96 protein-coding genes and 8 pseudogenes (1 of these 104 only partly in view) are annotated in these 115343 nt (G+C 62.7%); 41 read left to right on the forward strand and 63 right to left on the reverse strand.

Going from position 1 to position 115343, the window contains the following annotated elements; genetic code table 11:
- The first annotated feature begins 4 nt into the window (after positions 1 to 4).
- Positions 5 to 1813, forward strand: a complete 1809-nt coding sequence (locus IVB45_RS25145) for a caspase family protein (RefSeq protein WP_247362633.1) — start codon at positions 5 to 7, stop codon at positions 1811 to 1813.
- Positions 1814 to 1885: 72 nt separating this feature from the next.
- On the opposite strand, the gene IVB45_RS25150 is transcribed toward IVB45_RS25145, so the two are convergent.
- The 4 genes from IVB45_RS25150 to thiD all read right to left on the reverse strand — a co-directional run bounded on the left by IVB45_RS25150 (position 1886) and on the right by thiD (position 5786).
- On the reverse strand, positions 1886 to 2869 hold the full coding sequence (locus IVB45_RS25150) for a threonine/serine dehydratase (protein WP_027566844.1): 984 nt from the start codon (positions 2867 to 2869) through the stop codon (positions 1886 to 1888).
- A gap of 62 nt (positions 2870 to 2931) precedes the next feature.
- Positions 2932 to 3975, reverse strand: a complete 1044-nt coding sequence (locus IVB45_RS25155) for a glycosyltransferase family 1 protein (protein WP_247362634.1) — start codon at positions 3973 to 3975, stop codon at positions 2932 to 2934.
- Positions 3976 to 3988: 13 nt separating this feature from the next.
- Positions 3989 to 4801: a UDP-2,3-diacylglucosamine diphosphatase gene (locus tag IVB45_RS25160; RefSeq protein WP_247287409.1), complete on the reverse strand. Its 813-nt coding sequence runs from the start codon at positions 4799 to 4801 to the stop codon at positions 3989 to 3991.
- A gap of 184 nt (positions 4802 to 4985) precedes the next feature.
- On the reverse strand, positions 4986 to 5786 hold the full coding sequence (gene thiD / locus IVB45_RS25165) for a bifunctional hydroxymethylpyrimidine kinase/phosphomethylpyrimidine kinase (RefSeq protein WP_247362635.1): 801 nt from the start codon (positions 5784 to 5786) through the stop codon (positions 4986 to 4988).
- Positions 5787 to 5915: 129 nt separating this feature from the next.
- Here thiD and IVB45_RS25170 point away from each other — a divergent pair, with 129 nt between their 5' ends.
- Positions 5916 to 6161, forward strand: a complete 246-nt coding sequence (locus IVB45_RS25170) for an Lrp/AsnC family transcriptional regulator (RefSeq protein WP_007602021.1) — start codon at positions 5916 to 5918, stop codon at positions 6159 to 6161.
- 24 nt (positions 6162 to 6185) lie between these two features.
- On the opposite strand, the gene IVB45_RS25175 is transcribed toward IVB45_RS25170, so the two are convergent.
- On the reverse strand, positions 6186 to 7115 hold the full coding sequence (locus IVB45_RS25175; protein ID WP_247362636.1) for a cytochrome c: 930 nt from the start codon (positions 7113 to 7115) through the stop codon (positions 6186 to 6188).
- A gap of 154 nt (positions 7116 to 7269) precedes the next feature.
- Here IVB45_RS25175 and IVB45_RS25180 point away from each other — a divergent pair, with 154 nt between their 5' ends.
- Entirely contained in the window at positions 7270 to 7686 is a 417-nt protein-coding gene (locus IVB45_RS25180; RefSeq protein WP_027566840.1) for a CHRD domain-containing protein, read from the forward strand.
- 77 nt (positions 7687 to 7763) lie between these two features.
- On the opposite strand, the gene IVB45_RS25185 is transcribed toward IVB45_RS25180, so the two are convergent.
- The 9 genes and pseudogenes from IVB45_RS25185 to IVB45_RS25225 form a co-directional block, all read right to left on the reverse strand.
- Positions 7764 to 9059: a cystathionine gamma-synthase family protein gene (locus IVB45_RS25185; RefSeq protein WP_247362637.1), complete on the reverse strand. Its 1296-nt coding sequence runs from the start codon at positions 9057 to 9059 to the stop codon at positions 7764 to 7766.
- A 284-nt stretch (positions 9060 to 9343) separates the two neighbouring features.
- Entirely contained in the window at positions 9344 to 9790 is a 447-nt protein-coding gene (locus tag IVB45_RS25190) for a cytochrome c (protein ID WP_007602016.1), read from the reverse strand.
- A gap of 121 nt (positions 9791 to 9911) precedes the next feature.
- Positions 9912 to 12221 (reverse strand): xanthine dehydrogenase family protein molybdopterin-binding subunit, encoded by a 2310-nt coding sequence (locus IVB45_RS25195; protein ID WP_247362638.1) that lies wholly within the window; start codon positions 12219 to 12221, stop codon positions 9912 to 9914.
- Positions 12222 to 13062: 841 nt separating this feature from the next.
- Positions 13063 to 13479, reverse strand: a complete 417-nt coding sequence (locus tag IVB45_RS25200; protein WP_247362640.1) for an SRPBCC family protein — start codon at positions 13477 to 13479, stop codon at positions 13063 to 13065.
- A gap of 163 nt (positions 13480 to 13642) precedes the next feature.
- Complete coding sequence (gene murJ / locus IVB45_RS25205) at positions 13643 to 15169, reverse strand: murein biosynthesis integral membrane protein MurJ (RefSeq protein ID WP_247362641.1); 1527 nt, start codon at positions 15167 to 15169, stop codon at positions 13643 to 13645.
- 43 nt (positions 15170 to 15212) lie between these two features.
- Positions 15213 to 16364 carry a DegT/DnrJ/EryC1/StrS family aminotransferase gene (locus tag IVB45_RS25210; protein WP_247287458.1) on the reverse strand — a complete coding sequence of 384 codons (1152 nt, stop codon included), beginning with the start codon at positions 16362 to 16364 and terminating at the stop codon, positions 15213 to 15215.
- A gap of 33 nt (positions 16365 to 16397) precedes the next feature.
- A complete protein-coding gene (locus IVB45_RS25215) occupies positions 16398 to 17402 on the reverse strand; it encodes a Gfo/Idh/MocA family oxidoreductase (RefSeq protein ID WP_247362642.1) in 1005 nt (334 codons plus the stop codon).
- A gap of 184 nt (positions 17403 to 17586) precedes the next feature.
- A complete protein-coding gene (locus IVB45_RS25220) occupies positions 17587 to 18999 on the reverse strand; it encodes a mannose-1-phosphate guanylyltransferase/mannose-6-phosphate isomerase (RefSeq protein WP_247362643.1) in 1413 nt (470 codons plus the stop codon).
- Positions 19000 to 19006: 7 nt separating this feature from the next.
- A pseudogene (locus IVB45_RS25225) lies at positions 19007 to 19262 on the reverse strand (UDP-glucuronate 5-epimerase); the annotation flags it as partial.
- Between IVB45_RS25225 and IVB45_RS25230 the strand changes: the two are divergent.
- The 3 genes from IVB45_RS25230 (at position 19182) to IVB45_RS25240 (ending at position 21505) form a co-directional block, all read left to right on the forward strand.
- The gene (locus IVB45_RS25230) at positions 19182 to 19379 is read left to right on the forward strand and encodes a hypothetical protein (protein WP_247362645.1); all 198 of its coding nucleotides are present in this window, start codon (positions 19182 to 19184) and stop codon (positions 19377 to 19379) included. The pseudogene IVB45_RS25225 and the gene IVB45_RS25230 overlap by 81 nt on opposite strands.
- Before the next feature lie 150 nt (positions 19380 to 19529).
- Positions 19530 to 20489, forward strand: coding sequence for a lysylphosphatidylglycerol synthase transmembrane domain-containing protein (locus IVB45_RS25235; RefSeq protein WP_027566831.1), 960 nt, complete (start codon positions 19530 to 19532; stop codon positions 20487 to 20489).
- Positions 20486 to 21505 (forward strand): glycosyltransferase family 4 protein, encoded by a 1020-nt coding sequence (locus IVB45_RS25240; protein WP_247362646.1) that lies wholly within the window; start codon positions 20486 to 20488, stop codon positions 21503 to 21505. Before IVB45_RS25235 ends, IVB45_RS25240 begins: the two co-directional genes overlap by 4 nt.
- Here the strand turns inward: IVB45_RS25240 and IVB45_RS25245 are convergent.
- The 6 genes from IVB45_RS25245 to rfaD form a co-directional block, all read right to left on the reverse strand.
- Positions 21493 to 22440 (reverse strand): NAD-dependent epimerase/dehydratase family protein, encoded by a 948-nt coding sequence (locus tag IVB45_RS25245; protein WP_027566829.1) that lies wholly within the window; start codon positions 22438 to 22440, stop codon positions 21493 to 21495. The genes IVB45_RS25240 and IVB45_RS25245 overlap by 13 nt on opposite strands.
- On the reverse strand, positions 22437 to 23657 hold the full coding sequence (locus tag IVB45_RS25250; RefSeq protein ID WP_247362647.1) for a glycosyltransferase family 4 protein: 1221 nt from the start codon (positions 23655 to 23657) through the stop codon (positions 22437 to 22439). The genes IVB45_RS25245 and IVB45_RS25250 overlap by 4 nt, the downstream gene beginning before the upstream one ends.
- Positions 23658 to 23659: 2 nt before the next feature.
- The gene (locus tag IVB45_RS25255) at positions 23660 to 25573 is read right to left on the reverse strand and encodes a nucleoside-diphosphate sugar epimerase/dehydratase (protein WP_247362648.1); all 1914 of its coding nucleotides are present in this window, start codon (positions 25571 to 25573) and stop codon (positions 23660 to 23662) included.
- A gap of 121 nt (positions 25574 to 25694) precedes the next feature.
- The gene (locus IVB45_RS25260) at positions 25695 to 26981 is read right to left on the reverse strand and encodes an O-antigen ligase family protein (protein ID WP_247362649.1); all 1287 of its coding nucleotides are present in this window, start codon (positions 26979 to 26981) and stop codon (positions 25695 to 25697) included.
- Positions 26978 to 28462, reverse strand: coding sequence for a D-glycero-beta-D-manno-heptose-7-phosphate kinase (rfaE1, locus tag IVB45_RS25265; RefSeq protein WP_027566825.1), 1485 nt, complete (start codon positions 28460 to 28462; stop codon positions 26978 to 26980). Before rfaE1 ends, IVB45_RS25260 begins: the two co-directional genes overlap by 4 nt.
- An 11-nt stretch (positions 28463 to 28473) precedes the next feature.
- Entirely contained in the window at positions 28474 to 29454 is a 981-nt protein-coding gene (rfaD, locus tag IVB45_RS25270) for an ADP-glyceromanno-heptose 6-epimerase (protein WP_247362650.1), read from the reverse strand.
- A 160-nt stretch (positions 29455 to 29614) separates the two neighbouring features.
- On the opposite strand from rfaD, the gene waaF reads away from it, so the two are divergent.
- A complete protein-coding gene (waaF, locus tag IVB45_RS25275; protein ID WP_247362651.1) occupies positions 29615 to 30685 on the forward strand; it encodes a lipopolysaccharide heptosyltransferase II in 1071 nt (356 codons plus the stop codon).
- Between the two features lie 180 nt (positions 30686 to 30865).
- Here waaF and IVB45_RS25280 read toward each other — a convergent pair whose 3' ends face one another.
- Positions 30866 to 31903, reverse strand: coding sequence for a glycosyltransferase family 4 protein (locus IVB45_RS25280; RefSeq protein WP_247362652.1), 1038 nt, complete (start codon positions 31901 to 31903; stop codon positions 30866 to 30868).
- Positions 31904 to 32028: 125 nt separating this feature from the next.
- Between IVB45_RS25280 and galE the strand changes: the two genes are divergently transcribed.
- The 3 genes from galE (at position 32029) to IVB45_RS25295 (ending at position 35699) form a co-directional block, all read left to right on the forward strand.
- Positions 32029 to 33042 carry a UDP-glucose 4-epimerase GalE gene (gene galE, locus IVB45_RS25285; protein WP_247290164.1) on the forward strand — a complete coding sequence of 338 codons (1014 nt, stop codon included), beginning with the start codon at positions 32029 to 32031 and terminating at the stop codon, positions 33040 to 33042.
- Positions 33043 to 33159: 117 nt separating this feature from the next.
- Positions 33160 to 34962, forward strand: coding sequence for an ABC transporter ATP-binding protein (locus IVB45_RS25290; protein ID WP_247362654.1), 1803 nt, complete (start codon positions 33160 to 33162; stop codon positions 34960 to 34962).
- Between the two features lie 35 nt (positions 34963 to 34997).
- Entirely contained in the window at positions 34998 to 35699 is a 702-nt protein-coding gene (locus IVB45_RS25295) for a fumarylacetoacetate hydrolase family protein (RefSeq protein ID WP_247362656.1), read from the forward strand.
- A gap of 77 nt (positions 35700 to 35776) precedes the next feature.
- Here IVB45_RS25295 and IVB45_RS25300 read toward each other — a convergent pair whose 3' ends face one another.
- A complete protein-coding gene (locus IVB45_RS25300; RefSeq protein WP_247362817.1) occupies positions 35777 to 36235 on the reverse strand; it encodes a nuclear transport factor 2 family protein in 459 nt (152 codons plus the stop codon).
- Positions 36236 to 36366: 131 nt separating this feature from the next.
- On the opposite strand from IVB45_RS25300, the gene IVB45_RS25305 reads away from it, so the two are divergent.
- Together IVB45_RS25305 and IVB45_RS25310 are read left to right on the forward strand one after the other, a co-directional pair.
- Positions 36367 to 36909 (forward strand): hypothetical protein, encoded by a 543-nt coding sequence (locus IVB45_RS25305; RefSeq protein ID WP_247362658.1) that lies wholly within the window; start codon positions 36367 to 36369, stop codon positions 36907 to 36909.
- Positions 36910 to 36937: 28 nt separating this feature from the next.
- Positions 36938 to 37174, forward strand: a complete 237-nt coding sequence (locus IVB45_RS25310) for a hypothetical protein (RefSeq protein WP_247362661.1) — start codon at positions 36938 to 36940, stop codon at positions 37172 to 37174.
- 20 nt (positions 37175 to 37194) lie between these two features.
- Here the strand turns inward: IVB45_RS25310 and IVB45_RS25315 are convergent, their stop codons facing one another.
- On the reverse strand, positions 37195 to 37350 hold the full coding sequence (locus IVB45_RS25315; RefSeq protein ID WP_247362664.1) for a hypothetical protein: 156 nt from the start codon (positions 37348 to 37350) through the stop codon (positions 37195 to 37197).
- A 146-nt stretch (positions 37351 to 37496) separates the two neighbouring features.
- Positions 37497 to 38420: a LysR family transcriptional regulator gene (locus tag IVB45_RS25320; protein ID WP_247362668.1), complete on the reverse strand. Its 924-nt coding sequence runs from the start codon at positions 38418 to 38420 to the stop codon at positions 37497 to 37499.
- 213 nt (positions 38421 to 38633) lie between these two features.
- Here IVB45_RS25320 and IVB45_RS25325 point away from each other — a divergent pair, with 213 nt between their 5' ends.
- Entirely contained in the window at positions 38634 to 39344 is a 711-nt protein-coding gene (locus tag IVB45_RS25325) for an SDR family oxidoreductase (protein WP_247362671.1), read from the forward strand.
- Between the two features lie 29 nt (positions 39345 to 39373).
- Positions 39374 to 40607: pseudogene (locus IVB45_RS25330) on the forward strand (YbfB/YjiJ family MFS transporter).
- Between the two features lie 19 nt (positions 40608 to 40626).
- Here IVB45_RS25330 and IVB45_RS25335 read toward each other — a convergent pair.
- The 4 genes from IVB45_RS25335 to IVB45_RS25350 form a co-directional block, all read right to left on the reverse strand.
- Positions 40627 to 42087: an NAD(P)/FAD-dependent oxidoreductase gene (locus IVB45_RS25335; RefSeq protein ID WP_247362674.1), complete on the reverse strand. Its 1461-nt coding sequence runs from the start codon at positions 42085 to 42087 to the stop codon at positions 40627 to 40629.
- A gap of 159 nt (positions 42088 to 42246) precedes the next feature.
- On the reverse strand, positions 42247 to 43668 hold the full coding sequence (ahcY, locus tag IVB45_RS25340) for an adenosylhomocysteinase (protein ID WP_007601979.1): 1422 nt from the start codon (positions 43666 to 43668) through the stop codon (positions 42247 to 42249).
- Between the two features lie 111 nt (positions 43669 to 43779).
- The gene (metK, locus tag IVB45_RS25345; RefSeq protein ID WP_247290184.1) at positions 43780 to 44976 is read right to left on the reverse strand and encodes a methionine adenosyltransferase; all 1197 of its coding nucleotides are present in this window, start codon (positions 44974 to 44976) and stop codon (positions 43780 to 43782) included.
- A 61-nt stretch (positions 44977 to 45037) separates the two neighbouring features.
- Positions 45038 to 46393, reverse strand: coding sequence for a hypothetical protein (locus tag IVB45_RS25350; protein ID WP_027519010.1), 1356 nt, complete (start codon positions 46391 to 46393; stop codon positions 45038 to 45040).
- Positions 46394 to 46563: 170 nt separating this feature from the next.
- Here IVB45_RS25350 and IVB45_RS25355 point away from each other — a divergent pair, with 170 nt between their 5' ends.
- Positions 46564 to 48279 (forward strand): caspase family protein, encoded by a 1716-nt coding sequence (locus IVB45_RS25355; protein ID WP_247362676.1) that lies wholly within the window; start codon positions 46564 to 46566, stop codon positions 48277 to 48279.
- A 131-nt stretch (positions 48280 to 48410) separates the two neighbouring features.
- On the opposite strand, the gene IVB45_RS25360 is transcribed toward IVB45_RS25355, so the two are convergent.
- The 6 genes from IVB45_RS25360 to IVB45_RS25385 all read right to left on the reverse strand — a co-directional run bounded on the left by IVB45_RS25360 (position 48411) and on the right by IVB45_RS25385 (position 54273).
- Positions 48411 to 49529, reverse strand: coding sequence for a cobalamin-independent methionine synthase II family protein (locus tag IVB45_RS25360; RefSeq protein WP_247362679.1), 1119 nt, complete (start codon positions 49527 to 49529; stop codon positions 48411 to 48413).
- 19 nt (positions 49530 to 49548) lie between these two features.
- Positions 49549 to 50265 (reverse strand): ABC transporter ATP-binding protein, encoded by a 717-nt coding sequence (locus IVB45_RS25365; RefSeq protein WP_247362682.1) that lies wholly within the window; start codon positions 50263 to 50265, stop codon positions 49549 to 49551.
- Positions 50258 to 51013 (reverse strand): ABC transporter ATP-binding protein, encoded by a 756-nt coding sequence (locus tag IVB45_RS25370; RefSeq protein WP_007612502.1) that lies wholly within the window; start codon positions 51011 to 51013, stop codon positions 50258 to 50260. The genes IVB45_RS25365 and IVB45_RS25370 overlap by 8 nt, the downstream gene beginning before the upstream one ends.
- Complete coding sequence (locus IVB45_RS25375) at positions 51010 to 52038, reverse strand: branched-chain amino acid ABC transporter permease (protein WP_027566806.1); 1029 nt, start codon at positions 52036 to 52038, stop codon at positions 51010 to 51012. The genes IVB45_RS25370 and IVB45_RS25375 overlap by 4 nt, the downstream gene beginning before the upstream one ends.
- An 8-nt stretch (positions 52039 to 52046) precedes the next feature.
- Complete coding sequence (locus tag IVB45_RS25380; protein ID WP_027566805.1) at positions 52047 to 52916, reverse strand: branched-chain amino acid ABC transporter permease; 870 nt, start codon at positions 52914 to 52916, stop codon at positions 52047 to 52049.
- 166 nt (positions 52917 to 53082) lie between these two features.
- Positions 53083 to 54273: an ABC transporter substrate-binding protein gene (locus tag IVB45_RS25385; RefSeq protein WP_247362684.1), complete on the reverse strand. Its 1191-nt coding sequence runs from the start codon at positions 54271 to 54273 to the stop codon at positions 53083 to 53085.
- A gap of 519 nt (positions 54274 to 54792) precedes the next feature.
- On the opposite strand from IVB45_RS25385, the gene IVB45_RS25390 reads away from it, so the two are divergent.
- Positions 54793 to 55077: a hypothetical protein gene (locus tag IVB45_RS25390; RefSeq protein ID WP_247362686.1), complete on the forward strand. Its 285-nt coding sequence runs from the start codon at positions 54793 to 54795 to the stop codon at positions 55075 to 55077.
- A 36-nt stretch (positions 55078 to 55113) separates the two neighbouring features.
- Here IVB45_RS25390 and purU read toward each other — a convergent pair whose 3' ends face one another.
- Positions 55114 to 55977 carry a formyltetrahydrofolate deformylase gene (purU, locus tag IVB45_RS25395; RefSeq protein ID WP_247362688.1) on the reverse strand — a complete coding sequence of 288 codons (864 nt, stop codon included), beginning with the start codon at positions 55975 to 55977 and terminating at the stop codon, positions 55114 to 55116.
- 141 nt (positions 55978 to 56118) lie between these two features.
- On the opposite strand from purU, the gene IVB45_RS25400 reads away from it, so the two are divergent.
- A complete protein-coding gene (locus tag IVB45_RS25400) occupies positions 56119 to 56961 on the forward strand; it encodes a uroporphyrinogen-III synthase (protein ID WP_247362689.1) in 843 nt (280 codons plus the stop codon).
- Between the two features lie 123 nt (positions 56962 to 57084).
- Positions 57085 to 58347, forward strand: a complete 1263-nt coding sequence (locus tag IVB45_RS25405) for an MFS transporter (RefSeq protein WP_247362690.1) — start codon at positions 57085 to 57087, stop codon at positions 58345 to 58347.
- Here the strand turns inward: IVB45_RS25405 and IVB45_RS25410 are convergent.
- Complete coding sequence (locus IVB45_RS25410) at positions 58344 to 59018, reverse strand: Crp/Fnr family transcriptional regulator (protein WP_106946375.1); 675 nt, start codon at positions 59016 to 59018, stop codon at positions 58344 to 58346. The two genes, IVB45_RS25405 and IVB45_RS25410, sit on opposite strands and share 4 nt — an antisense overlap.
- 333 nt (positions 59019 to 59351) lie before the next feature.
- Between IVB45_RS25410 and IVB45_RS25415 the strand changes: the two genes are divergently transcribed.
- From IVB45_RS25415 to IVB45_RS25440, 6 genes are all read left to right on the forward strand, one after another.
- Positions 59352 to 60173: an ABC transporter ATP-binding protein gene (locus IVB45_RS25415; protein WP_027566798.1), complete on the forward strand. Its 822-nt coding sequence runs from the start codon at positions 59352 to 59354 to the stop codon at positions 60171 to 60173.
- Entirely contained in the window at positions 60170 to 62101 is a 1932-nt protein-coding gene (locus tag IVB45_RS25420; RefSeq protein ID WP_247362691.1) for a long-chain fatty acid--CoA ligase, read from the forward strand. The genes IVB45_RS25415 and IVB45_RS25420 overlap by 4 nt, the downstream gene beginning before the upstream one ends.
- 79 nt (positions 62102 to 62180) lie before the next feature.
- Positions 62181 to 63074: a branched-chain amino acid ABC transporter permease gene (locus IVB45_RS25425; protein WP_027519025.1), complete on the forward strand. Its 894-nt coding sequence runs from the start codon at positions 62181 to 62183 to the stop codon at positions 63072 to 63074.
- A gap of 3 nt (positions 63075 to 63077) precedes the next feature.
- Entirely contained in the window at positions 63078 to 64151 is a 1074-nt protein-coding gene (locus IVB45_RS25430; protein WP_247362692.1) for a branched-chain amino acid ABC transporter permease, read from the forward strand.
- A 46-nt stretch (positions 64152 to 64197) separates the two neighbouring features.
- Entirely contained in the window at positions 64198 to 65481 is a 1284-nt protein-coding gene (locus IVB45_RS25435; RefSeq protein ID WP_247290198.1) for an ABC transporter substrate-binding protein, read from the forward strand.
- A gap of 160 nt (positions 65482 to 65641) precedes the next feature.
- A complete protein-coding gene (locus IVB45_RS25440) occupies positions 65642 to 66484 on the forward strand; it encodes an ABC transporter ATP-binding protein (protein WP_247362693.1) in 843 nt (280 codons plus the stop codon).
- Here IVB45_RS25440 and IVB45_RS25445 read toward each other — a convergent pair.
- On the reverse strand, positions 66481 to 67635 hold the full coding sequence (locus tag IVB45_RS25445; protein WP_247362695.1) for an AGE family epimerase/isomerase: 1155 nt from the start codon (positions 67633 to 67635) through the stop codon (positions 66481 to 66483). The genes IVB45_RS25440 and IVB45_RS25445 overlap by 4 nt on opposite strands.
- An 86-nt stretch (positions 67636 to 67721) precedes the next feature.
- Between IVB45_RS25445 and IVB45_RS25450 the strand changes: the two genes are divergently transcribed.
- Complete coding sequence (locus tag IVB45_RS25450) at positions 67722 to 68945, forward strand: AMP-binding protein (protein ID WP_247362697.1); 1224 nt, start codon at positions 67722 to 67724, stop codon at positions 68943 to 68945.
- 615 nt (positions 68946 to 69560) lie between these two features.
- Positions 69561 to 70007, forward strand: a complete 447-nt coding sequence (locus IVB45_RS25455) for a ParB/Srx family N-terminal domain-containing protein (protein WP_247362700.1) — start codon at positions 69561 to 69563, stop codon at positions 70005 to 70007.
- A 25-nt stretch (positions 70008 to 70032) separates the two neighbouring features.
- Here IVB45_RS25455 and IVB45_RS25460 read toward each other — a convergent pair whose 3' ends face one another.
- Positions 70033 to 70281: a hypothetical protein gene (locus tag IVB45_RS25460; protein ID WP_247362703.1), complete on the reverse strand. Its 249-nt coding sequence runs from the start codon at positions 70279 to 70281 to the stop codon at positions 70033 to 70035.
- 320 nt (positions 70282 to 70601) lie between these two features.
- On the opposite strand from IVB45_RS25460, the gene IVB45_RS25465 reads away from it, so the two are divergent.
- Positions 70602 to 70871 carry a hypothetical protein gene (locus IVB45_RS25465; protein WP_247362705.1) on the forward strand — a complete coding sequence of 90 codons (270 nt, stop codon included), beginning with the start codon at positions 70602 to 70604 and terminating at the stop codon, positions 70869 to 70871.
- Between the two features lie 940 nt (positions 70872 to 71811).
- Positions 71812 to 72390, forward strand: coding sequence for a hypothetical protein (locus IVB45_RS25470; RefSeq protein WP_247362707.1), 579 nt, complete (start codon positions 71812 to 71814; stop codon positions 72388 to 72390).
- A 276-nt stretch (positions 72391 to 72666) separates the two neighbouring features.
- Here IVB45_RS25470 and IVB45_RS25475 read toward each other — a convergent pair whose 3' ends face one another.
- A complete protein-coding gene (locus tag IVB45_RS25475; protein ID WP_247362709.1) occupies positions 72667 to 72843 on the reverse strand; it encodes a hypothetical protein in 177 nt (58 codons plus the stop codon).
- Positions 72844 to 73504: 661 nt separating this feature from the next.
- On the opposite strand from IVB45_RS25475, the gene IVB45_RS25480 reads away from it, so the two are divergent.
- Positions 73505 to 75088 (forward strand): recombinase family protein, encoded by a 1584-nt coding sequence (locus IVB45_RS25480; protein WP_247362710.1) that lies wholly within the window; start codon positions 73505 to 73507, stop codon positions 75086 to 75088.
- A 554-nt stretch (positions 75089 to 75642) separates the two neighbouring features.
- Here the strand turns inward: IVB45_RS25480 and IVB45_RS25485 are convergent.
- Positions 75643 to 76206 carry an HAD family hydrolase gene (locus IVB45_RS25485; protein ID WP_247362712.1) on the reverse strand — a complete coding sequence of 188 codons (564 nt, stop codon included), beginning with the start codon at positions 76204 to 76206 and terminating at the stop codon, positions 75643 to 75645.
- A 363-nt stretch (positions 76207 to 76569) separates the two neighbouring features.
- Here IVB45_RS25485 and IVB45_RS25490 point away from each other — a divergent pair.
- Positions 76570 to 77162 (forward strand): annotated as a pseudogene (locus tag IVB45_RS25490) (YqaJ viral recombinase family protein); the annotation flags it as partial.
- A gap of 67 nt (positions 77163 to 77229) precedes the next feature.
- Here the strand turns inward: IVB45_RS25490 and IVB45_RS25495 are convergent.
- A complete protein-coding gene (locus IVB45_RS25495; protein ID WP_247362714.1) occupies positions 77230 to 77559 on the reverse strand; it encodes a hypothetical protein in 330 nt (109 codons plus the stop codon).
- 170 nt (positions 77560 to 77729) lie between these two features.
- Between IVB45_RS25495 and IVB45_RS25500 the strand changes: the two genes are divergently transcribed.
- Positions 77730 to 79142, forward strand: a complete 1413-nt coding sequence (locus IVB45_RS25500; protein WP_247362717.1) for an O-antigen ligase family protein — start codon at positions 77730 to 77732, stop codon at positions 79140 to 79142.
- Positions 79143 to 79167: 25 nt separating this feature from the next.
- On the opposite strand, the gene IVB45_RS25505 is transcribed toward IVB45_RS25500, so the two are convergent.
- From IVB45_RS25505 to IVB45_RS25510, 3 genes and pseudogenes are all read right to left on the reverse strand, one after another.
- Positions 79168 to 79389 (reverse strand): hypothetical protein, encoded by a 222-nt coding sequence (locus tag IVB45_RS25505; RefSeq protein WP_247362718.1) that lies wholly within the window; start codon positions 79387 to 79389, stop codon positions 79168 to 79170.
- A 161-nt stretch (positions 79390 to 79550) separates the two neighbouring features.
- Positions 79551 to 79685, reverse strand: coding sequence for a hypothetical protein (locus IVB45_RS38945; RefSeq protein ID WP_256469449.1), 135 nt, complete (start codon positions 79683 to 79685; stop codon positions 79551 to 79553).
- A gap of 498 nt (positions 79686 to 80183) precedes the next feature.
- Positions 80184 to 80371, reverse strand: a pseudogene (locus IVB45_RS25510) (helix-turn-helix domain-containing protein); the annotation flags it as partial.
- Between the two features lie 87 nt (positions 80372 to 80458).
- Here IVB45_RS25510 and IVB45_RS25515 point away from each other — a divergent pair.
- A pseudogene (locus tag IVB45_RS25515) lies at positions 80459 to 80566 on the forward strand (endonuclease); the annotation flags it as partial.
- A gap of 300 nt (positions 80567 to 80866) precedes the next feature.
- Here the strand turns inward: IVB45_RS25515 and IVB45_RS25520 are convergent.
- The 6 genes from IVB45_RS25520 to IVB45_RS25545 form a co-directional block, all read right to left on the reverse strand.
- Positions 80867 to 82255, reverse strand: a complete 1389-nt coding sequence (locus tag IVB45_RS25520) for a hypothetical protein (RefSeq protein WP_247362720.1) — start codon at positions 82253 to 82255, stop codon at positions 80867 to 80869.
- A 137-nt stretch (positions 82256 to 82392) separates the two neighbouring features.
- On the reverse strand, positions 82393 to 84519 hold the full coding sequence (locus tag IVB45_RS25525) for a bi-domain-containing oxidoreductase (RefSeq protein ID WP_247362722.1): 2127 nt from the start codon (positions 84517 to 84519) through the stop codon (positions 82393 to 82395).
- Positions 84516 to 85781: a UDP-N-acetyl-D-mannosamine dehydrogenase gene (wecC, locus tag IVB45_RS25530; RefSeq protein WP_247362723.1), complete on the reverse strand. Its 1266-nt coding sequence runs from the start codon at positions 85779 to 85781 to the stop codon at positions 84516 to 84518. The genes IVB45_RS25525 and wecC overlap by 4 nt, the downstream gene beginning before the upstream one ends.
- Positions 85778 to 86899, reverse strand: coding sequence for a UDP-N-acetylglucosamine 2-epimerase (non-hydrolyzing) (wecB, locus tag IVB45_RS25535; RefSeq protein ID WP_247362725.1), 1122 nt, complete (start codon positions 86897 to 86899; stop codon positions 85778 to 85780). The genes wecC and wecB overlap by 4 nt, the downstream gene beginning before the upstream one ends.
- Before the next feature lie 182 nt (positions 86900 to 87081).
- Positions 87082 to 88359 (reverse strand): glycosyltransferase family 4 protein, encoded by a 1278-nt coding sequence (locus IVB45_RS25540; RefSeq protein WP_247362728.1) that lies wholly within the window; start codon positions 88357 to 88359, stop codon positions 87082 to 87084.
- A 1-nt stretch (position 88360) separates the two neighbouring features.
- Positions 88361 to 90016, reverse strand: coding sequence for a heparinase II/III family protein (locus IVB45_RS25545; protein ID WP_247362731.1), 1656 nt, complete (start codon positions 90014 to 90016; stop codon positions 88361 to 88363).
- An 83-nt stretch (positions 90017 to 90099) separates the two neighbouring features.
- Between IVB45_RS25545 and IVB45_RS25550 the strand changes: the two genes are divergently transcribed.
- Positions 90100 to 91080, forward strand: a complete 981-nt coding sequence (locus IVB45_RS25550; RefSeq protein WP_247501263.1) for a class I SAM-dependent methyltransferase — start codon at positions 90100 to 90102, stop codon at positions 91078 to 91080.
- A 20-nt stretch (positions 91081 to 91100) separates the two neighbouring features.
- On the opposite strand, the gene IVB45_RS25555 is transcribed toward IVB45_RS25550, so the two are convergent.
- From IVB45_RS25555 to IVB45_RS25570, 4 genes are read right to left on the reverse strand one after another with little or no spacing between them, the layout of a single operon-like run.
- Positions 91101 to 92321 carry an oligosaccharide flippase family protein gene (locus IVB45_RS25555; protein WP_247362736.1) on the reverse strand — a complete coding sequence of 407 codons (1221 nt, stop codon included), beginning with the start codon at positions 92319 to 92321 and terminating at the stop codon, positions 91101 to 91103.
- On the reverse strand, positions 92309 to 94333 hold the full coding sequence (locus tag IVB45_RS25560; RefSeq protein WP_247362739.1) for an alginate lyase family protein: 2025 nt from the start codon (positions 94331 to 94333) through the stop codon (positions 92309 to 92311). The genes IVB45_RS25555 and IVB45_RS25560 overlap by 13 nt, the downstream gene beginning before the upstream one ends.
- Positions 94320 to 96362 (reverse strand): asparagine synthase (glutamine-hydrolyzing), encoded by a 2043-nt coding sequence (asnB, locus tag IVB45_RS25565; protein WP_247362740.1) that lies wholly within the window; start codon positions 96360 to 96362, stop codon positions 94320 to 94322. Before asnB ends, IVB45_RS25560 begins: the two co-directional genes overlap by 14 nt.
- 31 nt (positions 96363 to 96393) lie before the next feature.
- The gene (locus tag IVB45_RS25570) at positions 96394 to 98088 is read right to left on the reverse strand and encodes a glycosyltransferase (protein WP_247362741.1); all 1695 of its coding nucleotides are present in this window, start codon (positions 98086 to 98088) and stop codon (positions 96394 to 96396) included.
- Positions 98089 to 98337: 249 nt separating this feature from the next.
- Here IVB45_RS25570 and IVB45_RS25575 point away from each other — a divergent pair, with 249 nt between their 5' ends.
- On the forward strand, positions 98338 to 98712 hold the full coding sequence (locus IVB45_RS25575; RefSeq protein WP_247362742.1) for a hypothetical protein: 375 nt from the start codon (positions 98338 to 98340) through the stop codon (positions 98710 to 98712).
- A gap of 270 nt (positions 98713 to 98982) precedes the next feature.
- Here IVB45_RS25575 and IVB45_RS25580 read toward each other — a convergent pair whose 3' ends face one another.
- The 7 genes from IVB45_RS25580 to IVB45_RS25610 all read right to left on the reverse strand — a co-directional run bounded on the left by IVB45_RS25580 (position 98983) and on the right by IVB45_RS25610 (position 106829).
- The gene (locus tag IVB45_RS25580) at positions 98983 to 100311 is read right to left on the reverse strand and encodes a hypothetical protein (RefSeq protein WP_247362743.1); all 1329 of its coding nucleotides are present in this window, start codon (positions 100309 to 100311) and stop codon (positions 98983 to 98985) included.
- Positions 100312 to 100337: 26 nt separating this feature from the next.
- A complete protein-coding gene (locus IVB45_RS25585) occupies positions 100338 to 102146 on the reverse strand; it encodes a hypothetical protein (RefSeq protein ID WP_247362744.1) in 1809 nt (602 codons plus the stop codon).
- Between the two features lie 100 nt (positions 102147 to 102246).
- Positions 102247 to 103191, reverse strand: a complete 945-nt coding sequence (locus IVB45_RS25590; protein ID WP_247362745.1) for a Gfo/Idh/MocA family oxidoreductase — start codon at positions 103189 to 103191, stop codon at positions 102247 to 102249.
- A 79-nt stretch (positions 103192 to 103270) separates the two neighbouring features.
- The gene (locus IVB45_RS25595) at positions 103271 to 104005 is read right to left on the reverse strand and encodes a class I SAM-dependent methyltransferase (protein ID WP_247362746.1); all 735 of its coding nucleotides are present in this window, start codon (positions 104003 to 104005) and stop codon (positions 103271 to 103273) included.
- Positions 104002 to 104520, reverse strand: a complete 519-nt coding sequence (locus tag IVB45_RS25600) for a GtrA family protein (RefSeq protein ID WP_247362747.1) — start codon at positions 104518 to 104520, stop codon at positions 104002 to 104004. Before IVB45_RS25600 ends, IVB45_RS25595 begins: the two co-directional genes overlap by 4 nt.
- 18 nt (positions 104521 to 104538) lie before the next feature.
- The gene (locus IVB45_RS25605) at positions 104539 to 105570 is read right to left on the reverse strand and encodes a glycosyltransferase family 2 protein (RefSeq protein WP_247362749.1); all 1032 of its coding nucleotides are present in this window, start codon (positions 105568 to 105570) and stop codon (positions 104539 to 104541) included.
- Between the two features lie 26 nt (positions 105571 to 105596).
- Positions 105597 to 106829, reverse strand: coding sequence for a class I SAM-dependent methyltransferase (locus IVB45_RS25610; RefSeq protein WP_247362750.1), 1233 nt, complete (start codon positions 106827 to 106829; stop codon positions 105597 to 105599).
- Positions 106830 to 107035: 206 nt separating this feature from the next.
- On the opposite strand from IVB45_RS25610, the gene IVB45_RS25615 reads away from it, so the two are divergent.
- The 3 genes and pseudogenes from IVB45_RS25615 to IVB45_RS25625 all read left to right on the forward strand — a co-directional run bounded on the left by IVB45_RS25615 (position 107036) and on the right by IVB45_RS25625 (position 110216).
- Entirely contained in the window at positions 107036 to 107503 is a 468-nt protein-coding gene (locus tag IVB45_RS25615; RefSeq protein WP_247362751.1) for an acyltransferase, read from the forward strand.
- A 65-nt stretch (positions 107504 to 107568) separates the two neighbouring features.
- Positions 107569 to 108701, forward strand: a protein-coding gene (locus IVB45_RS25620) for an IS3 family transposase (RefSeq protein WP_247360333.1) whose coding sequence is annotated in 2 segments (ribosomal slippage) — positions 107569 to 107824 and positions 107824 to 108701 — 1134 coding nt in all. Because the reading frame shifts where the segments join, the coding sequence is not laid out codon by codon here.
- Positions 108702 to 108794: 93 nt separating this feature from the next.
- A pseudogene (locus IVB45_RS25625) lies at positions 108795 to 110216 on the forward strand (acyltransferase family protein).
- Between the two features lie 107 nt (positions 110217 to 110323).
- On the opposite strand, the gene IVB45_RS25630 reads toward IVB45_RS25625, so the two are convergent.
- The gene (locus tag IVB45_RS25630) at positions 110324 to 112948 is read right to left on the reverse strand and encodes a M10 family metallopeptidase C-terminal domain-containing protein (protein WP_247356659.1); all 2625 of its coding nucleotides are present in this window, start codon (positions 112946 to 112948) and stop codon (positions 110324 to 110326) included.
- A gap of 201 nt (positions 112949 to 113149) precedes the next feature.
- On the opposite strand from IVB45_RS25630, the gene IVB45_RS25635 reads away from it, so the two are divergent.
- The 4 genes and pseudogenes from IVB45_RS25635 (at position 113150) to IVB45_RS25645 (ending at position 114576) form a co-directional block, all read left to right on the forward strand.
- On the forward strand, positions 113150 to 113476 hold the full coding sequence (locus IVB45_RS25635; RefSeq protein WP_247356657.1) for a hypothetical protein: 327 nt from the start codon (positions 113150 to 113152) through the stop codon (positions 113474 to 113476).
- Positions 113477 to 113609: 133 nt separating this feature from the next.
- Positions 113610 to 113940: pseudogene (locus IVB45_RS25640) on the forward strand (CoA transferase); the annotation flags it as partial.
- Between the two features lie 231 nt (positions 113941 to 114171).
- Positions 114172 to 114264, forward strand: a pseudogene (locus IVB45_RS39100) (hypothetical protein); the annotation flags it as partial.
- A 93-nt stretch (positions 114265 to 114357) separates the two neighbouring features.
- Positions 114358 to 114576: a hypothetical protein gene (locus IVB45_RS25645; RefSeq protein WP_247356655.1), complete on the forward strand. Its 219-nt coding sequence runs from the start codon at positions 114358 to 114360 to the stop codon at positions 114574 to 114576.
- Here IVB45_RS25645 and rfbG read toward each other — a convergent pair.
- On the reverse strand, positions 114540 to 115343 hold the 3' portion of the coding sequence (gene rfbG, locus IVB45_RS25650; protein ID WP_247356653.1) for a CDP-glucose 4,6-dehydratase. Its footprint extends 270 nt past the window's final position; only the last 804 of its 1074 coding nucleotides appear in the window; its start codon lies off the right edge, out of view — the gene reads right to left on this strand; it ends in the stop codon at positions 114540 to 114542. The two genes, IVB45_RS25645 and rfbG, sit on opposite strands and share 37 nt — an antisense overlap.

The raw sequence follows: 115343 nt of genomic DNA on the forward strand, positions 1-115343 counted from the left end.
CGCCATGTTCCGCCTAAAACCTTTCCTGATGACGGCCAGCCTGCTGGGAAGCCTGTTCGGCTTCGCCTGCGGCCCTGTTTCCGCGCAAGTCGCCCCGGTCGAGCCGGCCCCCACCGCGCTGCAAGGCCCGGAACAGCGCGTGGCGCTGGTGATCGGCAATTCGAACTACCAGAACGCGCCGCAGCTCGCCAACCCCGACAATGACGCGGAGTCCATGGCGAAATTCCTGAATTCGGCCGGGTTCGAAGTGGTCGCCGCGACCGACCTGACCCAGAACGACATGCTTCGCGTGGTGCAGGACTTCTCCGCCAAAGTGTCGGCGCGCGGTCCGAACACGGTGGCGATGGTCTACTACGCCGGTCACGGCGTGCAGCTCGCCGGCGAGAATTACCTCGTTCCCGTCGACGCCAAGGTCTCGAGCCAAACCGAGCTCGTCAACAACTCCGTCCGCCTGGTCGACGTGATGTCGACGCTGGAGACGATCCCGAGCCGCATGCGCATCGTCATCCTCGATGCCTGCCGCAACAACCCGTTCCCGAACGTGAATGATGCCGGCCGTGGCTTGGCCATCGTCGATGCCCCGAACGGTTCGATCGTCGGTTACTCGACCGCGCCGGGCGCGGAAGCGCAGGACGGCACCGGCGGCCACAGCCCCTACACGCAGGCCTTCCTGAACGTCGCGCGCGAGCCCAACGTGCCGATCGAGCAGCTGTTCAAGCGCGTGCGCCTCGAAGTGAACCAGACCACCAGCGGCGCGCAGATCCCGTGGGAGAGCTCGTCGCTGACGTCCGACTTCACCTTCTTCGGCGACACCGCCGTTGCCGCCAACCGCGCGCCGGTGAATGCGCCTGTGGTGCAGATGGCCTCCAACCTGCCGAGCCGCTCGACCCGCCAGGCCTATGACTACGTGGTGTCCGAAGCCCGGCCGGAGTACTATCAGGAGTTCATCACGATGTATCCGCACGACCCGCTGTGCGATCACGTCCGCTGGCTGCTCAACAACCTGCTGCTCACGCAGGCCTGGCACAAGACGGTGCTCGCAAACTCGCCGGTCGCCTACAAGAACTTCTACGACAGCTACGGCAACACGCCCTATGCGCAGGTCGCGCTGAAGCTCCAGATGCAGCCGAAGCAGATCCCCTTGATGCAGGCGACCAAGTTCCTGGCGCCGCAGAATATCGCCCCGACCTTCAAGATCGGCAATCTCGGCCAGCCCAAATACATGCCGCTGCAGCAGGGTAATGGCGGCGCGCAAGTGAACGGCAATTTGCCGATCGTGCAGAAGTCGGGCGACAACAACGGCATCGGCAAGCTCGGCAATGGCGGCCAGATCGTCAACCTGCCGGCGGGCAACAACCAGCCGAACGGCACGCCGTCGCAGACCCCGGGCAGGATCGTGACCCTGCCCGCGCCGACCAACACCACCAACAACAATGGCGGCATCGGCAAGATCGTGACGCTGCCTGCGACCAACAAGACGCCGAACGGTACTGCTAACGGCACGACCAATGGCACGACCAATGGCACTCCTGGCAAGATCGTGAGCATGCCGGTGAATGTCGGCAAGGGTGGCACGAGCATCGATACGAAGCCCGTCAAGGTTCAGACGCAGAACAACCCGATCCGCATCGACAACGGCGCGAAGATCAACAACAACCCCGTGAACAAGGTGCAGGTGCAGAACAACACCCGCCCGCAGTTCAACACGACCAACCGGATCGTCAATAATAGCGGCAGCAACAACTTCCGGCAGTCGATGAACCAGAGCCCGGGCGGTAACGGCGGCAACAACCACCGCGGCTTCATGCACTGATCGCGGTCGGCCACACAACAAAGGGGCAGAGCGATGACGCTCTGCCCTTCTTCATGTCAGAAGATTAGACTATCAGGCCACCAGCTCCGCAAACAGATCGGCGTCGACATTGCCGCCGGAGAGCACGATGACGACGTTCTTGCCGGCAACATCGAGTCGCCCCGCAAGCAGCGCGGCCAGGCCGACCGCTCCGCCCGGCTCCACCACGAGCTTCAGCTCGCGATAGGCAAACGCGACGGCCGCGCCGACTTCCTTGTCCGAGGCGGTGACGCCGCGCGCGAGCAGCTTGCTGTTGATCGCGAACGTCATCTCGCCGGGGATCAGGGCCATCAGCGCATCGCAGATAGTGCGGCCTGCCGGCCCGTGCGGCTCGCGATGACCTGCGGTCAGCGACAGGCCGTGATCGTCGAAAGCCTCGGGTTCGGCGACGACGATTTGCGCCAGCGGATAGCGCGCCTTCACGGCCGTCGCGACGCCCGCGATCAGACCACCGCCGGAGGCCGGCGCCACCACGATGTCAGGGGCGAGACCAAGTGCCGCCATGTCCTCGGCGATCTCGCGGCCGGCGGTGCCTTGGCCGGCGATCACGAAGGGATCGTCATAGGGCCTGACCAGCGTTGCGCCGCGCTTCTCGGCGATGCCGCGCGAGATCGCCTCGCGGTCGTCGCGGTCGCGGTCGTACAGCACGACCTCGGCACCGTAGGATTTGGTGCGCTCGCGCTTCGACAACGGCGCATCCGCGGGCATCACGATGGTCGCCTGCATGTCGAGGATCTTGGCCGCCGCCGCCACGCCCTGGGCGTGATTGCCGGAGGAGAACGCCACCACGCCGCCGGCGCGCTTGTGCTGCGGGATCGAGGCGACCTTGTTGAAGGCACCGCGGAACTTGAACGAGCCGGTGCGCTGGAGCATCTCCGGCTTGAGATAGACCTTTGCGCCGACGCGTTCGTTGAGCACGGGAAAGGACAACAGCGGCGTGCGGACGGCGAAGGGTGCGATCACGCGCGCTGCGGCATCGATATCGGCAGGGCCGATCGGGAGGAGCTGTTCTGTCATGCCTGATGTTATCGCGGCGGATGAGGCGCGGGCAAGGCATCTCCGCGCGAGCATTCTGGCTCTCAGGCGACGAATCGCGCCGGCTCCGCCCCGTTCCGGCCCGGCAGCACCGCGCCGACCGCCAAAATGCTGTCGATAAAAGCCCGGGCCGAGGCCTCCCAGGTGTAGTTGGCGGCGAATTCGACGCAATCCTGCCGGGAGATGTCCAGCGCGGCGATGCAGGCGCTGCGCAGATCGTGATCGAGCGCGCCGACCGGCGCATCGCCGATCACGTCGCGGGGCCCCTTCACCGGAAACGCCGCGACCGGCAGGCCGCTCGCCAGCGCCTCGAGCAGGACCAGGCCGAAGGTGTCGGTTTTGCTCGGAAACACGAAGACATCGGCGGCAGCGTAAATGTCCGCCAGCTCCTCGCCGTGCTTTTCGCCGAGGAAGATCGCGTCCGGATAGGCCTGCTCCAGCGCGACACGCGCCGGACCGTCGCCGACGATCACCTTGGTGCCGGGCAGGTCGAGGTCGAGGAAGGCCTCGAGATTCTTCTCCACCGCGACCCGGCCGACCGAGAGGAACACCGGCGTCGGCAGGCAGAGATCAATCGCGCGGGGATGGAACAAATGGGTGTCGACGCCGCGAGGCCACAGCACGACATTGTCGAAGCCGCGCTCGGTCAGCTCGCAGGCAAGCGCCGGCGTTGCCGCCATCACGGCGCGGCTGGGGCTGTGGAATCGGCGCAGCGCCCGCCAGATCAGCGAGCCCGGCACCGGCACGCGGGCGCGGACATATTCGGGAAAGCGGGTGTGGAAGCTGGTCGTGAAGGGCAGCTTGCGCTGGCGGCAATAGCGGCGGACCATCAGGCCGATCGGCCCCTCCGTCGCGATGTGGATGCTGTCGGGGTGCGCCTCTTCGATCAGCTTCGCGATTCTGCCCGGCCGCGGCATGGCCAGCCGCACGTCACGATAGCTCGGCATCGCAAAGGTGCGGAACGATTGCGGCGTGAGGAACGAGAATTCGACGTCGAGGCTTTTGGCACCGTCAGCAAGTTTGGTCAGCGTCCGAACCACACCGTTGACTTGCGGGTGCCAGGCGTCGGTCGCGACCAGGATGCGCATCAGGCTGCCTTTGTCATGCAGCTCTGGCTGCAACCTGCGGGACCTGCGCCGGCTTCTCGGCCTGGTCCGCCCAGGTGATGATCTCGAAACGGCCGTCGTCGTGCTCGACCAGCGCCGTGCAGCTCTCGACCCAGTCGCCGCAATTCATGTAGCGGATGCCGCCCTCGTCGCGGATCACCGCGTAATGGATGTGGCCGCAGATCACGCCGTCGGCGTCGTGGCGCCGCGCCTCGGCGGCGAGCGCCTGCTCGAATGCGCCGATATAGTTGACGGCGTTCTTGACCTTCTGCTTGGCCCATTGCGACAGCGACCAATAGGGCACCTTGAACATGCGCCGGAAGAAGTTGACGAAGCGATTGAGCTGGATCGCGAAGTCGTAGGCCTTGTCGCCGAGATGGGCGAGCCAGCGTGCGTTCTGCACCACGAGGTCGAAGATGTCGCCGTGGATGACGAGATAGCGCTTGCCGTCCGCGCCGGTGTGGACGGTGTTCTCGACCACGTCGATGCCGCCGAAATGCGTGCCGTAATAATTGCGCAGGAACTCGTCGTGATTGCCGGGGATGTAGATGACCTTGGCGCCCTTGCGCGCCTTGCGCAAAAGCTTCTGGACGAGGTCGTTATGCGATTGCGGCCAATGCCAGCTCGATTTCAGCGCCCAGCCATCGACGATATCGCCGACGAGATAGATCGTGTCGGCATCATGGAAACGCAGGAAGTCGAGCAGAAGGTCGGCTTGTGAACCGCGGGCTCCGAGATGAACGTCGGAGATGAACAACGTGCGAAAGCGCCGCTCTGGGCTCTCGTCACTCACATCGTAACTTCCCATGCGCCAGCCTGTAACAATGTCCCGTGACAGGGGGATGACCAATTGAACCTTTGAGGCACCTTCGGATACGAATCGCGCTTGCCTCGCCCACCCCGCGAATATCAGTCGCATGCGACAATCAGGCGACATGGCGTCGCAGCGGCCTCCGCAAGAACCCGGAGCTGCGGCGCGCTCGCGACCGGCGTCAGTAGAATTTGTGGAAATGATGGATCGGGCCGTGGCCGTGGCCGACGCTGAAGCGGTCGGCGGCCGCGATCGCCGCGCTGATCCAGGCCTTGGCGTTGCGCACGGCGCGCTCAAGATCCTCGCCCCTGGCGAGCCCGGCGGCGACCGCCGAGGACAGCGAGCAGCCGGTGCCATGGGTGTTGCGAGTGGCAACGCGCGGCGCGGCCAGCGCGATCGTGGTGCTGGCATCGACGAGATAGTCGATGCTCTCGGCGCCCTCGCCGTGCCCGCCCTTGATCAGGACCGCCCTGCAGCCGAGCGCCAGCAGCCGGCGCCCCTGGCTCTCGATTTCGGCCTCGCTGGCCGCGACCGGTTCGCCGAGCAGAGCCGCGGCCTCGGGCAGATTGGGTGTGATCACCGAGGCCAGCGGCATCAGCTTGATGCGCAGGGCGTCGACCGCTTCGGAGGCGAGCAGGCGATCACCCGATGTCGCCACCATCACGGGATCGAGCACGATATGCCTGGGCGCCCAGCGCGACAGCGCGGCCGCGATCGCATCGATGCTGGCGGCTTGCGCCACCATGCCGATTTTGACCGCGCCGACATCGAGATCGGAAAACACCGCGTCGATCTGCGCGGTGACGAATTCGGCGGGCACCGCGTGAATGCCGGTGACGCCGCGGGTGTTCTGCGCGGTCAGCGCCGTGATGGCGGACGCGCCAAAAACGCCCAGCGCGGCAAAGGTCTTCAGGTCGGCCTGGATGCCGGCGCCGCCGCTCGAATCGGAGCCGGCAATGGTCAGCGCTACGGGCGTCGTCATAGGGCGATTTCCAGCGTTTTCGAAGCCATGGCCCGTCCTAGCGCGCCTCTCCCAGTCCAGCAAGTTCGCTTGCTAAATCCGGCCGGGTTTGGCCTATTAGCCGCCAGATATGCTTTCGGAGTGACCGCGATGGTTCCCTTTTTCGTCCAGATCAAATGCAAGCTCGGCCAATCCTATGTGGTCGCCAATGCGCTTGCCGAAGCCGAGATCGCCTCCGAGATCTATTCCACGGCCGGTCAATACGATCTGCTGGTGAAATTCTACGTCGACAACGACACCGATATCGGCCACTTCGTCAACGAGAAGGTGCAGGTGCTGCCCGGGATCCAGGACACCCTCACCATCATCACCTTCAAGGCGTTTGGCGCGAGTTGACCGTCGAGAAAACGGCGGCCCTGATCAGGCGCCGCCCTCCTTGCGCTTGGGGCGCGGCGGACCGTCCACCGGCGGCAGCGATTTGAGATAGTCCGCCATCGCCGCGAGATCGTCGTCCGGCAATTGCGAGGTGTTCTTGATCACCCGCGTCATCGCGCCCCCGACGCTGTCGCCGTCGGGCAATTCGCCGGTCTTCAGGAAATAGGCAATATCCTTCGCGCTCCACTCGCCGAGGCGCTTCTGGGTGATGTTGGGCACCCATCCCTCGCCTTCCGGATTGGGCCCACCGGCGAAGCGTTGTCCGGCGATGATGCCGCCAAGCGCGTTGCGTGGGCTGTGGCACTCCGCGCAATGGCCAAAGCTGTTGACGAGATAGGCGCCGCGATTCCACTGCGGCGACTTCGCGCTGTCGGCGACGAAGGGCTTGCCGTCCAGAAATAAGAATTTCCAGATGCCGACGTTGCGCCTTATATTGAACGGAAGGCGCACGTCGTGATCGCGCACCTTGCCTGCAACGGCCGGCAGCGTTTTCAGGTACGCAAAGAGATCGAGCACGTCCTCGCGCCTGGCATGCTGATAGGACGTGTAGGGAAAGGCCGGAAAGTAATGCTGCCCGTCCGGGGAGACCCCGTGCATCACAGCATTGACGAATTCGGCCTCGCTCCATTTGCCGATGCCGTCGGTCGGGTCGGACGAGATGTTCGGCGCATAGAACGTTCCGAACGGCGACTTGATCGCAACGCCGCCGCCGAGCCTGAGACGATCGGGCTGGTCGGGGACGGCATGGCATGAGGCGCAGCCGCCGGCGTTAAATATCACCTGGCCATTGGCAAGATCAGGGGCGCGGGCGGGCGCGGTGCCGGCGGCCGCCACCACCGGCGCGCTGAGCCACCAATAGACGCCGGCTGCGGCGAGTGCGGCGAGCAGCGCCACGGAGGTTGTTCGTCGCAACATGCGGTCCTTTCGTCGTCGCGGCGAAGCTTATGACCGATGCCCTCGCGGCTCCAGCCACGAAGAATTTAGCCCACCGCGGCCTGGAACGGGAATAAACTGAAATGCCGGCTGTTGGAAGTTTGCAGCCCAAACGGGTTCAGCAGGGAGAAAAATCATGAACAAGATCGTCATTGCCATGTCAGTGCTTGGCGCCGTTGCTTTTGCGGGTTCGGCCAGCGCCGAAAAGCTGAAAGCAACGCTCGACGCCAAGTCCGAGGTCCCCGCAACGACCAGCAGCGGCACTGGAACGGCCGATCTGGATTACGACGCCGCCAGCAAGAAGCTGTCCTGGAAGGTCACCTATTCCGGCCTGTCCGGCCCAGCCACCGCCGCGCATTTCCACGGACCCGCCGAGGCCGGCAAGAACGCCGGCGTCGCGGTCGCGATTCCCAATGCGACGTCCAGCCCGGTCGAGGGCTCGGCGACATTGACCGACGCGCAGGCCGCCGATCTGCTCGGCGGCAAGCTCTACGTCAACATCCACACCGCGGCCAATCCGGGCGGCGAGATCCGCGGTCAGGTGACGAAGTAAACTTCGCACAGACCAGCAAAAAAGGGCGGCTGCCATCGCAGCCGCCCTTTTCGATTCCCGTAGCGCTGGCGCGGGCGTCACACCTCAGGTTCGGCCGCGTTCAGCGCCTGCGCGAGGTCGGCGATCAAATCCGACGGGTGTTCGATGCCGATCGACAGCCGGATCGTGGAATCGAGCACGCCGATCTTGCGGCGGATGTCGGCGGGGACGCCGGAGTGGGTCATGGTGGCAGGCAGGCTCGCAAGCGACTCCGTTCCACCAAGGCTCACCGCCAGCTTGAGGATCTGCAGCGCGTTGAGGAATTTCATGGCCGCGGCCTTGCCGCCGACGATGTCGAACGAGAACGTGGATCCCGCCCCTGTGCATTGCCGCGCAAACACAAGTCCGTCCGGCGACGCCGCCTCGTGATGACCGAGATAGTGCACCTTGGCCACTTTGGGATGATCGCGCAGATAGTCCGCCACGAGGCGCGCATTCGCATCGGCCTTTTCCATGCGCAAGCTCAGCGTCTCGAGCGACCGGTTGATCATCCAGCAGGAATGCGGATCGAGCTGGGTGCCGATGGCGCCCCGCAGCGCCTTGATGCCTTTCACCACCGCCTTCGCACCGAGCGCGGCGCCCGCGATCAGGTCGGAATGACCGCCGACATATTTCGTGAGCGAGTACAGGGAAATATCGGCGCCGTGCTCGATCGGCCGCTGAAACACCGGCCCGAGCAGGGTATTGTCGCAGGCGATGATCGGAATATGGCCTTGGGTCTTTCCGATTGTCTCGGCGACACGGCGCATCATCGCGATGTCGACCAGCCCGTTGGTGGGGTTGGCCGGGGTTTCGATCAGGATCATCGAAACCCGGCCCTTGCGCATGGCCTCTTCCGCGGCCTGGCTGACCGCGGCTTCGTCGACGCCATCGGCGAAGCCGACGGCGCCGATCGACAGACGCGCAAGCGTATTCGTCAGCAGGGTTTCCGTCCCGCCATAGAGCGGCTGGGAGTGCAGAATGACATCGCCGGGACGGACGAACGCCAGGATCGTGGTCGCGATGGCCGCCATGCCCGACGAGAACAGCGCGCAGCTCTCGGTGCGCTCGTAAATCGCGAGCCTGTCCTCGACGATTTCGCTGTTGGGGTGATTGAAGCGCGAATAGACCAGGCCCGCGCCCATCCCTTCCGGCGGCTCGCGCCGGCCGGAAACGAAATCGAAGAAGTCCTGCCCGTCCTCGGCCGTCTTGAACACGAAGGTCGAGGTCAGGAACACCGGCGGCTTGACCGCGCCTTCCGACAATTGCGGATCGTAGCCATAGGTCAGCATCAGCGTTTCCGGATGCAGCATATGGTTGCCGATGTGCGTCTTCGACGGGAACGGTTTGACCATGGCTTGTCTCGCTGTTGCTGATTGAGCTGCTCGCCGCGGGTTGGAACGCCTGATGTCGCAACGCCGTCAGGAGCGAGATGCGTCGGCGTCAAAAGCTCACGCCAATGCCGCGGCGGCTGGAGCCAAGATAGCTGCTCCGGCAGCGATCCGTCAGGCCTTGCGGACAGAATTTCCAGTGCTGCGCGCCAACATGAAAAAAGCGGCTGCTGTCGCAACCGCTTTTTCCCGATTCTCAGTAGCCGGATGGAGCGCAGCGCAATCCGGGCTACGAATCTTTTCTTCCGTCAACCGTTCTTCACGCGAAACGTCTCGTGGCAGCCGCCGCATTCCTTGCCGACCGCGGGGAAATTCGCCTTGAGCGAGTCCAAATCCTTGATCTTGCCCTTGGCCTCGCCGACGACCTTGGCGAAGCTCGCGACCTTGGCATCGAAGCCGGCCTTGTCCTCCCACACCTTCGGCGAGGCGCTGTAGTCGCCCTCGGGCTTCATGCCCTTGGCGCTCGCCGGAAACAGGTTCGGCAGCTTCTTGGCGGTATCCTCGAACTGCGCCAGCGCGCTGTCCACCGTGGCCTGGTCGTAGGGCTTCTCGCCCTTGACCATCGCTGCCACTGCGCCGGCGTTCTTGCCATTGCCCTTCATCAGGGTCTGGACCTCCTTGACGGAGTCCTGTTGTGCCCAAACCGCGCCCATACCTAGCAGGAGCGCGCCCCCAACAACCAACACTCGCTTCATTCGCAAAGTCCCTTTCCTTGATGCAGGATTGCCTTGATGCAGGATCGCCGTGCTGCACGATCGTGCTGACCCCTCAATGGGGCCAACACCGCTCGGCAGACTTCATTCCCGTGGAAGATTGTCACAGGCTGTGACGGCGATGGTGCTCGTTGACGGCGATCCACACCCGCTCCGGGGTCGCCGGCATGTCGATGTGGTCGATCTTGTACTCGCGCCAGAGCCCGTCGACGATGGCGTTGACGATGGCCGGGCAGGACCCGATCGCGCCGGCCTCGCCCGCGCCCTTCACCCCCAGCGGATTGGTCTTGCAGGGAACGTTGGCGGTCTCGAACACGAAGTCCGGCCCGTCCGCCGCGCGCGGCAACGCGTAGTCCATGAAGGTCGCGGTGACGAGCTGGCCGTCGCCCGCGCCATAGACCACCTGCTCCATCAACGCCTGGCCGATGCCCTGCATGGCGCCGCCATGGACCTGGCCGGCCAGCAGCAGCGGATTGAGCGTCATGCCGAAATCGTCGACGATCACGTAGTTGACGATTTTGATGATGCCGGTGGCCGGATCGATCTCGACCTCCGCGACATGGGTGCCGTTCGGATAGGTGCCGTCGGCGCTGGCAAAGGTCGCGCTCGCATTGAGCTTCGACGGATCCGCGCCGGGTCGCTTGGCGAGATCGGCGAACGAAATCGAACGGTCGGTGCCGGCGATGCGCACGATGCCGTCGGTGATCTCGAGGTCGCTGGCGCTGGCTTCCAGCGCTTGGGCCGCGATTTCCTTCAGCTTCTGCCCGAGTTCGCGGGTCGCGCGCTCGACGCTGACGCCGCCCGACGGGATCGAAGCCGAGCCGCCGGTGCCGAGGCCGGTGGCGATCATGTCGGTGTCGCCCTGGTGGACGTGCACGCGCTCGGGCGCCACGCCGAACTGCTCGGCAACGATCTGCGCATAGGCCGTCTGGTGGCCCTGCCCGCTCGACTGGGTCCCGATCAGGACCGTGATATCGCCATTGGGGTCCATCCGCACATTGGCGGTCTCCTCGCCCATGGTGCCGCAGACCTCGACATAGCTCGCAAGTCCGATGCCGCGGATCAGGCCGTTCTTCTTGGCCGCCTTGGCGCGCTTGCCAAACTCCTTCCACTCGGCGATCTCCATCGCGCGCTTCAGATGCGCGGCGAAGTCGCCGGAATCGTAGACCTTGCCGGTCGCGGTCTTGTAGGGCAGCGCCTTCGGCTGAATGAAATTCTTGCGGCGGATGGCATCCACCGTCATGTCGAGTTTTCGCGCGCAAGCGTCCACGAGGCGTTCGATAACGTAAGCAGCCTCAGGCCGCCCGGCGCCGCGATAGGCATCGACCGGCACGCTGTTGGTGAAGATGGTACGCACCCGGCAGTGGAACGCCTGGATGTCGTAGAGGCCCGGCAGCATGCCGGCGCCGCCATGCGGGATATAGGGCCCGAAGGTCGACAGGTACGCGCCCATGTCGCCCATCAGGTCGCAATCCATCGCGAGGAACTTGCCGTCCTCGGCCAGCGCCATTTTTGCGGTGGTGACGTTGTCGCGGCCCTGCGCGTCGCCCATGAAATGCTCGGTGCGGTCGGCCGCCCATTTCACCGCCTTCTTCAGCTTTCGTGCGGCGACTGCCAGGAGGGCGTATTCCCGATAGGGAAACAGCTTTGTGCCGAAGCCGCCGCCGACGTCGGGGCAGATCACCCGCATCTTGTCGGTCGGGATGTTGAGCACGTTCTGGCAGAGGATGTCGCGCAGGCGATGGCTGCCTTGGCTGCCGACCGTCAGCGTCAGATGGTCGCGCTTGGCGTCGTATTCGCACACCGCCGCGCGCGTCTCCATGAAGTTCGCCACGACGCGCGGATTGACGATCGAGATCTCGGCCACCGCATGCGCTTTGGCAAAGGCCGCTTCGGTCGCTTTCTTGTCGCCGATCGAGACGTCGAACAGGACGTTGCCGGGCTTGTCCGGCCAGACCAAGGCTGCGCCCTTCTTCACGGCATTGATGACCCCGGTCACCGCCGGCAGCGGGCTCCATTTGACCTCGATCGCCTCGATCGCGTCGCGGCCCTGGTCGATGGTCTCGGCAACGACGAAGGCGATGGAATCGCCGACATGGCGTACCTCGTCCTTGGCGAGGATCGGGTAAGGCGGCCCGGTGAAGGGATCTGTCTCGAGATTGAACAGGCAGGGCAGATTGCCAAGATCCCCAACGTCATCGGCGGTCAGGATCAGCGCGACGCCGGGGAGAGTGCGGGCACGGCTCGCATCGATGGTGTATTTGGCATGCGCATGCGGCGAGCGCAGCATCAGGCAGCGAAGCGCGGCCTGCGGCGCATAATCGTCGGTATAGCGGCCCTTGCCGCGGATGAGCGCGTCATCCTCCTTGCGCAACACGCTTTGGCCAACGCCGAACTTGATGGGAGCCGCCATTTTCTCGTCCCGTTTCTCATGGTTGTTTTGCCGGCATATTGCCGTGGAAAAACTTGCAAGGCAAACGGGTTTAGCCATGCGAAAACCGGCCAGCGCCCTCACCTGTCAGAGCAGGATGGAACGGGAGCGCCGCAGCTCGGTCATTTCGCTGTGAGGATCGGTCCACTTGATGGCATGATAGTTGCCGAACCCGCCCGCAGTGCACGCCTGAGAACAAGCAGCCGTGCCGACGGCTGCTTGCTCACAAAGCGCATCTCCGCTTCGGATGGCTCATCAGTTACATCCCCCCGCGGCTCCATAGATCTCTGGCGTGATCCCTCAGCCTATCGATAGCCCGTTCCGGCGAGATGTAGTCGACCTCGCCACGCGTTATGCCGATATCCATCAGCTCCCTGTCACTCAGGTCCTGCAAGGCGAGGTGTGGACCCTGCCGCCAGCGCCAGTCCTGGAGCGCACGCCAGTATTGCGCGAGCAAGCCTGGGATGCTCCACGTCGAGGCAAGTTCGAGAGGGAGCCTCTCGGTCTCGGATGTCATGTTCGTCTGTTGAGCTGGCATCGCACGCTCCTGCTGTTGTGCCGGCAGGAAGCGTGGCCAAACAAAAGGCCCCGTCCGATGCCGGCGGGGCCTGGTGAAAAGATGTCGTCGTCGAATTCCTAGCGCACGACTCCTTCCACGGCCCAGCCGAAGCGGGTCATGTGGTTGCGGTTGAGTTTGCGCGACGATTTGATCATGCGCTGCGATTACCACAGCAATCGCGCAAAATCAAGAGATGTGTAGAGGTTCGCTGCATCCTGGAGGCGAGTCCCTTAGCCTGGCGCTTTCTTGCCCCTACACACGCCCTCAGGACTTCGTCTGCTTCGCTTCTACGTATCGTGCGAAGTTGTCGAGGATTGCCTGCCAACCGCCTTGCTGCTGCTCGACCGAATGCGTCGATTCGCCATCGAAGACCACGCGGACGAGAATGCCCTTTGGGCCGGGCACAAACTCGACTTCGGCTTTTCGCTCGCCGAACGCGTATTCGATCCGCTTATGCTCGATGATTTTCGTGTAGGTACCGGCGAAGTCAAAGCCCATGCTGCCGTCCTTGGCCTCCATGCGCGATGAGAAGATACCGCCTTCTCGCAGGTCGACGGTCGCCTTGGTCGTATGCCAGTCGTCGGACGCGGCGTTCCACTTCATGATGTCGGCCGGCGTCGTATAAGCGCGCCAGACCTGATCGATGGGGGCTGCTACGTTGGTTTCGACGGTGATCCTCATAAACAGTGCTCCTGGTTCGATTTTTGCCGGCTCAAGGTGACGGCATCACGTCAATTGTGCGGGGTCCATCCGCCGCACTTCCGAGATGTGTCGATCCAAGGACGATCGAGACTGGCCCATGCCGACAAGGTCGAGCCGTCAATGCATTGAAAATATGAAAAATCTAGCCCCTCACCAGCGAGACCAGCCAGCGGCGGCCGAACAGGGCGAGGATGGCGAGCGCATAGACGATCGTGCCCCCGACGGCCAGCAGAAGCAGCGTCAATTCGTCCCGGAAGGGCATCGCGCCCAACGAAGGACCGCCAAAGCGCGCGATGAGCCAGAAGGCTGCCGCCAGGATGATCCCGGTCAGCAGGAATTTGGCGAGCGACAACAGCCAGGCGCGGTCCGGCACGAGAAAGCCTCGCCGCACCGCGAAGAACAGCACCAGCAGCAGGTTGGTCCACACGCCGACGGCAGTGGCCAGCGCAAGCCCGATCTGGGCCAACGATCCCATCAAGGCGACCTTGAGCGCGACGTTGACCGCGATGCCGGTCAGGGAGGCGCGAACCGGCGTTGCCGTGTCCTTGCGCGCATAGAAGGTCGCGACCGCGCTGCGGATCAACACGAAGGGGATCAGGCCGATGGCATAGGCCGCGAGCGTGGCGCCGGCGGCGGCGGCATCGGCTTTCGAGAACGCACCGCGAGCGAACAGTGCGCGCATGATCGCGTCGGGCACAGTGAGGAAGGCGGCGACGAACGGCACCGAGAACAACAGCGTGAAATCGAAGGCGCGGCGCTGCGCCTTCATCGCGCCGTCATGGTCGTTGGCCGTGATCCGCCGCGACATCTCCGGCAGCAGCACCGTGCCGATGGCAATGCCGATCACGCCGATCGGGAGCTGGTTGAGGCGGTCGGCGTAATACAGCGCCGACAGCGCGCCCGCAGGCAGGAAGGTCGCGATGATGGTGTCGGCAAACAGCGCCAGCTGCGTGCCCATCGAGCCCAGCGTCGCAGGCCCGAGTGCCCTAAAGAATGCGCGGACGTCTTCGTCGAGCTTGAGTGGCGCAAAGCGCGGCAGGCCGCCGTGGCGGGCGAGATCGCCGGCGAGCAAGAAATACTGCAAAAAGCCGGAGATCAGGACGCCCCAGGCGGCGGCGTGGCCCGCGCTGGGAAACCAGGCGGCAAGCGCCAGCGTCATCATCATCGAGACGTTGAGGAAGATCGACGCGGCTGCGGCGCTCGCGAAGCGCTGCATCACGTTGAGCATGCCGCCATAGAGCGTCACCAGCGTGATCAGCAGCAGATAGGGAAAGGTGATCCGGGTCAGCTCGATCGCGAGCTTGCGCTGCTCGGCGTCCTCGGAAAAGCCGGGGGCCAGAAGGCTCATGGCTTGCGGCATGAACAGCCAGGCGACGATCAGCAGCACCACCTGCGAGGCCAGCAGCAGCGTGAAGATGCGGTCGGCGAACAATCTTGCCGCCCCCTCCCCGCGCTCGCCATGGACGTGCGCATAGGCCGGCACCCAGGCCGCGTTGAAGGCGCCCTCGGCAAAGATCGCACGGAAATGGTTGGGCAGCCGCAGCGCCACGAAAAAGGCGTCGGCCACGGGGCCGGCGCCGAGAATCGCCGCAAGCATGATGTCGCGGGCAAATCCCGTCAGCCGCGAGAGCAGCGTGTAACCACCAACCGTGAAGATACGTCCGAGCATCGTTCCCTTCTAAAGGAAGAGCTCGCGCAGCAAAACGGCGAATTCAGGTTGAAAGCGCGCCGCGCACGGCCGCGATGATTCGCTCCTGATCGGCTTCGGTCAGGTACGCGTGCATCGGCAGGCTGATGACGTCCTGCGACAGGCTCTCGCAGCCCGGCAGGCCGCCCTCGGCCACCGGGTACTGCTTGTAGGCCGTCTGCTGATGCATCGACTTGCCGTAATAGATCGCCGTCGGCACGCCCTGGGCCTTCAGCGCGGCGGCAAAGCCGTCGCGGTCGGTGCCCTCAGGGAGGCGGATCGTGTACTGCGCCCAGACCGAGGTGTTGCCGGGAGCAACGCGCGGCACGGTGACCACATTGCTGAGACCGCGCGCGTAGCGCTCGGCGACCTTGTTGCGGGCGGCGATCTCGTCGTCGAAGATCTTCAGCTTCTCGATCAGGATCGCGGCCTGCATGGTATCGAGCCGGCCGGTCAGGCCGAGGCGGACGTTGTCGTATTTGTCCACGCCCTGCCCGTGCACGCGGATGCTGCGCAGCGTCGCCGCGAGCTCGTCGTCATCGGTAAAGATCGCGCCGCCGTCGCCGAAGCAGCCGAGCGGTTTTGCGGGAAAGAAGCTGGTCGCGGTGGCGAGTGCCAACGTGCCGAGCTTGCGGCCCTTGTAGCTCGCGCCAAAACCCTGCGCTGCGTCGTCGAGCACGAACAGGCCTTCAGCCTTGGCGATCTCGGCGATGGCATCGTGATCGGCCGGCTGGCCGAACAAATCGACCGGAATGATCGCGACCGGCTTGAGGCCGGCCTTGCGGGCGGTCGCGATGCCGCGCTTGAGCGATTCCGGGCTCATGTTGAAGGTGGCTTCGTCAACGTCGACATAAACCGGCGTCGCGCCGGTCCGCGCCACCGGCGAAGCCGTCGCGATGAAGGTGAAGGACGGACACAGCACGGCGTCGCCGGGCCCAACATTCTTCGCCATCATCACCATCAGGATCGCATCGGTGCCGCTGGCGCAGCCGATCACATGCTTGGCGCCGCAATATGCCGCAAGCTGCTTCTCGAGCTCGGCGACTTCAGGGCCGTTGACGAACTGACAATGGTCGAGAACCCGCTTCACGGCAGCATCGAGCGAGTCGCCGAGCCGGCGGCGCTGCGAGGCGACGTCGATGAAGGGAATGGGTTCGGAACGCAGATGCTGGTTCATGGCGCCTTCTTGGCTAGTCGACATGGAAAGAGTTCAACCGGCAACGCGGCGCGGACCCTTGCGGGCCGAGGACGTGGCCGCGGGCCGCGACGGCGTTTCCAGGCACTGCGTCGCGATCTCGAGGCTGGCGACACCTTCGTCGCCGGTGACCGCCGGCGTCTCGCCGTTGCGCACGGCCTTGAGGAACGCGATCAGCTCGGCGCGGAGCGGCTCGTCATGGCCGACCGGAAGATGCCGCATCGAATAGCTGCCGTCAGGCTTGAAGCCGAAACATTCGGTGACCTGGCGCGTCAAGAGATCGCCCATCACGTATTTGCCGCGGGTCGCGACCGTGACGCTACGCGCCTTGAACGGCGTCAGCCAGTTGGTGTTGATGTGCGCGAGCACGCCGTTGGCGGTGCGGAACTGCAAGAGCGCGATGTCCTCGCGCTCGGCGACCGCACTCGACAATTGCGGCTGCACCTCGACGATGTCGGACTCGGTGAACCAGCGGATCAGATCGATGTCGTGCACTGCGAGATCGATGACGACGCCGACATTGGACATGCGCGGCGGAAACGGGCCGACGCGCGTGATCGCGATCGACAGAATATCCTCGCCCGCGATCGCCTGCTTGACGGCGGCGACCGCCGGATTGAAGCGCTCGACATGGCCGACCATCAGCGTCACGCCGGCCTTTTGAGCCGCAGTGACGATCTCGCGGCCTTCCGCGACTGTGGAGGCAATCGGCTTCTCGACCATCACGTGGATGTTCTTGGCGATGCAGGCGAGCGAGACCTCGTGATGCAGATGGGTCGGCGCCGCGATGGTGACGGCATCGACGCCTTCGGCCAGCAGCTGTTCGAGCGTCTCGAAGCTCGCGCAATTGGCAAGCTCCATCGCCCGGGTGCGATGTGCCGGCGAAGGATCGACGACGCCGACGAGGTTGACGCCGGGAAGACCCGCGAGCACGCGCGCGTGGTTGCTGCCCATCACGCCGGCGCCAATGACGCCGACGCGCAAGCCGGCCTTTGCCGGTGCCGATCCTGTGGAACTCATTTGAGCAAACCCCGATTCAACGCAGATCCCCGGGGCGCTTCTAGCACGGACGCCACATTTGTGGCGAATGCGGAGCTAGCGGTCCGGACACGATTTGATTCAAAAAGTTACACGTTTCCCGGGCCTTAAGCCTCTGAAAGAGACCACTCTTTTGGCCCGGGTCGCATGATTCGGAGTGTGCTGGTTACGACCTTTGGTAGTCGTCTTCAATCCGGATGATGTCGTCTTCCCCGAGATAGCTTCCCGTCTGGACCTCGATCAGCTCCAGCATGATTTTACCGGGGTTCTCCATCCGGTGCACCGCGCCCATCGGGATGTAGATCGACTCGTTCTCGTGCACGCTTTTGACGGTCTCGTTGACGGTGACGCGGGCTGTGCCGCGGACCACGATCCAGTGCTCGGCGCGATGATGGTGCTTCTGCAGCGACAGACGTCCGCCCGGCTTCACCACGATGCGCTTGACCTGGTGGCGCTCGCCATTGTCGACCGACTGGTAGCTGCCCCAGGGCCGATGCACCTTGAGGTGCTCCTCGGTGACTTTCGGCGCGACCGCCTTGAGTTTTGTAACCAGCCGCTTGAACCCGTTGGCATCCTTCTGGCGCGAGACCAGCACTGCGTCCGCGGTCGCCACCACGATGAGATCGTCGACGCCTTCGAGCGCGACGAGCGCGGCATCGGTGGTGACGTTGCAGTTGCGGGAATCCTCGAACACGGCGGCGCCATGCGAAGCATTGCCTTGCGCGTCCTTGTCCGACAATTCCCACACCGCGTGCCAGGAGCCGACATCGGACCAGCCGCAGGACACCGGCACCACAGCGGCGCGCGCGGTCTTCTCCATCACCGCATAGTCGATGGAGATCGCCTTGGCCGCGCCGAACGCCTCGGGCTCCAGCGTCACGAAGCCGAGATCGCGGCCGGCATTGGTGACAGCATTGGAAATCGCCTCCACGCTCGCCGCATCGACCTTGCGGTATTCGTCGAGCAACACAGTGGCGGGGAACATGAAGTTGCCGCTGTTCCAGAGATAGCCGGAATTGACGTAGTCGGCGGCCTTCACCGCATCCGGCTTCTCGACGAAGCGCGCGACCGCGTGCACCTCGCCGGAGATGACCTCGCCCGGGCTGATATAGCCGTATTCGGTCGCCGGTCGCTCCGGCTTGACGCCGAAGGTGACGATGCGCCCGGCACTCGCGGCGGTGAGGCCCTGGCGGCACGCCGCGACGAAGGCCGCATTGTCCTGCACCACGTGGTCGGCGGCGAGCGCGAGCACGATCGCTTCACTCGCGCGGTTCTGCGCGAACACCGCACCGGCTGCGATCGCCGGGCCGGAATCGCGCCGCATCGGCTCGAGGATCACGTCGGCCTCGATGCCGATTTCCGCGAGCTGCTCCAGCACCATGAAGCGGTAGGAGGCATTGGTGATGACGATCGGGCGATCGAACAGCGAGGCCTCCGAGACGCGGAGCAGCGTGTCCTGGAAGGTCGAGCGGGTGCCGAACAACGGCAGGAATTGCTTGGGGCGCACCTCGCGCGAAGCCGGCCACAGCCGCGTTCCGGCACCGCCGCACATGATCAGGGGGATAATGCGTTTGTCCATCGTCATTTCAAACCTTGAACTCGTTCCGATACCAGGTGACAAAATTACGAATTCCGTGTGCGATCGGCGTTGACGGTGCAAAGCCGGTGTCGCGCATCAGATCCTCGACATCCGCGAACGTTTCCAAAAGGTCTCTCGGCAGCAATTCTTTGATCGCCGTCCCTGCTCCAGAATCCGACGACATGCATCAGCTCTTCCGGATGGTGGTTGCCGACATTGTAGACCTTAGACGGCGCATTTGCGGCAGCCGGGTCATCGGCGGGCATCAAGCCGATGAAATCGGCGGCGCCCGTGACCAAAATCGCCTGATCCCTCATCCTGTTCCCAAGGTCTGCTTCGCCCGATCCGTGCTCGGTCTTTCGCCCGCGGCGCCTCTTTAGCCTCCGCATCGACGGGGTCGCAATAGCTCCGCTGCCCTGCATGAGGGCTCTCGATCACCGCTATTGCAAGATCGACGCCAAAACCATACCAAAGCGGCCGAATTCGGCGCCTTGCGTCGGGTTGCTTCAACCCTTGTTCATGCGGGCGAAATGCGCCGAATCCTGCTGTCGACGGCCAAGATCCTGATTTCCGGAGCGCTGCTCTACCTGGCGCTGCGCAAGGTCGATCTGTCCGAACTGTTTTCGCGCTTCACCGTGACCAGCCTGTTCTGGATCGGCTTGGCGATCGCCGTCACGTTCCTGCAAATCTTCGTCGGCGTGTTGCGCTGGCGCGAGGTCAGCGCCGCATGCGGCGCCCCGCTCGAGCTCGGCCGGGCCATGCGCTACAACGTGATCGGATCGTTCTTCAACCAGACCCTGCCCTCGGCGATCGGCGGCGATGCGGTCCGGTTGTGGCTCGTCGCGCGCGCCGGCGCCGGCTGGCGCGCTGCGACCTACTCGATCTTCGTCGATCGCGCGATCGGTTTGATCGCGCTCGCGATCATGATCGTCGCGAGCCTGCCCTGGAGCTACAGCCTCATCGCCGATCCACACGGACGCTCGGCGCTGCTGCTCGTCGACCTCGCGGCGCTCGCGGGTGGTCTCGGCTTCCTGGTCTTCGGCGCGCTGAAATGGCACTGGCTGAGAACCTGGTGGGCCACGCATCACATCCACGCCTGTGCCGTGATCGCCAACCGCGTGATCTTCAGCCGCTCGCGCGGACCAGCCGTCGTGATCCTGTCGCTCGCCGTGCATGTGCTGGCCGTCGTGGTCGCCTGGTGCGTCGTGCAGTCGATCGCGGCGCCGGTCGGCTTCAGCGACGTCTTTATGCTGGTGCCGCCGGTGATGCTGATCACGATGATGCCGATCTCGATCGCCGGCTGGGGCGTGCGTGAAGCCACCATGAGCCTCGCGTTCGGCTTCGCGGGGCTGGCCGCCAACGAGGGGGTCAACGTCTCGCTGCTGTTCGGCGCCGTGTACTTCATCGTCGGCGCGATCGGCGGCCTGGTCTGGATCCTCAGCGCGGAGAAAGCCGCGCAGGGATCGGCGCCGCTCGGGGTACCGGAGTGAACGCGGCCGTTGACGCGCTCGGCGCCGTACCCTCGCTGCTTGCCGTTGCGATTGCCGCGCTGGTGTCGGGCGTCATCACCTGGACCAGCCGTCCCCTGCTCCAGCGTTACGCATTGGCGCGGCCCAACGCGCGGTCCTCTCATCGCATCCCGACCCCGCAGGGTGCGGGCATCGCCGTGATATCAGCGACGCTGCTGGTCGCATCAGCCTGGGCAGCCTGGGCGAACATCGCGATTCCGCCGGCACTGATCGCTGCAACGGTCTTGATCGCCGTGGTCGGATTTGCCGACGACATCAAGTCGCTGCCGGTGCTCGTGCGCCTCGTGCTGCAGGCCGCAGCTGTCGGCGCCGTCGTGTTCACCACGCCCGAGACCGCGCGCATCGTGCCGGCGCTGCCGCTCGCGCTGGAGCGCGGACTCATCCTGCTGGCGGGCGTGTGGTTCGTAAACCTCGTCAATTTCATGGACGGGCTCGACCTGATGACGGTGGCGGAAGTGGTGCCCGTCACCGCCGCGCTGCTGCTGCTGGGACTGCTCGGCGATTTGTCGTGGCCGGCCGCGCTGATCGCCGCGGCGCTGTGCGGCGCCATGCTCGGCTTTGCGCCGTTCAACAAGCCGGTCGCGAAAGTCTTCCTGGGCGATGTCGGCAGCCTGCCGATCGGCCTTTTGCTCGGCTGGTGCCTGCTCGAGCTCGCCTGGCGCGGGCAGCCCGCCGCGGCGCTGTTGCTGCCGGCCTATTACCTCGTGGATTCGACCATCACGCTGTTTCGGCGCATCGCAAGGCGCGAGCAATTCTGGTCGGCGCATCGCTCTCATTTCTACCAGCGTGCCACCGACCATGGCTTCACGGTCTCCCGCGTGATCGGGGAGGTGTTCGCGCTCAATCTCGTGCTCGCGGGACTTGCCATCGTCACCGCTCGCGCCGGCTCGATGACGATCACGCTGACCGCGCTGTCGGCGGGCGCAATCGCGATCGGCATCGTGCTGCGGCGGTTCTCCCGCCCTCAGGCGTCCTGAGCCACCAGCGCCAGCCGCAGCCCCTCGTCGAGAGACACCGGCGGCTGCCACCCGGTCGCGGTCGCCTTGGCGAGGTTGAGCTCGAGCGAGCCGATCAGGCTGTCATGCGTATCCTGCCGGCCCAACAGGCTCAGCAACGTCCCGAGCAGGTCCGGCGGCATGCCGAACAGCCGCGAGCTCTTGCCGGCAGCCTTGGCCAGCCGCTCGATGAACTCGGGCGTCGAGACCTGCTCCCTGTCGGCCACCAGGAAGATCTCGAAATTGCTCGCGGGATCTGGATGAGAGAGCCGGCGCAGGATGAACGACGACAGGTTCTGCACGGCAAGGAAGGCGCGGTGGTTGCGGATCGCGGCAAAGGGCAGCGGCAGCCCGAGGTTCACTGCACGCGTCAGCAGCGCGAAATTGCCCTTGGCGCCCGCACCATAGACCAGCGGCGGCCTGATCACCGAGACCTTCATGGCGCTGTCGCGCGCCAGCGTCTTCAAGCCCGCTTCGGCCGCGGCCTTGGACATGCCGTAGAGACCGCGCGGCGTCAGGACATCGTCCTCGCTGAACGGCCCGCGGCCCTCATTGCTGCGACCGTGCACGAGAACGGTGCTGATGAAAATGAACTGCCGCACGCCGGCCGTCGCGGCGCTGCGCGCCAGGTGCAGCGTGCCGGCAATGTTGACGTTGCGGTAGAGCTGGACCGCATGCTCTTCGTGCTTGTGATGCACCCGTGCGGCGAGATGAACGACGGCGTCGACGCCTTGAAGCGCGGCCTGCCAGTCGGTTTCGGGGCCGATCGTTTCGATCACGACCTCGTCGTCCATGCCTTCCGGTTTGCGGACCGCGCGGCGGATCGACCATCCCTCGCGCGCCAGTGCGGGCACGACGTGACGGCCGACGAAACCGCTCGCCCCCGTCACCAGCACGACTGGCTTGCGCTCGTTCATCGTTGCTCCGGCAGTTCGGGGTTGCGCAACAATTCGTCGGCCAGGGCCGCATAGGCGTTCATCGCGGTGACGCGATCGAACTTCGCCGCCGCCTTCACCGCGCGCTCCGCAAAGGCGACACCGTCGGAGCGAGACGCCGCGCGGATCGCCTCGGCCAGTTGATCGGCGCGGCCCGGTGTCACGACCCAGCCCAGCCCGTTCTCCACCACGGTCAACGCGGCCTCGGCCTCCGGTTCGGAGACCAGCACCACGGGACGGCCGACCGCCAGCAGATTGTAGAACCGGCTCGGCACCGACACCCCCGCAACGTCCTTCCGGTACGGAATGATCCAGAGATTGGCAGCCGCCAGGAATGGTTCGAGCTCGGCATCCTCGACCCGTCTCACGAAGGAGACATTGGGCAAGTTCGCCTCCGCCTGCAACTGCTTCAATCGCTCGAAGCCGATGCCCCAGCCGGAGAGCAGGAAGTGGATGTCAGGCTCGGCCCTCAAAAGACGCGCCGCCTCGAACACGATCTCCGGATCATGGGTGAAGCCGAGATTGCCCGACAGGCCGACAACGAAACCCGCGGAGAGCGCTTTGCGGAACGGATTATCCGTCGTCACCGGCCGGGGTGCGGCCACGAGCGTCGCCCAGTTCGGGATGAAGCGGATCTTGTTCCGCGTCATGCCGGAATAGCTCAGCAGCGGCCGTTCCGCATCGCGGCCGATGGTGATGACGGCATTGAGCGCGCGGAACATCAGGCCGTTGGCGGCGCGCATCGTCATGGTGATGATCGAACCGGGCTTCAGCAGGCCCGCCATCACCAGCACGTCCGGGAAGAGGTCGTGCATGATCAGCGCCGAGCGCGCGCCCTTCAGCCTCGCCGCCGCCGCAACTGCGTAAGGCAGCATGAACGGTGCGGTGACGGTGAGCACGACGTCGCCTCGCCTCAACTCCCGTGTCAACGCCAGGAACGTGCGCACCGCGAACAGCAGCTCGGAGGCGCCGCGCCGCACCAGCGCCGCCTTGCCCGCCATGCGGTTCTTGACGGCGACGACCCGCGGCTTGCCCGGGCCGGTCTGCGAGGCCGGCAACGCGCCTGATGAGCCCGACAGCACCACGACCTCGTGATCCCCCGCAATGCGGCAGGCGATCTCGGCCATGATCGCCGCCGTCGTGCTCGGATCAGGCGGGTAGTGCTGGCTCGCCACGACGATCTTGCCTCGAGGCTGCATGATCAGGCCGCGGTCGACCCGAATTCCGGAACCGCGTCCTTCAGAATGGTCCTGATGGTGGCCCGATCGTCGCGCGCGATCGCCTGCTCCAGCGCCGCAATCCATTTGCGCAGCGTCTGCATCGGCGGCTCGTTCGGCTGCGCGGCCATGATGCCGGCGACGCCGATCTCGCGGGTCGGCTCCTCGGAGGCGAACAGGATTTCGTGCAGGCGTTCGCCGGGCCGCATGCCCGTGAACACGATTTCGATGTCGTAGCCGGGCTGCAGGCCCGAGAGACGGATCATGCGCTCGGCGAGATCGACGATCTTCACCGGCTGGCCCATGTTGAGCACGTAGACCGACACGTCCGAACGCTGCGTTCCCAGCGCATGCGTTGCCGCCGTGATGACGAGATCGCAGGCTTCGCGGATGGTCATGAAGTAGCGGACCATGTCGGGATGCGTGACCGTCACGGGACCGCCGGCATCGATCTGGGCCTTGAACTTCGGCACCACCGAGCCGTTCGACGCCAGCACGTTGCCGAACCGAACCGAGATCAGCCGCATCGACCGCCTGGCGCCGCCGTGACCCGCCGCAAGATCATGGTCGAGCGCCTGGCAATACATCTCGGCGAAGCGCTTGGTCAGGCCGAGCATCGACACCGGCTCGATCGCCTTGTCGGTCGAGATCATCACCATGGCTTCGGCGCCGGCACTGTGCGCGGCATCGGCAACGTTGATCGAGCCGAAGATGTTGGTCTTGACGCCCTCGCTCCAGTCGCGCTCGAGGATCGGCACATGCTTGAGCGCGGCGGCATGGAACACGATGTCCGGCTTGAACTCGGCCATCAGGCGCATGATGCGCTCACGGTCGCGGATGTCGGCGATCCGCCCTTCGATCGAAGCAGCGGTGCCGAGCGCCGCGAGCGTTTCCGTGATTGCGTAGAGCGCGGGCTCCGAATTTTCCACGATCAGAAGGCGCGCGGCGCCGAACGCGACGACACGTTCGCAGATCTCGGAACCGATCGAGCCGCCCCCGCCGGTGACGATGACCGCCTTGCCCTCGATCAGGGCCTCGAGCCGCGCATAGTCGATCTCTTCGCTCGGCCGCAGCAGCAGGTCCTCGACGGCGACGGCCGTGAGCCGTGGCGTATCGCCACTCTCGAGCGAGGGCATGCGGCTCACGATCACGCCGAGCTTGCGCGCCCGCATCAGGATCGATTCGGGATGGGCCTCCGGCTCGAATGCCGTCGGCGTCATCACGACGCGCGCGATCCCCTTGCCGCGCTTGGTGAAGTCGGCGACGACATCCTCGATGTCGTCGACGCCGCCCAGGACAGGGACGTTGCGGATGGACTGGCCGCGATCGGAACTCGACGGCGAGAGCACACCGACCGGCCAGATGTGCTTGATCGCCCCGCTCTCGATTCCGCGCAACAGCACCTCGGCGTCCGCGGCGCGGCCGATCAGCAGTGTCGGCGCGGCATCTCCGGTGCGGGCGTGACGCCGAACCCGCGTATAGCGGAAATAGCGGTAGGCCATGCGCAACGCGCTGAGGAAGGAGATCTCGAGGAACCAGTAGAGGACGATGGTCACCTTGCCGAGGAAGAAGGCGCCGCGAACGTTGGGGGCGACGAAGATGTAGTCGAGCACCAGGAGTGCAACCGTCAGCACGGTCGCGACGCGGATGATGTTCAGCGCGTCGGGCAGCGAGATGAAGCGCCATTTCGTCGTGGTCAGGTTGAAGACGAAGAACACGACCACGCTGAAGGCGAGGAAATAGGGCAGGATCTGGATCAGCAGCGGCAGGCGATCGAAGAAGCCGTCGCCACCCTCGAAGCGCAGATAGAAGGCGGCGAACAACGCCGCCGTGGTCGCGAGCAGGTCGTGGAGCGCGATCATGAAATTGCGCAAGGTGAGATGCGAAAGACGCGTCATCCGCTGACCGAAAATCCAGTTAAATGCAACCTGATCGCGCTGATAACCCATCTCGGCCGGACATGCCAGTCAAGGCTTGCCGGTCAAGGTTTGCCGGTCAAGCTTTGCGATCCGCGGCCGTTCAGGAACCGGCTGCTGTCGCCTTCGCCTCGGCCTGCTGGGCCCGGATCACCATGCCGCCGGCAACGCCGACACCGATGACGTACATCCAGCCCTCGTGGAAGTCGAACAGATGGGAGTTGAACAGCGAGGTGAAGACGTTCTGGACCACGACCAGGAGGCCGACCCAGTTTGCGAGCCCGTCGCCGCGAAACAACAGCAGATGCAGGATCCAGATGGCGTAGAGAACGGCGACGCCGATGAAGCCCCATTGCACGGCCACGTTCAGAGTCTGGTTATGCGGGTTGCCGATCACCTCGGCGGACGCAAGGTTCTGATCGCCGGGCGTCGCGGCCCGCTCGAACAATCCACGCGTCGAGCCGGTGCCGTGCCCCTTGACCGGCGCCTCCGCGAAGAAACCGAGGGATTTTCGCCAGAATTCGAGCCGCAACCCGGCCGAGGTCGCCGCGCCTTGTTCGACATAGCGTGTGTAGTCGCTGGCAAAGCTGTCGGCGGTCTTGCGCAATTGCGGCGAGGCCTGCCAGGCGAGAACCGCGCCCACGAGCAGGGCCGCGGAGATGATCGCGATGCTGCGCCATCTCAGATGAAGCAACGCAAACACGCCGAACAGGACCGGAATGGTGACAAGCGCAGTGCGCGACACCACCACGAAGGCCATATTGACGAAGAAGGCGAGCGCAAGCGCCGTGAGCAGCCCTGCGATCCAGTAGCGCTTCTGACGCAGCAACTGCACGATCGGATAGGCTAGCGCGACCGCGCAGAGCGCAAACTCCTGGCTCTGGTCGATGTAGTTCTTGACGAAGATGCCGCGCTCGACGCGGTCGGATTTGAGCGCGAGGTCGGGGTAGAAGGCGACCAGCCAGGACATCACCGACAGCAGCGCGCAGGACACCAGGAAGGCGACGAACACCCAATGTCCGCGCGGCGAGCGCGCAAAATGATAGAGCAGGACCGGCAGCACCAGCAGCTTGACGGTCGGATTGACCGCGTAGAAGCGCGCGCCCCAGGCCGCGTCCGACCACAGCGTCCCGACCAGCGCGAGCAGGACCAGCGCAATCGGCGCCGCACAGATCGGACGCTTGAGCGATTGCAGGAACTCACGGACGTCGAGGAACGGCACCATGCAGAGCAGCATCAGGACATTGAATATCGCCGCAAGCGACGTCGACCATGGCAGCGAGGCCGCAGTCAGGATCGCGAACAGATCGACCGTCTCGGACCAGGCCGCCGGACTGCGCAGACGCCGCCACAGTACCTGGCCGGTCGTCTCCCCGGTGAGCGTCGTCACTTGCCCTCTCCCCGCGCGCGATGAACCAGCGCGGTCGTGCTGAAACCCTGGAGAATGTCGACCAGCACCACCGTCCCGCCCGCGGCCTCGACGACCTCATGGCCGACGACCTGCTCGCGGGTGTAATCGCCCCCCTTGATCAGCGCACTCGGCTTGATGCGGGTGATCAGGTCGATCGGCGTATCCTCATCGAAAATAACGACGAGATCGACGGCTTCGAGCGCCGCCAGCACTTCCGCACGCGCTCGCTCGTCCTGAACGGGGCGATCGGCGCCCTTCAGCCGCCGTACCGAAGCGTCGCTGTTCAGCCCCACGATCAGGCGGTCGCAGGCGGAGCGCGCCGCTGTCAGCACCTTGACGTGGCCGGGATGCAGGATGTCGAAGCAGCCATTGGTGAAGCCGACGCGCTGGCCTTGCTTCTTCCATTCCGCGAGCTGCGCGTCGAGCGCCCCGGGCTCGAGCACGATCTTCTCCTCGGCCGCGAGATAGGCATGCGGCAATATCTTTCGCTTCAGCTCGGCCGCACTCACGCTTGCGGTGCCCTGCTTGCCGACGGCGACGGCGGCCGCGGCACTGGCCATGCGTAGCGCCGTGTCCCAGTCCGCGCCCGTGGCGAGCGACACCGCGAGCGCCGCGGCAACGGTGTCGCCGGCGCCGGAGACGTCGCGCACCTTGACCGGGAACGCCGGAACGTGAACAGCCTCGCCGTTGCGCGGCACCAGCGTCATGCCGTGCTCGCCTTGGGTGACCAGGATCGCTTCGCAATCGGCGAGCCGCATCACGTCCTCGCTGGCATCGACGATGCTCTGCGGCGTGTCGGCGCGGCTTCGGGTCGCTTCCGAAAATTCCTTGCGATTGGGCGTGAGCAGCGTCGCGCCGCGATAGATCGCCCAGTTCAGGCTTTTGGGATCGACGATCACGGGCTTGCCGAGTTTTCGCGCGGCGTCGATGGTGTGGCGGATGACGCGGGCGGTCAGCACCCCCTTGGCGTAGTCGGACAGCAAGACGATGTCGGCGCGCGCGATCTGCGGCAGGATCGCCTCGATCAGCTTGGTCTCGATCGTATCGGAAGCAGGCTGTGCCTGCTCCCAATCCGCACGCAGCATGTGCGTGGAAAAATGCTCGGAGACGAAACGGACCTTTCGCGTGGTCGGACGCGAGGGATCGCACACCAGCACGCTTTCGATTGCGCCCTGCTCCGCAAGCGTCGAGGCGAGCTGCCTGCCCGCATCGTCCTCGCCGACGAGGCCGACGAAGATGCAGCGCGCGCCGAGCGCGGCGACGTTGCGCGCGACGTTGCCGGCACCGCCGATATGGATCTCGCTGCGCTGTGCCGCGATGACCGGCGCCGGCGCTTCCGGCGAGATCCGCGACACCTCGCCATAGACGAACTCGTCCAGCATGATGTCGCCGATGCACAGGACCGTGCGGCCCGAGATGGCTTGCGCGAGGGCATCGAAATCGAGAATGGGCGTCGGCATGGTGATGGGCCTCAGCGGAAGCGGTCGGGCCGGTCGAGATAATCCCCGACATAGGCCTTCACCGCGTCCTCGAGCGTGGTGAAACCACCATTATAGCCGGCGCGGTGGAGGCGATCGACCTCGCTCTGCGTGAAATACTGGTAGCTGCCGCGGATCTGCTCGGGCATGTCGATGTATTCGATGTTGGGACTTGCGCCGAGCGCAGCATAAGCTGCCAGCATCAAATCCTTGAAGCTGCGTGCCTTGCCGGTGCCGACGTTGAAGATGCCGGACACCGAGGGCGTTGCCAGCAGCCACATGATCACGCGCACGACGTCGTCGACATAGATGAAATCGCGGCGCTGGTCGCCGTCCGTGATGCCCTCGCGATGCGACTTGAACAATTGCACGACGCGGCCCGCTTTGACGTCGTCGAAGCGCCGCGCCAGCACGCTCATCATCGAGCCCTTGTGGTATTCGTTGGGGCCGAAAACGTTGAAGAATTTCAGTCCGGCCCATTGCGGCGGCAGCTTCTCGCCCTTCGCGGCGCGCTCGGCGACGGCGAGATCGAACAGGTGCTTGCTCCAGCCGTAGAGGTTCATAGGCCGCAGTTTCTTCAACGCAGCGATCGAAGCATCGTCGTCAAATCCAGCCTCGCCGTCGCCATAGGTCGCCGCCGAGGAGGCATAGATCAACGGCACCGCATTTGCCGTGCACCAGTCCAGGAGGCGCATCGACAGGCGGAAGTTGGTCTCGAACACCAGGTCGCCGTCGGTCGCCGTGGTCGCGGATATCGCCCCGAGATGGATCACGGCATCGAGCTTGCGGCCCTTCAGCCAGTCCGGCAGCTCAGCCGGCGGCACGATATCCACAAGCTGCCGCTTGGCGAGATTGCGCCATTTGCCCTCGGTGCCAAGGAAATCGCAGACGACGACGTCGCTGCGGCCGGCCTCGTTCAGCGCGGCGACGACATTCGATCCGATAAAACCGGCCCCGCCGGTCACCAGCAACATTTCACCTAGCCTGCCCGATGTTTTGCGACCCGATCTTGCCCTAGCGCATGATCCTCCAAAGTGTAAGCGGTTTTGGGATGGCCGCTTTGCCGGCTTTACCTGCCGGCCCGGAGCGGCTAACCGAACCGCCACATCAGCGCACCCCGGGCTTTATTAACGAATGAACCAATATTCACAACTTAGTGGAGAGGCAGATCGGAGCGACACGCGCCCGATCCTGATCGTCCCCTACATGTGGATCGGCGATTTCGTCCGGAATCACACCGTCGTGCGGGTCCTGAACGAGCGCTGGCCGAACCGGCCGGTCGATCTGCTCACGACGTCCCTGTGCGCGCCCCTGGTCGATTACATGCCCGGCGTGCGCCAAGGAATCGTGTGGGACCTGCCGCGCGGTCGGCTCGCCGTGGGGCGGCAGTTCGGCCTGGCGAAGCTCCTGCGCGAGCGAAACTATGGCACCGCCCTGGTGCTACCCCGGACCTGGAAGGCCGCCATTGCGCCCGCTTTGGCGGGGATTCCGGAAAGGGTCGGCTTCGTCGGCGAGTTCCGGTTCGGCCTGCTCAATCGCTGGCGCTGGGGCGAAAAGAAACTGCCTCGCTTCATCGACAAGAACGCCGCCCTCGCCCAGCCCGATGGCGCCCCCTTGCCGGCGGAATGGCCGGTGCCGCAATTGCGGGTCCCGGCCGTGGACATCGTCCGCTGGCGGCAGGCCAATGACCTCAGCGCCGGCGCCGCCGTAGCGCTCGCGCCCGGCTCGGTCGGGGTGTCAAAACGCTGGACCTACTATCCGGAAGCCGCCCGCCTGCTCGCCGAGCGCGGCCTCGAGGTCTGGGTGGTCGGCGGCCCCGGGGAAAAGGGCCTGGCCCAGGAGATCGTCGCGGGGGGCGGCGCCGGGGTGCGAGACCTTACCGGCAACGATCTGCGCAACGGCGTGCTGGCCATGGCCGCGGCCGGCGTTGCGATCTCCAACGATTCCGGCCTGATGCACATCGCAGCCGCCCTGGGCACGCCGACCATGGGTATTTTCGGTCCGACCAGCCCCTACCTCTGGGCCCCCCTCAACGGCCTCGCCGCGACCGTGGTGCAGGACAAGAGCGTGCTCTCCTGCCAACCCTGCCAGAGCACGATCTGCAAGATGAACGACCACCGCTGCATGCGAGATATCGCGGCGAGCGAGGTGGTGGAGATTGCGCAGCGGGTGCTGGGTGAGGTGGGGTCAAGGGCTTCGACGTGAAGGCCGTCGAGGCTGCGCCGATGATGACATCATGCCGGTGTTTTGCCCGACGAGTCAAACTGAATTCGTAAAATCCGCAGACCATCAACCCACCGCCAAGCCATTGATTTCATTGTCCCCGGCTACTGTGCGTGGGGTTGTTTTCGCGGTTTTTGTTTTTGATGCCGCTACCACAGCGGCTCAGAGCAGCGGCCGATACACCTCGCCGATCCGCGCTGCCTCGGCATCGAGGCTGAACCGTTCGAGCACCCGCGCCCGCCCGCGTTCGCTCATCGCGGTTGCGGCAGCCACATCGCGCATCAGCGGCTCCAGCGCTGCGACCAGCGCATCCACATCACCGGTCGGGACCAGCACGCCGGTCACGCCATCCTCCACCACCAGTTCGGCCGCGCCGGCGCGCGCGGCGACCAGCGCGCTGCCGGCCGCCATCGCCTCGATCAACGTCAAGCCAAAACCTTCGTTGCGCGAAGTGAAGGCGTAGATGGTCAGCCGCTGATACCAGCGCTGCACATCTTCGATCGGCAGCTCGCCAGTGATGACGATGCGCGATTGCAGACCGGCGGCCTCGATCCGTTTCTTCAGGTCGTTTGCAAAAGCGGCTTGCTCGGGTGTGACCTGGCCGACGATAACAGCGGTGAAATCCGGATAGCGCGGCAGCAGGCGGCACATCGCATCGACGAACACATCGGTGCCCTTCTGGGCGCGCACGCGGCCGAAGCAGCCGATCGCGTAGCGGCCCGGCAGCGCGGTTTCCGCGAAGGCGGCGGTGCGGTCGAGCGGCGGCGCGTAGACAGCGGTGTCGACGCCGTGTGGGATCACCGTCGCCTTCACTTTCAGGAACGAGGCCGAAAGATCCGATGTCGCGATAATTGCGTCCATGCGCCGGATCAGCCAGCGCGTGATCCAGCTATGATGGCGTTGCGCCGCCGAGGTGAAGACCAGCTTCAGCGGCCAGCCGAGCGCGCGCAACAGCACGCCCGCGATCATCTCGTTGTTGCGGCGCGCGTGCCAGATCACCGGCGCCTTGCGGCGCCACAATCTCAGGAGATCGGCACCGTTCAGGCGCGCGATCCCCTCCGGCGCGTCGGAGCCGAACCATGCGGCGCGAAACAGCTTTGCCAGCCGCGGCGCCACCATCCGGTTGGTCGCAGTGACCCCGGAATAGCGCCTGTGCAGATTTGGCACGATCACTTCGAGATCGCTTGGGGAATTCGCCACGTCACGCTCCGTTTCGAAAGTCCCTATACGCAACATTAAGCATAGTGACCAGTTCAGCCGCGCCGATACCCCCTCTTCACCACGTAAACGTTAGCTTGGAGCGTTGATCGAAGACGGGTGAGATCATGACTGTGCTTGTCACCGGCGGTGCCGGCTATATCGGAAGCCACACGGTTCTGGCGCTGGCGGAAGCCGGCGAGGACGTCGTCGTGATCGACGATCTCTCCACCGGTTTCTCGGCCTATCTGCCCGAAGGCGTGCCGCTGTTCATTGGCGATGCCGGCGACGAGAACCTGCTCGAAGGCGTGATCGCCCAGCACAACATCGAAAGCATCATCCATTTCGCGGGCTCGGTGGTCGTGCCGGATTCGATGCGCGATCCGCTCGGCTATTACCGCAACAATTTCACGACCGCGCGCAACCTGCTCAACGTCGCGGTCAAGCGCGGCATCGACCGCTTCATCTTCTCCTCGACCGCGGCGGTCTACGGCGATCCGGACCAGGTGCCGGTGCCCGAGCATGCGCCGACACGGCCGCTGTCGCCCTACGGTTCGTCGAAGCTGATGACCGAGATCATGCTGCACGACGTCGCCGCCGCCTACGGCATGCAATACGTGACCCTGCGCTATTTCAACGTTGCGGGTGCCGATCCGCAGGCACGCATCGGTCTTGCCACCGCCGGCGCCACGCACCTGCTCAAGATCGCGGTGGAAGCCGCCACCGGCCAGCGCGCCAAGATCGACGTGTTCGGCACCGACTATCCGACCCAGGACGGCAGCTGCATCCGCGACTTCATCCACGTCACGGACCTGTCGCAGGCGCATCGCTCGGCGCTCGCCTATTTGCGCAACGGCGGCGCCTCGACGACGCTCAATTGCGGCTATGGCCGCGGCTATTCGGTGCTGGAGACCATCGACGCGGTACGCCGTGTCTCGGGCCGCAGCTTCGCCGTGCAATACGCCCCGCGCCGGCCCGGCGACATCATGACCATGGTCGCCGACACCAGCCGTATCCGCGGCCTGCTCGACTGGAAGCCGCAATACGACGACCTCGAGACCATCGCGGCCCATGCGCTGGCCTGGGAGGACAAGCTGTTCCGCGAGCGTCACGGCGAGCTCCGCCACGCCGCCTCGGCCTAGATTCCATTCCAGCGCAAGCCCTTAATTGGGCTTGAAAAGCGCTGGCTTAGCGGGCACAGAGGCCATTCGATCCCTGACGCGCGGGCAGGCTTTTCCTGTGCCGTCAATGGACTGCGGATGGCTCAGTTTCCAAAGAAAATCACCGACGATCCCTATGCGGCTGCGGTGCTGATTCGCCGCCTGGTCACGGAACAGGGGATCATCTACTGGCGGCGCTACCTCGTCGCCTTCGCGCTGATGGCGCTTGCCGCCGGATCGACCGCGGGCGCGACCTACGTGCTCGGCCAGGTCATCAACCAGGCCTATGTCGACAAGAACATCCCGGGCATCGCGATGTTCTCGGGCATCACCGTGATCCTGCTCTTCATCAAGGGCGTGGCGACCTACGGCCACATGGTGATCCTGACCAAGATCTCCAACGCCATCCTCGCCACCAACCAGCGCCAGCTGTTCGCCAAGCTGATGCGCGAGAGCGTCGGATTCTTCTCCGAGCGGCATTCGTCGGAATTTCTGGCGCGGCTGACGGCCGGCGCAAAGTCCATCACCGACGTCCTCAACATGCTGGTGAATGCGGTCGGGCGCGACCTCATGATGCTGCTCGCCATGATCGGCGTGATGGTGTGGCAGGATCCGGTGATGTCGTTCATCGGCCTCGTCGCCGTGCCGCCGGCGATGCTGGTGCTGCGCAAGCTGGTCAAGCGCATCAAGGGGCTCGCCTACAACCAGTTCACCGGCACCGCCGACATCCTGGAGACGATGCAGGAATCGCTGCAGGGCATCCGCACGGTGAAAGCGTTCACGCTCGAAGACACCATGCAGAACCGCATCGACGAGAATATCGCGATCGTCGAGCGCAACGCCAACAAGATGGCCCGCGTCGCCAATCGCTCCAATCCGCTGATGGAGATGCTCGGCGGCTTCGCAGTCGCCGGCTGCCTGCTCTATGGCGGCTATAGCGTGGTCGCGCTCAACGCCACGCCCGGCGCGTTCTTTTCGTTCATGACGGCGTTCCTGATGGCGACCGAGCCGGCCAAGCGGCTGGCGCGGCTCAACATCGACCTCAACAGCCAGCTCGTCGGCGCCCGCATGCTGCTCGAAGTCGTCGACAGCCCCGCGAGCGAACACTCCGACGACGACAAGCCGGCGCTGAAACTCTCGAACGCACGCATCGAGCTGCGCGACGTCAGCTTCTCCTATCGCAACGGTGAGACCGTCCTCAATCGCATGAGCTTTGTTGCCGAGCCCGGCAAGGTCACCGCGCTGGTCGGCCCCTCCGGCGGCGGCAAATCGACCGTGCTGGGGTTGCTGCTGCGCTTCCACGAGGTGACGCAAGGCGACATCGTGATCGACGGCCAGTCGATCGGCGCCGTCTCGCGAAAATCGCTGCGGGCTCAGACCGCCTATGTCGGCCAGGACGTCTATCTGTTCCGCGACACCATCCGCAACAACATCGCCTTCGGCCGCGCGGGCGCGACCGAAGAACAAATCATCGATGCTGCGAAAGCAGCCTGCGCGCATGATTTCATCATGGGCTTCCCGCTCGGCTACGACACGCCCGTCGGCGAACACGGCACGCAGCTGTCCGGCGGCCAGCGGCAGCGCATCGCAGTCGCGCGCGCGCTGATCAAGAACGCGCCGATCATCCTGCTCGACGAAGCCACCGCCGCGCTCGATTCGGAATCCGAACGGCAGGTGCAGGAGGCGATCGAGCATCTCTGCCAGAACCGCACCACGATCGTGATCGCGCATCGCCTGCACACCATCATGCACGCCGATGCGATCCTGGTGGTCGAGGGTGGCGAGATCGTCGAGCAGGGCCGGCATGACGAGCTGCTCCGGCGCGGCGGGCGCTACGCCTCGTTCTTCCGCTTGCAGCATCACGAAGCCGGCGCTCTGGCGCCGATCAGCGCAACCGCATAGAGTTCCCTTCACCTCAAGAGCAGCGAGATCGCACCATGAACGCCGCCTCCTACGTCATCCCGCTTCCGACCCAGGCTTCGCTTCCCGTCGTCGGGGAAAGCGGCCTATATCCCGTGCGCCGCATCTGGTGCGTCGGCCGCAACTATCTCGAGCACATCCGCGAGATGGGCAACGACGAGCGCGCCCCGCCGTTCTTCTTCGCCAAGCACGCCGACATGCTGGTGCCCGACGGCGCCACCATTCCCTATCCGCCGCTGACCAAGGATTTGCATCACGAGGTCGAGCTGATCGTCGCGATGAAGAGCGGCGGCCTCAACATTCCCGCCGACAAGGCGCTCGACCATGTCTACGGCTATGCCGTCGGCATCGACTTGACCCGCCGCGACCTCCAGATCGCCTCGCGCAAGAAGGAGCGTCCGTGGGAGATCGGCAAGTCGTTCGACTATTCGGCGCCCTGCTCCGCGGTGCAGCCGGCATCGAAGATCGGCCATCCCGCCAAGGGCAAGATCTGGCTCACGGTCAACGGCAAGGAAGCGCAGAAAGGCGATCTCACCGAGCTGATCTGGAACGTGCCCGAGATCATCTGGCAGCTCTCGCAGCAGGTGAAGCTCGCCGCCGGCGACATCATCATGACGGGCACGCCGGCCGGCGTGTCGCAGCTCCAGCCCGGCGACAAGCTCGAATGCGGCGTCGACGGCGTCGGCACGCTGAAGGTCTCGATCGGCCAACCCGAGTAAGGCTCACGGCGGCTCGAACTAAGAAGGCCTCGGACATGTCCGGGGCCTTTTGCATTTCGCTGGCGGACGATGCCGATCTACCAAGCCTTCACCGGCCGATCGGCGTGGCTTGCCTGCGGCACACCCCGATTGAGCGACATGTGGGAATGCACGCACAGCCAACCATCGCCACGTCTTGAAAACACCATCGTGGCCCGGCCGGGGCGCGGAAACGCGCTGCCGTCGGGATGATAGCCTGTGCTCGTCCACGGTACGATCACGGTCGCCATCGTGCCATCAGACGATGCCAGGATCGAGGCCTGGTCGATGACGAAACGGAAGTCGGCCGTCTTGGGCCAGACGTTATCCCATTGCGTGGTGACCCATTGGTCGAGGCCGGGAATGACGTCGTTGTGCGTGCCGAAGGCCAGCACATCCGGATGGAAGAGCGGCCGCGCCGAAGCATAGTCGACCTCGCGGACATAACCTGCAAAGGTCTCCAGCCATTGGCGAAAGAACTGCGTGATCTCGGCATTCGCGGTCGGCAAGGAGGCCATCGCCTGCTCCATGTTCGGCAACTCAATCGCGGCAATCTTTGTTGCCATGAGGCGAACCGTCCAGCAAGATATGTGGAGAGCACCGGTGGAGATCGATCGACGAACCGGGCCGATTTCATGGAGCCAGACTCATGAGACGCCTTCTCCTGCTTGCGGCCACGCTTATCGTCTCGTGCAACGTTGCCAGCGCGCAATCCGGTCAGCCCTATGCCGGCCTTGAGCAGCGCCCCATCAAGGCGCTGTCGCACCAGCAGATCGACGATCTTCGAGCTGGACGTGGCATGGGCCTGGCGCTTGCCGCCGAACTCAATGGATATCCCGGTCCGAGCCATGTTCTTGAGTTCGGTGACCGGCTTGACTTGACCGCGGATCAGCGCATCCGGGTTCAGCGCCTGTTCGAGGCCATGAAGCAAGAGGCGGTCCCGCTGGGTAACAAGCTGGTCGAGCAGGAAACGGAGTTGGACCGGCTCTTCTCTGCCCGCGTCGCGACATCGGAGTCACTCAAGGCGACCCTCGTTGCCATTGCGGAAACCCAGGCCTTGCTCCGCGAAAGCCACCTCAAATATCATCTGTCGACGACCGCCTTGCTCGATCAGAACCAGATGCAGCGATACGCGGAGCTGCGAGGTTACCAACGCCCCGATAGCTCCGAAGGACACAAGCACCATCACTAGACGCGGTCATCGCAGCGCCGACAGCACGATGAGGCCGCGCTTCAGGTCAGCGGGCCGGCACCCGCCCCCGGGCTACAGCTTCAACCACATCAATCTCGGCGACAGCACCGAGAAGCTGATGGCGCAGTTCGGCGGCCCCTTCCATGTCGGGCCGAGCGGGCTGGAGATGACCGAGCTCTGGACCTATCACCCATGGCCCTTCTCATTCGAAGTGCAGGCGGACCGTGTCACGTCAATCCGGATCAACGATCCGACCGTCCAGTAATTGATTGTACGCGGCCCTAGTCACGCCCGTGACAGGGCCTGGAGACCCTTGAACATCAGGCGCTTGGGGTCGGTGACGCCGGCGAGATACAGGCGGCGGATGAACGCAATGACGGCGTCGCGGTCGCAATCGGTCAACGCGACGACGGCGTCGACCGCGATTCTCTGGGCTTCCATTGGGCTCACCTCGGCCTTGCAAGTAACCCCGGCCGAGACAGGCTAGGACTCCGCGGTTAATCCGACGTTAACCGTTCGGGCAGCATGGCTGATTCAGCCTAGCGGCCGTATACGCAAAACAACGCATTGCCCGTGCGCGCAGCGGCTCACCGCGCAGTGATGCTGTTCTTGAGCTGTGCAAACTGCTTCTTCAGCCGTGGCACCGCAAAGTCCGTGAAGGTCCGCACCTTCGGCACCGAGAGCCGGCCCTGCGGACAGATCAAATGCGCGGGCATCTCGGGATCCTCGTCGCCGGACAGCACGATCTCGAGCTCGCCGCGCGCGACCTGCTCACCCACCTGGTACGAATACATTCGCGCCACACCGCGGCCGGCGACGGCCGAGGCCACCGCCGCATAGGTGCTGTTGACGACGAGCCGCGGCGTGAACTGCACCGTGCGGGCAGCCGACGAGCCGACCTGCGGCGCAAAGGTCCACGAATTGGGAAGGTGGGCCATCGCGACGATCTGGTGCTTGGCGAGATCGCCTGGCTCGGTGATGCGCGGGTGCTGCTTCAGATAGCGTGGTGATGCCACCACGACGCGGCTGATCTCGCCGACCCGCATCGCGACCATCGCTGAATCCGCGAGATGGCCGATGCGGAGCGCGACGTCGACCCCCTCCTCGATCAGATTGACCGCGCGATCGAACAGCAGGAGTTTTGCCGACACGGTCGGATAGGCATCGAGAAACGCATCGAGGATCGGCCGCAGCACCATCTCACCTGACACCACCGGGGCAGTGATCGTGAGCAAGCCGCGGGGCGCCGTGCGCGGCCCGGCCGCGATGTCGTCAGCCTCCTCCAATTCGGTGAGCACGCGCCTGCAGACCGCGACATAGCGCTCGCCCTCCTCGCTCAGCTTGATGGAGCGTGTGGTCCGGTGCAGCAGCTCGGCACCGACCCGCTGCTCCAGGAAAGCAATGGCGCGGCTCACCGCCGCCGGCGAACGGCTGAGCTTGCGGCCCGCAGCGGCAAGGCTGCCCTCGTCCACCGCAAGGACAAACACCTTCATCGCATCCAGACGATCCATACGTTTCCCGCCAGCCCATCGAGGTCACACTGGAAGCTAGGCGTTCGCTCCCGCTGCGACAACCACCCGCGGCGCCGGTCCGGCATTCGTTCGCGCGGCGAAAGAGTGTCTGCCGGGCAGCGCGTATTCGCAGCCGGCCCAACACGGCGTACTTCACCCGCCAAGCCAGCCGCTGCTGGCGCAGGTTCTGAAAGCCAACAACGGGAGCCCATCATGGGTATCGAACAGAAGGTTGCCATCATCACCGGTGCCTCGCAGGGCATCGGTGCGGCCCTAGTCCAGGGTTTTCGCGATCGAAACTATCGCGTCGTCGCGACAGCGCGCTCCATCAAGCCGTCGGGCGATGACGATGTCCTCGCCATTGCCGGCGACATCGCCGACCGGAACACCGCCGAGCGGGTGGTCTCGCAAGCCGTCGCCCGCTTCGGCCGCGTCGACTCGCTGGTCAACAACGCCGGCATCTTCGTCGCAAAGCCGTTCACGCAGTACACGGCGGAGGACTATGCGGCGGTGATGGGCACCAACGTCGCGGGCTTCTTCCACGTCACGCAGCTTGCCATCGCCGAGATGGAGAAGCAGGGGTCCGGGCACGTCGTCCAGATCACAACCACGCTGGTCGACCGGGCCAATTCGAACGTGCCCTCGGTGCTGGCCTCGCTGAGCAAGGGCGGGTTGAGCGCCGCGACCAAGTCGCTCGCGATCGAATATGCCAAGCGCGGTATCCGCGTGAACGCGGTGTCGCCCGGCATCATCAAGTCGCCGATGCATCCCGTCGCGACGCACGCCCAGCTCGATGGGCTGCATCCCGTCGGCCATATGGGCGAGATGTCCGACATCGTCGATGCCGTGCTCTATCTCGAGGGCGCCTCCTTCGTCACCGGCGAAATCCTGCATGTCGACGGCGGCCAGAGCGCCGGCCACTGAACGCTAGCCTTCGCGCGCACGAGGACGACATGACAGACGCAGATGCCAAGCAGCAAGTTCATCCCCGACCGCATCTGCGGTCGGGTTCGACATCAGAGATTTCTTCACAGCAAACCTGGCGATATGCGGTAGCCGGATTGTCAGCATCGCTGGTCGGACTCGGCCTCGCGCTTTTCCTATACGCCGCTGATCCCGGCCCTGATCGCCGCAAAATGGTTCGGCGCGTCCGACGTCGTCTATCTCGGTGCAGCGAACCTGGCCGGCTATCTCGCCGGCGCGCTCGCGGCGCGGACCGCGGCCGCGCGCATCGGCGCCGTTCGCACCTTGCGGGCGATGATGTTGCTCGCGACCCTCTCCTTTTTTGCCAGCTCAACCCCGGTGTCGTTCACCTGGTTCTTCGCCTGGCGCTTCCTGTCGGGGCTCACCGGCGGAATCATCATGGTACTGGCGGCCTCCGTCATTCTGCCCCATACCTCGGCCGCAAAGCGCGGCATGGTCGGCGGCGTGATCTTTGCCGGTGTCGGGCTCGGTGTCGCCGCATCGGGCACGCTGGTGCCGCTATTGCTGCAGCAAGGCTTGCAACAGAGTTGGTATGGTCTTGGCGTGGTCTCGGGCACGCTCACGCTGGTGAGCTGGTGGAACTGGCCTGCCGAGGCCAAGACCGATACCGTGTCATCGCAGCGGGCGAAGCACGCTTCGCCCGCTGTTCGCGGCTTGCTCGTCCAATACGGCCTCAACGCGGTGGCGCTGGTGCCGCACATGGTCTTCATCGTCGATTTCGTCGCGCGCGGCCTCGGCCAGGGTATTGCCGCGGGATCGCACTACTGGGTGCTCTACGGCCTTGGCGCAATCGTCGGCCCCCTGGTCACCGGTCACCTCGGCGATCGCGCCGGGTTTGGACCCGCGCTACGCGCCGCCTTCCTGATCGAAGCGGCCGCCGTGTTGCTCCCGACCGTCAGTACCGCGCCTCTCTCGCTGATCGTGTCGAGCGTGGTGGTCGGCGGCTTCACACCCGGCATCGTACCGCTCGTGCTCGGACGTATCCATGAGCTGGTCCCCCATTCTGCCGAGCAGCAGCGCAGGACGTGGAGCCATGCCACGACCAGCTTTGCGCTGTTCCAGGCGGCCGCGGCCTACGGCTTCTCCTGGATCTACGCGCAGACCGGCGGCGATTATCTCGTCCTGTTCGCGCTGGGCGGTGGCGCCGTGGTGCTCGCACTCGCGATTGATTTTGCCCTGCCGCTTACCACCCGTAAGGCTTAGAACGCCGAGGTCGTCGCGATCAGGAATATTGCATCACGCCGTCGTCGATCCGGCCGAACCGCAAGGAGACGATGTCGAGCGCGTAGTTCTGGTAGAGCCGCCACGGCTGCTTCGAGCCTTGCTTCGGCATCTTTGCGACCGAGCGCAGCACATAACCCGAGGTGAAGTCGAGCGACGGCTGCGCGGTAATCGAGGGATCGTCATTGTGCGGCATGCACTGCCGGAAATTGTGCCGGTCCATGTAGTTGATCAGGCGGCAGACATATTCGCAGGTGAGGTCGCATTTCAGTGTCCATGATGCGTTGGTGTAGCCGAAGGCGGAGGCCATGTTGGGCACGTCGGCATACATCATGCCTTTGTAGGTCAGCGTATTGGCGAAATCGACGGTGCGGCCGTCGACACTGATGTCGAGACCGCCGACGACCTGGAGCACCAGTCCCGTCGCGGTCACGATGATGTCCGCCGCAAGCTCGCTGCCGTCCTTCAGGCGGATACCGCCATGGGTAAACATGTCGATCTCTTTGGTCACCACGGAGGCGCGCTGCTCGCGAATCGCCTTGAACAGGTCGCCATCCGGCACGAGGCAGAGCCGCTGGTCCCACGGATTGTAGCGCGGCGTGAAATGGGTCGTGACGTCGTAGTCGGGGCCGAGCGCCATCTGCACGCCCTTGAGAACCAGCTCCTTCACCTTCGCAGGGCGGCGCCGACTGAGCTGGAAGAAGAACATCCCCCACATCACGTTGCGCCAGCGGATCAGATGATAGGCAAGCCGCGTCGGCAGATTGCGCCGCAATTTGTTGGCGACGGGATCCTGCGCCGGCCGCGACACCACATAGGTCGGTGAGCGCTGGAGCATGGTGACCTGCGCGGCCGTCTTGGCGAGCTCCGGCACCAGCGTCACCGCGGTCGCGCCCGAGCCGATCACGACGACGCGTTTGCCCGCGCAGTCGATGTCGTCGGTCCATTTCTGCGGATGCACGATGCTGCCGGCGAAATCCGAGACGCCCGGAAACTCCGGCGTGTATCCGGCCTCGTATTTGTAATAGCCCGAGCACATGAACAGGAAATTGCAGGTAAAGCGCACGGTTTCGGTGGCGTCCTCGCCGGTGATGCGCTCGGCCTCGACGGTCCAGCGCGCCTCACTCGTCGACCACGCCGCACGCTTGACACGATGGTGGAAGCGGATGTGCTTCTCGATGCCGTTCTCGACCGCGGTTTCGCGAACGTAGTTGAGGATTTGCGCGCCGTCGGCGATCGCCTTCGGATCGGTCCACGGCTTGAAGGAATAGCCGAGCGTGAACATGTCGCTGTCGGAGCGGACGCCGGGATAGCGAAATAGATCCCAGGTGCCGCCGATGCAGTCGCGTCCCTCGAGGATGACGTAGCTCTTGCCCGGACATTTGGTCTGGAGATGATAGCCCGCGCCAACACCGGACAGGCCGGCACCGACGATCAGCACGTCGAAATGGTCTTGAGCCATTGTTTCCTCCGCCGCCAGGAATTGTCTGACCGGGATCATCGCTCGTCAACTGGCAATCGGCCCTGACACAACCGCGAAGAGACGCGTTCGTCGCGCTCAAGACAACAAAGCCCCGGATCGCTCCGGGGCTTTGCGTCGAAAATAGATACGATCAGCGGATCAGTACCGATAATGGTCCGACTTGTACGGACCTTCCTGCTTGACGCCGATGTAGTCGGCCTGGTCCTTGCGCAGCTCGGTGAGCTTGACGCCGATCTTGGCGAGGTGCAGGCGCGCGACCTTTTCGTCGAGCGACTTCGGCAGCACGTAGACTTCCTTCTTGTACTTGCCGTCCTTGTTGTTGGCGAAGAGCTCGATCTGCGCCAGCGTCTGGTTGGTGAAGGAGGCCGACATCACGAAGGACGGATGGCCCATCGCATTGCCGAGATTCACGAGGCGGCCTTCCGACAGCATGATGATGCGGTGCTTGTCGGGGAATTCGATCTCGTCGACCTGCGGCTTGATGTTGGTCCATTTCAGGTTACGCAGACCCGCGATCTGGATCTCGTTGTCGAAGTGACCGATGTTGCAGACGATGGCGCGATCCTTCATCGCGCGCATGTGCTCGATCGTGATGATGTCCTTGTTGCCGGTCGCGGTGACGAAGATGTCGGCACGGGGCGCGGCGTCTTCCATGGTCACGACTTCATAGCCTTCCATCGCCGCCTGCAGCGCGCAGATCGGATCGACTTCGGAGACCATGACGCGGCAGCCGGCCTGGCGCAGCGAGGCGGCCGAACCCTTGCCGACGTCGCCGAAGCCCGCGACCATCGCAACCTTGCCCGACATCATCACGTCGGTGCCGCGGCGGATGCCGTCGACCAGCGATTCACGGCAGCCATAGAGGTTGTCGAACTTCGACTTGGTGACGCTGTCGTTGACGTTGATGGCCGGCCACAGCAGCGTGCCCGCCTTCTGCATGTCATAGAGACGATGCACGCCCGTGGTGGTCTCTTCGGAAACGCCCTTGATGCTCTTGGCGATCTCGGCGAAGTAGCCCTTCGGCTTCTCCTTGAGCTGCTTCTTCAGAAGCGCGAAGAAGACTTCCTCTTCTTCCGAACCCGGCTTGTCCAGGAACTTGGTGTCGCCGTTCTCGGCGCGCAGACCGAGATGGACGTACATGGTGGCGTCGCCGCCGTCGTCGAGGATCATGTTCGGGTGACCGCCGCCGTGCCAGTCGAACAGCTTGGCGGTGTAGTCCCAGTATTCGGTAAGGCTCTCACCCTTGACGGCGAACACCGGAATGCCGGCGGCTGCGATCGCCGCCGCAGCGTGATCCTGCGTCGAATAGATGTTGCAGGAGACCCAGCGGATGTCGGCGCCGAGCGCGGCCAGCGTCTCGATCAGCACGCCGGTCTGGATTGTCATGTGCAGCGAGCCGGCGATGCGCGCGCCCTTCAGCGGCTGCTTCGGGCCATACTCTTCGCGGGTGGCCATCAGGCCGGGCATCTCGGTCTCGGCGAGGGAGAGCTCCTTGCGGCCGAAATCGGCGAGCGAAATGTCCTTGACGATGTAATCGGTGAAGCCGGGCTTCGCGTTCATTGCGGGCGTCCTGTTGTTGAATTGGTCATTCCGGGCCGCCCTGGAGAGGCGAACCCGGAATCTCGATACGATGGAAGAACCGGGTTCGCCGCCGTGGCGGCGTCCCGGGAATCAGACCGCGCGCTTGAGCGCTTCAACGAGATCGGTCTTCTCCCAGGAGAAGCCGCCCTCGTTGTCGGGGGTACGGCCGAAATGGCCATAGGCGGAGGTGCGCGCGTAGATCGGGCGGTTGAGATCGAGATGGCTGCGGATGCCACGCGGGGTGAGATCCATCGCCTTGGCGGCGGCCTTCTCGAGCTGATCCTCCGACACCTTACCGGTGCCGTGGGTGTCGATGTAGATCGACAGCGGACGCGCCACGCCGATGGCGTAGGCGAGCTGCAATGTGCAGCGATCCGCAAGACCGGCCGCGACGATGTTCTTGGCGACATAGCGGGCCGCATAGGCGGCCGAGCGGTCGACCTTGGTCGGATCCTTGCCGGAGAACGCGCCGCCACCGTGCGGAGCCGCACCACCATAGGTGTCGACGATGATCTTGCGGCCGGTCAGGCCGGAATCGCCGTCGGGACCGCCGATGTAGAACTTGCCGGTCGGGTTGATGTGCCAGATGGTCTTCGCCGTGATCCAGTCCTTCGGCAGCGCCTCGCGCACATAGGGCTCGACGATGTCGCGAATCTGCTTGGACGAGATGTCCTCGACCAGATGCTGATGCGACACCACGATCTCGCGCACGCCGACCGGCTTGCCGTTCTCGTACTGCACGGTGACCTGGCTCTTGGAGTCCGGGCCCAACACCTTCTCGCGGCCGGAGTGGCGCGCTTCGGAGATGAGACGGAGGATCTTGTGGGCGTAGAAGATCGGCGCCGGCATCAGATCCGGCGTCTCGTTGGTGGCGTAGCCGAACATGATGCCCTGGTCGCCCGCGCCCTCTTCCTTGACTTCGCCCGGCTGCAGCGCATCCACGCCCTGCGCGATGTCGGCGGACTGCGGATGCAGCAGGATCTCGATGTCGGCCTTCTGCCAGTGGAAACCTTCCTGCTCGTAGCCGATGTCCTTGATCGCGGCGCGCACGACGCCTTCGATCTGCTCGTTGGTGACGGATGCGGGACCGCGGGTCTCACCGGCGATCACGACCTTGTTGGTGGTCGCGAGCGTTTCGCAGGCGGCGCGAATTTGCCAGGGATCGATGCCGGCTTTCGGTCCTTCGCGGTAGAACAGATCGACGATCTCGTCGGAAATCCGGTCGCACACCTTGTCCGGATGGCCTTCGGACACGGACTCGCTGGTGAAGAGATAGGACGCGCGCATCAGTAACCCCTTGTTCCGCCGCTAGCTGGCGGGCGTTTGCGATGTTTAGCTTTGAATGATGTCAATCACGCCGGCGCGAGATGACGTAGGATTCGTCGAGAAACCAGAGCCCATTATACTTTCGCAGCACGTCCCTGGCGGCATCCAGAGTGCGGCCGTTTTGAGTCATTTCCGTCAACCGGTCGTCCTCAATCTGAGCGACATACACCGCCGCATTCCAGGCTGCAAAGGCCGTCGAGGTTCCGATAGTGCCTGTCACCTCGTTGGGCAGCGCTTCCATATCATACCTGAAGATCGAGCGGTTATCTGCGTAAGCATTAAAATTTAGGTCGCGGCCCACCGAGCCGAGCTCATACTTCACCGCGCGCAATAGCTCATGACGGCTCACCGAGAAAGGATTTTCTCCGGGCCAGATCGCCTGGATCATCTCCATGCCCGGATCCTGCCCGTGGGAGTGAATTCCGATCAGGCGGCCGCCTGCCCGCAAGGCCCGCGCCAGGGGCGCAATGATCCGTTTTGCCCGGAAATTGACCGAGGACAGCGCGCGGTATGGCTGGGATGCAATAACGAGGTCAAAATTGGCCTCGGCCTGGCCCGGCCGTGGAATGGTCGAATCGAGCAGAAACCGCTGATCTTCACGGTAGAGCACCAGCACGACAGGCCGCTCATAGAGCGGCATCCCCGTGCGCGGGCTGACCGCTGCGCGCCAGTTCTGCTCCAAAAACGGCTTCAACTCCGCGATTTGCGTCTCGAACTCGCCCGAGGAAGCTCCCCGCAGGGGAACCTCGTGCCAGACGGTCGCGGCGGCCGCCGCGGGCGATGCCGGCGTGAGCCAGGGCGCCTCCGCGTAAAGCATGTTGGTAAAAACGAACACCGAGGCCGGATGCTCGAAAATGCGATCCGGCACCTTGTCCAGCGTCAGGCGGAGGTCCTCGAGACTGAGCTCCTTGCCGGCGACATAGAACGGCATGTGCGGAAAGCGCTGGTGCATCGCGCGCAGCACGCGCGCCAGCACCGTGCCGTCGCCAACGCCGGCATCGAACACGCGCAGCGCCGGCGGCCGGGGATGGATGCTGGCAAGCTCCAGCGCCACGCGCTCGGCGACCACCCGCTTCTCACTGCAAGTGTGGACGAACAGCAGGTATTTCTGGCGGTTCTCGAAGAAGCGGAAATTGCCGCGAGGATCGCGCTTTTCCGGCGGCACCTGAAGTCCCCGCGGGGGAGGCACGCCGCCGGCCATCGATGCGGCCATATAAGCCTGGATCCGGTCCAGCGTGTCGATCGTGATGCGCTTGCCCTCGCGCAGGCGATGCACAAGCTTCCCATCGTTCACCGCGCGCCGGCCAAACGTCGATTCCGCCATGTCGGCCTTGCGGCAGAACTCGGTGATTTGGCTCAGGATTTCGTCATTCTTCATGAAGTGGGACGCAGTGGGCAGAAGGATTGGGTAGCGCCTCCTAGCAAAATCTGCCCACTGAGGGAATAGGGGATAAAGCCGCCCCCGTTGCCGTGTGCACAACAGCGAGGCCATGAACCACCTTCCCCTGCCGGGCAACAAACAGACGCCTCTCCTCTACGGGACCACCGATGCGTCGCCTCCTCGTCGCGCTTTGCCTGCTCGCCGCAACGCTGTGGTCGGCGCCCGCTTTTTCGCAGGCGCGCAACCAGCTTGGGCCGCTCTGCACCACCGACACCACGCCGGCGGACCAGATGATCGACGCCTGCAGCAAGATCATCGCGCTGAAGGTGTTCAAAGGCGAGCAGCTCGCAACGGTCTACTTCTGGCGCGCGGTGGGCTGGAACAAGAAGGGCGAATACCCAAAGGTCATCACCGACGCCACGGAAGCGATCCGGCTCCAGCCGAGCCAGGCAGTCTATAATCTCAGGGGATCGGCCTACTACGACAGAGGCGAGTACGAAATCGCGATTGCCGATTTCGACGACGCGCTGAAGCTTGGCCCGCCGAGCGGTACCATATTCCACAATCGCGGCAATGCCTGGCGCGGCAAGGGCGACTACGCCAAGGCGATCGTCGACTACGACATGTCGATCAAAGCCGACCCGAGATCGGCGTTCTCGTTCCAGAACCGCGGCATCGCGAAGGAGGCGCTCGGCGACCTCGACGGCGCGCTGGCCGACATCAACCAGGCGATCCGGCTCGACCCGACACTGCCGCAGCCGCTGATCAACCGGACCGCGATCTGGCGCGTCAGAGGCGATTACGATCGCGCGATTGCCGACGGCAGCGAAGCGATTAGGCTCGCGAAAGAGAAGCCGCCCGTCAACATCATGACGCCGCCGAACAGCGTGCTGATCTCGGGCTACACCCATCGCGCGCTGGCCTATGAGGCGAAAGGCGATTACGCGCACGCGAGGGACGACTACAAGGCGACGCTGGCAATCACGGCTTCCGATGCCGGCAGCAAGGCCAATCAGGCCACGGCAAAGGTGCGGCTGTCGCTGGTCACCGACGCTAGCGTGCCGATCCCGCGGGATGGGCCATCACCGACCGAGCAGGCACAGGCACCGGCTCCCCAGCAGACGGGTGCCGCGCCGTCCCCCTCGCCTGCTCCGGCCGCGCGCGGCACGCGCATGGCGCTGATCATCGGCAATGGCGCCTATGCGCATGTCAAGGCACTGCCCAATCCGCCCAATGACGCGCGCGCCGTTGCGAAGAGCCTGCGCAACATCGGCTTCACTGTGTCAGAAGGCGTCGATCTCGACCGCGCGGCGATGCAAAAGATGACGCGTGACTTCTTGCGGGAGGCGGCGCGGGCGCAAATCGTGGTGGTCTACTATGCCGGCCACGGCGTGCAGGTCGAGGGTCGCAACTATCTCATTCCCGTCGACGTCGAGCTCAAGCCGGGCGCGAGGATGACGGACGCGATGATCGACATGGATACGATCATGGCCGGCCTCGACGACCAGGTCCGCACCAACATTTTGATCTTCGATGCCTGCCGCAATAATCCGATGGCACAGCAGGTTGCATCAGCTGCCACCAACCGCGCCATCGAAGCTGCCTCGGGCCTCGCAGCCCCAACGAGCCTGGGCGCCGGCGCGACGCTCGGCGCCGGCACGCTGATCGCTTTCGCCACTGCGCCGGGCCAGGTCGCGCTCGACGGCGAAGGCGCCAACTCGCCGTTCTCCGCTGCCCTCTCCCGCCACATCGGCACGCCTGGCCTGGAAGTGCAGCAGATGCTGACACGTGTGCGGGCGGAGGTGGTGTCGACCACAAAGAGCAAGCAGGTGCCGTGGTCGAACTCGTCGCTGCTGGGAGAGGTTTATCTGGCGGAGAAGTGAGGGGCGTGTGCCTCACCCTCGCCCGGCTTGACCGGGCGATCCAGTACGCCGAGAAGTCAGCGATTATCCGAGGAGCCGCGGCGTACTGGATTCCCCGCCTGCGCGGGGAATGACAGTGAGCGAGTGGAGCCCTATTGGCCCCACACTTCCTTCGCGATCTCCACGGCGAGGCTGAGCTTGGCCCACTGTTCCTCTTCGGAGAGGACGTTGCCCTCCTCCGTCGACGCAAAACCGCACTGCGGCGATAGTGCGAGCTGCTCCAGCGGGGCGAACTTGGCGGCTTCCTCGAGACGGCGCTTGATGTCATCCCTCTTCTCGAGCTCACCGAATTTCGAGGTGATGACGCCGACCACGACGACCTTGTTGCCCTTGGGCAGGAAGCGCAGCGGCTCGAAGCCACCCGCGCGGTCGCTGTCGTATTCGAGGAAATAGCCGTCGTAATTGGTGCCGGCGAGCATGGTCTCGGCAACCGGCTCGTAGCCGCCTGAAGAAATCCAGGTCGAACGGAAATTGCCGCGGCAGACATGCGTCGTCACCACCATGTCGGCGGGCTTCTCCGCCAGCGCGTAGTTGATGACGCGCGCATAGATCTGCTGGAGACCCTCGGGATTGTCGCCCCGCTCGCGCGCCTTCTGCAATTCGTCCGGCGAGCAGAGATAGGCCCACACGGTGTCGTCGAACTGGAGATAGCGGCAGCCGGCGTCATAGAACGCCTTTACGGCCTTGCGGTAGGTCTTGCCGAGGTCTTCGTAGAAGGCGTCGAGATCGGGATACACGTCCTTGGAGATCGCCTTGCGGCCGCCACGGAAGTGCAGCACCGCCGGCGACGGGATCGTCATCTTCGCGGTGACGTGGGCCTGGTCGGCGACCTTCTTCAGGAAGCGGAAGTGATCCAGCATCGGATGGTCATCGGGGAAATCGAGCTTGCCGATCACCCGCACCGCGTCATGCCGCGTCTCGACGCCCGCGAACTGGATGCCGGTGTCGGGGTGGAACATTTCGCAGCCGGTGAGCTTGGCCAGGAAGTCGAAATGCCACCAGGAGCGGCGGAATTCGCCGTCGGTTGCGAGCTTCAGGCCGAGCGAGGCCTGCTTATGCACGACCTTCTCGATCTCCATGTCCTCGATCTTGCGCAGATCGTCGGCCGAGATCTCGCCCTTCTCCAGCCTGGTGCGGGCTTCCTTGATCTTCGCGGGGCGCAGGAGGCTGCCGACCTCGTCGGCGCGGAAGGGGGCTTTGGTTCGCTGCATTTCTTACTCCCAGTTATTTTTAGTGGGCCGCCGCCCCTGCGACGCCGAGGTGGCGTTCGAGGACCGACGGGTCGGCCTTCAGCGCGGCGCTCGGGGCGTCGTGGACGATCGTTCCGCGCTCCAATATCACAACACGGTCGGCCAGCCCCAGAATCTTTTGGGCATTCTGCTCGACGATAATCGAGCAGATGCCGCCCGCCCGGGTGATGGTCCCGATCGCCTTCAAAAGCTCCTCGACGATGATGGGGGCAAGGCCCTCGGTCGGCTCGTCCAGGAGAAGCACTTTCGGATTGAGGGTCAGCGCGCGACCGATCGCCAGCATCTGCTGCTCGCCGCCGGAGAGCTGGTTGCCAAAATTGCTCCGCCGCTCCTTCAGCCGCGGAAACATCTCGTAGACCCTCTCGACCGTCCAGGGGCCGGGCTGGGCCACTGCGGACATGTTCTCCTCCACCGTGAGAGAGCGGAAGATGTTGCGCTCCTGCGGCACCCAGCCGATCCCGGCGCGCGCCCGCTGGTCCGGCCGCAAGGTCGTGACGTCGCTACCGGCCAGCCCGACAGTGCCGGAGAAGCGACGGGTGACGCCGACGATCGAATTGATCAGCGTGGTCTTGCCGGTGCCGTTGCGCCCCAACAGCGCCAGCACCTGGCCTTCGGGGAGACGCAGGGACATGTTCGGCAGCACCACTGCCTCGCCGTAACCGGCGCGAAGCGAGTCGATCGCGAGCAGCTCAGACATTGACCGCCTCCTCGCCGAGATAGACCGCCTTGACCTGCGGGTCGCGCGCGACCTGCTCGGGCGGTCCTTCGGTGAGCAGCGCACCGGAGACCAGGACAGAGATGCGGTCGGCGAAGGAGAACACGAGGTCCATGTCGTGCTCGATCAGCAGCACCGTGACGTCGCGCGGCAGGCTGCCAACGACGGCGAGAATGTCATGGCGCTCGCTCTCGGGCACGCCGGCGGCGGGCTCGTCCAGCAGCAGCACGCGCGGCTTGGCGGCGATCGCGACCGCGATCTCGAGCAGGCGCTGCTTGCCGTAAGGCAGCGTCACGGTCTGCTCGTTCATGACGTCAAGCAGGTGGAAGCGTGTCAGGAGGTCGGCGATCTCGCCGTTGACGTCGCTGCGCGTACCCATCCGCCGCCACCAGTCACCGCCATGGCCGAGGCGCTCGGAGACAGCGAGACCGATGGTCTCGAGCGGGGTCAGGTCGGGATAGAGCTGGTTGATCTGGAAGGTACGCGACAAGCCGCGCAACACGCGCTTGTGCACGGGCAGATCGGTGATGTCCTGGCCTTCGAGCAGGATGCGGCCCGAGTTCGGCTTGAGCACGCCGGTGAGCTGGTTGATGACCGTGGTCTTGCCGGCGCCGTTCGGGCCGATCAGCGCGTGGCGGGCGCCTTGTTCGATTTTTAGCGACAAGTCGCGAGTGACGCGCAGACCACCGAACTGCTTTTCGAGATTCTGGGTTTCGAGCGCGATGGTCATGCGTCGCTCTCCGGCACGGCGACGACGGCCTTGCGCCCGGCTATCTGCTTGATGACCAGATTGGGCACATACAGCATCCAGCGATGCAGGCGCTGCCGGCCGACCAGGACGATCACGACCAGCACGAGGCCGATCCAGAACTGCCAGTATTGCGGGGTGATGGTGGAGAACAACTCCTGCAGCATGCGGAACAGCACCGCGCCGATCAGCCCGCCATAGAGATAGCCGGTGCCGCCGATGACGAGCACAAGCATCAGGTCCGCCGAGCGCTCGAAGGCGAACACGTCGAGCGAGGCGATCGCGGTGGTCTGGGTGAACAGTGCGCCTGCGATGCCGGCATAGAACGCCGCGAGTGTGTAGATCGCAATCAGGCGGCGGTTGACGGGAATGCCGATCGCGGCCGCGCGCAGCGGATTGTTCTTGATCGCCCGCAACGACAGCCCGAACGGCGAATGCACGACGCGGCGGGCGAACAGGAACAACAGGAACAGAACGGCGAGCGAATAGAAGAAGCCGGTCTTGCCGAACATGTCGAACGGGATCTCGCCGAAGATCGGCTGCATCTCGATACCCTGCAAACCGTCGGTGCCGCCGGTGATGTTGGAGAAGCGTTCGGCCAATGCCTCGAGCAGCAACGCGATGCCGAGTGTCACCATCAGCCGCGTCAGGTCGACGCCTCGGATCACCAGGAAGCTGGTGGCGAAGCCGAGCACCATCGCGACAAGGCCTGCGACGACAAGCGCAAGCACGGGCTCGTTGATGATCCCATGCAGCGCGAGAAGCCCCGCCGCGTAAGCACCGGCGCCGAAGAAGGCTGCATGGCCGAGCGAGACGATGCCGGCGTAACCGAGGATCAGATCGAGCGACATCGCAAACAGCGCGAGCCGCAGGATGTCCGTCATGATCAGATAACGCGTGGGAAATACGAAGCCGCAGCCCAGCACGATCAGCCAGAAAGCGGCCTCGCCATAATGCCAGCGTGCCTGGCGCTGGGCGTGATAGCCGACGTCGGAGGAGGCGCTCATCGGCGAACTCAACGCGCGGCCGTGCGGCCGAACAGGCCGTTCGGGCGCCAGATCAGGATCACGATCATCATGGTGTAGATCACGAAAGGTCCCATCTTCGGGACGTAATATTTGCCGGCGACGTCGCCGATGCCGAGCAGCAGCGAGGCCAGAAACGGGCCGGTGATCGAGGACGAGCCGCCGACGGTGACCACGATCAGGAAGTAGATCATGAACTTCAGCGGAAAATACGGGTCGAGGCCGAGGATCTCGGCGCTCAGCGCGCCGCCGAGACCAGCCAGGCCGCAACCAAAAGCAAATGTGAAGGCGAACACCTGCGGCACGTTGATGCCGAGGCCGCTCGCGGCGCGGGGATCATCGACCGCGGCGCGCAGACGGCTGCCGAACCGCGTCTTCGCGAGCACCATCTGGAGAGCAATGGTGAGCAGCCCGCAGATCACGATGATCATCAGCCGGTAGCGGCCGACGCCGACGCCGAACACGTCGAACTGGCCCTGGAGCGCCGCCGGCAAATTGATGAAGACCCGCGACGAGCCCTGGATGTAGTCGACGGCCGCGACCGACATGAAGGTGAGGCCGATCGTGAACAGCACCTGGTCGAGATGGCTGCGCGCATAGAGGTGTCGGTACAGCGTGCGCTCGAGCACAATGCCGATCGCAGCAGAGGAGACGAAGGCAAGCGGCAATGCAGCGAAGAATGGCCAGCCCATCCGGTTGACCAGCACCATGCAGACATAGCCGCCAGCCATGGCGAAGGCGCCATGGGCGAGGTTGACGAAGTTCATCAAGCCGAGCGTGACCGCGAGCCCGCAAGCCAGCACGAACAGCAGCATGCCGTAGGCAACGCCATCGAACAGGTTGGTGAGGATAGAGGTCATCGTCTCAGCTTGGAGTTGGGCGTCATGGCCGGGCTTGTCCCGGCCATCCACGTTCCTGGTTCGACTCTCGCGTGGATGCCCGGGTCAAGCCCGGGCATGACGAGAGTGGCGGGCGAGATCCCCGATGCGCGCTAATGCGCGCTCGGGGATGACGCGCTTTCGCGCGTCACTTCTTGGTCTTGCCGAGATCCTTGACGGCCTCGAAGGTCGCGAACTCGACGTTGTAGAGCTCGCCGTCGACCTTCTCGACCTTCCGGATGTAGATGTTCTGCACGATGTCGCGGGTCTCGGGGTCGATCGAGATCGGGCCGCGCGGGCTCTCCCACTTCTGGCCCTTCATGGCTTCGACCAGCTTGGTGCCGTCGGTGTCGCCATTGGTCTTCTTCAGCGCTTCGTAGATCAGGTGAATGCCGTCATAGCCGCTCACCGCCATGAAGCCCGGCCGGTTTCCGTACGCCTTCTTGTAGGCCGCGACGAAATCCTTGTTCATCTGCGAGGGATGCGCCGCGGAATAAAGGTGTGCAGTGACCGTGCCCAGCACGGCGTCGCCCATGTTGTTGAGGAGGTCGTCGTCGGTCACGTCACCCGGTCCGATCACCTTGATGCCCGCCTTGTCGAGTCCGCGTTCGGCATACTGCTTCATGAAGTTGCCGCCCTGGCCGGCCGGCACGAACACGAAGATCGCGTCAGGCTTGGCATCCTTCATACGCTGGAGGAACGGTGCGAAATCGGGATTGGCAAGCGGCGTCTTCACCTCTTCGACCACCTCGCCGCCACCGGCGGTGAAGTTCTGCTTGAAGAAGTTGAGCGCGTCATTGCCCGGCGCGTAGTCCGAGGTCAGGGTCGCCACCTTCTTGATGCCGTTTTTCACCGCCCAGTCGGCGATGATGGTGGAGGACTGCGCCAGCGTGAAGCTGGTGCGCACGATATAGGGCGAGCGCTCGGTGATGATGGAGGTGCCGGCGGCCATCACGACTTCCGGGATCTTGGCTTGCGTGGCCAGCGGCGCCGCCGCGAGCGCGGCCGGCGTCACGCCGAAGCCGGCGATGAAATGGACCTTGTCGTTGACAATCAGCTCTTGCGCGGCGGTCTTGGTCTTGTCGGGAATCGCAGCATCGTCCTTGAGGATGATCTCGATTTTTTTGCCGGCGACGGTGTCGCCCTTCTGCTGCATGTAGAGCTTGATCGCGTTCTCGATCTGCTTGCCGGTCGAGGCCTGGCCGCCGGTCATGGGCAGGATCAGACCGACCTTGACGCTGTCCTCGGCCTTGGCCGGAGAGACGGCCACAAGGCCCACGATAGCGGCCGCTGCTGCGGCCCAGGCAGTCTTATGAGACAGTTTTTTGCGTTCGAACATCAGATGTCCCTCCCCTTCATTCCTGATCTCTTGTGCGCCGGACCGAGTGCCCGGTCCTTGCCTTAAATCGAGCTCACGCACGCGTGATGTCGCGCCACATGGCGTCTTTCGCGCCCTTATTGTCAATCGGACGTTTGGCGACCTTTCGGCGCAAGCCGAGCCTTCCGATTGCCAACGGCAGAAGCGATACCGGGTCACGTCCGGGTAACCCCGGTATCGTGATCGTGGTCGCCATCATTTGTACGATTGTACAAAGGAAATGGACCTGTCAACGAAAAAGCCACATCCCGACCAAACCACTTTGTCGCGAGACGTTGCCGCAGCCTAGAAGCGCTGCCGACCGGGTGCATGGAGGATTTGGTCTTTTGTTTGCAGAATTTGAACATCGGCAAGGTCTGAGTAGGTAGCCTCCGGTATCAAATTACCTACCTCGAATAAGTCTATTTTACCTTGTTGAAGGCTACTCTTCCGACGACAGCCTGACCCGGCGTCCAACACGACTGGCCTCGCCTCCGTACAATGCCCAGATCCGCCCGTTCCCTCCTGATCCTCCTCGCGCTCTCCGCGGGCCTGTCCGGCTGCGGCACCGTCAACGAAAAGCTCTCGTCCGGCATGGGCGACTACGTCCCGCAATGGGCCGGCGGCTTGCCGGCGGACGCCCCGCCGCGGGCGGGCACGCCGCAATACGATGCCTTCATGAAGGATCGCGAGCGCAAGCGGCTGATGCCGGCAGCGGATCGCGAAAAGGAGGAGCAGGCGCAAAAGGGCGCAACGGGCTCAGCGTCCGGCGCTGCGTTGCGTTAAGTCGTGCCCCCTCGCCGCCTGCGGTGAGAGGTGAGTTCAGTCCACGAACACCACGGTCTTGCGGCCGTTGAGGATGACGCGGTCGTTGAGATGGTAGCGGATCGCGCGCGCCAGCACGCGGCGCTCGATGTCGCGGCCCTTGCGGACGAGATCCTCAGGCGTGTCCCGATGGCTGATGCGCTCGACGTCCTGGTCGATGATCGGGCCCTCGTCGAGGTCGCGCGTGACGTAGTGCGCGGTGGCGCCGATCAGCTTGACGCCACGCTCATGGGCCTGGTGATAGGGTTTTGCGCCCTTGAAACCCGGCAGGAACGAGTGGTGGATGTTGATGCAGCGTCCCGACAGATTTGCCGAGAGATCGTCGGACAATATCTGCATATAGCGGGCGAGCACGACGAGATCGGTCCCGGTCTTGGCGACGAGATCGAGGATCTGCGCCTCCTGCTCGCGCTTGGTCTCCTTCGTAACAGGCAGATAGTGGAACGGAACCCCGCCGAAATCGAGCCCGTCATAGACCTCGCGCGGGTGGTTGGAGACGATTGCGACCAAAGTCATCGGCAGCTCGCCGGTGCGCCAGCGATAGAGGATGTCGACCAGGCAGTGATCGGACTTCGACACCAGCAGCATCACCTTGCGATGCGCGGCCCGATCGCGCATCTGCCATTCCATGCCGAAACGCTCGGCGATCGCGGTAAAGCCGGTCTGGAGCGCCGACAGCTCCACGGCGAGATCGGCGGCGGTGAACACCACCCGCATGAAGAACTTATTGGTCTCGGTGTCGTCGAACTGTTGGGCGTCGAGGATGTTCTGTCCGGAATTCGCCAGGAAGGTCGACACCGCCGAGACGATGCCGGGACGATCCGGACAGGACAGGGTCAGGACATATTGATGATCGGGCATGGGCCTTGATGAAGGTTTGGGCAGCGGCTGCGGAACGCCCCGCGATTTGCGCCCTGCTCTATCACCGACCCCACCTTGCGCCAATCCCGACGGTGGAGTCAGGATGAACGTACGATTGCTTTGACTGACCGGAGTAGGCTCATGGCCGACCGCCTGAACGGCACCCGAATCCTGATCCTGGAAACGCGCGAGGAGGCGCAGTTTTCGAAGTTGCTTACCGAGCAAGGCGCCGAGGTCGTGCAATGCCCGATGTTCACCATCCAGGATGCACCAGACCCCGCTCCGGTCGAGGCCTGGATCCGCCGCACCATCGACAAGCCCTTCGACGACCTCGTGTTGATGACCGGCGAAGGGCTGCGGCGGATCATGAAGCTCGCCATCGCGCGAGGGCTCGACCAGGCTCTCGTGGCGGCGCTTGCCAGATCGCGAAAGTTCACCCGCGGCCCCAAGCCCGGCAAGGCACTGCGCGAAATCGGACTCGAGGCGCAGCAGACCACAGAGAAGCCGACCACCGACGGCGTGATCGAGATGCTCGGCAATCTCGATCTGAAGGGGCACCGCCTCGGCCTTCAGCTCTATCCCGACAAGGATCACAATGCGCTGACCGATGCGCTTGCCGCGCAAGGTGCCGAGGTCGATGCCGTGCTGCCTTATGCTTACGATTCCAAGGCGGCGGATGCCAATATCGTCGCCGCGATCGACGAGATGGCCGCCGGGCGAATCGATTCGATCGCGCTGACCAATCTTGGCCAGGTGCGCCGCCTGATTGAGGCCGCGAAGGCACATGGCAGCGAGGCGAAGCTGCGCGCAGGCCTGGAGCGGACGCTGATCGCGTCAGTGGGACCTGCTGTCTCGGGCGAGCTCGCGGCGCACGGCCTGCGGACCGACGTCTCGCCTGCCGATGAAGCCTACTTCATGCGACCGCTGATCTCGGCGATGGCCACTGCGCTCCTGGAGCGGAAATCGAGAACCGCTGCGAGCTAGGAGCAGAGCGCGGGAGCGGCCTGCAGCTGCCCCCGATTGACACAAGCGTCACCGGCGCTACGGTCTCGCACAGAAGAAGAAATAATAAGGCAAGGGAATCGCCGTGATACGCGCCATCGCGCCTTGAGCACACCCGCACGCCCCTCCGCGCTCGCGCCATTTCGTATCCGCAATTATCGTTTCCAGTGGCCGTCCGACCTGCTCACCTCCTGGGCATTCGAGATCGAGACGCTGGTGCTCGGCTGGTACATCATGGTCGAGACCGGCTCGGTGCTGCTGCTCACCGTGCTCGCATCGCTCCAGTTCGTCGGGACATTGGTGGCGCCGGTGTTCGGCATGATCGGCGACCGCATGGGTCATCGCGATCTCCTGGTCGCGATGCGTCTTGCCTATATGGTGCTCGCGTCGACCATCATGACTCTGGCACTGACCGGTCATCTGACCCCGCCAGGCGTCATGATCATCGTCGCAATCATGGGCCTGATTCGCCCCTCGGATCTCGGCGTTCGCGGCGCGCTGCTTGCCGAGATCATGCCGAGCGAGCAGCTGGTGGGCGCCATCAGCGTTGCGCGCACGACCCAGGACAGCGCGCGCATCGCCGGCGCGTTGACAGGCGCCGGACTGTTCGCGGTCCTCGGCATTGGCCTCGTTTACGTGGTGATCGTTTGCCTCTATTTCCTGGCCGCGCTGCTCATGCTCTGCCTGACCCGGCCGGAACGGACCATTGCCACAACTGATCTTCCGGCAGACAGCCGCGCCGTTTCGAGATTGCTGGGCGATCTGAAGGAAGGGATCGTCTACGCCTGGAATGGCGCGGGGATGCGCGCGGCGCTATGCGTCGCCTTCCTGGCCAACCTGACCGCATTTCCCTTCACCGGCGGATTGCTGCCCTACATCGCGCGGGACATCTTTCATACCGACCAGACCGGCCTCGGTTATCTCTCCGCGAGCTTCGCCGTCGGCTCGCTGATCGGCTCCATCACGCTCAGCCTCGTCAGCGGAGTGCGCATTGCCCGGCTCCTGATCGGCGCGACGCTGGCCTGGTACGCCATGCTGCTGGTGTTCGTCGAGATCAGGACCATGCCGGTGGCGATGGCCTGCCTTGTGCTCGCCGGCATCGCCCAGAGCATGTCGATGATATCAGCTGCCGTGATCCTGATGCGGACGGCCAGCGCACATCTTCGCGGCCGCGTCATGGGCGTGCGCATGATGGTGATCTACGGCCTGCCGATTGGGCTCCTCGCGGCCGGCAGCCTGATCGACATCATCGGCTATTCCGCGACGGGGTCGCTCTATGCCGTCTCGGGGTTCATCGCAATGATGGCGATCGCGGTGCGCTGGCGCGCTGACCTCTGGCCGGTGCACGCCCCCGCCAATGGGCGCTAATCCCCGTAACCGCGCAACCGCTCGATATCGAGGATCGTGACGCCGCCATACTCCAGCCGGAGCAAGCCCTCTTTCTCCAGCCGGTTCAGCGCGCGGTTAGCATTCTGGCGGGACATGCCGGAAAGCGCGCCGATCTCCTCCTGGGTGATCTCCAGATGCGCGGTGGATTCCGGATAGAGGATCGGATTGAACAGCGAGGCGATGCTGCGAGCGAGCCGCGCGGTGGCATCCAGCGTGCGGTTGACCTCGAGCATGCCGATGAACTGGCCGAGCCGCTCGTTGAGCTGGCGAACCAGGAAGCGGTTGAAGCCGACGCTGTTCTCGAACAGCCACATGAAGGCGCTGCGTTCCATCAGCGCGACGCGGCTGTTGCGCAGCGCGACGACGTCATAGCGGCGCGGCTCGTTCTTGAGCACGCTGCCCTCGCCGAACCAGGCCCCCGCCGTCAGCCCGGCAAGACTCGTCTCCTTGCCGTCGCGCGAGACCCCGCCCATCCGGGCAAGCCCAAAGACCATGCCGGCCCAATAGTCGAACGTGTCGCCGCGCATGAAGACGGTCTCGCCGGTGCCGTAGGACCGCTCCGTGATCCCGGCACGAGCGACCTCGATCTCCGCTTGCGTGAGCTCGCGCGACCAGGCAGCGACGCGCTTCAATTGATCCTCTGAAATCATGAACCCGAAGCCCGCCGCACCGTTCGTCACTCCTGTTCTGCTGCAATGCAGCATGATCGTCTCGGCTACCATCAGACGAAAGATGGAGGCTGCGAGCGCCCAAAAAACTTTGTCGCAGAATTGTCAGGCGGGAGACATTTCAAAATAGCGCTTTCCCCTATTGAGGACCACCTCGGGCGATGCGGCTTTTGATCCCAAACGGGAACGAGAGCGGCGCGGCTCCGGTCGAGACCATCTGCTGCATGGCCTCACCGGCACGGCCGTACTAGGATCGCCCGACAGAACGGACGAAGAGCGCCACTGAATGCGCCATCACCGGGAGGGATCTGTTTGGTGGCTACCAGTCTTGAAGTGCGCGGCGTGTCCTTGCGATTCGGCGGCGTTCGTGCGCTGACCGATGTCGGCTTCGCCATCAGGGAAGGCGAGCTGTTCTCGATCATTGGCCCCAATGGTGCCGGCAAGACCTCGATCGTGAACTGTATTTCCGGCCGCTACAAGCCGACCGAAGGCCAGCTGTTCTACCAAGGCCGCGACATCACCGGCCTGACGCCCAACGCGCGCGCTTCGCTCGGCATCGGCCGCACCTTTCAGAACCTGGCGCTGTTCCACCATATGAGCGTGCTCGACAACATCATGGTCGGCCGCCATCACCTCCTGAAGAACAATTTTCTCACGGGCTCGCTGTACTGGTTCACCGGCGCGCGCAAGGAAGAGCTCGAGCACCGCCGCAAGGTCGAGGAGATCATCGATTTCCTCGATCTCCAATCGGTGCGAAAGGCGCCGGCCGGCACCCTCTCCTATGGTCTGCGCAAGCGCGTGGAGCTCGCGCGCGCCATGGCACTGGAGCCACGCCTCATTCTCCTCGACGAGCCGATGGCCGGCATGAACTTCGAGGAGAAGGAGGACATGGCCCGCTACATCGTCGATCTCAACGAGGAGTTCGGCATGACCGTGGTGATGATCGAGCACGACATGGGCGTGGTAATGGACATCTCCCACCGCGTCATGGTGCTGGATTTCGGCCGCAAGATCGCCGAGGGCGATCCGGCCGCGGTGCTCGCCGATCCCCACGTCAGGCGCGCCTATCTCGGCGAAGAGGACGAGGTGCTGGTCGACCCTGACGATGCTCCGCCGGCGCAGGAGAGCGCGGCATGATGGATTACGCAGGCCGCGTCGCGCAGGCCGACACCTATCCGAAGATGCTCCGGCTCAATGCGAAGGAGTACGGCAACGAGATCGCGCTGCGCGAGAAGGATCTCGGGCTGTGGCGCCCGTTCACCTGGAACGCCTACCAGACGCGGGTGCGCGACTTCGCGCTCGGCCTGATCGAACTGGGCCTTGGGCGCGAAGATGTCGTTGGCATCATCGGCGACAACCGGCCGGACTGGGTCGCGGCGGAAATAGCAACCCACGCGATCGGAGGTTTGAGCCTCGGGCTATATCGTGACGTGCTCGACGAAGAAGCCTCTTATCTCCTCAATTATGGCGAGGCGCAGCTCGTTTTCGCCGAGGACGAGGAGCAGGTCGACAAGCTGCTTACGCTGGCCGACCGCGTCCCAAAGCTGAAGCACATCATCTATTCCGATCCGCGCGGCATGCGGAAATACGACGATCCGCGCTTGATGTCGGCGGAGACGTTTGCCGAACTCGGCCGGGCGCGGGCTACGCGCGAGCCGGAACTTTACGACCGGCTGGTGGACGCGACCAAGGGCGAGGACGTCGCGATCCTCTGCACGACATCAGGCACCACCTCGCATCCAAAGCTCGCAATGCTCGCGGCCGGCCGCGTGCTCGGCCACTGCGCGACATATCTCGCTTTCGATCCGAAAGGGCCGGACGACGAATACGTGTCGGTGCTACCGCTGCCCTGGATCATGGAGCAGGTCTATGTACTCGGCAAAGGCCTCTTGTGCCGGATGAAGATCAACTTCGTCGAAGAGCCCGAGACCATGATGAACGATCTGCGTGAGATCGCACCGACGTTCATCCTGTTTGCACCGCGCGTTTGGGAATCAATCGCCGCCGACGTCCGCGCCAGGGTGATGGACGCAACGCCGTTCAAGCAACGCCTGTTCGACATCGGCATGAAGAGCGGGCTTGCCGCGCTCGAACGGGGCGAGAGTTCCGGCTTTGCCGACGCGATCCTGTTCCGTGCATTGCGCGACCGCCTCGGCTTCACCCGCCTGCGTTCAGCCGCAACCGGCGGCGCGGCACTCGGGCCCGAGACCTTCAAGTTCTTCCAGGCCATGGGCGTGCCGCTGCGCACGCTCTACGGCCAGACCGAGCTGCTGGGGGCCTACACGCTGCATCCCGCGGGCAAGGTCGACCCCGACACGACAGGCGTGCCGATGGCCGACAGCGTCGAAATCCGCATCGACAATGCCGACGTTCACGGCGTCGGCGAGATCGTGGTGCGGCATCCCAACATGTTCCTCGGCTACTACAAGAACCCGGAGGCGAGCGTCGCCGACATCAGGGACGGCTGGATGCTGTCGGGCGATGCTGGCTATTTCAACGACGACAAGCAGCTCGTGGTGATCGATCGCATCAAGGATCTCGCCGAGACCTCGCGCGGCGAGCACTTCTCGCCGCAATTCATCGAGAACAAGTTGAAGTTCTCGGCTTATATCGCGGAAGCCGTGGTGCTTGGTGCAGGCCGGGACGCGCTCGCCGCCATGATCTGCATCCGCTACTCCATCATCTCGAAATGGGCGGAGAAGAACCGGCTCTCGTTTACGACCTACAGCGACCTGGCCTCGCGGCCCGAGGTTTATGCGCTACTCAAGAAGGAAGTCGAGACCGTCAACGCGACTCTGCCACCGGCACAGCGCATCTCCCGCTTCCTGCTGCTCTACAAGGAGCTCGACGCCGACGATGGCGAGCTCACCCGCACGCGGAAAGTGCGCCGCAGCGTCATCAACGAGAAATACGAAGGCATCATCGACGCGATCTACCGCGGCCAGGCCGACATCCCCGTGGACACCGTGATCCGCTTCCAGGACGGCACCACGCAACGCATACGTACAACGCTGAGGGTTGTGGACCTGGATGGGCACGGGCACATGGCGGAGGCCGCGGAGTGAGCACGCTTCCGACACAGCGCGTGTTGCGAATCGATGAACCCTCTCCCCGCAAGCGGGAAGAGGCGAAGGATAGCATAACATGAACACCGCCTTCCTCATTCAGCTCCTGGTCAACGGCCTCGTGGTCGGCACGCTCTATGGTGTGGTCGCGATGTCGTTTGTGCTGATCTACAAGGCTAGCCAGGTCGTCAATTTCGCGCAGGGCGAGCTCTTGCTTGTGGGCGCCTGGGTGTGCTGGACCTTGCTCGCGAAATACCAGGTGCCGTTCTGGATCGGCATGCCGATGACGCTGGTGTTCATGTTCGTGTTCGGCATCGCGGTGCAGGTCCTGATCCTGCGACCGATGATCGGCGAACCCATCATCTCGGTCATCATGGTGACGATCGGCCTCTCCACCGTGCTGCAGGCCACGCTGAAATGGATGTTCGGCGTCAATCCGCAGCCGTTCCCGCGCGTGTTCGAGAGCCAGTCCGTCAGCCTGCTCGGGCTCCAGATCCAGACCGTCTATGTCATGAGCCTCGTCGTCTCGATCGCGATGATGATTGGCATGGCCTGGTTCTTCCGCGCGTCGAAGTACGGCCTTGCGATGCGCGCCACTGCGTTCAACCAACAGGTCGCGCAATCGCTCGGCATTTCCGTGAAAAGCGTGTTCGCGATGGCCTGGGCGATCTCCGCAACGGTGTCGGCGGTTGCAGGCGTCGTGGTCGCGGTCGTGAACGGCGTATCCTCGGGCCTTGCCGCCTATGGGATCAAAGTGTTTCCGGCTGCGATCCTCGGCGGGCTCGATTCCGTCGGCGGTGCCGTGCTCGGCGGCATCATCATCGGATTACTCGAGAACATCGCGCAATATGTCGACAGCGAATACCTTCACTGGGGCAATCTCTACGAGATCGCGCCGTTCTACGTCCTCATCATCGTGCTGATGATCAAGCCTTACGGCCTGTTCGGCACCCACGACATCGAACGGATCTGATCTATGGCCGGCCCCGCCCTCATCCCTGCTGGTGATTTCCGCACCTCTTACGCGGCCGACACCACGATCTTCCCGACCGCCACCAGCCGCAATTTTGCGATCGCCGGCGTGCTGGCGCTGTGTCTCGTGCCGCAATTCCTTGGCGGCTATTGGCTCAGCATCCTGATCCAGATCGGCATCTTCTCGATCGCTGCGCTGGGGCTGAACATCCTGGTCGGCTTCACCGGCCAGATCTCGATCGGCCATGCCGCTTTCTTCCTGCTCGGCGCCTTCACCTCGGCCTACATCTCCAACAGCACATCGATCCCGGTGTTCTTCGCGATCCCCCTCGCGGGCGTCGTCACTGCGCTGGTCGGGCTGATCTTCGGCATCCCGGCGGCGCGGCTGAAGGGGCTTTACCTCGTCATCGCGACGCTCGCAGCACAATACATCCTGCTCGACTTCTTCTCCCGCGCAGAGTGGTTCACCGGCGGCTCGGTGCCGGCCAGCGCCAATCCGTTCTCGATCTTCGGCCACACGCTGCGCGGCGACAGGCAATATTTCTACGTCGTACTCGCCTACGTGGTTGCAAGCTACGTCCTCGTCACCAATCTGATGCGCACCCGCGACGGCCGCGCGCTGGTGGCAATCCGCGACCATTATCTCTCCGCGGAGATCATGGGCATCAATCTCACCAAGTATCGCACGTTGTCATTTGGGCTCGCCGCCTTCTTCGCCGGCATCGCCGGCGCGCTCTACGCACACTACCAGCTCGTGGTGTCGCAAGAGGGCTTCGGCATCGAACGCTCGATCCTGTTCCTGGCCATGATCATCATCGGCGGCACCGGTTCGATCATGGGCACGCTGATGGGTACCGCGTTCGTGGTGCTGCTGCCCGAGACGATGGAGTTCCTCAGCGTGGCGCTGAAGGGCGGCGCGATCGACAAGGCGCTGTCGCTGAACAACAACATCACCTTCCTGCGCGAGATCGCGATCGGGGTGATCATCATCGCGTTCCTGATGTTCGAGCCGGATGGGCTCGCCCATCGCTGGCGGCAGATCAAGGCGTACTGGAAACTCTACCCGTTCTCGCATTGAGCGCGGGCAACTCGCAAACCAACAAATAAACAGGAGGAGGCAACCAATGAAAACTAAATCCCTTTTGAGCACCGCGTCACTTGCGCTGGCGATCGCCGCATTCTCGTCAGGCGCGCAGGCGCAGATCGCGATCGGGCATCTCGCCGATTATTCCGGCGGCACGTCCGACGTCGGCACGCCCTACGGCCAAGCCGTCGCCGACACCTTCGCCTGGGTCAACAAGAACGGCGGCGTCGGCGGCAAGCAGCTCAACGTCGACACCAACGACTATGGCTACCAGGTACCGCGCGCGATCGCGCTCTACAAGAAGTGGTCGGCGCCGGACTCCAAGGTCGCGGCGATCATGGGCTGGGGCACGGCAGACACCGAGGCGCTGACCGGCTTCCTCGCACAAGATAAAATTCCCGATCTCTCCGGCTCCTACGCCGCTGCCCTCACCGATCCCGAAGGTGTCAGCGGCAAGGCCAAGCCCGCGCCCTATAATTTCTTCTATGGTCCGAGCTATTCGGACTCGCTGCGCGCGATGCTGATGTGGGCAGCCGAAGACTGGAAGGCCAAGGGCAAGTCCGGCAAGCCGAAATTCGTCCACATGGGCGCCAACCACCCCTACCCGAACGCACCGAAGGCCGCCGGCGAAGCCATGGCGCAGGAGCTCGGCTTCGAGGTGCTGCCGCCGCTGGTGTTCGCGCTCGCGCCGGGTGACTACAGCGCGCAGTGCCTGAGCCTGAAATCCTCAGGCGCCAACTACGCCTATCTCGGCAACACCGCCGCGTCCAACATCTCGGTGATGAAGGCCTGCAAGACCGCCGGCGTCGACATCCAGTTCATGGGCAATGTCTGGGGCATGGACGAGAACGCCGCCAAGACCGCAGGCGATGCCGCCGACGGCGTGATCTTCCCGCTGCGCACCGCGGTCAGCTGGGGCGGTGATGCGCCCGGCATGAAAACGGTGATGGAGATCTCGAAGATGTCCGACCCGACCGGCAAGGTCTATCGGCCGGTGCACTACATCGCGGCGGTGTGCTCGGCGCTCTACATGAAGGAGGCGATCGATTGGGCCGCCAAGAACGGCGGCGCCACCGGCGAGAACGTCGCCAAGGGCTTTTACCAGAAGAAGGACTGGGTGCCGGCCGGGATGGAGGGCGTCTGCAATCCCTCGACCTGGACCGACAAGGACCACCGCGGCACGCTGAAGGTCGACCTCTACCGCACCAAGATTGCGGGAGCGACCGACGGCGACCTCAACGACCTCATGGCCAAGGGCGCGATCAAGCTCGAGAAGGTCAAGACCGTCGAGCTCCCGCGCAAGCCGGAATTGCTGGGCTGGTGAGCTTAGCGCTCACCTCACACACAAATGTCATCCCCCGCCTTGTGCGCAGCGCGCACTGGAGCGGGGGATCCAGTACGCCGGGGCCTCTCCGTGAGTCTCAGGCGTCTCTGGAATACTGGGTCGCCCGGTCAAGCCGGGCGACGACAGCGGAGTATGAGGCATGACCGAAATTCACGAAGCAGCAGCTCGTCCCTCCCCCGGCATCGTACCCGCACCGCCTCTCCTTGCCGTGCGCAACATCGAGGTCGTCTATGACGACGTCATCCTGGTGCTGCGCGGTCTCAGCCTCGACGTGCCCAACGGCGCGATCGTGGCGCTGCTCGGCGCCAACGGCGCCGGCAAGTCGACGACGCTGAAGGCGATCTCCGGACTGCTCAAGACCGAGGACGGCGAAGTCACGCGTGGCGAAATCTTGTTCGAAGGCGAGCGGATCAATGGCATCGACCCCGACAAGATCGTCCGCCGCGGCATCTTCCAGGTGATGGAGGGCCGGCGCATCGTCGCCGACATGACCTCGCTGGAAAACCTCAAGCTCGGCGCCTTCACCCGCAGGGACCGCGAGGTCGGCGCCGATCTCGATATGGTCTTCAACTATTTCCCGCGTCTGAAGGAGCGCACCGGGCTTGCCGGTTATCTCTCCGGCGGCGAACAGCAGATGCTCGCGATCGGCCGCGCACTGATGGCGCGCCCGAAGATGATCCTGATGGACGAGCCCTCGATGGGCCTGTCGCCTCTGCTGGTGAAAGAGGTGTTCTCGATCATCCACAAGATCAACCGTGACCTCGGCGTCACCATTCTCCTGGTCGAGCAGAACGCCCGCGCCGCGCTGTCGGTGGCAAGCCACGGCTACATCATGGAGCAGGGCAAGGTCGTGCTCGACGGCACCGCGGACGAATTGCGCGACAACGAGGACGTCAAGGAATTCTACCTTGGCGGCGCCGGCGACCAGCGCAAGAGCTTCAAGAACCTCAAAAGCTTCAAGCGGCGCAAGCGCTGGCTTTAACCTTCCAATACCTGTTCCGCTTCCGTGACTGCGCAGAGAACATGATAGAACGACGACGCAGGAATGGTGTCGATCAGCGATTTGCCGTCGCGCTCGAACTGGTCGTACCAGCCGCCCCGCACGGGATGGCTGAGATAATGCCGTTCGAGCCGCGCCAGTGCCATGCGCGCCTCGTCCGCCGCGCCCGCCTCGCCGGATTCGGCCTGCGCGATCCACGCCTTCGCAATCTCGGTCTGTGGCCACAGCCGGCGCGTAGTGCGGCGAATGTTGCCGGCGTCGTCACCCTCGTCGATCAGGCAGCCGGTGGCCTCGTCGCGATAGCGCAGCGCGGTTTCCAGCAGCTCGGCGCGCCGCTGTCCGGTCGGGCAGCCCGTGATGCGTTCGAACCCCTTCAGCAACCAGACCCATTCCGCCTGGTGGCCGGGCTCGACGCTGACCGGCGCGATCTTCGACCAGTCCTCTTCGAAATATTCGCCGAGCGCGCGCGTCCGCTTGTCGTAGAGATTGGCGAGGAACAGCGCGAAGAACTCGCCGGCACGGTTCTGGAACGACAAGTCGTGGGTTGCGTCGAAGCACGCGATCATCGCCTCGAACAGATGCATGTGCGGGTTCTGCCGGCGCGGCAGCGAGACCGGAAGGCCTTCGTGGACGCCGCCGTGCGGCGAGCGCAGATGGCCATCGAGGAAGGCGAGCAGCGCATCGATCTCGGTGCGAATTTGTGCGTCCTGGTCGAGCGCATAGACGGCCGCGAGCGCAAACAGGATGAAGGCGTGGTCGTAGGCGTCGCGGCGGGCGTCCAGCACCGCGCCCTCCGGCGTCAGCCGGTGCACGTAGCCGGGCCGGCCGTCGGGCGTCTTTGCCTTGGCGAGCAGATGCTCGAGGCCCTTCAGTGCGACGGCGCGCCCCTCAGGGTACCAGCCCATCTGCGCAGCCTTGGCGTAGCACCAGATCTGGCGGGCCTGCACGAACACCCGGCGCGGCGCGGTCACGTCCGCCGTGCCGTCACGATGCAGCCGATCGATGAAACCACCCGCGCCATGGTCCCAGCCGACCGTCGACCACAACGGCAGCGCCTCGTCGATCATGCGGCGCTTCAGGCGTGGCACGACGTCCGACGCCTCGTCCTCCGCACTGATTCCCTCGTCCGCCATCGCGTCCTCTTCAAACCTCGTCCATGGCCGTCTGATACCCATGCCGGCGGCGGCACGCAACGGATGCCAACACGGAAAGATCAGCCATGACCGCCCATTACGACGCCCTCGAGACGCGCGAGCAAGCCGCGCGCGAGGCCGATCTGTTCGCCCGCCTGCCCGGCGTGCTGCGCTCTGCGATGACCGCGCCCGCCTATGCTGATCGGCTGAAAGGGCTGGATCCGGCTACCGTGACCTCCAGGGCGGCATTGGCGGGCCTCCCAGTGCTGCGCAAGTCGGAACTCCCGGCCCTGCACAAGGCCTCCACGCCGTTCGGAGGGTTCGTCGCGGCGGCGCCCGGCTCCTTCGCCCGCCTCTTCACTTCCCCCGGCCCGATTTTCGAGCCGGAGGGGCGGCAGGCCGATCCGTGGCGCGGCGCACGGGCGCTGTTCGCGGCCGGGTTCCGGCCCGACGACATCGTGCTCAACACCTTCAGCTATCATCTCACCCCCGGCGGCTTCATCTTCGATGCGTCGGCCCGCGCGCTCGGTTGCGCCGTGATCCCGGCCGGTCCAGGGAATACCGAGCAGCAATTCGAGCTGATCGAGGCCTACCGTCCCGTCGGCTACAGCGGCACGCCGGACTTCCTGAAGATCTTGCTCGATGCTGCCGCAAGCTCAGGACGCGACGTCTCCTCGATCAAGCGCGCGCTGGTCTCGGGCGCGGCCTTCCCGCCCTCGCTCCAGGCGGAGATCAAGGCGCGCGGCATCGACGCCTACCAGGCCTTCGGCACCGCCGATCTCGGCCTCATCGCCTTCGAGACGAGCGCGCGCGACGGCATGGTCGTGAACGAGGATCTGGTCATGGAGATCGTCAAGCCCGGCACCGGCGATCCCGTGGCCTCCGGCGACGTCGGCGAGATTGTCGTGACTTCGCTCGACCCGCACCATCCCTGGATCCGACTCGCTCTCGGCGACCTCACCGCGGCACTGCCGGGCACAAGCCCCTGCGGGCGCACCAACATGCGCATTAAGGGCTGGATGGGCCGCGCCGACCAGACCACCAAGGTCAAGGGCATGTTCGTCCGCCCGGAGCAGGTCGCCGAGATCGGCAACCGCCATCCCGCGCTCGGAAGATTACGCCTCGTCGTCACGCGTCAGGGCGAGGCCGATGCAATGACGCTGAAAGCGGAGACGGCGGTCGCGAACGACGCGTTGCGCGAGGAGATTGCAGGCACCTTGCGCGCAGTGACGAAGCTCGGAGGCGAGGTTGAATTCGTGAGGCCCGGCGCGCTTCCGAACGACGGCAAGGTGATCGCGGACGAGCGATAGACATAGAGCGGCTCTCCAACAGAACGGGCCGCCGATCCGCTGGCTGGTGCAAGCACGTGGAGCAAGCGCTTCACGCGAGCGGGCGGCAACGAATTCCCTGCGGGCAGGGAATCTCACGGAGATACGCGGTTCAAGCGGTCCACCAGCCCGCCCGCGCTCTCCGAATTTCTCGTGATTACAGAGCCTTGCGACAGCAGAGCCCTCGGCAGCTATGCGAATGCAATCCCACGAGCAGGGAATTACAAAGCGCCACCGCAGGGAATTTTGAAGCGATCAGCAGGGAATTTGGAGCCTAGGCAAGCTAGGCGCGGGCGAGAATTCATGATCGGGAATCTCACCAGCGACTGACTCTGGGTGTCGAGGAGCGACACCCAGTGGCGATCTTCGGTATTGCCACAAGATATAGCTTAACCTATGGTTCGGGCAAGCAACAGTCGAGGTGTGCCTCGTCTTGGTGCCTGAGCGTTGTAGGGAGAAATCCCTCCGTTGAAGACATGGCGTTGCGATGGTCTAAAGGGCGTCGGCGGCATGAACCTAGTTCCCAACCAAGGGGGGCTTGTGTTCTGCAGCGACACCCTCCGCAGATCGACAGCCTCCTGAATTTAGGAGGCAGCTATGCCGACAATCTTCAACAAGAAAGCTAAACCTACACCACACGTCATTCGCGTCGATGAGGAGCCGCTCGCCCCTCCCGCTTTGCCGCGCGAGCATCAAGCGCTGCCGCTCGATCCCCGCATCAAGCTCGATGCGCGTATCCGCGCAGAATGCGTCGAAATCGTCGATACGAACGACCTCGTCGTCAATGACCGAAACGCCAAGAAGCATCCGGAACGTCAGATCGCGCTGCTTTGCGCCAATATCGAGGAGTTCGGCTTCACGACGCCGCTGCTGGTCGATGAGCGCAACAAGATCATCGCTGGACACGCGCGATATGCAGCAGCCAAACGTATCGGGTTGACGCACCTCCCGGTCGTCAGACTGGACGCACCTTACGCCAGCACAAAAGCGCGCACTTGCTATCTCGGACAACAGGCTGGCCGAACTGGGCTCTTGGGACCTTGAAATCCTGTCCGAGGAATTTTCATTCTTATTCAACCCGCAAGGCGTCGAAATCTCGTTCGATCCGCGGCTCACCGGTTTCGATACCGGCGAGGTCGATCAAATCATTGTCGACGACCAAAATGAGCGCGAACGCGCAGATGCAGCGGACAAGAACATCCCGCTCCTGGAAGGCCCTGCGGTCTCTCTGAGAGGTGATCAATGGGAATGCGCTGATCACCGCGTCCGATGCGGCGATGCCACCAAGGCGGACGATTATCACGAGCTTAACGGTCACGGTGCAGGGGAGTCAGGTCTCCATGCCGGTGTGGCAGGCATGGATCATGCGGATGGTCCAAGACCTCCGATCAGGATGTCCCGAAACTTTTGCAATCCTAGCTGCCGCGTGCGGGCTGGAAGCTGTCATCGAGGAGCGGAAGCGGCGCGGCGAGGCTGAGATACTTGAACAGATCGAGCGCCTGCTGGAAGCCGCTAGGCTCTGGACGGTCTGATCCGTCGACACACCGAAGGCTCGCACCGATTTCGAACAGAACGATAACAGCCCGGCCGGAGGAAGCCTCGGCCGTTGCGCACTTCACGGTCACAAAGGGGGACAACATGACCGATCATGATCAGGCAAATAGACGGATAGGCGCCGCCGGCGAAAAGGATTACCAGGCTGGTTACGGCAAACCGCCTAAGCACACCCAATTTCAAAAGGGGATTTCAGGCAAGCGACTGACGCAAGGCCTTGCGAGCACTTCCTTGGATGAAGCAGCCCTCGCATTGAAAGAAGCTGTAATGTTTCAGAATGTCTCCTCCCTGGCTGGCAGGCAGAGATCGAGCGGAGAACGATGTACAAGACATTTGGCGGCAACGTGGATCTAAATCTCAGCCTTAGTTTTGAAGGTCCTCGCGGCGATGCAGCTTCGGCTGCTTGTCGTTGCGCTTCCACACAGATCAGGGCTGCCGCGACCCAAGCTTGGTCGGCCGCCAAAAGCCCGCAAAAACCTCTAGCTAACGAGCCGCCAATATTCAGGGCCGAAACGCCGCGCCATCATCTAGGTACAGTCGGGCCTTGCCGAGGACGCCATCGAGATCGGCCCGCCGCAATTCCAATCCGTGATTAAAGTAAGTCGACGCCCCAATCGGCTCCTCAGCCACTGTCCCTCGTGAAGGCGATTTCGGCGGTATTCGAGCTGGGCTGCGCGATCACTGTGGCTCAGATCGTCTGGCGAGCTACAAAGGTGGTATTGCGCGCGTCTTTGGCCTTCTGCGCTGCTTTGGTTCGCGCCGACGGTGCTCTTCAACTGCGCAATGTGGGGACAGGCCGATTCAATCTGGACCTTCTTTACGCTCGTCTCCGTAGCGATGTTCATGCGGGACCGAAATGGCGTTTTGCCTTTCACGGTAGCTGTTTTCTAGGACCCCTATTTTTAGGCATGCTACTGCGCCGTAGGATCCACCCGGCATGGCTCGCCGCTGTTCCTGGGATCTATGTGGCTTTCGCAATTCCAGTTTTTGTCGCTGGCAGATCCTTGGCGTCCGTAGTAGGTGTCTATTTAGAACAAGCTCACACATTCCGACGCCTCACAATGAATGCAGCGAACATCTGGGCGTTGGCTGGGGTAGCGCCTACGAGATCGGAGCCGCCATCGGCCTAGTGCTTCCGGCTGCAGCGGACTTGCCCTGTCAATGTTCATCGCGCATTCCAGGCGAACGGGTCCGGAGTTTATTTTGCTCGCGGCGTGTGTATCTCTCATGCTGATCCCGTACCTGCTCCCCAAGATGCACGAGCGGTGCTTCTACGCGTTCGAACTTGCGTCCATTGCGCTCGCCTGCCTCAATCCGCCGCTATATGCCCTTCGCGGCGATTGCGCAGGTCGGCGGCGTGTTATCCCATCTTGCCTTCGAAAGCGGGATCATCATGGGTTTACTGCCGGCGGCGCTTGGCAACACCTTTCTCGTGTTCTACCTCGTGCTTGATCTTTGGCGTGGCGAAGCTGGATTTCGCTTTGCGAGACTTGCCTGGCTCGGCTTCATCGCGTCGACGGCGGGATTGTTCTCTTATCTGGTCTTCGAAGGGCCCTGGTGGAACATGTCTCCCGCCTACCTGATCGTCACAGGTCTTGCCACCGCCATTACGGTGCGGCTTCAAAGAGTCGCAGCGCGTCCCGAGCAGCGGTCAAAAAGCAGCAGGGCCTGGCGTTGCGTAATTGCTGAGCAGCCTAAGCAGCGCGGCGTCCGCTTGGGCCGAAAAGCTGACAGCAAGGTTCCAATCAATAAACTCAGGTCAACTAGTCGCCTCGCTCCAGGCTCCGCGGTTATCGATGACAGCCGTCACACCATCGATGAAAGCTTGACACTCAGCGTGGGTCTTGAACGTGCCCCTGTACTTCCCGAATAGGAAGACGGTTCTGCCGTGACCCTTTCCGAAAAAGTACTGGCCGACGTGTCCGCCGCCTTCGTCTTTGAGCTCAATGCTACCAAGGCTTTGCACTGACTTGAGGTCTGTCTCGGGTAGCTTGATCCGCACATGTGTCTCCGCGATTCAGGCCGGCTCCGTAATCCTATCATGAACTGCGCGGACTCCACACTTAGCGGCAAAATTGCTAGTCGCCCGTCAGCGCGCGCGCGTCTAAGGACTGTTAGCGGCCACACGGCAACCGGCGAGGCCAACAGATCACCGCTTCGCCGCGTTGCCTGCCAATTCCATCGCTAGATCCAGAGCTGCGACTCCGATTTGATCTGAAGAATTGGATTTGCAGCGCCGGTCCATCCAAGCGACAATCGCGGAGAAATCGCCGCCGCCGACAATTTCCCTGTCGGCACTCACGTTGAGCCCGCTGACGAAGCCCACGACTCAGGATTCGAACGCCGCCTTTACGACCGGGTTCTTCTTCATCCACGCGGTACAGGATTGCGAGCCGGCGCCGACGATCGTTGACGGGCATTCAGGCACGTTATCGGCACAAGTAGCATCACCACAACCGCGAGCAATCGTTCATCTATTTCTCGAACCGAAAACCGTTACTTCCAGGGAGGCAATATCTAACAATTGCTTATGCCAGCTTGAACTCTGCTCGGCAAAGAGGCCGCTCAGCTCTTCCGAGGCAAGCGTTTGTTGCCTACGATCCTCGGGGACTCCAGTTTGGGGCTCTCGGAACTTCGCACCATTTCGGTTTGCCGAAATATTGCTTGCTCCGTCGGGCAAAACAGGAGTTTATAGGGTGCTGGTCTTGAGAAATTGAAGGAGCAGCCGGTTGGCAGAGGAAGTCCAAGCGTCTAGCGAGCTGTCGAAGATCGCCCGGCTAAATGGCGACTTCAGACGAAATTACGGTCTTCTCCTCGGCGCATTTCTGTATCTGAGATCTATCAGCGCCGCGCGGGGGCGATCCTGGCTTTGGACCGGCTTGGCATCGATCATCTGCTCAGTTGTGCTGAATTGGGTCGGCGAGCATATCTCTTCGTGGCCTGGTTGGTGATAGGATCGGCTCGCAATATCGTGGCGGAGGCAAAACATGGCCAACGCACTGATCATTCGCCCTCGGGCTGATGTTCTGTCGCCGACCAGAACTGGGCGTGCAGCCCAATATGTGCGTATGTCAACGGACCATCAGCGATACTCGACCCAAAACCAGGCGGCGGCCATCGCCGTCTATGCCGCGCAGCACGATCTGATCATTGTTCGCACCTACGCGGACGAGGGTCGGAGCGGACTTCGCATTCACCGCCGCGAGGGATTGATCGAGCTCATAGACGACGTCCGCAGCGGGCGGGCAGACTTTGATCATATCCTGGTTTACGACGTCAGTCGGTGGGGCAGATTCCAGGACGTTGATGAGAGTGCGTACTACGAATTCACCTGCCGCCAGACTGGGATCAAAGTCTGCTACTGTGCCGAGGAATTCGACAACGATGGGAGCGTGATCGCGAGTATTGTGAAAAATCTGAAAAGGGTGATGGCGGCGGAGTACTCAAGAGAGTTATCCGTCAAGGTTCACGCCGGTGCCTGCCGCGTTGCCAGCCTCGGCTTTAAGCAGGGCGGTGCCGTCAGCTACGGGCTGCAGCGCGAACTAGTCGACGAAAATCGTTGCCCGAGAGGCATCATTCTGGGCAGAGGTCAACGCAAGCATCTGCAAACAGACCGCGTGCTAATCAAACCCGGACCCCAACAAGAGCAGCAAATCGTCGCACAGATATTTCGAGAGTATGTCCTCCGTCGACGATCCCAAGCGTCCATCGTACGCTTGCTCAACAAAGAACAAGTTCCAAATCACAGGGGGACGCCATGGTCCGAAGGGATGATCCGCAACATATTGAGCAACGAAGCCTACATTGGCAACAGCGTCTATAACCGCAAGTCATTCCGGCTCAAGCAGGTGATGAAAAAGAACCCACCCGAATCATGGGTCAGAGCGACGGGTTTGTATGAGCCAATCGTTGACAGAAGCGTTTTTCTCAAAGCTCAACAGCTTCTGAAAGAGCAGTATGTCAGGCTTTCGGACGAGCAATTGTTGAAGAAGCTGCGAGACGCGCTCGTGGCAAACGGGAAGTTGAGTGTCTCGATAATGGCGGCGACGGAGGGCGTGCCGAGCCCGCCTCTTTATGCATACCGTTTCGGCAGCCTGCGCGAAGCCTTCCAGCGGGTCGGCTATGTCAACTCTGATCGTGATTTTGATTACCTCGACGCGCGCCGACAGTCTGATGCTGAACTGCGGCAACAGGGATCGAAGCTTGCGGCGCGCATTCGAGCCCTGGGCGCTGCGGCCATCTTGGACGAGGACACCAAAGTGCTGACTATTGGCGGCAGGCTGGCCATTTCTCTTCGGATGGCGCGCTACTACATCGCTCCACGGCATGCGCCCGCTTGGCTGGTACATCGACGGATTATCGAACCCGCCGAGCTCATTTTGGCGCTGAGGCTGGATCCAGCAACAAACAGACAGGTGACGGACTATTTTTTATTGCCGCTGAGTGAAATGGCCAAAGAGCGAATTAATCTCACGGCGACGCCTCGCTCCCGATTTGCGGCCTATCGTTGCCCCACAATCGAGGACGTCTTGCGAGCAATCATGACCAAAGTGGCGGCCCCGTCGACATAGGGCAGCAGCCCCTCCGCTTCACTCCCGCGAGCCTCCATGGCTTCGAACATCCCGCGCAATGACTCGCTGCGATTGGTCCTACCGTTTTGTGGTCCTCACCCGTTGCTGGGCTTGACGCGCCTGAGGCCGCGTCGCTGCCGCGAAACGGCAGCCTTCTCGTACCGCTCCAGCCCCGAGAGTTCTCTTATTTGCCTTCGGTCAGCCCCCTCAATCACGGCCATGATCAAATATAGCCTAAGAGTGCGGAGACGATCCTGTCGGTTCCTGGCTTGAGCCAGATCTTAGAGTGCGGCTTCCATTGACTGACCGCTGAGTTCCTCCGCAAAGGCTGTATCGAACCCGGCGGAAGCAGAACCAGCGGCTTCGTCCCAACGAGATAAACCATGCCGATAGGCGTTGCGGCTCGATGCTGCTTTACCAGCGCTTGTTTGCGGGCCCGTACTCTTCGCTGCATTTGCGCGATTGGCTTCGATTTGCCGGTTTGACGCCAACTTGCCTCGCTTGTTTCGCTTGTTTCGATTGTCAGCGATCAATCAATCGCAAACTCAACGGCATCAATCCTTCCCTCCCGCGCCTCCGCGATGCGACCGTGCTTGATGCGGGGGATCGTGGGAGCGATCCCTCAACAACGGGGCAATGAACGTATGCAGGTTTTGCCCATCAAACAGATAGGCCGCAATGCTGGCTGCTTGCGCCGCAGCAAGATCGCTCTGCTTGTCGCCGATCAGGAAGCTAGCATCCACATCCACCGCGTACCGCTCGAGCAGAGCTTTTATCATCCCCGGCTGCGGCTTACGACAGTCGCAGAGGACACGGTAACGCTGGATCAGCCCGTCGGGATGATGTGGACAAAATTCGAATGCATCGATATGCGCGCCTACAATAGCAAGCTCACGCGACATCCATTCGTGCAGATTGCGAACTTGCTGCTCCTCGTAAAAACCCCTCGCAATTCCTGACTGGTTGGTCACGACAAACGCAAGGTACCCGGCGTCATTGGCTGCTTTGACGGCCTCTTGAGCTCCGTCGACCCACCGGATCTTGCCGGGATCGAAAGCGTAGCCATCGTCCTCATTGAGGACGCCATCACGATCGAAAAATACTGCCGGACGCTTCAATTTTCATAGGCCCAAGTTAAGGGGTGCCCCCCGATCTTCCGACAATCAAGGCTTTTATTGCATTCATGCTACCGGACAACATCGTTCGCTGCGAGCGCCTTTTGCATCCAGGTCTTCGCTGTTCATGCGAGAATTGGCTTCGTTTTGTCGGCTTATACCGGTCAGCCCCGTCTCGTTCTTGTCCAACAGCGTGAGAACAAGAGCCATTCCTGCCGCAAAACGAGCAAGATTGTTGCTGCAGAAAGGACTGGCCTTCATGCGCGATTGGAGCGTTACTGATTCGACCGGGTGCCACCTTCGATCCTAGCGCCGGTATCTCGCCTCGCAGACGCGAGGCTTCACGGCGTCGATGCGCCCAATCATATCATCAGGTTCAACCCCAATGACCGCCGCCACTTCATCGGCGGCTCGGATGCGCGTGTCATCATGGGCGACGACTAAGACAAGCTCACCCGCCTTTGGCAAGAGAAACGTGGAGAGGTCGCACCAGAAGATCTCTCGGATAATCTCATCGTCCAGCTCGGCACGATAACAGAGGTCCTCAATCGCGCCTGATACCAGCGCTCGACGGGACAAACCATCTCGGACATCCAGAAGCGAGTTAGGCACCCGGTGCACAAATGGATGGCGGCACACTCGATGGCATGGTCGAGCAGACCGGAGCGATGTTCGAGCCAAGTTCATGCTACCCTAGGCGTTCACGGAAGAGGCCGCCGCCGAAACGCATATGGCCCAGCTGCAGCATAATATGTGGGGTCGTCGCTCGCTCGTCCGAACTCTCGATTATCACCGGCGGTGGCAAATGGGTTGAGATCAAAATCCACGCTGACCCGCTCTATCAGCATCTGCTCCTTACCGCTGAGAAGAAGTTTTGGCGCTGCGTTCAGAGCGGCGAGACGCCTCTGCTCTTCAACATCGAAACGCCACCACCAAGGCTGGAGGCGTTTGGCTTGGTCAATTGCTTGGGGCGAGTTCGTGGCAACCTATCTCCGCCCAAGGACGCCCAGGGGGAGCACGAGCTCTCTAGACTAAGTATTTGATTTCGCTGGCAGGAGTGGCAGGGCTCGAACCCGCGCCTACCCGGTTTTGGAGTTCGGGCGGCATCGTACTATCAGATGCCGCCTTGTTACTTTCGCAAGGAAAACAAGGGGCCTGCCCGAATCCTGATCCATCGCGTCCGTCGCGTTCTTTCCTTCCTTTCGGCTTGGGGTAAGCTTGTCCGGCGGCCGCGTAGTTGCTAGCCATCTCGAGCAGCCCTGCCCGCTCCTCCGGCATGGTCGCGCCGCCGGCGAGATTTAGGCAGATGCGCTCCATGCGCGCGAGCTCGTCGATGTTTTGCTGATGTTGCTGCATGCGGGCTGCACCGAAGCCAGATCACCGCCGATTGTCAAGATCTCGGATTCTCTTAACGGTGCTTCGGGTCTCCATTGTGAAGCAAATCGGACGCATATAGCTAAGCACGGACAACCAACGATTGGCTTAACTGCGAATCCGTCCCTACCCAGGTTGAGGAGAACGGGAACATGTGGGATTTTCTCTACGAGGACACCGATAAGCTTGGATTCACCGTGCTGGGAACCGCGCTCTTTTTGGCAGCGCTCTGGAAACTGCCTGTTTTGTCTAGAGCGTTTTGGCGAGGGCTAAGTCTGGCGTGTTTTGTATCAAGCGGCCCAATCCTAATGTTTGCTCACGAGTTCTTTGATACCTCGTCCGTTTTTACAGCCGCGTTTTTAGGGGGGACCACGCTAGCGCTCCTGCTGCTTGGGAATTGGAAATCGCTTTCTGTTCACAGGGCAGATCTTGCGTTTTGCGTCTTTCTTGCCGGGACCACGGTCTCTATCGCTCTCCACGGATTTTCGGATCCGAAAGAATTGGCCTTGCTCGCACTAACAGTTGCCGCCTATCCCGCCGGTCGGGTATTCGCCGGTGCCCCGATTGAGCCGACATTCACAATCACAAGCGCCACGATCGTCGTAATCGGTGCGATCACTATCCTCGCCGCGATCAATGCAGGACCAGGATATGTCGATAGCGTTGGCAAGGTGTTCGTTTTCGGGAAGTACGGTGCCGCCCAGCTCTACTTCGCAATTGCACTGGCTTTTACCGTCGCCGCGCTTGTGGCGCGACCGTTGACGCTTGAACAAGCAGCGAAAATGGCCATTGCAGCAGCCCTGCCTACGGCAATCATTGCGTCGGCCATGGTGCGATTTTCCTTTGTCTCTATCGCGAGCATGCTGGCAGTCGCAGCTATCTCTACTCCTGCGAAGGATCGAAAGGCGCTCTATGTGGTCGCTGGAGCGCTTGTTCTTGCCTTCTTGGCTGGCCAACTCAGTCGACCTTCAACAGCCGCACTGTACATCAAATTCGGCGTTGAAGCCCTCGGGCTGGGAAATGCTGAAACCACCCCTCTGCCTTTGCCCGTGGCCGCAGAGGCAACGACACCAGGCCGACCACCGGGGATGCCAGATCAGTCGAGATGCGTCGGGGTCGACCAACGGAACACAATCGAAATCCGCAAGCAGCTCTATCGGGAGGCATTTCAGCTCCTGCCCCAGACTATGCTAATTGGCGTCGGTTTAGACCGTTTCATGGATGCGTCTTGCCTGGTCGAGAAGAATGAAGTGCACAATAGTGTGCTTCAGGTTGCCGTCGAATTTGGCTGGCCTGCCAGTGTAGCCTTGTTGATTCTGGTGCTGCTCGCAGGACAAAAAGCTTTCTCGCAGGCACCTTCTAGTCAGGAGGCGCGTTTCGCCATTTGCGTGCTGACATTCATGTTCTGCATGAGCATGGGTCATGGGAGGATAAGCCGCGACGCATACCTATTCTTATTTCTCGGTTATGCCGTTAGCGCAAGCCGCCAGTGTGTCACTCGTGCCGGCCTGCCTGTTGTTCGAAAGTCAAAGCTCAAGGCCGCCCAAATTGGCCCGCCAGCGTGAACCGGCGGGCCCCGTCCTCGTCAATTCAATCGTCGGCGGTGGGTCGTCGGCCGCTGCCGATCGCGATTTCTGTGATCTGCGGCGGCGCTTCATTGGTCCCGCTCCGATAGAAAGCGGCGGTCTTGGCGGTCACCTCCATCCGTTGATCTGGATCGAGTTGGGAATACCTCGCAGCGAAAGCCGCCGCTGGCAGCACTAGCGCCTCTTGCCGACGGCGCTCGTCGACCATCTTCTTGAGGCCCTGCATACAGCCGTCGTGCATTCAATCGAAGCTTATGCCGTGGCGGGTGCAGTAGCTGGCCAGTCTTTCCGATGGCGAGCGCCGGCAAGCCACAGGAGGCGCCTGGAGATGTGCCGTGGCGAGCTGGCACCCTCCACTACCAATCGGCCCAGGCGCCTTCCCCGCGGCTACAGAGCCGCTTGGCGGCGTTGAGGCGGCGAGTGATGATGCCTGGCGTCGGCCTTGGTGAGGAAGTCTGCGCGGGCCGCGGCATGGTCCCGGTCGCGTTGTAGCAGCCGCTGGATGGCGTTGAGCTTGGTCATTGCCGTGGGGCGCCCGGTCGAGCCGTACAACCCTCACCAAGTCGGCCTCGGGCGCCGACAGGATGAGCTCGTAGCTGGGAAGAGGAAGGATGTGCATGCTGGCGGCCGAACGGCGCCGGGTTTGCCGGTGGAGCGTGGGGACAGCGAACCGGACCCCGACTTCGGCGACATTCTCCGGAGGGAACGACGGGTTACGCAACGCATCCGCGGGCGCCGTGCTGCGTCCCGGGAAGGTGAGGATGTTGCTCATGCCGCTCCGCCGATCCGCTCGACAGCCTCGCTAGGGAGGCGCCCCAGCGCTGGGGAGAAACTCGAACCCGGTAAAGCCGAGGGCATCGGCGCCGCGGCGGAATGCCTTCGAGAAGGCGCTTAGATCCCGCGGCTTGGCCAAGTCGAAACTTTGGCCGGCTACCGGCGCAGCGGGAAGATCAAGGCATCTCGGGCAACCGCAATAGACTGAGATCGACGCCGGCGCCGTCAGGGATGCTCGATGCGGCGCAGAACCGGCTTAGGGTGACCGCCCATCTTGACTGGTGCCACCGAACTCGTCGCGCGATAGCGCTGCCGCCACTTCACGACGGACGACACTGCAACATCGAACCGGGCCGCCACAGCATGGCAACTCTCGCCGGATTCCAGCGCCTTCACGGCTCGTTCACGAAGTCATTCGAAAGAGGTCGGACCATCCGATGCTGGCCTCCGACCCAGTTAATCTTGAATCACAAACCGCCGCCCGACGGAATCCCTCCCGATTCAATCAATCGATGAACCGCTCTAAAGCTGGGTTGAAGAAGCTCGTGCCCGAGGATGCCAAGGAGGCAAGCGGGCACGAGATCAAGACCAAGCGATCCAAGTCCGGCGCCATCGGCTTCGACGCTCTCCGAGGCGCGAATCCGTATGGAAAGATGGCGCCGTGCAGCAGTCAAGCTCGTCAACGACGCGGACTAGCTGCCGCGTCGTCATCAGCCACACGGCGTGGCGCGCGGGTTCTTCGATGACAGCTGGAGGCGGCCGAAAGCCGCGCGCATGCAGGACCTATAATGACAGGACGGAAACCTCGAAGCGTTCGTTCGGCAAGCTCTCGCCTTGCACGGAGACGTGTGCCACTCAATTCAAGTCCAGCACGCCAAATAGGCAGTATGGAGGTGACTAACACCGAGCAGCTTGCGACGTGTCGTAACTCATTTTTGAAAATTGATGCTGATCATCCATGTCAGCGCACGCATCGCGACAAGCGGAGCTATCAACCAGACGAGGCCATAGCTATCCAGCAGCGTCGCGGTTAGAGGAACCTGGGTCATGTAATACGCGTAGAGGCAGCCAGCCACCTGCATGGCAATGCTCATGGGATCGTTGCGCCGCGTCAAGGCCGAAATTAGGCCAATGAGCGAACCTGCGATCGCGGTCGCCAAGACAGCATAAAAGGGTCCCCCCTCTGCATACCCGGACAGACTCACGCCGGCCGGTTGCGAACCCGTCGTATAGGTGATGGCGGGATAAATCACCGCAAACACTTTGGTGGCCGGATAGCAAGGCTGCGGAGCAAGAAGTCCGCCGAGGGTTGGCCGCACGATGCCGCAACGTTGATCAGGATCCGAAAAGATCTGCACATAGTATGGAATTCCAACCGCCATCCGGAATACGCTCGATCGCAAGATCCGAATGGCCTTCGCCAGCCCTCCATGGAATCCGCTCTCGGACGGCTCCCCTTCGGCGGCCGATGGCGAGCCCAGCACGGATGAAGATTCCGCCAATGGAACCATGGGCGACGGTCCCGGCTGGCTCGCTAGCGGCGACGATTCCAGGGCGGTCCTTTCCGGATGGCCGCGGTTCTCAACTCCGCAAAACTGGCTCAGAGCCAGTGCCACGTAGATCGTCCCCCCTACCGCAATTGTCGCGCACGCGCTGCGCACGAGGCCGCATCCAGAGAGTGCCAATGTCAATCCGAGCACGAGCACATAGAGAAGCGCCGGCGCCTTCTGAATAGTTGCCACATCCAACCAAAGAACGATTAGGCTTACCCCCGCGCAAGCGCCGAGGGCGGTCTTTTCACGCGTAAGCAATCCCCGCGCCAGCAAATAGCAAGCGACGATGGGTAGACTGGAGTAGACGAACGAAAAGTAATGGTTACCGAGCAACTTAAATAATTCGACCCGCCTCAGGATTTTATCTTGGTAGCATAGGCTTTGGTCCCACGCCGCGCTCGCGGACAAGCCGCCGGCCTGAGCCAGCCTGTGAACGCAGAAAGCGATCATGGCGCCGGACAGAACGAGGGGAATCCACAGGGGCACCTCGTCGGGAAATGAGACCGTTGCTGACGCAAAGATCTTCTCGGTAGCAATCGCAGCAATCGGCACAATTACAAGCGTCAGTACGAATAAGAGCCAGTAAGTTGGGGAGCCGAGCGTGGTCATCCACGCGTAAGGAACTTCCTGGGGAAAGAACAATAGGCGGAGCTGTTCTTGACCAAACGAAAATGGAATTAGCGCAGCAGCACCTGAAGTCGCGATGTAGGCAGTAACCGCCACGCCGACGGCGAGGTTAAACCGTCGCAATCTCCTGAAACCCATGGAATTGCTCCAGCACTTCCCTGCAGCGCAGATCTACGAGAAACCCAGATCCTGCGATTGGTATGGTCGAGTTCTACCGCAACGAGATCGCGGGCATGCGGCGATCCTTACCGACCCCTACAACGCAGCGCACCGCCTCACTCCGTCAGCTGTTTCTCGACCGCGAAACTGACCCGCGTCGCAGACAACTGATCGGCCAGCGAGATCGGCCATTTGCCGGCCGGCTTGAAGGCTTCGGCGAGTGCCGCCAACTCCTCGAGTTGCCCCTTCTCAATGGTCAGGCCCTTCCAGCCCCCCTTTGCGCCGGTGACATCCAATCGCTTGTAGTCGTCGAGGACGAGAACTTTCCCGTCCACAAAAATATCGAAGCGCTCCTTGGAGAACTCCTTCGAGCCCAACGAAGAATAAGTCAGCGTGCATAGCGAGCCATCGCCGTAACGCACCGTTGCGACGAAATTGTCGTCGCGGCGCCAATGGCCGCTGCCTGGTACAATGGACCGGGCCTGAACCTCAACGGGCTGGCTGCCGGTGAGCGCGTTGAAGAGATCGTAGATGTGGCACGCTTCTCCGATATTGCGGCCTCCGCCATGTGGGCCATGCACCCAATGATCTGGGGGAATGTACCCCGCATTCATGCGGTAGTTCACGATCAACGGCGACAAACGGGTCTTGAGCACTTCGCGCGCCGCAGTGACAGCGGGCGCGAACCGCCGGTTAAAACCCGTCATCAGAAGCGGTCCGTTCGGGTTTGCCGTGTAGAATGCCTCGATCGAGTCCAGGCCTTCCTCGGTCATCGACGTTGGCTTCTCGACGAAGACGTGCTTGCCGGCCTTCAGCGCCGCCAGTGTCATCTCGGCGTGCAGGTCGTGCCGGGTTGCGATGAGGACGAGATCAATCTTGGGATCGTCGAGAACAGACTGAAAGTCGGTGCTCGCCGTGCTGAAGCCGAAGCGCTCGGCGGCCGTGCGTGCAGACAGGCCGGTGCGGCTCACAACGCTGCGGAGATCGAACTTGTCGCCGAGCTTCTTCAGATTGGGCAGGTGCATGCCCTGCGCAAAGCTGCCGGCGCCGACAACCGCGATCTTGATGCGGCCATCGACCGGCTTCGGAGGTGCGATCTGCAACACGGACCGCACGGCCTCTTCGCGGTGCGGATACTGCAAAAGGACCAGCAGCGGCTTCTCGCCCTCGCCCGCTAGCTTGCCATATGCCTCTTCTGCCTGGTCGATCGCATAGGGCTCCTGCAACATGTTGTCGAGTCGAATACGGCCGGCCGCGATTAGCCGGAGATATTCAGCCATGTTGCGGTTCTCGGTCCAGCGGACATAGGCGAGCGGATAGTCTCCGCCCTCCTCTTCATAGACGGGATCGTAGCGTCCGGGTCCATAGGAGCAGGAGATCAGGACATCGAGCTCCTTGGTGTAGATGTCCGACCGCGCCATGTTCAGGCCGACGTCGCCGACAATTACCACCCGTGCCTTCTTGCGGCAGGATTGAAACGCCTGCGCAAGAATGTCGCTGGACGCGGATGCCGCCGTGATGATCGCGGCGTCGGCGCCAAAACCATCGGTCAGCTTGACGATGTTATCGACCAGATTGCCTTCATTCGGATTGATGCCGTGATCGAGGCCGTTTTCCAGCGCGGTTGCGATGCGCTTGTTGTCCACGTCGGTGCCGATGACACGGCAGCCATTGGCGGTCAGGAGCTGCGCCGTGATCTGCCCGAGAATTCCGAGCCCGATCACGACGATGGTCTCGCCGAGCGTGGGCTGCGCGCGGCGCACGCCCTGCATCGCGATGGCCCCCAGCGTCACCGTGGCGGCGGCGTCGAACGAGACTTGCTGCGGGACGGGAACGCAGAGATTGACCGGGACATCGATGACCTCGGCGTGATTCGCAACGCCTGCACCGGCACAGGCAACGCGATTGCCGACCGCGATCCCGTCGACATCCGATCCGACGGCAATTACTGTGCCGGCGGCCGAGTAGCCGGTGGGCAGTCCCGCATCGAGCTTGCCCTTGACCTGCTTATAGACGCGCGCCACGCCCTGATCGCGCATGAGCTGAAGCACCCGCTTGACGTGGTGCGGCTGCTTGAGGGCGCGGCGATACAGCGGCAGGCCCGACATCTTGACGCCGGCCATCTCGGTGCCGACGCTCACACATGAACGCTCCACCCGGACCAGCACGTTCTTCGGACCGGCGACGGGCGCCGGGACGTCCTGCAGGAAGACCTTGCCCGAACGGACCAGAAGCTGCTTCACGACCATACTCCGCGGGTGTCGATTACCACCTTGCCGTTTAGCTCGGCCAGCTCGATTTCATTGTAGGCACGATGATTGACCAGCATTACGACAATATGCGCTTCGGCGATCGCCTGAGTGACCTCATGGATCATTCGGACGTTCTTGTGCGTAGCAAGCTTGCCCGGCAGCAGCGCGGCGAATGGCTCGGACACCAGCAGTTCGCAGCTGTTCCACTCAGCCACCTCTTCGGCGATCTCGAGCGCCGGACTTTCGCGGAAATCGTCGACGTCGGGCTTGAAGGCAAGCCCGAGCGTCAGCACCTTCGGGAAGGCGCCGACCGACCGCGCGCCGGCGATTGCCGTCTTGATCTTCTCGAGAACGTAGGACGGCTTGCCGTCGTTGACTTCGCGCGCGGTGCGGATCAGGCGGGACTCCTGAGGCGCCGCCTCGACGATGAACCAGGGATCCACCGCGATACAATGGCCGCCGACGCCCGGACCCGGCTGCAGAATATTGACGCGCGGATGATGGTTGGCGAGCCGGATCAGCTCCCAGACGTTGATACCGAGCTTGTCGCAAACGATCGACAGCTCGTTTGCGAAGGCAATGCCGACGTCGCGGAACGAGTTTTCGGTCAGCTTGCACATTTCCGCCGTGCGGACGCTAGTCTTGAGCAGGCTACCGGTGCAGAAGATGCGATAGAGCTCCTCCGCACGCGCAGAGCACTTGGCCGTGATCCCGCCGATCACCCGGTCATTCTCGACCAACTCGACCAGCACGCGTCCGGGCAATACGCGCTCGGGACAATAGGCGATGTGAACGTCGCAATCTTCGTCTCCCGAAACAGGCATGCGCAGATCGGGCCGCAGTGCTGCAAGCTGAGCTGCCATTCGTTCCGTCGTGCCCGGCGGGGAGGTCGATTCGAGTACGACGAGGTCGCCGCTCTTCAGGACCGGCGCGATTGATGCCGCGGCGGCTTCGACATAGCTGAGGTCTGCCTTCCCATGATGGAATGGCGTGGGGACGGCGATGATGAAGGCATCGGACGGTGCAGGCTTCGTAGCCGCGCGCAACTTTCCAACCTGGACCGCCCGCGCGGTCACTGCATCGAGGTCGGGCTCCACGATGTGAACCTGGCCGCGGTTGATCTTGGCTACGACCGCCTCGCTGACGTCGACACCCACGATCGAAACACCTCGCGAGGCGAGCACGACCGCAGTTGGGAGCCCGATATAACCGAGCCCGACCACACAAATCGCTTTTAGCTTTACGTCGCTCACAGTTGGTCCTCGATCACCTTGCGAATTCGCTTTGCGGCGGCGCCGTCGCCGTAAGGATTAATCGATTGCGACATCCGCTCATAGTGATCGCGGTCGGTCAACAACCTGGTTGTCTCTTCAACAATACGCTCCCGGGACGTGCCCACGAGAATCACGGTCCCGGCGTCGACTGCCTCGGGACGCTCGGTGGTTTCGCGCATCACCAGGACCGGCTTGCCCAACGACGGCGCCTCTTCCTGCACGCCGCCGGAGTCGGTGATGATGAGACGCGAACGCTCCATAAGAGAGACGAACGGTTCGTAGTCCAGGGGAGCGATCAAGTGAATCCGCTTCTGGGCTCCGAGCAAGCGCTGGACTGGCTCCAGAACGTTGGGATTGGGGTGGACAGGATAGACGATCTGCACGTTGTTCCGTGTGACAATCTCGAGCAGCGCATTGCAGATATTTTCAAATCCGTCACCGAAGTTCTCCCGCCGATGTCCGGTCACGAGGATCAGTGGAAGATCGGGATCGAGGTAGCTGAAACGTCCGCGCGATTCCGCGCCGACGGTGGGCGCATTCCTCAGCCGCTCCACGGTCTCCATCAACGCATCGATGACGGTATTACCAGTCAGATGGATATGCGAAGGATCGACCGCTTCAGCGAGGAGATTCTGCCGCGACCGCTCGGTTGGCGCGAAGTGAAATCGGGTCGCAAGCGTCGTGACCCGGCGGTTCATCTCTTCCGGCCAGGGCGCGGACAGCGAGCCGGATCGCAGACCTGCTTCCACATGCCCCACCGGCAGCCTGCGATAGAACGCGGCCAGGGAACCGGCGAGCGTAGTCGAGGTATCGCCGTGGACAAGAACCAGGTTCGGCTTCTCCTGATCCAGCACCTGCCCGATCCCTACGAGAAGCTTGGCCGTAAGTTGATCCAGCGCCTGGTTCGGGGACATCAGGTTGAGGTCGTAGTCGGGCTTGATTGCGAAGAGATCCAGCACCTGGTCGAGCATGCCCCGATGCTGACCCGTCACACAGACCCGCAGATCGAGGCTTTGGCTGTGCCGCAGCTCAGTCACGACCGGCGCCATCTTGATGGCCTCCGGACGCGTTCCAAATATTGCAATGACTTTTCGCATCTTTCGGGTTTGCTGTCCGCTCGCGCTCACCCGGGGGACCCCCGGCGGCGCTGTGTAACCAGTCGCGCTCAAATATACAAACTCAAACGGGAGTGGAACCCGGCGAATCGCCAGGAAGCCGCCACTCCAAAAAAACCTCTAAATTCCAGATAGTTAGAGACGGCTTGCGGCGACCTCTGCAGTTAGCTGCATTCGTCTTGAGCGACGCCGCGATCAGACCGGCCCGGTTCTTCGGGTTTCCCAGGGCACAGCCGTTGCAGGGCTTCCAGCATGCTGTCGGCCAGCGCCACGCGCTCGTAGCGCTTGCCCCCGGTAGCGGCGTTAGCTGCAAGCAAATGCCGGCGCGCCGGATCTCGTGCGAATGCGCCGATGGCGCCGACCAATGCTTCGACACTATCCGGCTCGATGATCTCCGCGGCGCCGAGCGGCTCCAGCAGACGTTCCAGCTCACCGAGCACATTGGTGATGATCGGTGTGCCGGTCGCAAGGGCCTCGAAGACCTTCGATGGCAACACCGTCCTGAACAGCGGGGTGTTCTTCAGCAAGACCAGCGTGACGTCGCTCAGACGCCAATAGTCTATCGTCTCATCGTGCGAAACGCGACCGACAAACATCACATTCCGCAGCCCCCGGCGTTCGGCCTGTTGCTGCAGCTCCTCGCGCTCCGCACCGGATCCGACGATGATAAATTGCGCCTCGGGAACGCGGTTCAGACACGCGTCTGCCGCGTCCAGGATGAGCTGCAACCCGTGCGCCATGCCGACAGTGCCGATGTACGAAAAGACGACCTTGTTCGCGACTCCAAGCTTCTGGCGCAAGGACGCTGGCGCGCTCCCAGGGGCGAGCTTCGCTGTGTCCGCTCCATTGGTGATAACGACAATCTTGTCGGCGTCGATTCCGCGCGCCACTAGCACATCGCGGGTCGCATGAGTGACCGTAACGATGAGATCCGAGCGCCTATAGAGAAAACGCTCCACACGCCGGATAAGATTCACCACCAGGCCTTCCTTCATGGCGCCGACGGCGACAATGGAGTCCGGCCAAAGATCGCGCACTTCGAAAACAAAGGGTCTGCGGTGAATCCGGCCCACGATCCAACCTGCGATTGCGGCAAAGATGTGTGGCGACGTCGCAATGACGACGTCGGGCCGCGCAATGAAAGCCGAAGCAAGGCTCGCCGTCACGACGAAGCTCAAATAGTCGAGTATTCGCAGGATGGAACCACGATTCGGAAACACCAGCGTCGGAACGCGCAGGACGTCTACCGTTTCGTACATCTCACGCTTGTAGAGCGATTGCCGATAGCCGCCGAACACCTTGCCATCCGGGTAATTCGGAAAATTGGTCACCATCGTGACCTGATGGCCGCGCTCGATCCAGCGCTTTGCGTGCGTGCTGCAGCGGATGGACGCTGCACTCGCCTCGGGGGGATAGTGATCGCTGACGAAAAGTATGCGCAAATCAGAACTCGAACCGGGTTTCGACGTCCACTGGTAACCCCCCCGTATAGCTCCATGCGAGGACAGGTCGCAAGATTCGCTGGCCAAAGCTCGGGGCATAATGCCCTTCGCTCAGAGACAATTGCGACGCTCCGCTGGCTGACACACGAATCCGCTGTCCGCCGGGCAACTCAATTGACCAGCCCGGCCCGTCCGGGAGAACGCCCCTAACCAGGGGGTGTAGCGGAAAGCGACCAACGATCGCGTGGTTTCCGTCGCCGGTGACACGATCCCGAATGACCAGCGAAGTCGGAGACAGGGTCAAGCTGCGATAATGGACGGGGCGGCCGGGCAGCCAGCGATACCCGTCGTGGCTCGCAGAGGCGGATTGGATTTCGCCGGTCGCAGATACCGATCGGCCGAACGGATGCGCACGCCGACCGACGCGGAAACTCGCCCACACTTCGGTGGAGTTTTCTCCATCAATCTCGACCGTCGCGTGCATGCCGGTCGATCGTTCTTCGTCCCGAATAGCATCGTGGGCATACGACGACGTTCCGGAGTTGGTGATCAATCGCTGATGGTCAAACGACACTTCGAGCGAGAGCGTGTCCGCATGAGCATGTCCAGGCAGGTAGGAGGGACCGACTTCAGCAGCATCGAAGATCGCAAGCCAGGGACCGGAACGCAGCCGCACGTAACCGCTGTCGGCCAACAAGCGACCTGACGCCTCGCCCCCGCTTCGGGTTACGTTCAGCGACCGGGCATAGTCGGCTAGCTCCCCTCGCGTCCTCGCGATGCCGAACGCTGCGTCATTGAAGAAGGCGATTTCCCCGTCCGGATGAGCCATTTCACCCAGCCAGGCCAGCATACGCGCGGCCAGTACCGGCCACTGCGACGCCGCTTCAGCGAGCTCCTGCGGATAGATCTTCGAAAGCTGGACGAGATCCAGCACATCCTCGAGCAGGATGGCGTGATACATCGGACTGAGTTCAAAGTGGCCGCCGTCCGAAAGCACCTGCTCGCGCCACTCCCGTTGCAGCAGATCAAGGCCGGTGCGCCGCCATCGGTCGGCTTCCGCTCCCGAGAAATAACAACCAGCGAACACAAGAGCCTTCGCGTTCGCGAGCAGATGGTTGCCCAGCAAATGATATTCGAGCGAAGCGTTCAGCGCGCGCGCCTGCGCAGCCAGACTATCGCGTGCGGCATAGCCGAGGTCATTGCCAGAAAGAGCCCATGCGACCCAGTTCACGATGCGCAGCGACACCGGGTACGGCTCCCAGCCGTTTCCCGTCATGGGACGATTTTCGGCGATCCAGGCGGTGATCAGGGCGCGATGCCATGATGCACGAGCCTCGGCTGCCTCGGCGCGCAAATCATCGAAATAGTGCAGGTTGTACAGCCACAGCTTTGGCATTGCCGGATTGTTCCAGCCGGCACCGTCCCGCAGCTCCGCCACCTGCCCGAGAATCCGGAAACGCCGGGGGGACAGCATGCTGACCGGCCGTCCGGGAGCGTTCCGCCATGCCGCCGCCGGAACGCGCAAACCGGGCGCGGGTCCATGCGAAATTCTGGCCGGAAATATTCGCCGTTTGATGCGATTGACGATCTGTTCGGAACGCAAATGGCGCACCGTACGGATCAGGCGCGCAGGATCCTCCCATAGTTTCCCAGACATTCCACATCCGGCTTGATTTCGCCCAGCGCTGTTAGCATTTTCGGCGCCGAGTTCAATAGCGCGGCCGTCGTGAGACAGCCCGCTTGTGGCTTGCCGATCAAGCGCGAAGGCCGATGGTCCCGGGGCGCTGGCAGCCCGGAGGCTTCGGAACTCCGGCAAGTCAGCAGGTCGCCGGCGGCCTTTCTTGTGCCAGCCTCGTGGCGGGGATACACTTGCGCCATGATGAGAACGCTCCCATGAACAATCGGGTTGTCCGCGATTTCTGGAACGAGGCGGCCTGCGGCGAGGCGGCCTACGCCGTCGGCATCGACGCCTCAAAGCGCTTCTCCAGCCAGCGCGAGACGAGGTACGAGCTCGAGCCTTTCATCGAGCCCTTCGCCCGCTTCGAAGAGGGGCACCAGCAGGCTGTCCTCGAGATCGGCGTTGGCATGGGTGCGGACCATGAAGAATGGGCACGCAGCGGGCCCGCTCGCCTTTGCGGCATTGACTTGACCCAGCGCGCCGTCGACCTGACACGCGAACGTCTCGCCCTCGCCCAACTCGAATCTGAGCTCCAGGTGGCGGACGGGGAACGGCTTCCTTTTCCGGATGCGACGTTTGATATCGTCTATAGCTGGGGCGTTCTGCACCACAGCGCCGATACAACGCGGGCGTTCAAGGAAGTTGCACGGGTGCTGAAGCCTGGGGGCTCTGCGCGGATCATGATCTACCACAAATGGTCGATCGTCGGACTCATGCTCTGGCTTCGCTATGGACGCTTGTCGTCGAGCCTTGCCTCGATCTATGCGAACCATCTCGAGAGCCCCGGTACCAAGGCCTATTCGACGAGGGAGGCAACCACGATCGTCGAAGCCAGCGGCTTGCGGGTGGCCAAGATGGAAGTCGAGCTGAGCCCGGGTGACTTGCTCTCCGGCGCAACGGGCCAGCGTCATCGCGGAAGTCTGCTGTCGATCGCCCGGCGCCTTTGGCCGCGAACGCTCCTGCTTGCTGTTGCGCGCCAGCTCGGCCTCTATCTCATGATCGAAGCGATCCGTCCCTCGGAAGACAGGGCGGCGGCGAACTGACCTCGCTCGAGATCTTTACGTCAGAGCTCCGCGGAAAGGCCCGACCTGAAGCTGTTGAGAAGCAGCCAGACACAGACGAATCCGGCACTCGCACTCTGAATCCACGCCAGGCCGACGGCACCGAACTGTCCGAACAGCGCAACCGAGAGCACGACCTGCAGGGTGGCCCCGCAGAGCCAGGCCATGACTTGCGACCAGGGAAATCCGCTCGCCGACAGAAACTGGGAGGCTGCGGAGGCGACGCCGATGAAGAATACGCCGGGAAGCAGCGCGAGAATGATGGCGACGGCCGGCTCGTACGCTTTCCCGAAAATGATCGTGACGATCGGGCTCGCCAGCACGGCGCTGGCCGTGCAGACCAGCGCCATCAGCAAGGTGATCTGTAGCAACGCGACCTTGTACTGCTGCATGCGCGCCGGACCTTTCGCACGCACAAGCGCGGGAAACAGCAGAAGGCCGATCGTCGAGGGCAGGATCAGCAACGCGTCGGCAATCTGTGCCGCGATCGACCAGTAACCGATATCGGCAAACTCGCCGAATTGCCTGAGCACCATGACGCTCATGCGGCCCATGACGAATCCCAGCAGAGTCGCGACATGAGCCCGCAGCGCAAATGCGATACCGTCCCGGAACAGCCTGAAGTCGAATCGCCGCGGAATGTCGACGCCCTTCGCCAGGACAGCCCAGGCAACGACGCAGGCGGCGAACGAGGCGACGACCGCGGCAACGAGAAATCCTCCGAGTTGCGGAGCAAGCCAGGAGGCAGACAGCGCCGCACCGATGGCAGCGACGCCGTTGAGGATGATCAGACCGTTGAATGTCCTGGGGCGATTGAGAGCGACCGCGATATTGGACAGGTAGAGGAACAAGAGCAGCGACGGTGTCAGAGCCATTACGATGGCGACGAACATGAAGCTCTGCTCGGGATCGCCGATCGCCAGATCGAATGCGATGACGCCCGCCGCGGCCGCAAGACCGGCCAGGACCGCAAGCCACAGCGAGTTGGCCATGATCTGCGCGAGCAGCGCCGGTGTCCGCGCAATCAGGTAGGTGTTGCTCGACTGGATGCCGAGGGAGGCAATCTGCAGGGCAATCGCGGCAAGCGTCACGATGTAGTAATAGCGCCCGCGCTCGACGGGACCGAGCATGCGCGCGGTCATGATCGCCACGCCGAACGAGCCGAGAATGGCCAGGCCCCGCGCCAGCAGCATCTCCGCGTAGGTATGGATCAGGGAGGGCACGAGAAATCGTTCCCGTCCGGCTTGATCGTTATCGCCAGCCTCGCCGGCAAGGCTCCCTGCCTCCGCCACACCAGACTGTGCGACGGCTCGACAACGCCGTAGCTCGGCGAGATCGACGTGGGCTCGATCGTCAGCTCCCAGCCGTCATCGGATGCCGACAGGGAGAACAGGCGTCCAGCTGAAGCGAGGCGGATCGCGGCTCCGCTGCGCTCGACACTGACGGAAGGCGCCAGATGCAAGGGTACAACGATCTCGTGCTCGCCCTGGCCATCGATGGTATCGACGATCTCGAGCCGGCCCGATTGCCTGTCCAGGCTGATTTCGCGGGCAACGTCGACGCCGAGGCGTCGGTAGCCCCGGTGCCTGCCCGCGAACAGGTCCTGCTCGTCACCGGTCCGCCACGTCGTGCATTCGGCCTGCGCATCGTCCTGGAGGTTCCAGAGATTTCCGGGATCGAAGCGGTTCATCTCCGCACCATCGATTCCCGGTGTGTTGTGGGACGAGGTCGAACGAAACTCGTTTCGCTTCTCGAACGAGGCCGTATAGACGAACGAGCCGCGGTCGATGACGACTGGTGCGCCGGCGAGCCAGGCTTCGAACGACAGCGCGTCGTTGTGTCCGTGGCCGCCGCGGCCGGCGAGGCCCACCGGGCCGCAATCGATGAATACGTGATGATCCCCGGCGCGCATCACATAGGCACCGCCGTGCGGAAAGGCCATGGACGACGCAGGCGAGCGAGGGGCTGGCGCGAATGATGCGCCCAGCTCGGGCCCGACCACCCAGACGAGTTCGGAGCGAGGCCCCTCCGCTTGCGCCGCCAGATCTGTATCGCCGAATGCGAACGCGATCAGGCTGACCAGATAGCGATGGTCACCGAGTTTCTGTCCGCCGAATGGCAGGGCTCTTGCGTCGTCGGCATCCCCCCACAGCGGGCTGGAGCCGTCGCGACGCGAATAGGCTGCGACAAATCGCGCCATCGCGCGCAACCGCTGGACATAACTGTCCGACAGGCTGGCGCCGCAGGCCTTGCGGAACAGTGCCGGCCACAGGAAGAGCTCGCAGACCAGCCGGTGATAGGGCACCGACGCCTCGAAATCGACCCCGTCAGCGAAAACCTGTTTTTCGATCTCCTCTTGCAGCCCTCGCCAGCCGGCCTCCTGCCAGCGACCGGCATTCCCAACGTCGCCGAAAAAATGGCCCGCCATCACCAGGCCAGCGAGATCCGCGGTGTAGTGGTTGCCGTTGACATCGGCTTTCTCGATGTGCCTGAGCGTGAAGTCGCCGTGCAGGTAAAGGCAGGCCAGAAACTTCGCGCGAAAGTCATCGTCGCGCCACGAGGGGCTGTTCGCGAACACATGAAATAGCCAGGTCCAGGTGAAGAGCCGCATCGCGGCTTCCATCGTGCAGGACCAGTTCACGGTGTAGCCGAGCGGATTGCCGTCGATCCACTCCTGCAGGATATCGCGCGCGGCGTGAGCATATTGTTCGTCGGCATCGAGCAGGTAAGCCTGTCCCGCCGGAATCAGCCATTGCAGCCGCGAAATCTCCCACGGCACCTTGACGTCGCTGGGGCGATCACGGTTCACGTAGTCGATCGATCGCGCGAAGCCGCCCGGCCACCCCATTTCCACGCGATAATCGCGGGCCCAGTCGACCGGCTTGCCGAGCGCAACCGGTCCGGTCCCCAGAAGGTCGACCGTTCGCGCGCAAGCGAGGCGCGCGGCGTCGCGAATCCGAGCGCTCTCGCCAGGGTCGATGCGGTCGAGCGCCGCGGCATCCATCGCCGATGTCCAGGCCGGAAACGGGCGCTGGCGCAGCCGCATCCACAATTCATCGATGGAGGAAGCCTGCGCCATCGCAAGCAGCCGCCCGCGAGAGAGGCCTCGCTCCCGCATCGGCGCAAGCCAGCGGTCAAGCTCGCGCTGCCCCTCCTGCAAGGCTCGCTTCGCGACATAGGCCGGAGATTTGCCGAGAATCCTCCTGACGCGGCGCGCTGCGTTAAGCAACCGCATCGGACAACTGCGACGTATCGACTGCCTTGCGATCGATCCACAAATCATACCAGGCGGTCAGATTGTAGATCGCCCAGAGATACAGGCTGGTATCGGTCCGTGCGGTGAAGTGCCAGTCGAACAGCTTCTCGATATAGGAGGCATTCAGGAAGCCGCGCCGCATCAACCCCGAAGAGAACACCGACGTCCGGACCGCACGGCCGAAATCGCTGCGCATCCATTCGCTCATCGGCGCACCGAAGCCCATCTTCTTCCGATAGATGAGGTTGTCGGGGATCAGGCCCTCGACAGCCTTCTTCAGAAGATATTTCGGTTCGCCGCCCTTGGTCTTCCATTCCTCGGGAATGTCCATCGAGAACTCGACGAGCTTGTGGTCGAGGAAGGGGACGCGCGCTTCCAGCGACTCGGACATGCCGATCTTGTCGACCCGCATCAGCAGTAGCTCGGGCAAGCGCAGCCTGAACTCGCTGTGGATCATGCGCGTCAGCGGATCAAGGCTGGGGAACTTGGCGTCCAGGGGATCCATGAAGCTGCGGACGATATTGAAGCTGTCGAGCTTCAGATATTCGGGATCGAGCAACCCCGCCGCGTCCGCGTGATCGTCGTTGGTGGCCGCGATGGCGGCGGAGTCAACGAGCTGGCTCTTCATCAGATCGGGGAACACCATCGCACCGGACCAGAAATGCTCGCGGCTTCGGGCCGCGCGATCGATGACGTCCGCATAGACCGGCAGCTTCGGATGAATCCCCGAAAGCAGACTGGCGGTGCCCGCCGCAAGGCGCTGCGCCGGCTGAGGCAGGTACTTGCGGAACGGCGCCCAGTATTTGTGATACATCTTCAGGTACGTCATGTAGCCTGAATAGCCGCAGAACTGCTCGTCCGAGCCTTCGCCGACCTGGACCACCTTCATGCCGTTTTCGTGCGCGAGCTTGGAGACGAAATAGAGCGGGATGCACACCCAGTCGGCGATCGGCTCGTCCTGCGAGTGCAGCATCTGCGGCAGGTAGTTGATCATGTCCTTCTTGCTGATCCCAATCTCATGATGATTGGTGCCGAATTGACGTGCGATCTGATTGGCCTGCTCGTATTCGTTCAGATGCTTGTAGTCGCTGAATCCGATCGTGAAGGTCTCCACGGGGCGGCTGGAGAATTCGCTCATCAACGCCACGTTGCTCGATGAATCGACGCCGCCCGACAGGAACACGCCCATCGGCACGTCCGACATCATCCGCTTCTCCACGCTAGCGCGGAGCCGGTCGCGAATGCCGCTGACGTAGAACTCCTCGAGCGCCGCCTCCGAAAGATTGGCGGTCTCGCCCGGGTCGATGCCGCGTCCGGGCACCGCGTCCCAGTATCGCGAGATCGTCGCCTTGCCGGAACGATCGATCGACATGCTGCATCCGGCCGGCAGCTTGTAGATGCCGCGCATCATCGTCAGCGGCGCCGGTGTCGTCAGGAACGACAGGTAATGATACATCGCGGCGGTGTCGATCTCGCGCACGAAGTCGGGATGCTCAACCAGCGCCTTCATCTCCGAGGCGAAGGCGAAACATCCCTTGATCCGGGCGAAATAGAGCGGCTTGACGCCGACGCGGTCGCGCGCGAGCGACAGTAGCCCCTTTCGCTCGTCCCAGATCCCGAACGCGTAATCGCCCTCGATCCGCTCGAGCAGGCCGTCGAGGCCCCACTCCTCGTAGCCGTGCACCAGCACCTCGGTGTCGCTGTGATCGGTACGGAACTTGTGCCCACGGGCGACGAGCTCGGGCCTGAGCTTGGCGTGATTGTAGATCTCACCGTTGAAGGTGATGATGACGGCGCCGTCCTCATTGCGCATCGGCTGCGTCGCTGCGACGTTGAGGTCGACGATTGAGAGACGGCGGTGGCCGAGCCCGATTCTGCGGTCGTCGGAAACCCAGCCGTCTCCGCCGTCCGGCCCGCGATGCGCCATGGCGTCGCGCATGCGATCCAGGACGCTACGATCGACCCTGCCGGCGCCGCCGTAAGATAGCAAACCCACTATTCCGCACATTCAGAACAATCCCCTTGGTTCGGAGACGAGATCATGCCGCATCGCGATCCGGCCGGCGCACGAGCAACCCGTTACGGGCCATTGCGGCGAGAATAGCATCGACATGCCGCTTCCAGGTATAGCGATTCAGGACCTCGGCGCGGGCCGCCTTCGCCACCCCGGCGGCCGCGGGCATGTCATCCACGACCCGCCGCAACGTGTCCTTGAAGGCCTGGGCGTTGCCCGGCTCGTAAAGGAATCCGCAAGGCGCCCCCGCCCCCGGCGGCAACGCCCCCAGCCGCGTGGCACCGCGTCCGGCGATAACATCCTCGATCTGGCCGAGCGCCGATGCGACGATCGGCTTCTCCATCGCCATATACTCGAACAATTTGGTCGGCGATCCAAAAAATCCGGACCCGTCCGCGTTTGGCACGTGAGGCGAGAGCAGCAGGTCCGCGCAGGCCAGATACCTGGGGGCTTCCGATTGTGCCACCAGGCCCGTCAGCGTGACAATGCGTGCGACCTCGGGCGGTCCGACCAGCCTACGCACCTCGGGCATCTTCAGACCGTCGCCCACCAGCATGAAATGCAACTTGCTTCGCTCGAGCCAGGCGGCGTCGTTGCGCGCGAGGTCACTGATGCTTTCGGCGAGAAACTCGATGCCATGCCACTGCCCGAACGTTCCGATGAAGCCGGCGACCAGCGCATCTTTCGGGATGGCATGCTGCCGCTTCAGATCGGCGAGATCGTCCGTCGAGAATCTCGTGGAATCAAAAGCGGCCGGATCGACACAGTTGGGATAGACGAGAATTCGGCTATCGGGAATTCCTCGCCGCTTCAGCTCCTCTCCCAACTCGTCCGAAACGGTGACGATCAAATCCGCAGCCTCCAGCGCGACTGCTTCTGCTTTCTCTGCGGCCCCATGCAGGCGGAGCCGCGTTCCCCAATTCGCGGACGCCCAGGCCTCGGATCCGTTGAATTCGACGACGACCGGCACGTTCAAGCGGCGCCCCAGATAAGGCCCGGTGAAATCGTGCAGAGAAAATCGTTGATAGATGAACGACCATGGATTGGAGCTGTGCAGTGGAACGATCCTCTTCTCGATCGCCTCCGCATATGGATAGAAATTCAGCTCTGCGGGCATCGCAAGCAGCCCATCGGGCCGCAACTTCAGCCAGCGCGCGCCCGCGCGATCCGTGGGCAGCGACTTGAGACTTGCGTAATCCACCTCGAAGGCATTGTCGAGAAATCCCCCGATGACACCCGCCGTGTGACCGACCGAGCCACCGACGGCCGCGCCAAGCGAGATGTTGGCATCGAGATAGAGAATGCGCGCGCCGCCGCTGGGTGGGACCTGACGGGGCATCGGCAACCGTCTCATCGCGTCTCCCTCGCGCAAACGGCGGACAAGAGCGCGGCGGGACGATAGCGTATCGACGCCGAGCTGCAGCAAGTTCTGCAGCCCGCCAAGCCGCCCGAGAGCCTCGACCCGCAAATCGGGCCAGACAACCGCAAGTAAGCCGACCCGGGTCAATGCAGCCGCGATCGAGAGCGGTGCAATCAGCGCCGTGGAAACCTCGCTTTCCAGCGCGATGACCAGCTTATCGGCACGCAGACTGCGCAGCTTCCGAAGCGCCGCGACGGGCGACAATTTGCGCAGATTCGCCGCGTCATAGTAGCTGTCCACCGGTCCGCAGACCTCTGTGATTCGATCGGCAAACGATCTCGTCAGAGGGTGGAAGCTCATGACGATCAGCTTGGGTCTTGTGGAAAGGTCAGGACGCATTAGTTTCGCGGACGGGTTGGACATCTGGGTCAGGCTATACTAGCAATAAAGCGTCAAGACCAGCGTCCAGGAGCCCCCCGCAAAGCTCGCCCGCCGCAGGCCCAAGCCAGTTAGTTCCCGTCATTTTACCGGGGCTGCAAGACCCCGCCCACCCCCGCTAAAGCGTCGCCATCCGAGCACGTTTACCAAGGTCGCGCTGTTCACGCCGGCGTGGCTGCTTTGCATGACGCTGCTTTCGATATTCCTCGGACGGAACGCAACGATCCTGTCCCTGTTTTTGCCGTTCTCGCCGGCGTGCTTCTCATCATCACAATCGGCGAGCCGATGAGGCTCTTTTTCGGCATCGTCAATGCCAGAATGCTCAGCGTTCCCTCGGTAGCAATGGATGTCTACAACCAGTACTTCGCTCAGCACGAGCTGACCCATTTCTGCCAGATCTGGCTCCTGAAGCCGTTCGTAAGCTGCGCACTGAAACAGCAGATTTCCGTCGAGATGAAAAGCACCTACCCGCTAGGTTTCCTTAATGCTTCCTTGTTCGCCATGAGGGCATCGCATCCGTCGGTCTTCGGGCAGCCCCACTGGTGACATTCGTCTGCGGGCTGATCATTGGTTTCGGCAACCGGCTATCGGCGGACCTGTCGGAGCGCTTTATCCTCATATCGCGGCCATCGTGCCACAGGTTATCACAAACGTCCCACTCTCGACGGTGATACTGACCCACGGCCTCTGGCTTCGGTTCCTGCTCTGGTACTTGACCCCGCGAACGCTGTTAGTCCGGCAGAACCTTGAGGCCCGGTCGCGCCCAAGCTCGATGCGCCGTGAAATCGTTCAAGCGGGAAGAACCTTCGTAGTAGTCTAGGCTCGCCGGCTGGCCGGCTCGAACCTGCCGGCTCTTGCCAGGGCAAGAAGGATCTCGACAATGACACCAAACAGCAAGACGAGAAAGATCTTCACCGGGAAAAGATAGACTTCGGTGTAGTGAAAAAGAGCTGCCTGCCCGAGAAAAGTGGCAACAAACGCGGCACTCACGCTGAATACCGCATCATAGGAAGACCAGCCTGCAGAGTAGCGTACAAGTGAAAGCCGCGCCCAGGCGAAAGCGCCAGAAACGACGATGAGAAGGTAGATCATCTTGTAGGTGGTGAGCGCCTTCATCACCTTCTTCAGATAGATCGTGATCACTTCGATCGGATGGTGAAGGACAATCTCGAAATACTTCCGTTTCAGTATCGAATAATATTCGGCCGACAGATACAGCGTGCCGGGGCTGACCTCCTTGACGGCCCGGACACCGTCGTCATCGCTCCACACGATTCCGAAGGGATTTTCAACGGTCCCAAGGCCGATATACAGATTGTGCCATGCCCCGTGCTGCTCCATCCGGGCGGACGGCGCGATATCAAAGATGGCATCGCGAGCGCGAAGGATGGCGTATGGCGCCCAGATGGTCATAACTGTTGCGCTGACAACGACGAGATGGGCCAGTCCCACCCATCGCATCTTCATGAGCGAACAAGAATAACTGACACCAAGGGCAAGTAACGCAGCCAAAACCCCCATAAGCCCGATCGCCTCGCGGAAAACCATTCCGCCAGCGAGACCAAGCACACCGGCGATCATCCATAACGACCAGTTGGCACGCGACGGGCCGGTGCATGGTACTCCGAGTACGGCCAAAGGCAGCAATGCGACCAAACAGGCGACACCAAGGTGGCCTGGATGCGGCCCGAGCGCATGATGCTCATTGGCAATCAAGGGTCCCCCGATCAGGACCAGAAACGAGAGGCTGGGCAAACGCATGCATAAAAGCAAACCAGCCAGACTTACAATCCCGATATAGTTCAAGATGGTATTCACTCTCGAAACGTCAGTTTCGGTGACGGCCGCACCGCTAACGGCCGCATAGAGATCCAAGACTAGGGGTGGGCCGGGATCGTCACCTGGCGAGTCGTCCGCGATAGGCAAGAGACGACCCCTTTGACAAATCGCCAGGATTGCCTTCGTTGTTCGCGCACAATCAGCACTTTTCACCCATACCTCAGCAGAGTACCAGGAATGATCGAGCGTGCCGGCCTTGTTCAAGGAAAGGAGAAAGCCTGGAACACAAAATAGTATCAGAGCCGCCAGAAGCAGCGTGACCCTGATCGGTCCGCGGTCCAGTTGTGTAATAAGCTTGCGCAACAATTCAGCCCCTCTCCGCTCAAAATGCATTATTGATGACCAGCGCCGCACGCCAGCTCACGACTGGTTTGACGATAGACGTAGGCAATAACGCCTCCCGCGCTGCCTTCCGCAACATACTGATTGTCAATTGCCCGCCCAGGCATGATCTCGCGGGGTGGTCGAGCTCGCACCAGCAGTGCAGGATGTTCAAAAACATTGCATCGTGCAGGCGACGAGAGATAACCCCGATAACGTTCGATGACCCGACCGACACTTTGCTCGAGCTCTGCCTGGCGCACCTTGCGGTTGTCGCTTGCCGGATACCATGCATCGCGAAAGCTGAACAAATAGGTCAGATTTGCTCCCGCCCGCTGCTGGATTTCTGCGCCCAGCAATTGCTCCGCCATCTCGGGGCTCACGTCGGTTCGGAACCAGTGCTCAAAAAGCGCATTCTCGTATCGGCTGGGATCGGCGCTCTTGGCCTCTGGCGCCATGTTCGGAATGAAGTCCATAGCTACCCGGTAGAAAGTGAGGACGACATTGTAGCGGTTGTTCGTTCTGACCTGCAGCAGCGGTGCAATACCCGCGTCATCCAATACCAGGCTCGCCTGGTTCGCCGTATCGGCGTCGACAGCCTGCAACGCCCGGACGATGGCAATGGACTCCATGTTGTAGGCCCGCCAGGCCGAGAACGAGGTCTTCTCCGCCCGAACGACAACGACAGCAATGAGAGCCGAACATATCCATAACACTGGTGCAGGAAACGACAGCCGCGTGGTATAAGAGGGCGCCATGATGGAAAGAGCCGTGATAACACCAAACAAGAGTATCGGATAGCTAACAGTACGCTCCCAATCCCGCGCGCTGAACATCACCCCGGTTACGATCTGCTGATTACTCAACAGCAGAGGCATGATCAGACAACCGAAGGCGAGAAAAGCCAACGGCTCCCTGCATCCTCGCAAGATCATCCAAAAGCCAAAGCAGATACCGAAGGTGAGACTGCCGATGACGGCAGGCGTTATGATCGGCAGACGCGTTTGGTAGGTAAGGCCGGTGAGCATGCCCGTCGTCGTCTGACCGCCATTGTGATCCCAATAAACCGCGCTGAGCGATACCAATGCGGCCCCCAGCAAACCGACTGCAATTGGGATGGCCGAGATCTGCCTGAAATATCCCTGCACCAGCAGGAATCCGCCGGCAATCGCCGCCACCGGAAGCGTCACGAAGGTGTACCCGATCGGAAGCAGGGATATGGTGATGACCGCTGCCGCAAGAGCTGCGCGTTCGCGAATTCCGGTGACGACGGCGAATCGCGCAAGCAGCCCAAGACTCAGGAACATGACCACAAAGCTCACCTGCGGCTCCGGCGTCCTGAAGACCGCGAGAAAGCTCGTCTCGTAGGACGGGACAAGCTTGGGATAGACCAACCCTACGATCTGGGAAAACCGCGAAATATTGAACTGGCCCGACGTCCAAAGGACTAGATTGCCCAGCGAAAACAGATCGTTCGAAAAAACGAGCAGCAATGCCGCCAACACCCTTGCGGGCCGGCTGGACACGACCTGACTGACAGCGAAATAGGCGGCGCAGCTCGCCAGGAATGGAAACACGAAATCCGATGCGGCCAGCGTCGCGTCCAGTGAGGATGCACAGAGGCGGTAAATGGTACTGAGCGCAAAGCCGGACAGCGCGCGCGTCGACCTTAGCGTTCCCAGCAGCCAGCTCAGAACATAGGTGTCCTCGTCATAGGCACCGTGAAAATACCGAAACTCGCCAATCTCCCTGGCGAATTGCAGGTGCGGCCAAAGCCCCAGAACGCCGACGAAGGTCGCTACCAGGCCGGCTGCCAGCAAGTCAGCCCGCGACCAGGCGCAAGGCACTGGACAGTTTTTTGTCACGTGGACTTCCAATTGATGGCATCCATAGATCGCAACGCGTGGAGCGGATAATCGATCATGTCCCGGCCGTTGCGAGCGTCCGTTTCAGGTCCTCCTGCGCCGCCAGCAGGCCTGATACGTCCCCCACCGCAACTGCATCTGCCGTGCCCATCATCTGCGACAAGAACGCACCAAGCTCCAGCCGCAAGGTGCTGTTCATCGCCGACATGCTCTCATCAAGCGCGTGCGGCTGGCCGTTGATCGTCATCAGCCCGTGGACGCCACTGAAGTCGACCGACACGTGACCGGATTCTGTCCGGATATCCAGCAGTCTTCGACGCGCCTTTGCTTTGGTGTGACAGCGAAATTCGTGGCGCCCTCCCCGATCGTCGTGGAATTCGATCCATCCCTGACCGCCATCCGGGCTCTCTTGCGCTGCCCCGATCCGAAGACCGGCCTTAGGGACAAAGATCCGGAAGATCGAAAAGGCATGAGGCAACAAGTCGTACAGCAGCCCTGTCTCCTCGTGCCGGGTCTTTGTCGCGCCATATCGCACTTCGTTTTCGACGTCATCCCATATCAGCGTCATATCTGCGCTAGCGCCGGCGAGTTCCTCGGACAATTGATGGAAGGCCGGCAGATAGGCGAACTCCGTGCCCACCGCGAGGATGCGCTTCGTGTGTTGGGCCGCCGCCACAAGCGTCCGTCCGCTTTCCGGATCGACACCGAGCGGCTTTTCGACAAGAGCGTGCAGACCATGGCCGAGCGCGTCCATTCCGTCGCGCACGTGATCGCGTGGCCGGCTCGAAATGATCGCCGCTTGCGGCTGCCGATCGACAAGCATGGCCTCCGCAACTGTCGGCACGACCGTCAGGCCCGCGAGCTCAGCGCGCGAATGGGCCCATACGCGCACCTCGTCGGGCCGGCTGCGGGCGGCCAGGACGACGCCGTCCGCAGAACCGCGCGCGGCGACGACGACCGAAAGCCAAGTCCGCCCCCAACGACCCCCGCCAACGATCACAAGCGGAACCGGCAGGGCCGCCGCGCGCCAGAAGTCAGCCAGTTCCGAAGCGATCGCGCTCAGATGCGTCTCTCCCGCTTCAGGACGACGGCTTCACGCCGCTGAGGTAATATTGGGCACCGAACGGAAGATGCCCCAAAAACGAGTCGAGGCTGCTGAGAAACGGGCCGGCCGGCGGCACTGAAATGATCGTCTTCGTTTCGACCTTGGCAAAGCCCGTGTCCACAAACATTTGCCGCAGCTTCCCGGGCCGCAACAACACCGCGTCCTTGTCGATGTCGCAGCTCCTCACAATGTACTGGGTCGCCGGGTTATAGGGATTGTGCTCGAACACAAGCACCAGCCCCCCAGCCTTTGTCACGCGGAACATGTCCGCGACGAACTCCGTCCATTGCGGCGGCGGCACATGATGCATGACGCATACGGTGAACACGATGGAGAATTGCCCGTCGCGATAAGGCAGCCGGGCTCCGTCAAAGGTCGAATAGTGCACGAAAGGATGCCGCGCCGCTGCAAGCTCGACGCTCTGCGCCGATACATCGATGCCGTGCAGTTCGCGGAACTTTCCTTCGAGGCCGGGATGATACGCGCCGAGCCCGCAGCCGAGGTCCAGAACATCCAGCTCTGTCAGATCAGGAAAATGCTCTCTGCCGAGCCGCAAGATGTGCTCGCGCTTGATGTCGATGTAGAATGAGTGCTCACGCCCGGCAAAGGCAAGTGCCGAGTTGATTTTTTCCTCGTAGTCGCCGGTGACGTTGTCAAAATCCGCCGCGACCTGTTCCTGCGTCACGTGAGTGATCTTCTGCTCGCTCATTCCGAATCTCCAGTCGCAACTATACGCTCGCGCCTGCCGCGGGTGCCAAAAACCCAGCCGCGCGTCAGGAAGAAATTCAGCACGGGAATGATCACGCAAACGCCGATCGCGCCGATCAGGTAGGGCCAATGCAGCAGGTCGACTGTCAGCGCCATCACGCCCCAGGAAACCACGAGCCCCACGAGGGACATGACCACAAAGCGCGCAACCTGATCAAGGGAATCGCCATCGACCCGAAAGGTGAAACGACTCTGCATCAGGTACGAGATGGCGACCGATACGACGTACGCACATACCGATGAGACGACTGGAGTCATCACGGACGAGAGCACGAACGCGTTTGTCAGCACAAAGTACACGAGCGCGGTCGTCGCGCCCGTCAAGCCAAAGCGCGGGCTCAGGCGCAGGGAGGATGAAGTCACCAGTGCAAACAGGCCGCCAGCGCGCGTTTCGGAGGTGCGCGCATCGGTTATCACCAGCCGACCCTTCCAAGTCTCGCGATCAATCTGTCGCATGGCATCTTTTCCCGCCGATCATCGGAGCAGATTCCGTTCGACGCTGTCGATTTGCTCATTGAAATTGACCAGATCGGAAATGATCGTCGGCGGCCGCATGCGGACCTGATCGTAAATTCGCCCGACATAGATACCCAGCACACCGAGGAAAAGGCTATTCAACCCTATTCCGAACAGGATGAGAATTTGTGTAGTCGTAAATCCCGGCGGAACAATCTGGTGAGAAAACAATCTGACTATGAGATAAAAACTCGCGAGCAAGACGGCAGCCAGTGCGATCACCAGGCCAATATAAAACGACAACCGCAAAGGCAGGCTTGAGTGCGCGATGATGCCGTCCATGGCAAGGCGCACCAGGCTTCCAAATCGAAACTTGCTTTCGTTGTGCAACCGCGCGGCGCGGTCGAAGGGAATGCCGGTCTGGCGTCTGGCGAGCGAGGAAATGAGACCGCGCAGATACATGTGCGGCTCGTGAATCGGACGGAGCCGCTCAATCACGGATCGGTCGATCAGCCGAAAATCGCCGCCATCCGGAATGAGATGAGGCCCCCCAATCCGACGCATGAACCGGTAATATGCCCGCCTGCCGCGCCGCAGGAGCAAGCTCTCTTTCCGGCTTCGCCGCACGCCGACCACGACGTCAAACCCTTCGCGCCATTTTTGCAGGAAGGCAGCGAACATCGACGGCGGGTCTTGAAGATCAGCGTCGATCTGGATTGCCGCCGCTCCGCGCGCCAGCCGATACCCGGTCAGAACGGATTGCTGAAAACCGAAGTTTCTTGCAAAGCGGGCGACCCGCACGGCCGGATCGAGGGCGGCAATGCTGGAGAGCTTCTTGAAGGTGCTATCGGTGGAGTGGTTGTCGGTAAACAAAAACTCGAACTGATAATCGTTCAGCTCTCCCGTAACCCGCTTCAGCTCCGCATATGTCCGGTCGACGTTGTCTTCTTCATTGAACACGGGGACGATGATCGAAATGAGAGGCCTGCTCGAGGACTCAGGTTTCCCATCCGCGGATTCGGCGTTTTCACCTGTCGTCGTTTCAGCCATCAAAGCCATTCTTGTCACGCGCAGCACTAGGCCCGCTCAAACTCCTCTGGCGAAAATAGATCGATGATCTGACCGCCATATCCCTGCTTGCGCATGTACCCCTGAATTTCACCAGAGATGTGCCAAGCCAGATTGAGAAGAGGCACATCCCGATTCGGCCGCTTGTCGAAATCATCGTCGGAAAGAATCGGGATGCGGGTGCCCGGGATGTAGTGCCCGATCTTCATCGAGCCCGGCTTCTCGTAGACCGCCTGCAGGGTGGACTGATCGAGATCGAGCAGCTTCACTAGGATAGCGGCGCGGCCCGGAAAGGCCTTGCCGACGAGTGGACCATGGCGAGAAACGGCCGCTTCGATTTCGGCGCGCTTGTTCGTCTGCCACGCAGGTATCCGCTTCGCCATGTCGAGCAGGCGCTGCTCGAAGCCGCCTTCCACTGCGTCCACCTTGGCGAGTTCGGGAGCAGCCTGCTCCTCACCGTCGCCTCGCCGCATCATGACCCGGATGTTGCCGCCATAGCGTGCCGGGAACTCCAGTGCCTCGATCCGCGCCTGAAGCGATTTGGCGATGTACCGGAAGGATGTCAGACTATAGGTGCGCGGATGCTCGTGATAGAACGTATCGAATTGATAGCGATCGAGCACGGAGCCGAGATAATGGTTCTCGATGACCAGCAGCGTCGTCGGCCCCATGAGCGCGCCGACGGCGGAGAGAACGCTCCGCAGATCCTCGATATGCGCGAAAACATTGGTGAACGTGATGATGTCCGGCAGACCACCGCTCGCCGCAATTTTTTCAGCCAGCGAAGGCGCGAAGTAGTCCTGATAAACCGTGTGACCGGCCTGCTTCGCGTCTGCGGCGGCGCCGGTCGGCTCGACGCCAACGGTTCTCGCGCCTCGTTCCGCGAAGATCGACAACAGGCTGCCGTCGTTGCACCCTACGTCGAGCACCAAAAGATCTTTAAGTGAACCGACCTGCTTTTCGCATCGCTCCATCAGCTGACGCATTCCGTTCAGCACATCTGCGGTGTGCCGTGCCCTGTAGTGGTACGTACTCGGAAACAACGTGCGTTTCGGAACCTGATACGCCTGGTGAGCCGTCTTACAAGTCGGACAAAAGACGATATCTATCGGATATGTTTCAGGAATCCCCGGATTTCCGACCGGCACGAGATCGTCGCACAGCGGATGGCGTCCAAGATCCAGCACGTCCTTGAGTTCGGACCCGCCGCACACCTCGCAGCCTTTAATTGTACGCGCCATCTATATTTCCAAATCGGGGGAAGTAAGTCGCCTTATAAGTGAAGTCCGCGACATTGCAAACGTGCCATTCGGTGTCACCGCCTCCCAGCGAAACCAGTGTTTCCCGCAACAGGACCGATGGTTGAGTGCAGGCCGCGCTTCTTCGTGCCCCTATCGTCGCCACGCATGTTAGGGCTATAAGAATTGGCAGCAGCAGCGTTGAGATTATGACGATATACCGTCCCGAAATCGATGGATTACGCGCGGTCGCCGTACTCCTGGTCCTTGGTTTTCATGCTTTTCCGGAAATTGTCCCCGCCGGTTTTGTCGGAGTTGACGTCTTCTTTGTCATTTCTGGATTCTTGATCACGGGCGTCATTCTGGCAAATGACTTTTCATTTGCGGGCTTTTACGCGCGCAGGGCGCGTCGTCTGTTTCCGGCGTTGCTGTTAGTAACCACGACCGCGCTGAGCTTCGGCTGGGTCTTTTTGACGCCCAGCCTTTTCGAAGCGCTCGGGAAACAAGTGGCCGCCGCAGCCTTATTCCTACCCAACTTGCTGTTCTGGTCTGAAGCTGGCTATTTCGATCTTGCCGCATCGACAAAGCCGCTGCTGCATCTCTGGTCGCTCGGGGTCGAAGAACAATTCTATCTGGTCTGGCCGGTATTGATGCTAGAGCCGGCTCCGGAAATCTGAACAGGGCGATAAGTGGAGTTTCTGCCTGACGGCGGGCAAGATTGGCCCGCGAATCAGGAGAGACGATGACGAGACGCGCACGCCGGAACCACACACCGGCTTTCAAGGCGAAGGTGGCGCTGGCCGCTGTCAAGGGCGACCGAACGATAGCTCAACTGGCCGAGCACTTTGACGTTCACCCCAATCAGATTACGGCATGGAAAGCCCAGCTGGAGGGTGGAGCTTCCGGAGTTTTTGGACCTGGCGGCGCCGCGCCCGCCGTGCCTGCGATCGACGTGAAGTCGCTGCACGCCAAGATCGGAGAACTGACGCTGGAGAACGATTTTTTAGAAGGAGCGCTCACCAAGGCGGGATTGCTGAGCGCAAAGCGATGATCGACCGTGAGCACGATCTGTCGATCACCAGGCAGGCGGAAGTTTTGAAGATCAGCCGTAGCAGCGTCTATTATCTGCCGCGCCCAGTGCCGCCCGACGATCTCGCGACAATGCGACAGCTTGATCGGCTACATCTGGAGTTTCCTTTCGCCGGTTCGCGAATGTTGCGAGGCCTGCTGGCTGCCGAGGGGTGCAAGGTCGGCCGCCGGCATGTCAAAACGCTCATGCGGCGGATGGGGATAGAGGCGCTGTACCGTCGTCCGCGCACCACCAAACCTGAGCCCGGGCACAAGATCTATCCGTATCTGCTGCGCGGCGTGGAGATCACGCGCCCGAACCAGGTCTGGGCAATGGATATCACCTACATCCCGATGGCGCGCGGCTTCGTGTATCTCGCTGTCGTGCTGGACTGGGCGACCCGCCGGGTTCTGTCGTGGCGGCTCTCGATCACGATGGAGGCGGCGTTCTGCGTCGAGACACTGGAGGACGCTTTGGCGCGTCACGGCAGGCCTGAAATCTTCAACACGGATCAGGGCTCGCAGTTCACCGGCTCGGCCTTCACCGGCGCGCTCGCCACCAACGGCATCGCCATCAGCATGGACGGTAAAGGAGCTTGGCGGGACAACGTGTTCGTCGAGCGACTGTGGCGCAGCGTCAAATACGAGGAGGTTTACTTGCGGGCCTACGACAGCGTGTCCGATGCCCGCGCCTCGATCGGCCGATACCTCGACTTTTACAATAGCCGACGTCCTCACTCGAGCCTTGACGGCGGCACACCGGATCAAGCCTACTTCAACCCGCTGCCAATCCGCATGGCGGCCTAACTAACCCCGGCAGAGCCTCCACTTATCGACGCGGAGATTCTGTTCAGACAACCGGGACCAGCTCTGCTTGTCGGCGTGAGATTCCGTCTCCGAATGGAATGGATGCTTCTCACCATTAGTCTGCTGTCACTTCTGCACTGCTGGGGTCTCAGCCATTTCGGCCACACCTCTGCAGCTTTCTATTCGCCGCTTGCACGGGCTTGGGAATTGTCGGCGGGCGGTTTTTTGGCGGTGATGAAAACGAGAACCGCCAGGTCTGCCAACTCTACAATCAGTGTGATCGTTGGAGTGTCGATGATCGCACTCATCGCATTCTTTGGCGGCGGCCAGGCGGCTTGGCCAAACAGGTTCGCGCTAGTGATCGTTGTTGGGTCGATGCTCGCGATCCGTTACGGAGCAACGTCGAGACTTGCGATGCGGACGCTGGGTAGCGGCTTGATGGTTTTCCTGGGCAGGATCAGCTACCCGCTCTATTTATGGCATTGGCCAATCCTGGTTTTCGCCTATATCAAGAATGGCACTACACTAGCGCCATGGCAGGCATCGGCGTGTTTGGTTGCGAGCATCTGTCTAGCAATCCTGACCTACCTGGCGGTCGAAGTGCCGCTCAAGAAGCATCTTCGACTTTCGCCTCTCGTGCGGGGCGCTGTCGCGTCGCTTGCCGTTGTCGGACTGGCCGGCTTTTCAATTGCATTTGCGCATGGAGTCCCCAGCCGGCTACCGGACGCATTGCAAGCCGCTCTCGCCTACGAACGCTACGATTTCAAGACGGATGCCTACAATCCAGGGTGCTGGCTCGGAAATGACGAGGATACTTCCAAGCTGCTGCCGGTATGCCTGAAGACAAATCGCAGCGACGCCATCGTGATCTGGGGGGACTCTCATGCTGCGCGGCTCTCGCCAGGTCTTCGGGAGGTTTTCGGCTCGGAGCGCATTTCGCAGTTCACCAGAAATGGTTGCGCCCCCCTGCTCGGACTTGGCGAACCCGCGTCGTTGGGATGTCGCGACGGCAATGCGGCGGTCTTCGAGCTAATTCGGAAACATCCCCCCCAGACTGTCATCTTATTTGGTGCCTAGCAGAATTATCCAAACGATTGGAAGACCGGATCAGCGTATGCAGCTATGCTTGAGGAAACGATCGCGACGATAAAGGCAGCCGGCGTAGCCGAAATATTCGTCCTTGGACCTGCTCCGAGATTCGACCCGAGCCTTCCCTCGCGCCTGCTGCAATCTTGGCTGCAGCACAGGTCGGATATGTTGCCAGGCCGCTTGCAAATTGACCTCAGCAAGACACTTGCCATCGAGGACGGAATTGAACGCATCGCCAGAGAGAATGGGACGCGGTACATTTCCCTGATCAGGCTGTTTTGCAACAACGAAGGTTGCCTCACCAAAATTCCAGGCTCAACCAGCGATCTGGTCACTTGGGACTACGGTCATCTGACAACGAATGGCGCAATCCTTGCTGCTCAGGCGATCCAGAAGATGGACACCGCACTATCGACGGCAAGGTGAATAGCGATCGCGTGACACAGTCCCCTGCTGTCGCGATTTGGTCGTCGCCGAAGGAGAGCACACCAAGAGGTTCCGGTTCATGAACGCAGGACGCGAGCGACGGTCAACTAGAAAAAGAACCCCGAATGCTGCTCCCCGTTCAAGACTGCCCCGTGGAGAGCTCCAATAACACCGTCCCCGTTCAGGTCTTGATGGAAATTGCTCTCTAAAGCGGCTAACGAAGCGCTTGAGCCCAGCACCCCACCGATCAGGTTGCCCGCGTGACCGTCCGCGAATGGCAAACCATCATGCTTCAATTCCGGGCTAGCGCCGCCATTTCCAAGGTTGCCGAAATAGAACTTAGCGGAGGCCAGCTTGTTGGAACCGAAAGCTTCGATCCCCGCCGTCGGTGCTGGCGACGCACCAATGACCCCGTCTCCGTTCAAGTCCTGATGAAAACTGCTCTCGAAGGACACCAATGAAGCACTTGTCCCTGACACACCACCGATCAAGTTGGAAATGTAGTTGCCGTCCCTGTCGGTGCTCCATACCGAGTAGTTATCGGCGCCGTCCACTTTCCACGCTACCTGATATCCGGAGCCGATCTGCTCGACTCCGATAGGACTCCAACCGCCCGCCTGGCCCGCCACAAATGGAGAATTGTTATATTTCAGTTCTGGGCCCGCGCCGCTACCAATGTTGTCGAGATAGAACTTACTGCCGACCTGGACCAGCTTGGTCGAACCGAAAGATTCGATCACCGCTGTCGCTGCTGCCGACGCTCCAATTACCCCGTCTCCGTTCAAGTCCTGATGAAAACCGCTCTCGAATGACACCAACGAGGCGCTTGAGCCCGACACACCGCCGATCAGGTTAGAAATATAATTGCCATTGCTGTCGGTGCTCCACACCGAATAGTTGTCAGCGGCGGCCACTTTCCAGGCGACCTGATAGCCGGAGCCGGTCTGCTCGACCCCGATCGGGGTCCATCCGCCCGCCTGACCGTCCACGAATGGCGAACCATTGTATGTCAACTCCGGACCCACGCTGCCGCTGCCGACGTCGCCAAAATAGAAATTAGAACCCACCTTGATCAGCTCTGTTGATCCGAAGGACTCAATCACCGTTCTCGATGGTAAACCAATGATGCCGTCCCCATTCAGGTCTTGGTGAAAAGCGCTTTCGAATGACGCCAACGAAGCACTTGAGCCGGAGACGCCACCGATCACGTTGGAGATGTAGTTGCCGTTGCTATCGGTGCTCCACACTGAATAGTTATCGACGCCAATCATCTTCCAGGCCACCTGATAGCCGGAGCCGATCTGCTCAACTCCGATCGGAGTCCAGCTGCCAAACTGCCCGGCCACATAAGCCGTACCCTGATATTTCAGCGTTGGCCCTGTGCCGGCGCCAACCGGGTCAAGATTATAGAGGCCGCCCGACTGGACGAGCGCAGTCATGCCCGTTGCTTCTATCGTGACAGGAATCAACGACGAGCTGGCGACCGTGCCATCTGCGAACTGAAGGTACTCAATGCCGGTGTCGGTATCCACGCCATCAGGCGAGGCGCCACGCAAATCCGTGACGGTGAACGTCTGCGTGCTCGCATTGAAAGAAATAGAATAGTTGGCCCTATTGCCCGAATACAGCGCCGTATCGGTACCGGCGCCGCCAATAATAGTGTCGTTGCCGCCACCGCCCGTGATCATATCGTTGCCGGAGCCGCCGTTCAGCGTGTTGGCGATGACGTTCCCGATGATGGTGTCGTTGCCGGATCCGCCGGTGGCGTTGTCGATGTAGGAGCGCGCGTCGTTGTTGTAGAGATAGGCGTTGTAGACGTTACCCGAGGCGGAATGGCCGTTGCCGAGATTGGCCAGTTGCACTGACGAGAACAGTGACGACGCACCGGGATTGAGATTGATGCTCAAATTCGTCGTGTAGCTCGATAGATCGTAGGTATCGACGCCGCCCCCGTCCCACACCGTCGCGTAGATGCGGTTCGCCGAGCCTCCGACGCCACCGCCCGGCGCGAGCTGTCCGACGCCGTTGATGAACTCCTGCCCCGTGGTCGGGTTCCAGCTGTAGACCGTGCTGCCGCTCTGGGTTGTGTAGTTCGCGCCGTACATCGTTTGTAGCGCGAGGATATCGTTGGCCATGTAGGTCTGCGGATAGCCATACGCCTCGTTGGTGTACCCGCTCGTGGTCGAAGCACCGACATAGCTGCGATAGCTCATGACGGTATATTCGCTGTCGTCGTGAGCCGTGGGAACTGCGACGTTAGCGATGCCGCCAGTTTCCTGACTGTGCTTGAGGCCGAAGGCGTGACCAAGCTCGTGCAGCGCGGTCGTGAAATAGTAATTGCCGAGCCTTGCCTGCGTGTAGTCGTATTTGGTCCCGAACCACACGTCGCCGCCGGCGGCATAGTTGCCGGGATAGTAGGCATAGGAGGTCGGATTGGCCGCCGGCGACTGCGCGACCATGATATCGGCGCCGTTCGTGCCCGCGTACTGGAGGGCGGCGTTGGTGTAGCTGAGGATCAGTCCGACCGCGTAATTGATCGCCGCCTGCATCTGGCTCGGCGCCGAGGCGAAGCCGGCCTGCGTCGGCTCGCTGCTGCCGCCGGAATAGGGACTGGCGTAGTCGCTGGGCGAGTCGGGAAAGCTGTAGGTGATCGTGCCGGACCATTTGTAGCCTGACAGCAGGCCGTCGATCTCGGCGTTGTTGGTGGCACTGACATTGACGGCGGTGGCCAAGGGAATCTCCGAAGCAGCGAAACCTGTTCGATTCGGGTGCGGACAGGTGATTCTAGCTTGAGAGTTAAACGTTTGGTTTAATTTGGGCGAACCGGTCCGGACCCCTTCCGTAGGCCGTGTTAGCCATCAAATCCCGTAGTCATACGGGCCAGAACAAGAAGGGATGTCGGTTCCGGCGACCTCCTTGTTGCGAGTGAAATTATGAAACGACGTTCCCTCTCGGCCGGCCTATTCGGCGCCCTGATGGCGCTCGCCGGGCCGGGCCATCTACCTTTCGGAGGACTGCCTGTCATGGTCGGCAAAGCCAATGGGGATGAGAGCGGCAAGCAAAGCGCCAGGCATGGCGGCACAGCGGGACGCGCGCCCTCCGTTCCAATGGCCCGCGACCCCTCGGCTGCGGTCGCGGAGGAGTACGAATCCGCCCGTCGCAAGGGAACGCGGGAGGCGTTCGAGCTGTTCATTGCGCGCCACGGCGATGACCCGCTGGCCGAGCGGGCGCGCGCTGAGCTGAAACAGCTGGCGCGCTGATCCTTCGCGGCGCCCCTCAGGCATTGCATTTCAACAGGCGGCATCCGCGCGGCCCAGACCTGCCGCGTGACGTCTTGCTGCATGGTCTTTCGGCACTGTGGTAGGCCCCCACTCGGTCCCGGAGCCCATCAAGATGCCCTTTCCGCATGCCTCGGAAGCCCTGTCACGCTTTCACCGTGCTCGATCTGACCCGCGTCCGGTCCGGGCCCACCTGCGTGCGGCAGCTCGCGGATTGGGGCGCGAATGTGATCAAGATCGATGCGCTGACCGAGGATGCTGGCGGCGAACAGCCGGGCGGACCGCGGCGCGGCTCGGACTTCCAGAATTTGCACCGCAACAAGCGAGCGATGACCTTGAACCTGAAGGACGAGCGGGGGCTCGCCGCGTTCAAGCCTCTCGCCGCCAAGGCGGACGTCGTGGTCGAGAACTTCCGGCCCGACGTGAAGAAGAAGCTCGGCATCGAGCTGACCGGCGAATTTGCGATGCTGGAACCACTTCTGATTGCCACAAGCGCTGCTTATCCGCTCACCGTGTTGCTGCTCAAGCGCTCGATCTTGAGCGAAAAGATCGTGCGGCGCGGCCAGCACTCGTGCGCGAATACGACATCGCCCCCCTTTTGACCTACTTCGCGTGAACGAAGTGATTGTGAGGGATGTCGATACCCTGCCCGCGACCATGACCGTCGGCGAAGCGGTATCGTTTTTCTCCGACGGGAACGACGTCACAAGTCCTATCCGCTGATAGACACGGGCGGACGGGTCTCCGGACTCGTCGGCCGCTCGGACCTCCTGCGCTGGCGTGCCGCAAGCGCCGATGGTCGCGCCACCCTGTTCGACTGCGCCTCAGACAGCTCGCTCACGCTCGGCTATCCGAACGAGCCCGTGTCGTATGTCGCCGATCGGATGGTTCTGGCCGACGCCGGCCGGGTGCCGATCGTCGAGCACGCGACCGGGCATCTCGTCCTGGTTGCCCGCAAGGATCTCCTGCGCATTTGCGCCACAGCGAGATCCGTCAAGACGCGGCGGTCCGCTTTCTTCGGCCCCGGCCGCCGCAAGCCGGCACATCACGCGACCGTCCTGGACGACGCGCCGACGACCTGATCGAGCTGGTCGAGCGAGATTTTGCGCAGGTCCCGGCTCTCGCGCAGCGCCTCGTACCAGTCGACGGTGAGACGCAGACCCTGGGCCAGATCGAGCTGCGGCGTCCAGCCGAGCTCGCTGCGCGCCTTGGCGCAGTCGAGCTTGAGATAGGCAGCTTCGTGCGGGTGCGGGCCGGCATCGGCCGTCCAGCGCGCGCCGTCGCCCCACAGCGCGATCAGATGTTCGACCACGGTCCCGACCGGCACCTCGCTTGCGGCATCCGGCCCGAAATTCCAGCCGCCAATGAAATGATCATCGCCCGCGAGCCGCTCGACCAGCGTGAGATAGCCGAGCACCGGATCGAGCGCGTGCTGCCAGGGCCGCACCGAATTGGGGTTGCGGATGCGCAAGGCCTCGCCCGCAAGGAACGCCTGCATTGCGTCAGGCACCAGACGGTCGCGCGCAAAATCGCCGCCGCCGAAGACGTTGCCGGCGCGCGCGGTCGCGATACGTGCCGCGTCCTTCGCATTGAAGAAGCTGTCGCGATAGGAGTGCGTCACGAGCTCGGCGCAGGCCTTACTGTTGCTGTAGGGATCGTCGCCGCCGAGCCGATCGACCTCACGAAAGGCGACACCCGCCCCGTTATTCTCGTAGCATTTGTCGCTGGTGACATTCAGGATCACCCGTACCGATCGCAGCTGCCGCGCGGCCTCCAGCACGTGCACCGTGCCCATCACATTGGTCGCAAAGGTCTCGACCGGCTCCTCGTAGGACGGCCGCACCAGCGC

The sequence above is a fragment of the Bradyrhizobium sp. 4 genome (assembly GCF_023100905.1).
GTDB lineage: Bacteria > Pseudomonadota > Alphaproteobacteria > Rhizobiales > Xanthobacteraceae > Bradyrhizobium.

Coding starts and splice junctions, on each gene's coding strand:
- IVB45_RS25145 (WP_247362633.1), top strand. CDS start 5: ATGTTCCGCCTAAAACCTTTCCTGATGACGGCCAGCCTGCTGGGAAGC.
- IVB45_RS25150 (WP_027566844.1), bottom strand. CDS start 2,869: ATGACAGAACAGCTCCTCCCGATCGGCCCTGCCGATATCGATGCCGCA.
- IVB45_RS25155 (WP_247362634.1), bottom strand. CDS start 3,975: ATGCGCATCCTGGTCGCGACCGACGCCTGGCACCCGCAAGTCAACGGT.
- IVB45_RS25160 (WP_247287409.1), bottom strand. CDS start 4,801: ATGGGAAGTTACGATGTGAGTGACGAGAGCCCAGAGCGGCGCTTTCGC.
- thiD (WP_247362635.1), bottom strand. CDS start 5,786: ATGACGACGCCCGTAGCGCTGACCATTGCCGGCTCCGATTCGAGCGGC.
- IVB45_RS25170 (WP_007602021.1), top strand. CDS start 5,916: ATGGTTCCCTTTTTCGTCCAGATCAAATGCAAGCTCGGCCAATCCTAT.
- IVB45_RS25175 (WP_247362636.1), bottom strand. CDS start 7,115: ATGTTGCGACGAACAACCTCCGTGGCGCTGCTCGCCGCACTCGCCGCA.
- IVB45_RS25180 (WP_027566840.1), top strand. CDS start 7,270: ATGAACAAGATCGTCATTGCCATGTCAGTGCTTGGCGCCGTTGCTTTT.
- IVB45_RS25185 (WP_247362637.1), bottom strand. CDS start 9,059: ATGGTCAAACCGTTCCCGTCGAAGACGCACATCGGCAACCATATGCTG.
- IVB45_RS25190 (WP_007602016.1), bottom strand. CDS start 9,790: ATGAAGCGAGTGTTGGTTGTTGGGGGCGCGCTCCTGCTAGGTATGGGC.
- IVB45_RS25195 (WP_247362638.1), bottom strand. CDS start 12,221: ATGGCGGCTCCCATCAAGTTCGGCGTTGGCCAAAGCGTGTTGCGCAAG.
- IVB45_RS25200 (WP_247362640.1), bottom strand. CDS start 13,479: ATGAGGATCACCGTCGAAACCAACGTAGCAGCCCCCATCGATCAGGTC.
- murJ (WP_247362641.1), bottom strand. CDS start 15,169: ATGCTCGGACGTATCTTCACGGTTGGTGGTTACACGCTGCTCTCGCGG.
- IVB45_RS25210 (WP_247287458.1), bottom strand. CDS start 16,364: ATGAACCAGCATCTGCGTTCCGAACCCATTCCCTTCATCGACGTCGCC.
- IVB45_RS25215 (WP_247362642.1), bottom strand. CDS start 17,402: ATGAGTTCCACAGGATCGGCACCGGCAAAGGCCGGCTTGCGCGTCGGC.
- IVB45_RS25220 (WP_247362643.1), bottom strand. CDS start 18,999: ATGGACAAACGCATTATCCCCCTGATCATGTGCGGCGGTGCCGGAACG.
- IVB45_RS25230 (WP_247362645.1), top strand. CDS start 19,182: ATGCATCAGCTCTTCCGGATGGTGGTTGCCGACATTGTAGACCTTAGA.
- IVB45_RS25235 (WP_027566831.1), top strand. CDS start 19,530: ATGCGCCGAATCCTGCTGTCGACGGCCAAGATCCTGATTTCCGGAGCG.
- IVB45_RS25245 (WP_027566829.1), bottom strand. CDS start 22,440: ATGAACGAGCGCAAGCCAGTCGTGCTGGTGACGGGGGCGAGCGGTTTC.
- IVB45_RS25250 (WP_247362647.1), bottom strand. CDS start 23,657: ATGCAGCCTCGAGGCAAGATCGTCGTGGCGAGCCAGCACTACCCGCCT.
- IVB45_RS25255 (WP_247362648.1), bottom strand. CDS start 25,573: ATGACGCGTCTTTCGCATCTCACCTTGCGCAATTTCATGATCGCGCTC.
- rfaE1 (WP_027566825.1), bottom strand. CDS start 28,462: ATGCCGACGCCCATTCTCGATTTCGATGCCCTCGCGCAAGCCATCTCG.
- rfaD (WP_247362650.1), bottom strand. CDS start 29,454: ATGTTGCTGGTGACCGGCGGGGCCGGTTTTATCGGATCGAATGTCGTC.
- waaF (WP_247362651.1), top strand. CDS start 29,615: ATGAACCAATATTCACAACTTAGTGGAGAGGCAGATCGGAGCGACACG.
- galE (WP_247290164.1), top strand. CDS start 32,029: ATGACTGTGCTTGTCACCGGCGGTGCCGGCTATATCGGAAGCCACACG.
- IVB45_RS25290 (WP_247362654.1), top strand. CDS start 33,160: ATGGCTCAGTTTCCAAAGAAAATCACCGACGATCCCTATGCGGCTGCG.
- IVB45_RS25295 (WP_247362656.1), top strand. CDS start 34,998: ATGAACGCCGCCTCCTACGTCATCCCGCTTCCGACCCAGGCTTCGCTT.
- IVB45_RS25300 (WP_247362817.1), bottom strand. CDS start 36,235: ATGGCCTCCTTGCCGACCGCGAATGCCGAGATCACGCAGTTCTTTCGC.
- IVB45_RS25305 (WP_247362658.1), top strand. CDS start 36,367: ATGAGACGCCTTCTCCTGCTTGCGGCCACGCTTATCGTCTCGTGCAAC.
- IVB45_RS25310 (WP_247362661.1), top strand. CDS start 36,938: ATGAGGCCGCGCTTCAGGTCAGCGGGCCGGCACCCGCCCCCGGGCTAC.
- IVB45_RS25315 (WP_247362664.1), bottom strand. CDS start 37,350: ATGGAAGCCCAGAGAATCGCGGTCGACGCCGTCGTCGCGTTGACCGAT.
- IVB45_RS25320 (WP_247362668.1), bottom strand. CDS start 38,420: ATGGATCGTCTGGATGCGATGAAGGTGTTTGTCCTTGCGGTGGACGAG.
- IVB45_RS25325 (WP_247362671.1), top strand. CDS start 38,634: ATGGGTATCGAACAGAAGGTTGCCATCATCACCGGTGCCTCGCAGGGC.
- IVB45_RS25335 (WP_247362674.1), bottom strand. CDS start 42,087: ATGGCTCAAGACCATTTCGACGTGCTGATCGTCGGTGCCGGCCTGTCC.
- ahcY (WP_007601979.1), bottom strand. CDS start 43,668: ATGAACGCGAAGCCCGGCTTCACCGATTACATCGTCAAGGACATTTCG.
- metK (WP_247290184.1), bottom strand. CDS start 44,976: ATGCGCGCGTCCTATCTCTTCACCAGCGAGTCCGTGTCCGAAGGCCAT.
- IVB45_RS25350 (WP_027519010.1), bottom strand. CDS start 46,393: ATGAAGAATGACGAAATCCTGAGCCAAATCACCGAGTTCTGCCGCAAG.
- IVB45_RS25355 (WP_247362676.1), top strand. CDS start 46,564: ATGCGTCGCCTCCTCGTCGCGCTTTGCCTGCTCGCCGCAACGCTGTGG.
- IVB45_RS25360 (WP_247362679.1), bottom strand. CDS start 49,529: ATGCAGCGAACCAAAGCCCCCTTCCGCGCCGACGAGGTCGGCAGCCTC.
- IVB45_RS25365 (WP_247362682.1), bottom strand. CDS start 50,265: ATGTCTGAGCTGCTCGCGATCGACTCGCTTCGCGCCGGTTACGGCGAG.
- IVB45_RS25370 (WP_007612502.1), bottom strand. CDS start 51,013: ATGACCATCGCGCTCGAAACCCAGAATCTCGAAAAGCAGTTCGGTGGT.
- IVB45_RS25375 (WP_027566806.1), bottom strand. CDS start 52,038: ATGAGCGCCTCCTCCGACGTCGGCTATCACGCCCAGCGCCAGGCACGC.
- IVB45_RS25380 (WP_027566805.1), bottom strand. CDS start 52,916: ATGACCTCTATCCTCACCAACCTGTTCGATGGCGTTGCCTACGGCATG.
- IVB45_RS25385 (WP_247362684.1), bottom strand. CDS start 54,273: ATGTTCGAACGCAAAAAACTGTCTCATAAGACTGCCTGGGCCGCAGCA.
- IVB45_RS25390 (WP_247362686.1), top strand. CDS start 54,793: ATGCCCAGATCCGCCCGTTCCCTCCTGATCCTCCTCGCGCTCTCCGCG.
- purU (WP_247362688.1), bottom strand. CDS start 55,977: ATGCCCGATCATCAATATGTCCTGACCCTGTCCTGTCCGGATCGTCCC.
- IVB45_RS25400 (WP_247362689.1), top strand. CDS start 56,119: ATGGCCGACCGCCTGAACGGCACCCGAATCCTGATCCTGGAAACGCGC.
- IVB45_RS25410 (WP_106946375.1), bottom strand. CDS start 59,018: ATGATTTCAGAGGATCAATTGAAGCGCGTCGCTGCCTGGTCGCGCGAG.
- IVB45_RS25420 (WP_247362691.1), top strand. CDS start 60,170: ATGATGGATTACGCAGGCCGCGTCGCGCAGGCCGACACCTATCCGAAG.
- IVB45_RS25425 (WP_027519025.1), top strand. CDS start 62,181: ATGAACACCGCCTTCCTCATTCAGCTCCTGGTCAACGGCCTCGTGGTC.
- IVB45_RS25430 (WP_247362692.1), top strand. CDS start 63,078: ATGGCCGGCCCCGCCCTCATCCCTGCTGGTGATTTCCGCACCTCTTAC.
- IVB45_RS25435 (WP_247290198.1), top strand. CDS start 64,198: ATGAAAACTAAATCCCTTTTGAGCACCGCGTCACTTGCGCTGGCGATC.
- IVB45_RS25440 (WP_247362693.1), top strand. CDS start 65,642: ATGACCGAAATTCACGAAGCAGCAGCTCGTCCCTCCCCCGGCATCGTA.
- IVB45_RS25445 (WP_247362695.1), bottom strand. CDS start 67,635: ATGGCGGACGAGGGAATCAGTGCGGAGGACGAGGCGTCGGACGTCGTG.
- IVB45_RS25450 (WP_247362697.1), top strand. CDS start 67,722: ATGACCGCCCATTACGACGCCCTCGAGACGCGCGAGCAAGCCGCGCGC.
- IVB45_RS25455 (WP_247362700.1), top strand. CDS start 69,561: ATGCCGACAATCTTCAACAAGAAAGCTAAACCTACACCACACGTCATT.
- IVB45_RS25465 (WP_247362705.1), top strand. CDS start 70,602: ATGACCGATCATGATCAGGCAAATAGACGGATAGGCGCCGCCGGCGAA.
- IVB45_RS25480 (WP_247362710.1), top strand. CDS start 73,505: ATGGCCAACGCACTGATCATTCGCCCTCGGGCTGATGTTCTGTCGCCG.
- IVB45_RS25495 (WP_247362714.1), bottom strand. CDS start 77,559: ATGCAGCAACATCAGCAAAACATCGACGAGCTCGCGCGCATGGAGCGC.
- IVB45_RS25500 (WP_247362717.1), top strand. CDS start 77,730: ATGTGGGATTTTCTCTACGAGGACACCGATAAGCTTGGATTCACCGTG.
- IVB45_RS25505 (WP_247362718.1), bottom strand. CDS start 79,389: ATGCAGGGCCTCAAGAAGATGGTCGACGAGCGCCGTCGGCAAGAGGCG.
- IVB45_RS38945 (WP_256469449.1), bottom strand. CDS start 79,685: ATGACCAAGCTCAACGCCATCCAGCGGCTGCTACAACGCGACCGGGAC.
- IVB45_RS25520 (WP_247362720.1), bottom strand. CDS start 82,255: ATGGGTTTCAGGAGATTGCGACGGTTTAACCTCGCCGTCGGCGTGGCG.
- wecB (WP_247362725.1), bottom strand. CDS start 86,899: ATGCGAAAAGTCATTGCAATATTTGGAACGCGTCCGGAGGCCATCAAG.
- IVB45_RS25545 (WP_247362731.1), bottom strand. CDS start 90,016: ATGTCTGGGAAACTATGGGAGGATCCTGCGCGCCTGATCCGTACGGTG.
- IVB45_RS25560 (WP_247362739.1), bottom strand. CDS start 94,333: ATGCGGTTGCTTAACGCAGCGCGCCGCGTCAGGAGGATTCTCGGCAAA.
- asnB (WP_247362740.1), bottom strand. CDS start 96,362: ATGTGCGGAATAGTGGGTTTGCTATCTTACGGCGGCGCCGGCAGGGTC.
- IVB45_RS25570 (WP_247362741.1), bottom strand. CDS start 98,088: ATGAGCTTCCACCCTCTGACGAGATCGTTTGCCGATCGAATCACAGAG.
- IVB45_RS25595 (WP_247362746.1), bottom strand. CDS start 104,005: ATGAGCGAGCAGAAGATCACTCACGTGACGCAGGAACAGGTCGCGGCG.
- IVB45_RS25600 (WP_247362747.1), bottom strand. CDS start 104,520: ATGCGACAGATTGATCGCGAGACTTGGAAGGGTCGGCTGGTGATAACC.
- IVB45_RS25605 (WP_247362749.1), bottom strand. CDS start 105,570: ATGGCTGAAACGACGACAGGTGAAAACGCCGAATCCGCGGATGGGAAA.
- IVB45_RS25610 (WP_247362750.1), bottom strand. CDS start 106,829: ATGGCGCGTACAATTAAAGGCTGCGAGGTGTGCGGCGGGTCCGAACTC.
- IVB45_RS25615 (WP_247362751.1), top strand. CDS start 107,036: ATGACGATATACCGTCCCGAAATCGATGGATTACGCGCGGTCGCCGTA.
- IVB45_RS25635 (WP_247356657.1), top strand. CDS start 113,150: ATGAAACGACGTTCCCTCTCGGCCGGCCTATTCGGCGCCCTGATGGCG.